Annotated in this window: 87 protein-coding genes, 3 tRNA genes and 2 pseudogenes; 53 read left to right on the top strand and 39 right to left on the bottom strand. The window is 66.6% G+C overall.

The window, feature by feature from the left end; genetic code table 11:
* Positions 1 to 364: 364 nt before the first annotated feature.
* On the bottom strand, positions 365 to 2,338 hold the full coding sequence (locus tag A5784_RS24245; protein WP_232006232.1) for an OPT family oligopeptide transporter: 1,974 nt from the start codon (positions 2,336 to 2,338) through the stop codon (positions 365 to 367).
* A 221-nt stretch (positions 2,339 to 2,559) separates the two neighbouring features.
* On the bottom strand, positions 2,560 to 3,972 hold the full coding sequence (locus tag A5784_RS24250) for an ADP-ribosylglycohydrolase family protein (protein WP_064947432.1): 1,413 nt from the start codon (positions 3,970 to 3,972) through the stop codon (positions 2,560 to 2,562).
* 68 nt (positions 3,973 to 4,040) lie between these two features.
* Here A5784_RS24250 and A5784_RS24255 point away from each other — a divergent pair, with 68 nt between their 5' ends.
* From A5784_RS24255 to A5784_RS24265, 3 genes and pseudogenes are all read left to right on the top strand, one after another.
* Positions 4,041 to 4,697, top strand: a complete 657-nt coding sequence (locus A5784_RS24255) for an NUDIX hydrolase (RefSeq protein ID WP_064947433.1) — start codon at positions 4,041 to 4,043, stop codon at positions 4,695 to 4,697.
* Between the two features lie 302 nt (positions 4,698 to 4,999).
* Positions 5,000 to 5,955: pseudogene (locus A5784_RS24260) on the top strand (mechanosensitive ion channel family protein).
* Positions 5,956 to 6,028: 73 nt separating this feature from the next.
* Positions 6,029 to 6,274 carry a LuxR C-terminal-related transcriptional regulator gene (locus tag A5784_RS24265; protein ID WP_156750751.1) on the top strand — a complete coding sequence of 82 codons (246 nt, stop codon included), beginning with the start codon at positions 6,029 to 6,031 and terminating at the stop codon, positions 6,272 to 6,274.
* On the opposite strand, the gene A5784_RS24270 is transcribed toward A5784_RS24265, so the two are convergent.
* Entirely contained in the window at positions 6,250 to 7,221 is a 972-nt protein-coding gene (locus tag A5784_RS24270) for a metallophosphoesterase (RefSeq protein WP_064947435.1), read from the bottom strand. The genes A5784_RS24265 and A5784_RS24270 overlap by 25 nt on opposite strands.
* A gap of 148 nt (positions 7,222 to 7,369) precedes the next feature.
* Here A5784_RS24270 and A5784_RS24275 point away from each other — a divergent pair, with 148 nt between their 5' ends.
* Genes A5784_RS24275 through A5784_RS24285 form a run of 3 tightly spaced genes read left to right on the top strand, consistent with a single transcriptional unit; the run spans position 7,370 to position 8,478 of the window.
* Positions 7,370 to 7,837 (top strand): GNAT family N-acetyltransferase, encoded by a 468-nt coding sequence (locus tag A5784_RS24275; protein ID WP_232006233.1) that lies wholly within the window; start codon positions 7,370 to 7,372, stop codon positions 7,835 to 7,837.
* Positions 7,838 to 7,894: 57 nt separating this feature from the next.
* Positions 7,895 to 8,092, top strand: a complete 198-nt coding sequence (locus A5784_RS24280; protein WP_064947436.1) for a hypothetical protein — start codon at positions 7,895 to 7,897, stop codon at positions 8,090 to 8,092.
* Complete coding sequence (locus tag A5784_RS24285; RefSeq protein ID WP_064947437.1) at positions 8,089 to 8,478, top strand: type II toxin-antitoxin system death-on-curing family toxin; 390 nt, start codon at positions 8,089 to 8,091, stop codon at positions 8,476 to 8,478. Before A5784_RS24280 ends, A5784_RS24285 begins: the two co-directional genes overlap by 4 nt.
* Before the next feature lie 32 nt (positions 8,479 to 8,510).
* Here A5784_RS24285 and A5784_RS24290 read toward each other — a convergent pair whose 3' ends face one another.
* Genes A5784_RS24290 through A5784_RS24310 form a run of 5 tightly spaced genes read right to left on the bottom strand, consistent with a single transcriptional unit; the run spans position 8,511 to position 12,814 of the window.
* Positions 8,511 to 9,545 carry a DUF2293 domain-containing protein gene (locus A5784_RS24290; protein ID WP_064947438.1) on the bottom strand — a complete coding sequence of 345 codons (1,035 nt, stop codon included), beginning with the start codon at positions 9,543 to 9,545 and terminating at the stop codon, positions 8,511 to 8,513.
* 30 nt (positions 9,546 to 9,575) lie between these two features.
* Positions 9,576 to 11,201, bottom strand: a complete 1,626-nt coding sequence (locus tag A5784_RS24295; RefSeq protein ID WP_064947503.1) for a peptide chain release factor 3 — start codon at positions 11,199 to 11,201, stop codon at positions 9,576 to 9,578.
* Between the two features lie 55 nt (positions 11,202 to 11,256).
* Positions 11,257 to 11,640 carry a type II toxin-antitoxin system death-on-curing family toxin gene (locus tag A5784_RS24300; RefSeq protein WP_064947439.1) on the bottom strand — a complete coding sequence of 128 codons (384 nt, stop codon included), beginning with the start codon at positions 11,638 to 11,640 and terminating at the stop codon, positions 11,257 to 11,259.
* Positions 11,637 to 11,843: a hypothetical protein gene (locus tag A5784_RS24305; protein WP_064947440.1), complete on the bottom strand. Its 207-nt coding sequence runs from the start codon at positions 11,841 to 11,843 to the stop codon at positions 11,637 to 11,639. Before A5784_RS24305 ends, A5784_RS24300 begins: the two co-directional genes overlap by 4 nt.
* A 38-nt stretch (positions 11,844 to 11,881) precedes the next feature.
* The gene (locus A5784_RS24310; RefSeq protein WP_156750752.1) at positions 11,882 to 12,814 is read right to left on the bottom strand and encodes a hypothetical protein; all 933 of its coding nucleotides are present in this window, start codon (positions 12,812 to 12,814) and stop codon (positions 11,882 to 11,884) included.
* Positions 12,815 to 13,062: 248 nt separating this feature from the next.
* Here A5784_RS24310 and A5784_RS24315 point away from each other — a divergent pair, with 248 nt between their 5' ends.
* The 3 genes from A5784_RS24315 to A5784_RS24325 are packed head-to-tail and all read left to right on the top strand — an operon-like array spanning position 13,063 to position 16,153.
* Positions 13,063 to 14,319, top strand: a complete 1,257-nt coding sequence (locus A5784_RS24315; protein WP_064947442.1) for a L,D-transpeptidase — start codon at positions 13,063 to 13,065, stop codon at positions 14,317 to 14,319.
* Positions 14,292 to 14,849, top strand: coding sequence for a hypothetical protein (locus A5784_RS24320; RefSeq protein WP_064947443.1), 558 nt, complete (start codon positions 14,292 to 14,294; stop codon positions 14,847 to 14,849). Before A5784_RS24315 ends, A5784_RS24320 begins: the two co-directional genes overlap by 28 nt.
* A 2-nt stretch (positions 14,850 to 14,851) precedes the next feature.
* The gene (locus tag A5784_RS24325; protein ID WP_156750753.1) at positions 14,852 to 16,153 is read left to right on the top strand and encodes a 9-bladed beta-propeller domain-containing protein; all 1,302 of its coding nucleotides are present in this window, start codon (positions 14,852 to 14,854) and stop codon (positions 16,151 to 16,153) included.
* Here A5784_RS24325 and A5784_RS24330 read toward each other — a convergent pair whose 3' ends face one another.
* Positions 16,154 to 16,714, bottom strand: a complete 561-nt coding sequence (locus A5784_RS24330) for a TetR family transcriptional regulator (protein ID WP_064947445.1) — start codon at positions 16,712 to 16,714, stop codon at positions 16,154 to 16,156.
* 78 nt (positions 16,715 to 16,792) lie between these two features.
* Here A5784_RS24330 and A5784_RS24335 point away from each other — a divergent pair, with 78 nt between their 5' ends.
* On the top strand, positions 16,793 to 17,674 hold the full coding sequence (locus tag A5784_RS24335) for an SDR family oxidoreductase (RefSeq protein ID WP_064947446.1): 882 nt from the start codon (positions 16,793 to 16,795) through the stop codon (positions 17,672 to 17,674).
* Positions 17,675 to 17,772: 98 nt separating this feature from the next.
* Positions 17,773 to 18,900 carry a DUF7159 family protein gene (locus A5784_RS24340; RefSeq protein WP_064947447.1) on the top strand — a complete coding sequence of 376 codons (1,128 nt, stop codon included), beginning with the start codon at positions 17,773 to 17,775 and terminating at the stop codon, positions 18,898 to 18,900.
* Between the two features lie 521 nt (positions 18,901 to 19,421).
* Here A5784_RS24340 and zwf read toward each other — a convergent pair.
* Positions 19,422 to 20,921 (bottom strand): glucose-6-phosphate dehydrogenase, encoded by a 1,500-nt coding sequence (zwf, locus tag A5784_RS24345; RefSeq protein WP_064947448.1) that lies wholly within the window; start codon positions 20,919 to 20,921, stop codon positions 19,422 to 19,424.
* A gap of 206 nt (positions 20,922 to 21,127) precedes the next feature.
* On the opposite strand from zwf, the gene A5784_RS38445 reads away from it, so the two are divergent.
* Positions 21,128 to 21,277: a hypothetical protein gene (locus tag A5784_RS38445; RefSeq protein ID WP_087074512.1), complete on the top strand. Its 150-nt coding sequence runs from the start codon at positions 21,128 to 21,130 to the stop codon at positions 21,275 to 21,277.
* Here the strand turns inward: A5784_RS38445 and recD are convergent.
* Genes recD through recC form a run of 3 tightly spaced genes read right to left on the bottom strand, consistent with a single transcriptional unit; the run spans position 21,274 to position 29,409 of the window.
* Entirely contained in the window at positions 21,274 to 22,923 is a 1,650-nt protein-coding gene (gene recD, locus A5784_RS24350; RefSeq protein WP_064947449.1) for an exodeoxyribonuclease V subunit alpha, read from the bottom strand. The two genes, A5784_RS38445 and recD, sit on opposite strands and share 4 nt — an antisense overlap.
* Positions 22,916 to 26,188, bottom strand: a complete 3,273-nt coding sequence (gene recB / locus A5784_RS24355) for an exodeoxyribonuclease V subunit beta (RefSeq protein ID WP_064947504.1) — start codon at positions 26,186 to 26,188, stop codon at positions 22,916 to 22,918. The genes recD and recB overlap by 8 nt, the downstream gene beginning before the upstream one ends.
* The gene (gene recC, locus A5784_RS24360) at positions 26,185 to 29,409 is read right to left on the bottom strand and encodes an exodeoxyribonuclease V subunit gamma (protein ID WP_064947450.1); all 3,225 of its coding nucleotides are present in this window, start codon (positions 29,407 to 29,409) and stop codon (positions 26,185 to 26,187) included. Before recC ends, recB begins: the two co-directional genes overlap by 4 nt.
* A 54-nt stretch (positions 29,410 to 29,463) precedes the next feature.
* Here recC and cynS point away from each other — a divergent pair, with 54 nt between their 5' ends.
* Complete coding sequence (gene cynS / locus A5784_RS24365; protein WP_502687540.1) at positions 29,464 to 29,919, top strand: cyanase; 456 nt, start codon at positions 29,464 to 29,466, stop codon at positions 29,917 to 29,919.
* Between the two features lie 134 nt (positions 29,920 to 30,053).
* Entirely contained in the window at positions 30,054 to 30,890 is an 837-nt protein-coding gene (locus A5784_RS24370) for a putative endonuclease domain-containing protein (RefSeq protein WP_064947452.1), read from the top strand.
* 63 nt (positions 30,891 to 30,953) lie between these two features.
* On the opposite strand, the gene A5784_RS24375 is transcribed toward A5784_RS24370, so the two are convergent.
* From A5784_RS24375 to A5784_RS24390, 4 genes are all read right to left on the bottom strand, one after another.
* Positions 30,954 to 31,652 (bottom strand): crotonase/enoyl-CoA hydratase family protein, encoded by a 699-nt coding sequence (locus A5784_RS24375; RefSeq protein WP_064947453.1) that lies wholly within the window; start codon positions 31,650 to 31,652, stop codon positions 30,954 to 30,956.
* 27 nt (positions 31,653 to 31,679) lie between these two features.
* Positions 31,680 to 32,522, bottom strand: coding sequence for a DUF8453 domain-containing protein (locus A5784_RS24380; RefSeq protein ID WP_064947454.1), 843 nt, complete (start codon positions 32,520 to 32,522; stop codon positions 31,680 to 31,682).
* A gap of 67 nt (positions 32,523 to 32,589) precedes the next feature.
* On the bottom strand, positions 32,590 to 33,582 hold the full coding sequence (locus A5784_RS24385) for a phospholipase effector Tle1 domain-containing protein (protein WP_064947455.1): 993 nt from the start codon (positions 33,580 to 33,582) through the stop codon (positions 32,590 to 32,592).
* A gap of 229 nt (positions 33,583 to 33,811) precedes the next feature.
* Entirely contained in the window at positions 33,812 to 34,525 is a 714-nt protein-coding gene (locus tag A5784_RS24390) for an MBL fold metallo-hydrolase (protein ID WP_064947456.1), read from the bottom strand.
* A 100-nt stretch (positions 34,526 to 34,625) separates the two neighbouring features.
* On the opposite strand from A5784_RS24390, the gene A5784_RS24395 reads away from it, so the two are divergent.
* The 13 genes from A5784_RS24395 (at position 34,626) to rplA (ending at position 41,201) form a co-directional block, all read left to right on the top strand.
* Entirely contained in the window at positions 34,626 to 35,084 is a 459-nt protein-coding gene (locus tag A5784_RS24395) for an RrF2 family transcriptional regulator (protein WP_064947457.1), read from the top strand.
* A complete protein-coding gene (locus tag A5784_RS24400; RefSeq protein WP_064947458.1) occupies positions 35,084 to 36,319 on the top strand; it encodes a globin domain-containing protein in 1,236 nt (411 codons plus the stop codon). The genes A5784_RS24395 and A5784_RS24400 overlap by 1 nt, the downstream gene beginning before the upstream one ends.
* Positions 36,320 to 36,437: 118 nt before the next feature.
* Positions 36,438 to 36,510, top strand: a tRNA-Thr gene (locus A5784_RS24405).
* A 33-nt stretch (positions 36,511 to 36,543) separates the two neighbouring features.
* Positions 36,544 to 36,617 (top strand) — tRNA-Met (locus A5784_RS24410).
* Between the two features lie 34 nt (positions 36,618 to 36,651).
* Positions 36,652 to 36,819: a 50S ribosomal protein L33 gene (gene rpmG / locus A5784_RS24415; RefSeq protein WP_023985310.1), complete on the top strand. Its 168-nt coding sequence runs from the start codon at positions 36,652 to 36,654 to the stop codon at positions 36,817 to 36,819.
* Positions 36,820 to 36,829: 10 nt separating this feature from the next.
* Positions 36,830 to 37,306: a (3R)-hydroxyacyl-ACP dehydratase subunit HadA gene (hadA, locus tag A5784_RS24420; RefSeq protein WP_064947459.1), complete on the top strand. Its 477-nt coding sequence runs from the start codon at positions 36,830 to 36,832 to the stop codon at positions 37,304 to 37,306.
* Entirely contained in the window at positions 37,293 to 37,721 is a 429-nt protein-coding gene (gene hadB, locus A5784_RS24425) for a (3R)-hydroxyacyl-ACP dehydratase subunit HadB (protein ID WP_064947460.1), read from the top strand. Before hadA ends, hadB begins: the two co-directional genes overlap by 14 nt.
* A 13-nt stretch (positions 37,722 to 37,734) precedes the next feature.
* Positions 37,735 to 38,244, top strand: a complete 510-nt coding sequence (hadC, locus tag A5784_RS24430; protein WP_064947461.1) for a (3R)-hydroxyacyl-ACP dehydratase subunit HadC — start codon at positions 37,735 to 37,737, stop codon at positions 38,242 to 38,244.
* Between the two features lie 175 nt (positions 38,245 to 38,419).
* Positions 38,420 to 38,492: transfer RNA gene (locus A5784_RS24435), tRNA-Trp, on the top strand.
* A gap of 83 nt (positions 38,493 to 38,575) precedes the next feature.
* Positions 38,576 to 39,031, top strand: a complete 456-nt coding sequence (gene secE / locus A5784_RS24440) for a preprotein translocase subunit SecE (RefSeq protein ID WP_064947462.1) — start codon at positions 38,576 to 38,578, stop codon at positions 39,029 to 39,031.
* 28 nt (positions 39,032 to 39,059) lie between these two features.
* Positions 39,060 to 39,926 (top strand): transcription termination/antitermination protein NusG, encoded by an 867-nt coding sequence (gene nusG / locus A5784_RS24445; protein ID WP_064947463.1) that lies wholly within the window; start codon positions 39,060 to 39,062, stop codon positions 39,924 to 39,926.
* A gap of 66 nt (positions 39,927 to 39,992) precedes the next feature.
* Positions 39,993 to 40,421 (top strand): 50S ribosomal protein L11, encoded by a 429-nt coding sequence (gene rplK, locus A5784_RS24450; protein WP_018598681.1) that lies wholly within the window; start codon positions 39,993 to 39,995, stop codon positions 40,419 to 40,421.
* Between the two features lie 72 nt (positions 40,422 to 40,493).
* Positions 40,494 to 41,201, top strand: coding sequence for a 50S ribosomal protein L1 (gene rplA, locus A5784_RS24455; protein WP_064947464.1), 708 nt, complete (start codon positions 40,494 to 40,496; stop codon positions 41,199 to 41,201).
* A gap of 67 nt (positions 41,202 to 41,268) precedes the next feature.
* Here rplA and A5784_RS24460 read toward each other — a convergent pair whose 3' ends face one another.
* From A5784_RS24460 to A5784_RS24485, 6 genes are all read right to left on the bottom strand, one after another.
* Positions 41,269 to 42,510, bottom strand: a complete 1,242-nt coding sequence (locus A5784_RS24460; RefSeq protein WP_064947465.1) for an RNA polymerase sigma factor — start codon at positions 42,508 to 42,510, stop codon at positions 41,269 to 41,271.
* 7 nt (positions 42,511 to 42,517) lie between these two features.
* On the bottom strand, positions 42,518 to 43,213 hold the full coding sequence (locus tag A5784_RS24465; RefSeq protein ID WP_064947466.1) for a YciI family protein: 696 nt from the start codon (positions 43,211 to 43,213) through the stop codon (positions 42,518 to 42,520).
* 94 nt (positions 43,214 to 43,307) lie between these two features.
* Entirely contained in the window at positions 43,308 to 44,168 is an 861-nt protein-coding gene (locus tag A5784_RS24470) for a cyclopropane mycolic acid synthase family methyltransferase (RefSeq protein ID WP_064947467.1), read from the bottom strand.
* Positions 44,169 to 44,364: 196 nt separating this feature from the next.
* Entirely contained in the window at positions 44,365 to 45,237 is an 873-nt protein-coding gene (locus A5784_RS24475) for a cyclopropane mycolic acid synthase family methyltransferase (protein ID WP_064947468.1), read from the bottom strand.
* A 157-nt stretch (positions 45,238 to 45,394) separates the two neighbouring features.
* Positions 45,395 to 46,300: an alpha/beta fold hydrolase gene (locus tag A5784_RS24480; protein WP_064947469.1), complete on the bottom strand. Its 906-nt coding sequence runs from the start codon at positions 46,298 to 46,300 to the stop codon at positions 45,395 to 45,397.
* 32 nt (positions 46,301 to 46,332) lie between these two features.
* Entirely contained in the window at positions 46,333 to 47,697 is a 1,365-nt protein-coding gene (locus A5784_RS24485) for an ABC1 kinase family protein (RefSeq protein WP_064947470.1), read from the bottom strand.
* A gap of 219 nt (positions 47,698 to 47,916) precedes the next feature.
* Here A5784_RS24485 and A5784_RS24490 point away from each other — a divergent pair, with 219 nt between their 5' ends.
* Entirely contained in the window at positions 47,917 to 49,173 is a 1,257-nt protein-coding gene (locus A5784_RS24490) for an MFS transporter (RefSeq protein ID WP_064947505.1), read from the top strand.
* Positions 49,174 to 49,401: 228 nt separating this feature from the next.
* Positions 49,402 to 49,692: a hypothetical protein gene (locus A5784_RS24495; RefSeq protein WP_064947471.1), complete on the top strand. Its 291-nt coding sequence runs from the start codon at positions 49,402 to 49,404 to the stop codon at positions 49,690 to 49,692.
* 60 nt (positions 49,693 to 49,752) lie between these two features.
* Here A5784_RS24495 and A5784_RS24500 read toward each other — a convergent pair whose 3' ends face one another.
* A complete protein-coding gene (locus tag A5784_RS24500; RefSeq protein ID WP_064947506.1) occupies positions 49,753 to 50,745 on the bottom strand; it encodes an oxygenase MpaB family protein in 993 nt (330 codons plus the stop codon).
* 98 nt (positions 50,746 to 50,843) lie between these two features.
* On the opposite strand from A5784_RS24500, the gene A5784_RS24505 reads away from it, so the two are divergent.
* A complete protein-coding gene (locus A5784_RS24505) occupies positions 50,844 to 51,443 on the top strand; it encodes a TetR/AcrR family transcriptional regulator (protein WP_064947472.1) in 600 nt (199 codons plus the stop codon).
* Between the two features lie 34 nt (positions 51,444 to 51,477).
* On the opposite strand, the gene A5784_RS24510 is transcribed toward A5784_RS24505, so the two are convergent.
* Together A5784_RS24510 and A5784_RS24515 are read right to left on the bottom strand one after the other, a co-directional pair.
* The gene (locus A5784_RS24510; protein WP_064947473.1) at positions 51,478 to 52,080 is read right to left on the bottom strand and encodes a DinB family protein; all 603 of its coding nucleotides are present in this window, start codon (positions 52,078 to 52,080) and stop codon (positions 51,478 to 51,480) included.
* Between the two features lie 3 nt (positions 52,081 to 52,083).
* Complete coding sequence (locus A5784_RS24515) at positions 52,084 to 52,608, bottom strand: DinB family protein (RefSeq protein ID WP_064947474.1); 525 nt, start codon at positions 52,606 to 52,608, stop codon at positions 52,084 to 52,086.
* Positions 52,609 to 52,669: 61 nt separating this feature from the next.
* Between A5784_RS24515 and A5784_RS24520 the strand changes: the two genes are divergently transcribed.
* From A5784_RS24520 to A5784_RS24535, 4 genes are all read left to right on the top strand, one after another.
* A complete protein-coding gene (locus A5784_RS24520) occupies positions 52,670 to 53,629 on the top strand; it encodes a helix-turn-helix transcriptional regulator (RefSeq protein ID WP_064947475.1) in 960 nt (319 codons plus the stop codon).
* A 10-nt stretch (positions 53,630 to 53,639) separates the two neighbouring features.
* Positions 53,640 to 57,818 carry a glycoside hydrolase family 38 N-terminal domain-containing protein gene (locus A5784_RS24525; protein ID WP_064947476.1) on the top strand — a complete coding sequence of 1,393 codons (4,179 nt, stop codon included), beginning with the start codon at positions 53,640 to 53,642 and terminating at the stop codon, positions 57,816 to 57,818.
* Positions 57,815 to 58,444 carry a DUF7158 domain-containing protein gene (locus A5784_RS24530; RefSeq protein WP_064947477.1) on the top strand — a complete coding sequence of 210 codons (630 nt, stop codon included), beginning with the start codon at positions 57,815 to 57,817 and terminating at the stop codon, positions 58,442 to 58,444. The genes A5784_RS24525 and A5784_RS24530 overlap by 4 nt, the downstream gene beginning before the upstream one ends.
* 63 nt (positions 58,445 to 58,507) lie before the next feature.
* Positions 58,508 to 59,416 carry an ROK family protein gene (locus A5784_RS24535; protein ID WP_064947478.1) on the top strand — a complete coding sequence of 303 codons (909 nt, stop codon included), beginning with the start codon at positions 58,508 to 58,510 and terminating at the stop codon, positions 59,414 to 59,416.
* Here A5784_RS24535 and A5784_RS37790 read toward each other — a convergent pair.
* Entirely contained in the window at positions 59,317 to 59,751 is a 435-nt protein-coding gene (locus A5784_RS37790; RefSeq protein ID WP_082945054.1) for a winged helix-turn-helix transcriptional regulator, read from the bottom strand. The two genes, A5784_RS24535 and A5784_RS37790, sit on opposite strands and share 100 nt — an antisense overlap.
* A 75-nt stretch (positions 59,752 to 59,826) precedes the next feature.
* On the opposite strand from A5784_RS37790, the gene A5784_RS24545 reads away from it, so the two are divergent.
* The 6 genes from A5784_RS24545 (at position 59,827) to A5784_RS24570 (ending at position 70,865) form a co-directional block, all read left to right on the top strand.
* A complete protein-coding gene (locus A5784_RS24545; RefSeq protein WP_064947480.1) occupies positions 59,827 to 60,267 on the top strand; it encodes an anthrone oxygenase family protein in 441 nt (146 codons plus the stop codon).
* A gap of 392 nt (positions 60,268 to 60,659) precedes the next feature.
* On the top strand, positions 60,660 to 61,187 hold the full coding sequence (gene rplJ / locus A5784_RS24550) for a 50S ribosomal protein L10 (RefSeq protein ID WP_064947507.1): 528 nt from the start codon (positions 60,660 to 60,662) through the stop codon (positions 61,185 to 61,187).
* Between the two features lie 54 nt (positions 61,188 to 61,241).
* Positions 61,242 to 61,625, top strand: a complete 384-nt coding sequence (gene rplL / locus A5784_RS24555) for a 50S ribosomal protein L7/L12 (protein WP_064947481.1) — start codon at positions 61,242 to 61,244, stop codon at positions 61,623 to 61,625.
* Between the two features lie 176 nt (positions 61,626 to 61,801).
* Complete coding sequence (locus A5784_RS24560) at positions 61,802 to 62,881, top strand: ABC transporter ATP-binding protein (protein ID WP_064947482.1); 1,080 nt, start codon at positions 61,802 to 61,804, stop codon at positions 62,879 to 62,881.
* Positions 62,882 to 63,356: 475 nt separating this feature from the next.
* Positions 63,357 to 66,875 (top strand): DNA-directed RNA polymerase subunit beta, encoded by a 3,519-nt coding sequence (rpoB, locus tag A5784_RS24565; RefSeq protein ID WP_064947483.1) that lies wholly within the window; start codon positions 63,357 to 63,359, stop codon positions 66,873 to 66,875.
* Positions 66,876 to 66,911: 36 nt separating this feature from the next.
* Positions 66,912 to 70,865 (top strand): DNA-directed RNA polymerase subunit beta', encoded by a 3,954-nt coding sequence (locus A5784_RS24570; protein ID WP_064947484.1) that lies wholly within the window; start codon positions 66,912 to 66,914, stop codon positions 70,863 to 70,865.
* A 53-nt stretch (positions 70,866 to 70,918) separates the two neighbouring features.
* Here the strand turns inward: A5784_RS24570 and A5784_RS24575 are convergent, their stop codons facing one another.
* The 3 genes from A5784_RS24575 to A5784_RS24585 form a co-directional block, all read right to left on the bottom strand.
* Positions 70,919 to 71,851 (bottom strand): NmrA family NAD(P)-binding protein, encoded by a 933-nt coding sequence (locus A5784_RS24575; protein ID WP_064947485.1) that lies wholly within the window; start codon positions 71,849 to 71,851, stop codon positions 70,919 to 70,921.
* Positions 71,852 to 71,883: 32 nt separating this feature from the next.
* Positions 71,884 to 72,870: a zinc-dependent alcohol dehydrogenase family protein gene (locus A5784_RS24580; protein ID WP_064947508.1), complete on the bottom strand. Its 987-nt coding sequence runs from the start codon at positions 72,868 to 72,870 to the stop codon at positions 71,884 to 71,886.
* A 176-nt stretch (positions 72,871 to 73,046) separates the two neighbouring features.
* Entirely contained in the window at positions 73,047 to 73,610 is a 564-nt protein-coding gene (locus A5784_RS24585) for a CHAP domain-containing protein (protein ID WP_064947486.1), read from the bottom strand.
* 78 nt (positions 73,611 to 73,688) lie between these two features.
* Between A5784_RS24585 and A5784_RS24590 the strand changes: the two genes are divergently transcribed.
* The 6 genes from A5784_RS24590 (at position 73,689) to A5784_RS24615 (ending at position 79,449) form a co-directional block, all read left to right on the top strand.
* Positions 73,689 to 74,444 (top strand): deoxyribonuclease IV, encoded by a 756-nt coding sequence (locus A5784_RS24590; protein WP_064947487.1) that lies wholly within the window; start codon positions 73,689 to 73,691, stop codon positions 74,442 to 74,444.
* A 4-nt stretch (positions 74,445 to 74,448) separates the two neighbouring features.
* Complete coding sequence (locus A5784_RS24595; protein ID WP_082945055.1) at positions 74,449 to 75,270, top strand: PHB depolymerase family esterase; 822 nt, start codon at positions 74,449 to 74,451, stop codon at positions 75,268 to 75,270.
* A 51-nt stretch (positions 75,271 to 75,321) separates the two neighbouring features.
* Positions 75,322 to 76,944 (top strand): acyl-CoA dehydrogenase family protein, encoded by a 1,623-nt coding sequence (locus A5784_RS24600; RefSeq protein ID WP_064947488.1) that lies wholly within the window; start codon positions 75,322 to 75,324, stop codon positions 76,942 to 76,944.
* An 85-nt stretch (positions 76,945 to 77,029) separates the two neighbouring features.
* Positions 77,030 to 77,950: a crotonase/enoyl-CoA hydratase family protein gene (locus A5784_RS24605; RefSeq protein ID WP_064947489.1), complete on the top strand. Its 921-nt coding sequence runs from the start codon at positions 77,030 to 77,032 to the stop codon at positions 77,948 to 77,950.
* 21 nt (positions 77,951 to 77,971) lie between these two features.
* Positions 77,972 to 78,685: a PaaX family transcriptional regulator C-terminal domain-containing protein gene (locus A5784_RS24610; RefSeq protein WP_064947510.1), complete on the top strand. Its 714-nt coding sequence runs from the start codon at positions 77,972 to 77,974 to the stop codon at positions 78,683 to 78,685.
* Positions 78,682 to 79,449 (top strand): crotonase/enoyl-CoA hydratase family protein, encoded by a 768-nt coding sequence (locus A5784_RS24615; protein WP_064947490.1) that lies wholly within the window; start codon positions 78,682 to 78,684, stop codon positions 79,447 to 79,449. The genes A5784_RS24610 and A5784_RS24615 overlap by 4 nt, the downstream gene beginning before the upstream one ends.
* Positions 79,450 to 79,466: 17 nt before the next feature.
* Here the strand turns inward: A5784_RS24615 and A5784_RS24620 are convergent, their stop codons facing one another.
* From A5784_RS24620 to A5784_RS24660, 9 genes are all read right to left on the bottom strand, one after another.
* Complete coding sequence (locus tag A5784_RS24620) at positions 79,467 to 80,180, bottom strand: hypothetical protein (protein ID WP_064947491.1); 714 nt, start codon at positions 80,178 to 80,180, stop codon at positions 79,467 to 79,469.
* Between the two features lie 15 nt (positions 80,181 to 80,195).
* Positions 80,196 to 80,678 (bottom strand): hypothetical protein, encoded by a 483-nt coding sequence (locus A5784_RS24625; RefSeq protein WP_064947492.1) that lies wholly within the window; start codon positions 80,676 to 80,678, stop codon positions 80,196 to 80,198.
* Between the two features lie 140 nt (positions 80,679 to 80,818).
* On the bottom strand, positions 80,819 to 81,370 hold the full coding sequence (locus A5784_RS37795) for an ester cyclase (protein ID WP_156750754.1): 552 nt from the start codon (positions 81,368 to 81,370) through the stop codon (positions 80,819 to 80,821).
* Positions 81,371 to 81,400: 30 nt separating this feature from the next.
* Positions 81,401 to 82,168: an enoyl-CoA hydratase family protein gene (locus A5784_RS24635; protein ID WP_064947494.1), complete on the bottom strand. Its 768-nt coding sequence runs from the start codon at positions 82,166 to 82,168 to the stop codon at positions 81,401 to 81,403.
* Positions 82,168 to 83,346, bottom strand: coding sequence for an acyl-CoA dehydrogenase family protein (locus A5784_RS24640; RefSeq protein ID WP_502687541.1), 1,179 nt, complete (start codon positions 83,344 to 83,346; stop codon positions 82,168 to 82,170). The genes A5784_RS24635 and A5784_RS24640 overlap by 1 nt, the downstream gene beginning before the upstream one ends.
* The gene (locus tag A5784_RS24645; RefSeq protein ID WP_064947496.1) at positions 83,322 to 85,298 is read right to left on the bottom strand and encodes an ATP-binding protein; all 1,977 of its coding nucleotides are present in this window, start codon (positions 85,296 to 85,298) and stop codon (positions 83,322 to 83,324) included. Before A5784_RS24645 ends, A5784_RS24640 begins: the two co-directional genes overlap by 25 nt.
* A 91-nt stretch (positions 85,299 to 85,389) precedes the next feature.
* A complete protein-coding gene (locus A5784_RS24650) occupies positions 85,390 to 86,985 on the bottom strand; it encodes an acyl-CoA carboxylase subunit beta (RefSeq protein ID WP_064947497.1) in 1,596 nt (531 codons plus the stop codon).
* A complete protein-coding gene (locus A5784_RS24655; RefSeq protein WP_064947498.1) occupies positions 86,982 to 88,130 on the bottom strand; it encodes an acyl-CoA dehydrogenase family protein in 1,149 nt (382 codons plus the stop codon). Before A5784_RS24655 ends, A5784_RS24650 begins: the two co-directional genes overlap by 4 nt.
* The gene (locus A5784_RS24660; protein WP_082945057.1) at positions 88,127 to 89,824 is read right to left on the bottom strand and encodes an acyclic terpene utilization AtuA family protein; all 1,698 of its coding nucleotides are present in this window, start codon (positions 89,822 to 89,824) and stop codon (positions 88,127 to 88,129) included. Before A5784_RS24660 ends, A5784_RS24655 begins: the two co-directional genes overlap by 4 nt.
* Positions 89,825 to 90,150: 326 nt before the next feature.
* Between A5784_RS24660 and A5784_RS24665 the strand changes: the two genes are divergently transcribed.
* The 7 genes and pseudogenes from A5784_RS24665 to A5784_RS24695 form a co-directional block, all read left to right on the top strand.
* Positions 90,151 to 90,750 (top strand): hypothetical protein, encoded by a 600-nt coding sequence (locus A5784_RS24665; RefSeq protein ID WP_064947500.1) that lies wholly within the window; start codon positions 90,151 to 90,153, stop codon positions 90,748 to 90,750.
* 141 nt (positions 90,751 to 90,891) lie between these two features.
* Entirely contained in the window at positions 90,892 to 91,068 is a 177-nt protein-coding gene (gene rpmF / locus A5784_RS24670) for a 50S ribosomal protein L32 (protein WP_029374188.1), read from the top strand.
* Positions 91,069 to 91,125: 57 nt separating this feature from the next.
* Complete coding sequence (locus A5784_RS24675; protein WP_036426346.1) at positions 91,126 to 91,812, top strand: response regulator transcription factor; 687 nt, start codon at positions 91,126 to 91,128, stop codon at positions 91,810 to 91,812.
* 7 nt (positions 91,813 to 91,819) lie between these two features.
* Positions 91,820 to 93,304 (top strand): HAMP domain-containing sensor histidine kinase, encoded by a 1,485-nt coding sequence (locus tag A5784_RS24680; RefSeq protein ID WP_064947511.1) that lies wholly within the window; start codon positions 91,820 to 91,822, stop codon positions 93,302 to 93,304.
* Positions 93,305 to 93,459: 155 nt separating this feature from the next.
* Positions 93,460 to 94,815: a S1C family serine protease gene (locus A5784_RS24685; RefSeq protein WP_064947501.1), complete on the top strand. Its 1,356-nt coding sequence runs from the start codon at positions 93,460 to 93,462 to the stop codon at positions 94,813 to 94,815.
* 32 nt (positions 94,816 to 94,847) lie between these two features.
* On the top strand, positions 94,848 to 95,390 hold the full coding sequence (locus A5784_RS24690) for a MogA/MoaB family molybdenum cofactor biosynthesis protein (protein ID WP_072278485.1): 543 nt from the start codon (positions 94,848 to 94,850) through the stop codon (positions 95,388 to 95,390).
* Between the two features lie 654 nt (positions 95,391 to 96,044).
* Positions 96,045 to 96,250: pseudogene (locus A5784_RS24695) on the top strand (MspA family porin); the annotation flags it as partial.

Genomic DNA, 96,250 nt, shown 5'->3' on the forward strand with positions numbered 1-96,250 from the left:
GCGGACGCTGTGGGTGTGCCGGCGCATGCTGATGCTGCGCTCAGGCCGACCAACGCCGAGGCCACGGTGGCATAGCGCAGCACGTCACGCCGGGAAACCTCCACGGACTCGACGGTAACAAAGTGACGGTTGAGACTGTTGTAGCCTCGCGAGTCGATTTCGATTCAATATCAGACCGTTATGCCACCGGTGTGGCGTCCTTCCCCGGCCCGGTCACTGAAGACTTCGTCCGCTTCTCCGCCCACACCGCCCGCCGCCGCGCAGGAACCCGGTCGGGCGGCGACTGCGACCGTGACACGACTGGCCCGCGCGCCGAAGCTCCAGGTCGGCGGCGCGGCACCGACAGTGTGGTGTGGCGGACGCGTCAGCTGTCGACCTTCACATCACGCCCCGCAGTCTTCTGCGTCCACTTGTACATCCAGCCGACGACGAGCACGAACGCGATGATGCCGATGATCTCGGCGAGGTTGCCGGTGTTGCTGGTGAAGATGGCGAAGGGGTCTTCGCTGCCGGTGCCGGCGACGAATCCGGCGAAGACGACGCCGTAGAGGCTTTCGCCGACGATCATGCCGGTGGCCAGCAGGACGCCGAGGCGTTTCTTGCGTTCGACGTTGCCGCCGGTGCGGTCGGCCCAGCGGTTGTAGAAGTAGCCCAGCAGTGCGCCGAACGGAATGATCAGCGTCAGGCTCATCGGCAGGTACATGCCCATCCCGACGGCCAGCGGCGGCAGGGCGAATCGTGATGTGCGGTTGAGGATCTCGTCGACAATGATCACCGCGACGCCGATCGCGGCGCCTAGCCCGATCAGCCCCCAGTTCAGGGATCCGCCGAACACGCCTTTGGTCAGCGAGGAGATCAGCGCGGCCTGCGGTGCGGCCAGGGCGTTCTCTTTGGCGCCTGGTGCACCGAGGAACCCGAACGCGCGCTGCATCAAATCGAGCACCGGCGGGATGATCGCCGAACCGAACAGCACGCCAATCACCAACGCCACCTGCTGTTTCCACGGCGTGGCGCCGACCAGCTGGCCGGTCTTGAGGTCTTGCAGGTTGTCGTTGGAGATGGTGGCCACGCCGAAGGTGACGGCCGTGACGAACAGCGTGAAGGCGATCAGCGCGGTGGATTGACTGTCGCTGGTGTGGCCGTACACCAGCTTGATCACCAGCGCGGCGATGAGCACGGTGAGGATGCCGACGCCGGAGATGGGGCTGTTGGACGATCCGATCAGACCGGCCATGTACCCGCACACCGCGGCGATCACCAGGCCGATGAAGAAGACGAATACCAGGCTGGCCACGATGATCCCGGCCGCACTGCCTTGCAGCGCGGTGCCGCGGGTGAACTCCCACAGCAGCAGGGCGATCGGGAGCAACATCACCACGACGGTGCCGATCACGATGGGGAACGGGATGTCGCGTTCGGTGATGTCGACGAGCTGGCCCTGCCGGCGATCGCGCGAGGAGGCCAGGGCGTCGGTGATGCCCTTGATGATCGGACGCAGGATCTTCAGCAGCGTCCACACCGCGGCCACGGCGATCGCCCCGGCGCCGATGAACCGCACCTCGTGCACGAACGCGGTGTCGATGACGTCGGCGAGTGACGTGTCGCCGCCGAACGCTCCGCTGGTGCGGATCGGGAGCATGATGCCGAACGAGATGACCAGCCCGACGAGCATCGCGATGCCGACGGTCATCCCGACCAGATGTCCGACGCCGATCAGCGCGAGCGACAGGCTGGCGCCGAACATCGACCCGCCGGAGCCGACGCGGAAGTAGGCCGCGACGGAGTTGGACAGCACCTTGAGGTTGGCCAAAAGGCCGAACGCAGCGGAGATCACCGAGCCGAACGTGATGACCCGGATACCGATGCGGTTGTCCTCGACGCCACCGCTGCTGTCACCGACCTTGAGCACCTCGGCGGCGGCGACGCCTTCGGGGTAGGGCAGATCCGAGCCGGTCACCAGGGCGCGGCGCAGCGGGATCGAGTACATGACGCCGAGGATGCCGCCGACGGCGCACACGGCCACGGTGATCCAGTAGGGGAACCCCGTCCACCAGCCGATCATGATCAGTCCGGGCAGCACGAAGATGATCGCCGAGAGCGTGCCTGCCGCCGAGGCGACGGTCTGCACGATGTTGTTCTCCACGATGGAGTGGTTGGCGAAATTGCGCAGGATCGCCATCGAGATCACCGCGGCGGGGATGGCGGTGGCAAACGTCAGACCGACCTTGAGGCCGAGGTAGACGTTGGCAGCGGTGAACACCAGCGTGATTGCCCCGCCGAGCAGGATCCCCCGGACGGTCAGTTCACGCAGTGTGGATGTGGTCGGTGACGCGGTCACCTCGGCCCCCTCTTGGTCGCAGGTCAGAGCGCCGCCGACGACCGCGCGGCGATCTGGTGCCTAAACGGTAGGCGTTGAATCGCGCTCGCGAGGGGTGTTCGCGTGGGCTACCTGTCGGCGGCGTGCGCTCAACACCCGATGAACGGTCGTCGCCCGGGTGCGTCATCCGGGTGGGACGGCTCGCGCTGGCCGACACGGTCGTCACCGACGAGAGAGCCGCGCTACGGTGTCGTCCCCAATCGTCTCAACGCCTCCCGAAAGACCGGGTTTGGATTCGCGTCGGGCAGCACCTCGAGCACGTCGGACAAGGCCTGTTCGGCGTCGATCCCAAGGCGTCGCGCACCGTAGAGAGCCGCCACGGTCGGTGTACGGCTGTACGCCTCGACGCAGTGCAACAAGACCGTGCGTCCCTGTGCGCGAAGCTCTTCGACGGTGCGCACGGCGTCGAGCAGGACGAAATCGAGGTGCGGGTTCTCGTCGAAGTCGACACTGTCGATGAGCCGCACCTCGATGTGCGGCATGCCTTCGGGCACGTCGCTGTCCGGAATACGGCACAGCGACACCACCGCGTCCACCTCAGCTGGTGACCGGCGCAACGCATTCACACTGCCGAGCAAGACGTTTGGGTCATGCGGGTGGGGAGTGAGGATGTCGACGCGGGACCAGGAGTAGTCCGGGTCGGTGCTCGGTGTCTTCCGTTCGAGTGTTGTCGCCAGCTGCACGAGTCCGCGGGCTGTGATGCCCGGCCAGCCGTGCAGCAGTGCGCGCCACTGTAGAGGGATCGCTGACGCTCCGTATGCCGCACCGAGCAGGCCGCCGGCGATGGCGGCGACGGTATCGGTGTCGTTGCCGCAGCGCACCGCAGCGTCGAGCCCGCGGCGCAGGTGCTCGGGTGAGCGGCCGTCGGCGGCGGTGGTGGCGATCGCCGACCACGCGGCCTGCAGGGCCGCGACCACCCAGCCGTTGTTGGGAAAGTCTGCTGGGCGTGACGCTTCAGCCTCGTCGAGCCGCTGAGACCAGACCTCGCGGCGGCTGGAGTCGATGTGGCGCAACCCGATTCGCACGTCGAGCTCCGCGGTCAATACGGCGTGCCGAATCGCGCTGCACCACAACACCGTTGCATCGGCGGCGTCGGAATCGAAGTGAGTGAGCTCGCTGATGGCCCGGGCCGCCTCGACCATGGCGTCTTCGTCGTCGAGGTAGGCCAGCGCCACCGGCGCGGTCCGCATCAGTGAACCGTTGCCTGCGGTGCGCCCGGTCTGCGCGTGCAGCGTGGCTGATGCGGCGCGAGCCCCGGCTCCCGACAACGCACCGTCGCGGGCGGCGGCGGTCAGGACCGAGCGGGTCTGGATACCAACATCTTTGGCGCCCAAAGACCATTCATGCCAGCGGGCGACGATCGCGTCGTGCGCGGCAGCGTCGCGAAGATCGGCCCCGGTCGCCGCAACCTCGGCGATGGCGATCGCCATCGCGGTGTCGTCGGTCCACTCGCCCGGCTCCCATGGGCCGCCCCCGACCATCTCCACCGGCAATTCCGGCCCGCGCGCAGGTTCGAATTCGTACGGAGCGCCCAGGGCGTCCCCGGCCGCGGTCCCGAGTAGGACACCCTCGATTCGGTCGTTCAGTGATGCCATGCACGCCCCCTCGGTTTATTTGCGCACTTTTGCGCTAATTGAGTTTCACTGTACGCTGAGGCACTGACATGGACAAGCAGAGTCGTCGAGATAGTCACGGGAAGAGGCTTGAGGACTACCCGCGGCCGTCGGTCGCCGTCGACACTGCGCTGCTGACAATCGATGCCGCACAGGGGCTGGTGGTGCTGCAGGTGCGCCGCCCGAGCGGCCCCGGCTGGGCGTTGCCGGGCACCTTTCTGCACGAGGGTGAGACGCTGGCCGTCGCCGTCAAGCGTTCCCTTGCGGACAAGGCCAACATCCACGGCGTGGTGCCGCGCCAACTCCAGGTTTTCGATGCCCTCGGCCGCGATGACCGGGGCTGGGTGCTGTCCGTCGCGCACGTCGCTGTGGTCCCGGCCGAGCGGTTGGCGACGCGTGTCGTCGAGACCACGCGATTGGTCCCTGTGAACGCCCCGGGCCGACTGGTCTACGACCACGGCAAGATCATCGAACTCGCGGTCGCGGAGATGCGCGGCCGCTACCGGGCGCAACCCGACCCGGACCGCCTGCTGGGTGATGAATTCACGCTGCGGGACCTGCGTCTGACCCATGAGGCCGTGGCGGGAGAACCTTTGCAGCGCGACACTTTTCGTAGGGCGATGGAGAGGCAACTCGAAGCGACCGGTCGTACCACGGGCGGCGGTCGAGGGCGTCCGGCCGAGTTGTTTCGGCGCGCGACGATGTGAGACCCGTCAAGGGTTTACGCGTCGCCGGCGTCGGCTACCCCGAGAGTTCGGCGCAAAACTCCCGAGGAAAGTGGGTGAAACAAGAATGACCCTTACACGCATGACACTGTTGCTCGCCGGACCCGCCGACCTGTGAGGTGACGCCGCCGGCCGTCACCGGAACCCCCGGGCCGACGTCGGGGCCGGGCATTCAGAACGGGCCGTACGGTCCGGCCGGCGAGCAGCCGCCCGTCGGGCACTAGCCCCGCCGGACCGCGGTCAGGGTTCGACTTTCGCGAAACTCCTTCCGTACGGTCGGAACCATGAGTGTGTACAACGTGGCTTTCGAATGGACGGAAACCAACAGGCATTGGCTCATCGAGGTCCCCATCCGCATCGCGGCTTACATCGTCGTCGCGTTGATCGTGCGATTTTTGCTGCACCGCGTGATCGATCGCGCGACCACCGGGAAAGCGCGCGACATCCGTAGCGGGGACATGGAAGTCGAAACCAAGCGGCCACCGTTGGTGCGCTATTTGCGTGACCGAGCATCAGCAGGAGGCAGAGCGGCCGAACGGCGCCAGCAGCGCGCGCAGACCATCGGATCGGTCCTGAATCAACCGTGTCCATCCTGCTGCTGATCTGGGTGGTGCTGGCCGTTCTCAGCACGCTGGGCGTGAACATCGCGCCGTTCATCGCCTCCGCCGGCGTCGTTGGCCTCGCCATCGGCTTCGGCGCCCAGAACCTCGTCAAAGACTTCGTCACCGGCGTCTTCATGCTCTTGGAGGATCAGTACGGCGTTGGTGACACCATCGACGTCGGCGACGTGACCGGGGAGGTGCAAAGCGTCGGCCTGCGGATCACCACGCTGCGCGATATCGACGGCACCCTCTGGTACGTCCGCAACGGCGAGATCTCTCGCGTCGGGAACATGAGCCAGGATTTTGCCGTCGCGCGGGTCGAGGTGCCGGTGGCACTGACCGCTGATGTCGATCGAGCCGAGCGGGTCGCTCTCGACGCCGCGCATGACGTCATCGCCGACCCGACGATGGCCCACAAGGTGGTGGGCGAGCCGGAAATGCTTGGTGTGCAGGAGCTCTCGCCAGATCTGCTCAAGCTGCGCATGACGGTCAAAACCAAGCCCAATGCGCAGTGGGCAGTGCAACGCAGACTGCGGCGAGCGGTTCTGCGGGCCTACGACGAACACGGCATCGACCTGCCATACCCGCAGGGACGCATCCACGCCGTGGTCGGTGGGAAACCGCCCGAGGAGGATTAGTTGTCGGAGGTCTCTGTCATTCTGTTCGGCTCGCGTGTGCGGGCTGTCCGAACAGAAAGATGGAGACATTCCGATGAACACCGGCCAATGCGCACGCGTCGAGCTTTCTACGCGTGAGCGCGAGATTCTGATTGCCTGGCTGAGAACAGAAAGCAAAGCCGCTGTGGGGCGGGCGCTGTTCATCGCTCCCGGCACCGTGGCGACGTATCTGCAGCGGGTGCGTGCGAAGTACGAGCGGGCGGGACGGCCCGCGCCCACCAAGGCAGCGCTGGCCGCGCGGGCGATCCAGGATGGCTACATCGCGCTCGATGACCTGTAATGGTCTGGGTTGATGTGCTTTTCGCCCGACCAGCGGTATGCGGTCAGTGCGCCGCCCTTCACCGCGCTGAAGTCGACGCATGCGGTGTATTCGGTCCAGTCCTGCCGGTGTTTGGGCGTGCCCTGCCGCCAGTAATGGCCATAAATCACCGGGACTTTGCCGGTGTACAGGTGAGACAAGGTGCCTGCCACCTCCAGTTCGGGCAACAGCGGGTAGGGATCGCCGGCTTCTGTGGTGAAATTGCCGCCCATCTCGGCGATGTCGCGCAAGGTGCGGGCCTGGCCGTTCCACCACTGCATGCGGGCGCTCTCCCGACGGTGCCCGTCCTTGTCGTGGTAGGGAGGCTGGTCGTAGTTGACCAGGCTGATCTCGGGGCCCTTCAGCAGCGTCTCGACCGCCGTGAACAACGGATCGTTCCCGTCGCTGGCCGCTACGAGGTGCTTCACATAACCGAACGGCGTGCTCGCGCCGCACCGCTGCTCGACGAGTCTCATCGAGTCCTCGTGCCAGCAGGCATGGACGACGCGCAGGTCACCGAGGTCGAGCCACATCGGAATTGTCGTGAACCACTTCAGATATCGGCGGCGGTCGTCGCCGGTGACCTGGGTGAGAAAGGCGTGGTGCTGGTTGGTGTTCTTCTCGGTGTGCGGACGCAGGAGTGTCCCGCTGCCGGGCGGCCATTCGGTGTCGTAGGCCAGCGCGTTGAACTCGTGGTTGCCCATCACGATCTTTGCGCTGCCGGCATCGACCATGGACTTGACGATATGCAGCACGTGCAGTTGTTCTTCGCCGCGGTCGATCAGGTCGCCGACGAAGATGGCTTGCCGGTTGTCGTGACGGTATTCGCCTGTGCCGTGGGCTTTTTGGTAGTCGAGCTCGACCAGCAACGCTTCGAGTTTGGTGGCGCACCCGTGGACGTCGCCGATGATGTCGTAACCTGCTGTCACTTCCTGGGCTCCCTTCGTACGGTGATCCTGCTTACCGTGGCATCCGAGCGTGGAGGTGGCGTGGCATGCCGGCGGAGCTTGACGACGGCCTCTCAACACGCACCTTGATGGTATCCGGGTGCTCGGACAGGTGGGAGAATCCCACGTGATGCACGTACAGATTTTGGCCGCCGATGACTGGCCGCTCTGGCGTCATCTCCGCCTGCAGGCCCTGGCCGAATCGCCCGACATGTACGGTTCGACGCTGGCCGAGTGGACGGGCGCTGGTGATACGGAAGAGCGTTGGCGCCAAAGGTTTTCCGCAGTTCCGATCAATGTCGTCGTTCACTGTGAGGGTGAACAGGCCGGGATCGTGGGTGCCTACGAGCAGCCCGGCGGTGCGGTGGAACTGATCTCCATGTGGGTCGCACCGGCGGCTCGTGGTCGTGGTGTCGGCGACGCTGCTGTGCAGGCCGTGCTCGAATGGGCCGGAGCCCGCGATGTGGTGCTCTCGGTCAAGTCACACAACCGGCCGGCCATCGCGCTCTACGAACGCAACGGATTCGTCGACGCCGGGCCGTCGCCCGATGATGCCGACGAGCGGTTGATGCGGCGGCCGGCTGAGGAATGGTCGTGACGGCGTCTGCGCGCGGAACTGGTACCTAATTTGGTACCGACAGCGGTATCGTGGGGTATGCCTTCTTTGAACGTGGACTTCGACGAGGCCGAAATGGAGCAGATCCGCGCCGCTGCCCGAGCTGATGACCTGTCGCTGAAAAAGTTCGCGCACGCGGCCATCATGGAACGTGCGAGCATGCACAAGCGCCGGGTCGCGGAGGCGGCACGAATAGTGGCTGAGCGTTCGGCAGAGCTCAACCGGCGTTTGGCGTGATCGAGTACCTCGACCGCGAGGATGTTCTCACCGCAGGCTCCATCGCGTTTGGCGCTGAGCTGAAAGTGCGCGACTACGGCCTGCTCGATGCCGCGGTGGCCCGACCGCAGGCGACAGTTTTCGGAGTCGATGCGTATCCAGAAATCTGGGACAAGGCAGCTGCGATGTTGCAGTCGCTGGCGCGCAACCACGCCCTTGTTGACGGGAACAAGCGCACAGCCTGGGCCGCAGCCTGGACGTTCTTGCATATCAATGGGTTTGAGCTGGCAGCGGACTTCGATGTGGATCGGGCCGAGAATCTCATGAATGAGGTAGCGACCCGCGACCTGGAGCTAGGCGATATCTCGGCTGCGCTGGCGGGGTTTGCCTTGGACGCTGAGCGCTAGATCTGACCGCGGATGCTGCGCAACGCCATGCGCTAGGACCGCCAACTCTCGAGCACGGTCTCGATATCGTCGTACACCCGGTCCCGCGCCAATTGCCGGTCCATGCCTGACATCAGCATTTCGTCGTAAGCGGTGTCCTCGTGGCGGACGGACGCCGCGACGGCGAGCCGCACGGCGTCCGGGTCCAGCGCACGTCCGGCGGCGCTGCGTCCGACCCGGCCACTGCTGCGCGTTGCGGCGTGGCGGGCGATGGCCTCGGCACGGGCCGAGGGGCAGCGTGGGAACTGGGCGAGGATCGCTTCGGCGAACGCCGCCTGGAACTGTACGTCCTCGTCGGCCCGCCGCGCCTGGTCGCGCTCCCGGCGGCGAGCGCGGATCTCGGCATCGGAGAGGCACTCGCGCTCGGCGTGTTCGATTGCCGCGGGCTCGACCAGGATTCCCTGTCGCTCATAGCGTTTCCGTGACCTGCTCCAACGCACCACCACCGCCGAGAGCCCACTGGCTTTCTTCGCGCGTCGCGTCATCGCGGCATCGCCCGAGGGGAGGAACTCCAGGTGCCCGAAATCGGCGCAATCCAGGCACAGCGGGCCCGCGTCCTCCATAAAGAGAAAGTCGCCGGTTCCACCGCACGAAGTGCACGTCCAGTCCTTCACAGGAATGATGGCCACGAGATCGGGTGGTTTGCTCTGTCGCTTTATCGTGCGCTCGTCGAGATTCGGTGATACCCAGTGTGTTCGGTATACGCGGTCGACGGCATCGTCGCCGTCGACACTGAACCGCAGCGTACGGCGGTCACGAGTCGCGGCGACGTAGTCGGTTTCAAATGGGTTGAGACCGCGGCCACGCGCCCACTGTTGGAATGCCGCCAAGGCGGCGGTGACTTTCTGCGGGTTTGTCTGGATGGCGCTTTCGAGCGAATCGATGCTGCCTTGGCGCCACTGCTCGACGTGCGAGTGGGTCAACCAGCCCAACTGCAGGAGGACGTCGATGGCACTCACGTAGCGCTGCGCCTGCAGGACCGCCTCAGCGGCCCGCTCCACACGCTGTTCGAGATTCGTCTGCGCCATGTCAGGCGAGCGTAACTCAGAAGGGCTTGGCTAACCCTCAGCCGCCACCAACGACCCGAGCTTGATGGTCGGATTGTCCCGCTGGAAACCTTCGAGCCGCCACGGCGTCGAGAAGAGCACGAGCATCACGCCGTCGGTGCGGGTCAGAACTTCTGCTGACACTTGGCGATTGACGAAGTCGGCATCTTCGGGGGACACGATGCGGGCCACTTGGTAGGGCAGCGATTCCAAGGAGATCGGCGCGCTGAGTTCGGTGGCCATGCGATGGGCGGCCACTTCGAACTGCATGGGACCGACGGCGGCGAACACCGGTGCCTGATCGCCGCGCTTGTCGGAGCGCAGCACCTGCACGACGCCTTCTTGCTCCAATTGCTCGATGCCCTTGCGGAATTGCTTGTGCTTGCTCGGGTCGGTGCCGCGGGCCACTGCGAAATGCTCGGGGGAGAAGCTCGGAATCGGCGGATATTGCACGGGCACATCGCGATACAGCGTGTCGCCCGGGCGCAGCGCTGCGGCGTTGGCGAGCCCGATCACGTCACCCGGCCAGGCGTCGTCGAGCGTGGAGCGCTGCTGCCCGAACACCGACTGCGCGTACTTGGTGACGAACGGCTTGCCGGTGGCGGCGTGGGTCAGCACGTCGCCGCGTTCGAACGTGCCCGAGACGACGCGGGCATAGGCGATGCGGTCGCGGTGCGCGGAATCCATCCCGGCCTGCACCTTGAACACGAACGCGCTGAACGCAGTATTGGGCGCGCGCCGGACCCCGTCGACGTCTAGCGCGCCGCTCGGAGCGGGAGCGAGTTCGACCAGCACGTCGAGAAGCTGGTTCACCCCGAAGTTCAGCGCGGCCGAGGTGAACAGCACCGGGGAGGCCTCACCGCTGAGGAACGCGTCGCCGTCGTAGTCGGATCCGTCCGCCGAGAGCAGCTCGGATTCCTCGACCGCCGTGTCCCAGTCGATGCCTGCGGCATCGTGCGCCGCGTCGGCCGGGATGTGCTCCTCGGGTGCGATGGTCGCCCCGCCCGCGGTACGGGTGAAGCGGATGAAGTGCCCCTTGCGGCGGTCCATCACCCCGTGGAAGTCTCCGGCGATACCGACCGGCCAGGTCAGGGGAGTGGTGCGCAGCCCGATCCGCTCATGGATCTCGTCCATCAGTTCCAGGGCGTGCCGGCCGGGCCGGTCCCACTTGTTGATGACCGTGATGATCGGGATTCCGCGGTGCTTACACACCTGAAACAACTTGAGCGTCTGCGGTTCGAGACCCTTGGCGGCGTCGATGAGCATGACGGCCGCGTCCACGGCCGTCAGCACGCGGTAGGTGTCCTCGGAGAAGTCGGCGTGGCCGGGGGTGTCGAGCAGGTTGATGACGCAGTCGCGGTAGGGGAACTGCAGGGCCGTCGACGTGATCGAGATGCCGCGGGCCTTCTCCATCTCCATCCAGTCCGACACTGTGGAGCGCCGGCCCGCCTTGCCGTGGATCGCGCCGGCCTCGGTGATGGCGCGGGCATGCAGCGCCAGGGCCTCGGTCAGCGTGGACTTACCGGCGTCGGGGTGGCTGATGACGGCGAAGGTTCTGCGTCGGGCCGCTTCCGCGGAGACACGGTCGCCTTTCGGCGTCTCGGTGGCGGTCGTGGTATCGAGGGCGTTGTCGGTCATCTCGTCAGCGATGGTATGGCCGACCTGCGGAAAATCCGTAATCGAGTTGAGCAGGTCACGCGTCGTGATAGCTCCACGCACGTAGTTGAGCGGCGACATCCTGGAGGTCGGACTCTGCACCGGTGGCCACGCGGATGACGAAGTCGAACCGGTCGTCTTCCGGCGCGCTGATCCGTTGTCCATTGATGGCCAGGAACGTCAGGCAGGCCGTCCACGACAGCCGCTTGCTCCCATCGATCAGGGCCTCGTTGCGCGCCAACGAGTGCATCAGCGCGGCCGCCTTGAGATGGAGATCGGGATAAGCGTCCTCGCCGAAAACCGAAGCGGACGGCCGCGCCAGAGCTGACTCGAGCAACCCGTAGTCACGAACCGCCACGTCGGCTCCGACGGCCCGCCGGGCTATCTCAAGCAGATCTTCGAGATCGAGGTATTCGGTCACGCGTCCTTGAGGCGCTCCAGCACCCCGGCCTCCTCGGCGACTACCCGCTGCAATGCCGCGTCGACCTTGGTCTTGTGTGCGCGGCGCGCGATGTACTCGTCAATGGCGGACAGTGCGACGGCCTGCATGGACCGACCTTCTGCCGCTGCTTGTCGGCGCAGCGCCTCGGTTTGCTCATCAGTGGTTCGGAGTGTCATGCCCACCGGTCCGATGATACCGAAGTGATACCACTGTTGAGCAGTCAGTATTCGTCGGCGATGGCCTGTGCGACCGATCGGATCCGGTTCATGTCCGGTGCCAGATCGACGATGCTGACCACGGGTTGCAGCGTCTTGCCCGCGACCTGAAACTCGTCGCCGACGACGACCTCGAAGATCCCGCTCTCGATGTCGCCGACAAACCGGTGGCCGTCGACGGCGGGCTGCGCGCCGTCGTAAGCGAGCTGGGCCGGGTCCCGATAGTCGAACGATGTGGTCAGCTCCGCGCCGTCGACGCTGAATGTGCAGGTGCTGACCCCGGAGTCCGGCACGTTCCAGTCGACGCGATGCGCGGGCTGAAGCCGTTTGATCGCGGCGCACGGGTCGGCGCCGGTCAGCACGGTGGTCGGATAATCGGAGCCGCCGCGCTGCGGCCGTCCCGCGAATTCGCGGATCGCGGTGCGGACCAACTCTTCACCGATCGGACAGGCATCGACCTTCGGTGGTGCCGTCACCGTCACCATGATCGCGGTGGCGTCGGGATAGCGGGCGACGAAGTTGCAGCTCCAGCTCACCAGCTGGTCTTTCGGCGGAGCGTTCGGTGCGTCCAGCGACGAGGTCGAGCTGACGTCGACCCCATCGATGGTGCGATGTTTGACCCAGCTGTCCTCTTTGGCGGGCGTCGCCGGACCGACGTTGAGGCCCAGTGACACGTCGACCTTGTCGCCGGGTTCGCCGATCCGCGCGTCGCAACCCAGAACCGACGTCGGTCCCAGCACCGTCAGACTCTGACCGGCCACGGACTGTTCGCCGCCGTACAGCGCACACGTGTCGACACCACGAACGCTGCGCAGCACATCTTGTCGGTCAGTGCCGGCCGGGTGCGTGGGCGACGCTGCCGGCGTGGCGGTCTCACCTGTGCATGCGGTCGTCAGCAACACCGATGCCAGCACCGCAACCCCGATTGCTATTCGCACGGTCGAAGCCTAGGGCCTGTTTCGGGGCCGCTGACTCGCCAAAATGTGATCGCGCCGGCGGTACCAGATTTGGTGGTAGCACCGGCGATAGCGCGTTTCGCGAGCGCCTTTACCTCACGCGAGCAACGACCACATCACGACGGCGGGAACTAGCCGTGCCCGTCGCGCCAGAGCGGGCCTGGCCCGGTTAGGATTAGCGCACCCGATCGGCGCTCGATCGATACGGCCCTCGCCGGAAACACATTGGAGTGACGTTGACGTCTGTTCGCCGTGCCTGCCTTGCGGTCGCGTTTGCTGTGCTCGCCGTGCTCGGCGGTGTGGTCGTCACCGCCTTGCCGGACTGCAGCGAGCATTGCCAGACGCTCGCCGCCGCGCCTCCCGGGGCTCCGCAGGCGTCGCCCACCGAGCCGGCCAAACTCACGATCACCCCGAAGCCCAACGCCGAGGTTGATCCGCTGGCACGCATTCTCGTGACCGCCGAGACCGGCACGATCGACAGCGTCACCATGGTCAACGACGCCGGTAAGGCAATCCCCGGCGTCCTCACGCCGGACGCGAAGACCTGGAAGCCGACGACGTCGCTCGGCTTCGGCCGCACCTACACGATGACGGTTTCGGCGAAGGGCCCCGGCGGCATGCCGACCCGGCAGGTCACCACCTTCAGCACCCTCACCCCGAGCAGCCAGGCGCAGGTATACCTCGACGGCACCTCGGGCGGCATGCTGCAGGACGGCGCGAAGTACGGCGTCGGCATGGTGATCGTGGCGCGCTTCGACGAGCCGATCACCGACAAGGCCAGCGCCGAGCGCCGGCTCAAGGTCACGACGAATCCGCCAGTCTTCGGAGCCTGGAACTGGATCGACGATCAGACCGCACACTGGCGGCCGGAGAAGTACTACGCGCCGGGCACCCAGGTCACCGTCAACGCCGACATCTACGGCGCCCGACTCGGCGACGGCCTCTACGGCGCCGAGGACGAGAAGGTGTCGTTCACCATCGGCGACTCGCACATCTCGATCGCCGACGACAACACCAAACAGGTCAGCGTCTTCGAGAACGGCAAGCTGGTCCGCACCATGCCGACCTCGATGGGCATGGGTGGCACCGAAACCATCGGCGACACCACGCTGAGCTTCTGGACGCCGCGCGGCATCTACACCGTGATGGACAAGGCCAACCCGGTGATCATGGATTCCTCGACGTTCGGCCTACCCGTCAACAGCCGGCTGGGCTACAAGGAGACCATCCCGTACGCCACCCGGATCAGCACCGACGGCATCTACCTGCATCAGCTCAACGCGACCGTGTGGGCGCAGGGCAACACCAATACCAGCCACGGCTGCCTGAACCTCAACAGCGAGAACGCCAAGTGGTTCTTCGACTTCGCCGTGCCCGGTGACATCGTCGAGGTCCGTAACACCGGCGGCGAACCGCTGACCCTCAAACACAACGGCGACTGGAGCGTGCCGTGGGGCCAGTGGATCCAGGGCAGCGCGCTGCGCTGATCGGATCCACGGCCGTGTGGCGGGTGCTTCTCATCCTGACGACGGTCCTCGGGCTGGGCGCCGGGCTCGCGGCGCCGGCGACCGCCGCTCCACCCGGCTTTCCCGACGTGGGCGCGTTCTCCGCGGCGGACCCGTCGCAGTACGTGCAGCGCTCCAAGTTCGACACCATCGGGTTCACGACGCCGACGCTGACCTGCAGCTGGGACTACATCGACGATCCCAACCGGCACGTCCCCGTGCAGTGCTACGGACAGCTTCCCGGGCTGCCGGGTGCATCAGGCGCTGCGTGCGCATCGGTCTACCAGCCGGCCCGTTCGTCGGCGGACACCTATGTCTCGTCGGTGTACGTGTTCACCCGCGGCGGCGACACGACGTGCGCGCCGCCCGACGGGTTTCCGCGGCTCGCCGTGGGCCAGAAGCTCACGGCGACGAACAACACGTGCGTGGTGACCGCCGACGGCGTCGCGTGCATCGACCCGGTCGTGAACCACGGCTTCGTGCTGCAGCCCGCAGGCAGTTGGGTGTTCTAGCCGTGCGCCGGGGGATGGTCGTCGCGCTCGCGGTGACGCTCGCCGTCGTCGTGGCGATCGTTGCGGTGGTGCTGTGGACCCGCCGCGACAACGCGGAGGCTGCGCCGACGCCACAGCTGATCGGGTTCTCGCTGGACCGCACACCGGTCGACGGCTGGCGGATCACGAGTGCCGACGTCGGTCTGCCCGACGACGTCTCCATCGGAAAACCGTTCGGCAGCAGCGGCGACCGCGCCTACTTCCTCACCGAATGCGGCTCCCGGTGTGGCGGCGGGTTCGTCTACGGGATCGACCTGCGCACCGGCGCCCGGCTCTTCCCGCCGGTGTTGCTCGACAGGCCGGACGACCACACCTGCCATCTCAACGGACCGTCGGCCGCGATCTGTCTCTCCGGCAAGCGTGTCTGGGTCGTCGATCTCGAACACGGTTCGGTGGCCCATAGCGGTGACACCGACCTGCAGGAGGACGGCGTCACTGGGCCGAACGTGCGGCCCGTCGGGAATCCGCGCGGCGAGACCCGGCTCGTGGCGACCGTGCCGGGCAAGGGCGTCTACGGGCTGGGCTCGAAGGCCGAGCTGACGTGGTTCGTCCCCGGCAGCGGTCAGTTGGTGCTGTCGCCGCCGACGGTCACCGATGCCGCGCCGCTGACATTGGCCACGCAAATCCCGACCCCCGACGATCCGCACTACCGCGTCTTCTCCGTCGTCGACGGCACGGTGAAAACACCCGAGCCGCCCGACGGCGCGACGCTGCGCCGGGCCGTCGCCTACCCAGGCGGATTCGCCTATCAGTACGAGACCGGGAACACCGCGGGCGTGCTGTTCTACAACACCGCGGGCAGGCTGCGGGCCCAGCATCAACTCAAGGGTTACAACCTGCTCGACAACACCGTCGTCCCGATCGTGCTCGATCAGCCGGTCTTCCGGGTTTACGCGCCCGACGGACAACAACGCCTCGAACTACCCGCGGCCGATGCTCTGTACCGGGCGCCGCAATTCCGGGTCGTCGGCAACAACCTCTACGTCCAGTCCGGCCAGACCTGGCAGCAGTGGAATCTGCAGACCGGGCAGGCCGGCGCGACCTGCCCGCTCGACCTCACCCACTTCGTGGGCTCCGACGGGCGCATCGTCATGAGCGAGGAGTACCACGGCTACACCCGCGACATAGTTGCCGTCGATACCGCCAATTGCCAAGAGCGCTGGCGCATTACCCTCGACGGACGCGAGGATGTCGTCGAACAGGTCGGCACGTCGCTCATTCACCGCACGGCCCACGAACTGGCGGCGCTGCGCCAGCCGTCGTGATCAGGCCGTCAGATCCCTGAGGTCATCGAACGACGACGCGATGACAGCCGCCAGCCCGGCCCCGGAGTCGTCGGTGATCCACCGCGTGAACGCGACTTTGAACACCGCCACCCCCGTTTCGGCGGCCAGCCGTGCCACCGCATCGCCGACGCCGCGACGCCGCAACGCCTCGGCCATCTCGACGGTCAGGGTCGCGAGCTTGATGAGCTCGCGCTCCTGAAGGCCGGGGTGCGCGTCGATGATGGCTTGGCGGCGCCGGGCATGGTCGACGCGGCCTTCGAACACGGGACCCAGTGCGGCCAGCGCGGTGGCGATGACCTCGAGCGGACGCGCGTCGTCGGGGGCTTCGGCGATGGCCGTGACGAGGAGTTCGGTGAGCAGGGTCTGCCCGCCGAACAGCACCTCGCGTTTGTCGGCGAAGTAGCGGAAAAACGTGCGCTCGGTCAGCCCTGCCCGCTCGGCGATCTCGGCGACGGTGGTCTGGTCGAACCCTCGCTCGGTGTAGAGCTGCAGGGCGGCTTCTTCCAGGCGATCATGCGCGTTGGGCTCCCACCGGCTCATAACTTTCGAGTCTAGGGAATGTCAGTGACTGTCATCGCGTTGCGCAGCTATGGCAGTCACTGACATCAGGAGGTTTTCATGAAGGTCTTCGTCACCGGCGCGTCCGGATTTGTGGGGTCCGCGGTCGTCCGCGACCTCATCGCCAACGGGCACGACGTCCTCGGCCTGGCGCGCTCCGACGCGTCGGCCGATGCCCTCACTGCGGCCGGGGCCCGTGTGCACCGCGGTGATCTCGACGATCCCGACACCTTGCGCGCAGCCGCCGACGCCAGCGACGGCGTCATCCACCTGGCGTTCCGCCACGACTTCGACAACTTCGCCGACGCGGGAGAGCTGGACCGTCGCGCCATCGAGGTCCTCGGAACCACGCTGGCAGGGTCGGATCGCCCGCTCGTCGTCACCTCCGGCATGGCGGGGCACAACCCGGGCGGGGCGCTCACCGAGAACGATCCATTCCAACCCGGTCTGCCCCGGTTGTCCGAGCCCGCCGTGCTGGCCTTCGCCGACAAGGGCGTGCGGGCCTCGATCGTGCGGCTTTCACCCACCACGCACGGCGAGGGTGACCATGGCTTCGTGCCGCGGCTGATTCAGATCGCGCGGGAGAAGGGCGTCGCGGCCTACGTCGGCGACGGCGCCAATCGCTGGCCGGCCGTGCATCGCCGCGATGCCGCGCCGCTGTTCCGCTTGGCCGTCGAACAGGCTCCCACCGGGACGGTCCTGCATGCCGTGGCCGAGGAGGGGGTGGCCGGCCGTGACATCGCCACCGCCATCGGCCGCCATCTCGACGTGCCGGTGACCTCGGTTCCCGTCGAGCAGGCCTTCGACCACTTCGGGTGGATCGGCGGCGTGTTCGCGCTCGACATCCCGGCATCCAGCGCACTGACGCGGGAGCGTTTCGGATGGGAGCCGACGGGCCCCGGCCTGCTCGACGACTTGGCCCAGGGGCACTACTTCGCGTGAAAACGACTGGTAGACGGCGCTGTTGACAGGCGGAACGGGCGACTGCGCCGTCGTACCGGTACCCTCATGGGCGATTGACGAACGATCGGAGGTCATCCATGGACCTCGTACTGGGTCTCTCGATGACATCGAACGTCGTCCGGTGGGTACTGGTCGACGGGATCACGGGCGAGGGTGCCCCTGTCGACCGCGGGGCACTGGACATATCCGACGCCGACACGTTTGACGCCGAGGCGCTGCTGGAAAACGTGCTCGGCGGCGGCGAGCTGCATGCGGTCGGCCTGACCTGGTCGGCCGGCGCCGACGCAGTGGCCGCCAAGGTCCGCTCGGCACTCGACGCCGTCGGTGGCGGGGCCCGCGTGGTCGACGTGCCCGACGTCGAGGCGGCCGAGGTGCTGGCCGGCGGCATCGCCGAGATCTCCGACTACCACTTCCTCGTGGTCTGCCTGGTCGAGCCTGACGCCGCGCTGATCGCGACGGTCAACGACCAGCGCGTCCGTGCTGAGCGCATCGACCGCATCGACTCCGCGCTGGTTGATCAGGCCAGCTCCGCGGTCCGCAACGCGCGTCCGAGTCCCGACGCGGTCTTCGTCCTCGGCTCAGACGTCGAGGCCGCCGACGCGTTGGTGGCCGTGTTGCGTGACGAGACGGCCCGGCCGGTCTTCACCGCTGCAGAAGCCGATCTCGCCCTGACCCGCGGCGCCGCCTTGGCCGCGGCTCGCACGGTCAACGCCGCGCCTGCGCCGGTTGCCAAGCCGCTGATGTCCCGCGTCGGGGTGCTGTCGTCGGTGCTGGCTGCCGCGGTCGTCGTTTTCGTCGTCTCGTTGTCGCTCGCGCTCGGGCTGCGACTGACCCCTCCCGAGACGGAACTGAACAACACCGGCGCCGTGGAGCAGTCCGTGCGGCCCGCCCCGCCGCCGGTCGCACAGCCCGCCGTCGTCCATCCCGCACCGGCCGCCCCGCCGCCGGTCCACGAGACGGTCGCCGCCGCTCCGCCGCCTGCTCCCGTGCAGGAGGCTTCGGTTCCCGAACCCGCGTACGTTCCGCCGGCACCGGAACCGGAGTACGTGCCGCCGGCTCCCGAACCGGCGTACGTTCCACCGGCCCCGCCGGAACCGCCGGTCTATGTGCCGCCGCCCGTGCCCGTGTACGCACCCCCGCCGCCCCCGCCGCGGCTGCGCGATCGGATCATCGAAAAGATCCCGCTGATCAACCGCTTCCACTGACGCTGGTCAGTCAGGCCTTGAACTGCTGGTCACTGACGCCGTTCACTGGCGCCATTACTGACGCCGCTCACTGAGCCGTCGGCTGACGCCTTTCACTGGCGCTGGTCACTGACGCCTTTCACTGGCGCCGTCGGGGGATTACCGGGGCATTGTCGCGCGCGGCAAAGCGTGCGTCGTTGTGCCCGCCTGTTAGCGACAATCGAGCGACAATCGCCTCCTGGGTACCTCGTGTCCCGGTAGCCCCAGGGAGGCCAGTCCCAGCGGCCGCTTGCGTCACTGGAGTCGTTGTCAGCCCCATCAGCCCCGTGCCCGGCTGATAGCGACACTGTCGCTCGTAGTCGGGCACCCCCAAAACTGTTGCGCACGAGGGTGATTGGGCTCAAGTGGTGTGAGTTTCGATCGGGTGCGATGCGGAAGCGGCAGGCGATACGCGTGTGGCGATTGTCGCTCGATTGTCGCTAACAGGCGGGCAACTCGAGTACGCGTTCTGTCGCCGTGACCGAAGTGACGGGTGTGACGACCTACTCCCGCCACACCCGTTCGAATGGCAGCCGCCACGCATTGGGTGCGATGAGCTGATGGATGGCGTTGGGACCCCAGGTGCCCTGCGGGTACATCTTGACGACCGGCGGATCCTCCAGCAGCGGCTCTGAGCGTTCCCACAGCGACTCGATGCCTTCGGCGGTCGTGAACAGCGTGTGATCGCCGCGCATGGCATCGAGGATCAGTCGCTCGTAGGCCTCCAGCACGTCGGCGATCTCCGCGGTCTCCTGAGTGGAGAACTGCATCGAGAGTTTCTCCAGCCGCATGCCGGGTCCGGGTCGCTTGCCGTAGAACGACAACGACACCTTTGACGCGTCGGCCAGATCGAAGGTCAGGTGATCGGGCCCCTGCGCGCCGACCCCGGAACCCGCAGGGAACATCGTCCGCGGTGCTTCTTTGAACGCGATCGAGATGATGCGCTGCCCCTCGGCCATCCGTTTGCCGGTGCGCAGGTAGATCGGCACCCCGGCCCAGCGCCAGTTGTCGATGCCGACCTTGAGCGCGATGAACGTCTCGGTCTCCGAATCCGGCGCCACGCCGTTCTCGTCGCGGTAACCCTGGTACTGGCCGCGCACCACGTCGGCGGTGTTGATCGGCAACATCGACCGGAACACCTTGTTCTTCTCCTCGCTGATGGCGCGGGGCTCCAGTGCGGTCGGCGGCTCCATCACGACGAACGCCATCACCTGGAACAGGTGGGTGACCACCATGTCCTTGAACGCGCCGGTGCTCTCGTAGAAGTTGGCGCGCTGATCCAGGCCGAGGGTTTCGGGGATGTCGATCTGGATGTGGTCGATGAAGTTGCGATTCCAGATCGGCTCGAACAAGCCGTTGGCGAACCGGAACGCCAGGATGTTCTGCGCGGCCTCTTTGCCGAGGAAGTGGTCGATGCGGAAGATCTGGGATTCCTTGAATGTCTTGTGCACGAACGCATTCAGCGCGACCGCACTCTGCAGATCGGTTCCGAATGGCTTTTCCATGACGACCTTGGAGCGCTTCACCAGATCGGCGTCCTTGAGCATGGTGATGACGGACTCGGCCGCCTTGGGCGGTACCGACAGATAGTGCAGCCGACGGACATCGGGGCCCAGCTCGTCCTCGGCGGCGGTGACGGCGGCGGCCAGCGCTTCCGGGCCCGCGCTCTGCGGCACGTACTGCACCTTGTCCGCGAAGCTCTTCCACTGCTCATCAGTGGGGTGACGCGTGGCGAACTCATCCACAGCAGCCTTGGCGTGCTCGAGGAACTGCTCCTTGGTGTAATCCTCCAAAGAGGTGGCCACCACCCGGACGTCGGGGCTGAAGCTCGACTGGTCCAGATACGCCAGCCCCGGGATCAGCTTGCGCTTCGCCAAATCCCCGGTCGCGCCGAACAGCACGATGACGTGCGGCGGCAGCACTTCGCCGTTGGCGCGCGTCGGACGGGAACCGGGTGCGGGGTAGGCGACGGTCTGCGCCTTATCGGGAGCCACGTTGTGCATCCTGGCAGGCTGCCGTGCACTGATGGCGTCGGTTGGGTTAACTCGCGTAGAGATGGCCCGCCGGAAGACGGCCTCCCTCTGAATGCATTCACCAAGCTCAGCTATACATTTCGCCCAGAAATTGTTAACCAAATCGACGCGCGATCTCGCTGTGATTCAACCCACAAGCGAGCTACAGTGTGACCGCAACCATAGAAAGGGCGGTCATGGTCGGAGCATTTATTGGCAGTCTCCTGCTGGTGCTGGGCCTCGTCGCCATCGCAGCCGTCGTCGTCGCGGTCGTGATGGGTCTGCCCACGTTGGCCATCACCATCGGTCTCATCTCCGGCGCGTTCTTCGCCGGACGGGCTGTTTAGGTCCTGAGCCGCTTCCGCAGGCCGGTCGCGCGCACCGCCTGCCGGCTGATAGCTGCGCGCACCTCCGCCTCGGTCCCGACGACGCGTACCCGCGTCTTGGCCCGGGTGACCGCGGTGTAGAAGAGTTCCCGAGTCAGCAGCCGCGACTCGATGTCCGGCAGCAGCACGGTCACCTCGTCGGCCTGGCTGCCCTGCGACTTGTGGATCGTCATGGCATGCATGGTCTCCACTTCGGTGAGTCGGCCCGTCGCAAACGATCCGTTGCCGCCCACCGCGACCCGCAAACCGTCCGGCGTCGCGACCGTGACGCCGGTGTCCCCGTTGTACAGCTTGAGCCCATAGTCGTTGGCGGTCACCAGGATTGGGCGCCCGACATACCATGACGCCCACAGCGGTTCGCCCGTCGCGTCGGTGAGCCAGCGCTGCACCTGACGATTCCAGTGCTTGACGCCGGCCGGCCCCCGCCGATGCGCGCACAGGAGTCGATGCTCGTCGAGAGTTTTCAGCGCCGCCTTGGCATCTCCGAGGATCGCCGCCTGCCGTAGCGCAAGGGCATGCGGCACAACGACTTCCCGCAACCGCTCGGTGATGTCGGTGGTCACCCACTCGATGTGCTCGTCGTCCGTGGCCAACACGTGCAGCGCCGCGTCGGCATCACCGACCCGGATCGCGGTGGCCAACGCCCCGATCGACTTGCCGAACCGGTGCGAGGTCCGCAATGCCGCCACGCCACGCGATCCCAACCCGTCGACCAGATCGGCCAGCACCGCACCGGCCTCCACCGACGCCAGCTGATCAGGATCGCCGACGAGCAGCAGCCGGGTCTGCGGCCGCACCGCCTCCAGCAGCCGGGCCATCATGGTCAGCGACACCATCGACGTCTCGTCGACCACGATCACGTCGTGCGGCAACCGATTTCCGCGATGGTGGCGGAACCGCGACGAGGTGTCCGGGCGCGGACCGAGCAGCCGGTGCAGCGTGGTGGCCTGCAACCCGGCCAGGCGTCGACGGTCGACGAGGTCGAGCCGGTCCACCTCCAATTGCACAGCTTCCTGCAACCGCGCCGCGGCCTTGCCCGTCGGCGCGGCGAGCGCGATGCGCAGCGACCGGTTACCCGTCAGCGCCGCCTGCTCCGCCAGCAAGGCCAGCAGCCGCGCCACCGTGGTGGTCTTGCCGGTGCCCGGGCCACCGGTCAACACCGTCAGCCCGTGCGCCAGTGCCACCTCTGCCGCGGCTTGCTGCTCATCGAATCCCGTTGGGAACAATCGTGATACGTCAGGGAGAGCGCCGGCCGGGCGGGTGCCGACGAGCGTCAGCACATCATCGCGCACCTGTTGTTCCTCGCGCCAGTACCGGTCCAGGTACAGCTGCTCGTCGAACAGCCGCAACACCGGTCCGGTGCTCAGCAGCGGGCTCGCGCTGACCGCAGCCAGCCACGCATCCGGGTCGGGCCACGGCAGATCGGGCAGATCGACTTGCGCTGCCACCGAGCGCAAATCCACGCAGACAGAACCAGCTCGCAGCGCCCGCACCGCCAGGGCCACGGCAAGCGTCACCGAATCGTCTGCCTCGCCGCCCAGCGCGGTAAGCCGTCGCGCCACCTGCACGTCGGCAGGCTCGAGAATCTCGGCGAAATGATCAAGCATCGAGCAACTCCGACACTGCCACCACGAGCGCGGCGGGCGGCTCCCAGCTGAACACCCCGGCCGGATGGCCGTCGACGACGGGCGTTGCTGCCCCGCACATGCCGCGCACGAAGAGGTACATCACGCCGCCGAGATGAGTCGCCGGGTCGTACCCGGGCAGACGCCAATTCAGGAACCGGTGCAGCACAACGCTGTACAGCAGGGCCTGCAATGGATAGTCCGAATGCAGCATGGCCTCGGCCATGCGGTCGCGGGTGTAGTCGGCGGCGGTCAGCTCGGCGTCACCGGTGCCCAGCCAGTTGGTCTTGTAATCCACCACCACGAACCGAGATCCGATGCGCAGCACCGCGTCGACCGAACCCGACAGGTATCCCCGCAGCGGCTGGTTGCCGAGGACTCCGCCGGACAGCCGCTGGGCGTAAGGCGCCATGGGATCGTCAGCAGGCAGATGCGTGCGAAGCAGCGCACCGACATCGGAGAGCCGGGCGAACGTGCCGGCCCGCAGGTCGCCACCGGCCATCGGGAACTCGAAGTCCAGTTCCCGCAACCGGTCTCGCAACCCGATCTGGCGTAGCGTCATGCCGGGAGCCAGCGGACCCAGGGGGGTGTCGTGCATGGGGACGAGCGCGGCCGCCAACTCGTCGGCCTCGACCTCGACGGGCCAGCGCGCCGCATGCGTCCGCACCTGGGTGGCCAGCTCGGCACCGAGGTCGGCGGCAAACGGGTCAGCGGTCTCCAGCACCGCGTGCACCAGGGACCCGAACGCGGCACCGGTGGGCAGCATGGCCATCGGGGACGGGACATCGATGCCGGTGGCGGTCGGCACCACGAGAACGTCGTCGACGACATTGACCTCATCATCGAGTTCGGTGACCTCGGGCTCGCTGGTCACACCCGAATCATCGGCTGCCCGAAGCAGACCCGAGTACGAGGTCCGGCGCCACGAGGTGTCGATGGCGCGGTGGAAGTGCCGGGTGGCGAGGTTCTCAGCCGGCGGTGGTGCCGGTACGGGGGTGAAGCCCTCGACGACGGACTCCTCGATCACCGGGCCGCCCGCGGCCTCCCACGCCCGCAGGCGGTCCAGTGCGTCGGCGTCACCGATCTTGATCGGTGTGCACTTGTCCGGGACCGCCGATTCGCCGGGCCCACGGCCCCGCAGCAGCCGCGACAACCCGCCGTTGGGCTCGTCGCGCGACGGCGCCCACCACGCCACCACCTGAGACTGGGCGCGCGTCATCGCCACGTAGGTCAGCCGGCTGTCGTCGGCGGCAGCCTCGGCACGACCCGCCCGTGCCACCGCCGGGTCAGCGCCTCCGATGTGCAAACAGCGCACACCGTCGTCGTGGAACAGAATCAGATCCGGTTCGGGCACATAGCGATTGAACGTGAACGGCAGATACACGATCGGATACTGCAGCCCCTTGCTGACCCACACCGTCATGATCTGCACGGCAGCGGCGTCGCTGTCCAGGCGGCGGTTGCGTTCGGATTCACCGCCCCCTTCGGAGCGCTGGGTGCGCAACCAGTCCCGCAGCGCGGGCAGCCCGAACCCTTCTCGATGGGCGGTGTCGCCCAGCAGTTGAGTCATGTGGGCCAGGTCGGTCATCAACCGCTCGCCGCCCTGCCAGGACAGCACGCGCCGGCTCATACCGGCCAGCTGGGCGGCCTCGAAGATGGCCGCGACCCCGCGTTCGCGCGCCTGCCCGGCCCACGTGCGCAGAGTGTCGGCGATCCGGTCGGTCAGCGCATCTCCGCCCGCGGCAAGGGATTCCGCGGTCTCACCGAAGAACATGGTGGCCGCCGCCGCACGCACCAACCCCGTGCGGTGCGGCTGGTCGAACGCCTCGAGCAGGTAGAGCCAGTCCTCGGCCGCCTCCGAGTTGAACACGTCGGAATCCCCGGTGTACACCGCCGGAATCCCGGCCGTCAGCAGCGCGTTGTGGCACGCCCGGGCATCCTTGTGGGTCTCGGTGATCACGGCGATGTCGCGGGCCTGCACCGGCCTGCCGTCGAAGGTCGCCCCGCTGGTCAACAATGCCCCGATGTCGGCCGCCAGGTCGCGGCCGATGTGGGTGCGCAGCCGGTCGATCGGGATGGTTTTGGCGTCCTTGCCGTTTCGGCTCACGACCCGCAACCGGAACGGGTCGTTGCGCGGCGCACCGGCCAGGCGGTGGCCCTGGTGATGGGCCTTCACGTCATGAACCACGATGTCGGACCCGCCGAGTTGAGCGCCGCGCAACACCACCTGCAAGCGGTCCACCAGGGCGCTGTCGCTGCGCCAGTTGGTGCCCAGGGTCTGTTTGTCCCCGGCGGTCGCCGCGGCCCGCAGATACGTGTCGATGTCCCCGCCGCGGAACGCGTAGATGGCCTGCTTGGGGTCACCGATCAGGATCAGCGTCGAGTGCCCGGAGAAGGCGCGTTCGATCACCTGCCACTGCACTGGATCGGTGTCCTGGAACTCGTCGACCATGACGATGGGCCAGCGTTGATGCATGCGCACGCGGGCCGGTGAATCCGGTGCCTCGCCCCGCACGCGAGGAGGACGAGGAGTCAAGGCGGTGGCCAACCGGGTCAGCAGATCGTCGTAGCCCAGCACGCCGCGACGCCGCTTGCGGATCTCCAACTCGGCCAGCACATCCCGGGCGAAGTTCAACCGAACCGTGGCCGGTGAATCGGGGTCGGGATCGGTGGGCCGCAGCTCGGTCGCCGGATTGGCCACCACGGTGCGCGCCAGCCGCAACGCGGCGGCGTAGTCCAGCAGCGGGTGATCTTTCTGGGCGCCGAACCGGGACAGGTACAGGTCGTCGACGATCTCGCAGACGAGGTCGTCAAGGCTCTCCACGAGCGTCACTCCGGAGTCGCTGTCACCTGCGACACCAAGGGATTTCAGCACGATCTGGCAGAACTGATGAGTGGTGGCAATGGTTGCGGCGTCGAAACCGGCCAGGGCATCACGCAACCGCTGCCTGCGCGCGTCCCGATCCTCGGCGATCAGGTAGGTCTCCAGATCGTTGCGGGCCCGGGTCGGCTCAGTCAATGCGGCCAGCGCGCAGACGATTTGATCGCGGACCCGTTCCCGCAGTTCCTGGCTGGCGGCCCGGCCGAACGTGATGAGCAGCATCTGATCCAGCGTCGCGGCGCCCTCGGCGACAAGGCGGGTGACCAGACCGGCCAGTGCGAACGTCTTACCGGTCCCGGCGCTGGCCTCGACCACCGTCGTGGTGTTGGGACTCGGCAGCGGACCGAGCAGATCGAAAACCTTCACCGCGCCGCCCTTTCGGCCCGCAGCATCGGCAACCACAGCCGGGCCGAGTAGGCGCCCAACCGGTTGTTCTCGCCCGGGACCTCCTCACCGGGGCGCAGCGGCTGCATGAGATCCCGCAGCCACGCGCTGCGACCCCAGGCCCGCACATGCGCCGGCTGCTGATCCTCGCCGGGATAATTGCCACTGCGCCAACGGTATCCGGCGGCCTGCTCGGGATCATCGCCGGTGTGCCGGGCCACCGCCCAGGCGTATGAGGTCTTCACCGGCAACGGCAACGGCTCCCGGCGGCCCGCATCGTAGATCCGCACCAGGTCGACCAAGAGCTCAACCGGATCGGCCGGGCTGCCCAACCCCTCGGCGCGTGGGGTGGTCCCACGCCTGGGGCGGCCGATGCACACCGCCGAGAACTCCCGTCCGGGATACTGGGCGGCCAACGCCAGCAAGGGAATCCACGACTGCAGCAGATGCTTGCCGTCGAGCTTCGAGTAGGTCACCGAGACCAGGCGCTCGCCGAAGACAGGGGACACGGTGCCGGTGAGCCGTCGCCCGCCGCCCAGGTCGATGTCCACGTCGTAGGCCTGGGAGTCCACGCCGCGGTGGTGCTGTGCTTCGGCGGCCAGTGCCGCGCACTGTTCGCGGATGGCGCCTGCCGTGCGCCAGCCGAGTTGCCCGGGCGGCAGGGTGCCGCGCCGCCACTCGGCCTGCTGAGCATCGGCCGGGGCCAGGCCGCGCAGCATGTCGTGCAGCATGCGATCGCCGACCGTCCACTCCTCCAACGCATCGATGTCGACGGGCATCACGTCGGAGACGCCCTCGACCTCCCACGGCAGGGTGTAGTCCAAAGCCCGGAAGAATCCCTTCACCGGGTCGTTGAAGAAGCCCACCAGATCCGCCAGCACCACATCGTCGGGCGGGGGCGGCGGCAACGGATCGGCGAAAAACGCTGGGCGCTCGGCACGTTGACCGGTATTGGCCTGCGCGGCGGTCAACGCCGTCGGATCGAACGTGAACGGTTCACCGGGCACCATCGCGCCCGGTATGACGTTGCGAATGTCGAACGGCTGCAACGGGTGATGGGTGACGACGTGCACCGGCTGCTCGGTGGTGATGTCGAGAGTGTCGAGTAGTTCGGCCAGCGGCACCGCGGGCGGGCGGGGTTGCCCGGAGTACTCGTTGGCGCCGGTGTAGGTGACGACGAGCGTCTCGGTCGCCGCGCCGATCGCGTCGAGCAGCAACTGCCGGTCCTCCGACCGGATGTCGCGCTCACCGGTCACCGGGTCGCGCGCCAGCGCGTCGTCACCGTCGATCGCACCCAAGCGTGGGAACACCCCGTCGTCCAAACCGACCAGGCACACCACGCGGTGCGGCACCGAGCGCATCGGGACCATGGTGCACACCGTCAGCGTGCCGGTCCGGAAGTTGGCGCGGGTGGGCCGCCCGGCCAGGTGTCGTTCCAGCAACGCGCGAATATCGCTCAGTCGCAACATGGTTGATGTCTCGGCGGTCGCGAGGATGTCGTCGAACTCGCGCTGCACCTGGGTGCGCGGCCAGTCCTCGTCGTCGAATGCGAGCGCGTCGATGTCGGCGGTCAGCTCGGTCAGCCATTCGGCGAGGGTCTTGGTGCCACTGAGCCCGCGTACCGCGTGGTGCAGCTTGTCCACGAAGTCGGCGAAGCGGCCTGCCAATTCGACCCGATTGCTGCTGACATCGTCGAGCGGCAGCGTGGTACCCAGCCAGGCGTGCGAATCGTCGGACATCGCCACGCCGGCCAGCACCCGGTCGATGCCGAACCGCCAGGTGTTGTGCAAGAAGTCGACGCCATAGGGGCGACGGTGTTCCTGGTCGAACCCCCAGCGGATGTTGGCTTCGCGCACCCACGCCGTGACGGCGTCCAGATCGTCGTCGGTGAAACCGAACCGCGCCCGCACCGGAGCCGACTCCGCCAGGTTGAGCACCTCGCTCGCCCCGGCGCGGCCGCCGGCCAGGCTCAGCAGTCGCGCCGCCACCGACAACAACGGATTGGTCTGCACCAGCGCACGATCGGCCAACCGGACCCGCAGCCGGTGAGCGGGATGGGCGCCGTGCACCACATCGCCGAGCCCGAACCCCGCGGTGATCAGCGGCGCGTAGGTCTCGATGTCCGGGCACATGACGAGGATGTCGCGGGGCTCAAGCGTCGGATCGTCGGCCAGCAGGCCCAACAGGACCTCACGCAGCACGTCGATCTGCCGCGCCGGGCCGTGACAACTGTGCACCTGCACCGACCGATCTTCGGGGCGGTGCATCCGGCCCTGCGGGCGCACCTCGTCGGCGGCGATGTCGGACTGCAACCAGCCCAGCAGGGTATCGGGATGGCTTGGTGCGCCGAGGAATTCGTCGGTGGCCGGGGTGGGAAGCAGTCGTTGCAGCTCGCGCAGATCACGGCCAAGGGTCGCCGATAGCGGGTGCGTGACCGCGCGGTGGCTCCTATCGGCGCGGCGCGGCACCGCGCCCTTCTCGGCGGCCAGCGCCTGCCACAGCCGGTCACTCGGATGCGGCAGCCACAGGTGCAGATCGTGGTGGACGGCCAGGGCGTCGAGCAGCTCGATCTCGGTGACCGGCAGCCGGGTGTGCCCGAAGAGTGACAGCCGCTCGGGCAGATCGCTGGGCGATTCCCGCAGCCGGGCAAGGGTTTTCGCATGACGGATGTGGGGTGGGTCGGCATCGATGCGCGCGGTGAGCGCCTGCCACAGCGGCTGCTGCCAGGCCAGATCGTCGGGGATGCCCGCCCAGTCGATGAGTAGCTGTGGGCGCTGCCGGGCGTAGGACGCGAAGATCCCGGCGAGGCGTCGGGCCACCGCGTAACGACGACCCTGTCGCAGCTCGTGTTCCTCACCGCCCTCGAACCGGCCCAGGTGGGTGGCCAACGCGGTGCACCACGGCGCATTCAGGTTGTCGTCGATGACCGCCAGCAGCGGCCACACCAGTGCCTCGGGCGACCACGGATCGTCGTCCTGTGTTCCGGTGATCTCGGCGATCAACGACCGCGGATTGCGGAATCGCACGGCCGCGCACACACCGAGCCGGTTGGCGAGCCGCTGGCTCAACCACCGCTCGACGCCCTTGGCCGGGACCAGCACCAGTTCCTCGGCGAACGGATCCGGCAGGGCAGTGGACAGCAGGGCACCCAGCCCCTCGGCGAGCAGATCCGTGCGCTCAGCCCGGTGCAGGTGCAGTGCCATCGCCCCTACCCTATGGCGCGCCACCGACACTGTTGCGCATGGATGATGGGTGCCGTGACCCGAGATGAAATCACCGAAGAGATCGTGCTGGCCCGCGTGTCCAAAGGGTTGACCTGGCAGCAGCTCGCCGACGCCATCGACCGGCCCGTGGTGTGGACGACGGCGGCGCTGCTCGGTCAACATCCGATCCCGCCGGAGCAGGCCAGCGTGCTCGTCGGCATGCTCGGGCTGGATCCGACGGTGGTGCCGGTGCTGGCCGCTGTGCCGATGCGCGGCGGGTTGCCGACCGCGGTGCCGACGGACCCGACCATCTACCGGTTCTACGAAGCGCTGCAGGTGTATGGCCCGGCGCTCAAGGAGCTGATCCACGAGCAGTTCGGCGACGGCATCATGAGCGCGATCAACTTCAGCGTCGACATCGCCAAGAAGTCCCACCCGGCGGGCGACCGCATTGTGGTGACCTTCGACGGCAAGTTCCTGCCGTACGACTGGAACGCCGCCGTCGACTAACTCGGCCCACTCATGCCTATTGGGGGCGGGTAAGCCTTCCCGTGCGTAACGCCACGGCGAAAAATCCGGCGAATCTCCGCCACTGCGTTACGCACACGCGCGGACCTGTCGGTACCCGGGAGCACACTCCGGTCATGGGGGAGCCATTCATCGGCAGTGAAGCGATCGCAGCAGGGAAACTGACCCGCCACGATCTTCGAACTCGGTTTGTTGCCGTGCACCAGGACGTCTATGTGGCACGGGGAACGCGGCCAACGGCGGTGCTTCGGGCCAAGGCGTGTTGGTTGCGGTCACGAGGGCATGGAGTGCTGGCGGGGTTCTCGGCATCGGCCATGCACGGCTCCCGCTGGGTCGGCGCCGAGCTCCCGGCATACATCATCGACACCAATCGCCGACCGGCCCGCGGCATCGTCACGTGGAGTGATGCGCTCGACGACGATGAAATCTGTCTGATTGCCGGCATGCGCGTCACCACTGCAGTTCGCACCGCCGTGGATCTGGCCTGCAAGTTCCCCGAGGCCACCGCGGTGCCTGCGATCGACGCGCTGGCCCGCGCGACGAAAACGAAGGTGGCTGACATCGAATTGGCGGCCCAGCGTCACGCCGGTCGCAGAGGGATCAAGCAGGCCCGCAACACGATCGCGCTGGTTGACCCCGGAGCAGAATCGCCACGGGAAACGTGGTTGCGGCTCTTGGTCGTCCATGCCGGGTATCCACGGCCCGAAACGCAGTACCCCGTCTACAACGAATTCGGCGTTCTGATCGGTGAAGTCGATATGGCGTGGCCGGACCTGAAGATCGCGCTCGAATACGAAGGCCGCGACCACTTGGATCCTGACCAGCTACGCAAGGACATTCTGCGCGTTGAGGAGATGACCAGAGCCGACTGGATCGTCATCCGAGTCACGTGCCGGGACGGCAAAGGCGGCATCCTGAAGAGGCTTGCCACGGCTTGGGCATCGCGTACGTAACGCCACGGCGGGAAATCCGGCGAATCTCCGCCACTGCGTTACGCGCGCGAGCAGCAGCCGCAGTTACCCCGCGAATTCGCTTGGCAGCCCGTCAATTCCGGCGCGGATGGCGAGAATCGCGTCGGCGCGGGCCTTGAGCTTGCTGCCGACATGTGCCCCGGCGTTCAGCGTCGTCGCCGCTTCGGCGGCCACGTGCTGAGCGCGAGTGAGCACGGCGTCGGGTTCAACGATCTCGTCGAGCCACCCCGCCGCGATCGCGGCGTCGCCTGCGAACGTCGCGGCCATCGAGATGCCACGCTGGAACGCCGCACGGGTCAGGCGCATACGCATGATCTCGATCGCGGCGATCGGCAGCGTCATACCGATGGCGACCTCGTTGGCCTGGCAGCGGGACTTGGGCGAACCCACCCGGTGATCGCCGGAGAGCAACAGGAACGATCCCATCGCGATCGCCGGTCCGGTCGCGGCCATGATGACCGGGACGGGGAAGGTCAGGCAGCGCAGCGACAACTCGAAACCGCCGGCCAGCATGGCCAGTGTCGCCTGCGTGTCGCCGGATGCGAACACACTCAAGTCGAAGCCGCCGCTGAACACCTTGGCGTTGCCGGCCAGCACGACGGCCTTGGCGCCGTCCTCCACGGTGCGGTCGAGCGCGGCGTTGACATCGCTCTGCATGGCCGGCGACAGCGCATTGACCTTGCCGTCGTCCAGCGTGAGGGTTGCGACGGACTCGTTGAGCTCGTAGCTCACCAGGCTGCTCATCGCACAGATCGTACGGGGCGGACTGACTCAGGCGTTGTGGCGCCCGCGCGGATTGATCAGCTCGGTCTCGGGATCGTCGTCGTCGTAATCCTCGTCGTCGTCCTCGTCTTCGGTGGTCTCGTAGCGGCTCTTCCACCGCTCACGGACCTCCGCGCCGAGCGCGTTGATGCGGTTGATCTCCGAACGCAGCGTTTGCTCGTCGGTCTCCTTGGCCGCGTACTGGAAGTAGTTGAGTACGCCGCGCAGCAGCTCGAGCTTCTGCTTCTCCTGGCGGGCCCGGTCGTGGGTGGTCAGCAGTTCCATGCGGTCGACCGGCGGCAGCGTGGCCCAGTCGAGGACGGCCGTGTTGCGGAACTTCTTGCCGGCAGGCTTCCCGCCCGAGGGCGGCTGATCGTAATAGGTGACGGCGCCGTCGAATCGCGACGCGATGGCCTCGCCGAGCTGTTTGCGGTCCAGCGCGGAATCCCACACGATCCGCCATTCCTGCGACGGCGCCAGATAGGGAATCTCCGCGGGCAGGTTGAGGGGGACGATGTCGACGTAGTTGTCGTCGTAGGAACTCTCGTACTTGCCGACGGTCGGCGGGTTGGCGAATTCGAAGCGCAACCCGTAGGCCGGAGTCTGGCCGTAGTTGCGCACGACCAGTTCGACCAGATGCCAGTCGGATCCGCTGGGTTCCATGAACATCGAGACGTTCGGCTGGGTCAGCTCGGCGCGCTTGTCTCTGGCCTTGAGGTACTGCCGCCACCCGTAGATCAGGGCGGCGACGACGACGGCGATGGCGACCCACGCCGCCACCGCCGTCCACGCGCCAGGATTGAACTCAGCCAACTCGCGCCCCCGATCGGTGATTGAACCCGTGATGCGCATAAAAGTCCCCACCACAGGCTTATATCACGTACCGGTGGGTGCCGGGCCGATCGTGGTCAGCAAAGTTTCAGGAAGCGGCAGCCGTGAGGGCGACGGCCGTCGCGGGCTCGGCCTGGGCGGGCACGGGCAGCAGGCGCTCGCCGCGCGCCAGCCAATCGGCATCGGCCCACTCGATGCGGGCCGGCAGGCGCCGCCAGTACTGCGGGTGCGCGCGTAGATACAGCTCGACACTGGCGTGCACGGCGGCATCCAGCGGCGGCCGGACCATGCCGAAGGTCGCGGCGGTACCCGCCAGCGCATCGAGGTCGGTGGGCGTGGACAGGCGCACGGGGACCCGCAGGCCGGCGTCGACGGCTCCTTCGAGCATCCAATCCATGGCGATGTCGGCCAGCGCCCAGCACGCGCCGGTGCCGCCCGCGATGTCGCAGTGCCCGCCGCGGAACCAGACCTCGTCGATGGCGTCGCCGTCCCGCGCGGCCGGGCGCAGCGCGTCGATGGCCAGCGCGTGCCGTCCGCTTTCGACATTGGTCAGCGGGGCGGTCCGACGGCCGGCGCCGGGGATGCGCACGACATCCCAGAGGCCCAAAAACCGTACGGGGACCGTGCTTTCGGCATGTCCGATCAACTCGGCAGCCAACCCTTTGACATGTTCCCAGTCCTGCGCGGTGCGTGCCGTGCGGGGCAGCGCGTAGGTGGCCAGCGCATAGCTGACCAGATCGTCCGAGCCCTCCGGCAACAACCCGACCGAGCCGAGCAGTGCTGCCAGTTCACGGGCCCGGTGGCCGCCGTCGGCGCCGCCGAACAGGTAGATGGCATCGCCGGGTTCCCAGCAGTCGCCGAGAAAGCGGTAGGCCTCCAGCAGTGCGCTGCGCGCTTCGGTCACTGCGGCGGCGCGACGGCGCCGGGAGAATCTCATGCGACACGACGTAGCGCCCGAGTGGTACCAGCCGAGCTGCTCGTCGTCGATGTCCAGCAACCGGAACAACGCCTCAGTGTTGGTCGCGTCTCGTGGACCGGGACGCTCATCTGTGTGGTCGAAGCACAGCACTATATTTTTCACAACGACCCCCGACGGAACAAACGAGGAAGACTGCTCAATCAGTTTGCCGGGGTATCGAAACGGTGTCCTGAGTATTGCGCTACTCTATTTGCTCATTCACGCGGGTTTTTGCGTATGCAACCGTATTGCCGACGAAGTCGGTCGCGACACTGCGACATGCAGGAAAGTTCCGTTACGCCAGGTCGGGAAGCCGGTCAGATCCGTGCTCGGCAAGCCGTACGGGCAGCTGTCAGCCACCCATCAGCGAGCGCCACTGCTGCAGGTCTGATGCGCGGTACACGTAGTTGCTGCGCTTGACCTCGGCCAGCGAAGCGCTGGGCTCGGCCGAGTACCAATGGCCGGGAAACACCATCGGATCGCCCGGCAGCTGGGCCAGCGATTGCAGGCTGCGGAACATGTCGTCGACGTTGCCGCCAGGAAAGTCGGTGCGGCCACAGCCCTCGAGGAACAGCGTGTCGCCGGCGACCAGTCGTCCGTCGAGCAGGAAGCACTGACTGCCGGGGGTATGGCCGGGCGTGTGCAGCAATTCGATGTCGACGGCGCCGACGCTGACCTTGTCGCCGTGCTGGTGGCGGGTCAGGCTGCTCAGTGGGATGCCGGTGACGCGCGAAACCCAGTCAGCCTCATGGGTATTGACGTGTACGGGGACCTCGGTGCGGTCCAGTAACTCGGCCAGGCCCTTGAGCTCGAAACCCATCATCGACCCGCCGACGTGGTCGGGGTGGTGGTGGGTGACCAGCACGCCCGCCAAGCGCATGCCGTCGGCTTCCAGCGCATCGACCAGATCACCCGCGGCGTAGGCCGGATCGACCACCAGTGCCTCGCCGGTCTCGCGATCGCCGATCAGGTAGGCGAAGTTGCGCATCTGCTGGGCGATCATGTCGTCGGCGGCGAAGTCGCGACCCGACAAGAGCTGCTTGAAGTACAGGCGATCCTGAGACATCTGCCCATCATTGCAGGTCAAAAAACCGCACTTCACGCGGTGTTTAAGCGCACAGCGCTAAAAGTCGCATCAAGAATGCGGAATTTAATAGCGTGAAGCCATGCAACTGACCCGGTTCACCGATCTGGGCCTCCGCACGCTGATGCTGCTGGCCTCGGCAGAGTCGTCCGGCCGCCGGGTCACCACGCGCACCATCGCGGCGAGCGCCAACGCGTCCGAGCATCACGTCGCCAAGGCCGTATCGCGGCTGGCGGAGCTCGGCATGGTGCACGCCCGGCGCGGCCGCGTCGGGGGACTGGTGCTGACCGAGGCCGGCCGTACCGCATCGATCGGCGCGCTGGTGCGCGAACTCGAAGGCGACCGCGAGGTCATCGAATGCGGCGGCGAGCACCCGTGTCCGTTGATCGCGGCATGCCGGCTGCGCCGCGCGTTGGCCGAGGCCAAAGCGGCGTTCTACGCCGAACTCGACCGCCACACGGTCACCGATCTGTCAGGAGGCATCGGCTTCTCGGCCGGCCTTCCGATTGTTTTACAACTCACCGGAGAAAGGACCCAATGATGACCGTCACCACGCCCGAGCCCTCAGCCGTGAGGGTCGAGCTCGAGCCGCACCACGCCGAGATCGTCACGGCGACGCTGCCGCTGATCGGTGCCAACATCGACGAGATCACCAAGGAGTTCTACCGCCGGCTGTTCGGCAACCATCCGGCGCTGTTGCGCAACCTGTTCAACCGCGGCAACCAGGCGCAAGGATCGCAGCAGCGCGCGCTCGCCGCGTCGATCGCGACCTTCGCCACGCACCTGGTCGACCCGGCGCTGCCGCATCCGGCCGAACTGCTGTCGCGGATCGGGCACAAGCACGCCTCGTTGGGTGTGACCGCCGATCTTTACCCGGTGGTCCACGAAAACCTGTTCGCGGCGATCGTCGATGTGCTTGGCGCCGAGACGGTGACGGCGGAGGTGGCCGAGGCCTGGGACCGGGTCTACTGGATCATGGCCGACACGCTCATCGAGCTGGAGAACGGTCTCTACTCCGACGCGGGCATCGAGCCCGGTGACGTGTTCCGGCGGCTGCGGGTGGTCTCGCGCGTCGACGACCCTTCGGGTGCTGTGCTCGTCACCGTCCGTTCCGATGCACCCGTGAATTTCCTTCCGGGCCAATATGTTTCGGTGGGGGTAACGCTGCCCGACGGCGCCCGCCAGCTGCGTCAGTACAGCCTCGTCAACGACGCCGGAACCACTGATCTGACCTTCGCGGTGAAGCCTGTCGACGTGACCTCGGCACAGCCCGCGGGCGAGGTGTCGACCTGGATTCGCGCCAACCTGTGCGTCGGGGATCTGCTCGACGTGACCGTGCCGTTCGGCGACCTGCATGCGTCCGGCACCGAGGGCAAGGCGCTGGTGCTGATCTCGGCGGGCATCGGCATCACCCCCATGATCGGGATCCTGGAGCACCTCGCCGCCGAGCGGCCGGACACCCATGTGCGGGTGCTGCACGCCGATCGCAGCGACACCAGCCATCCGCTGCGGGAACGCCAGCACGAGCTGGTCGAGGCGCTGCCGAACGCGAGCCTCGACGTCTGGTACGAGGACGGCGCCACCGTGGGCACCCCGGGCGCACACCCGGGCCTGCTGAACCTGGCGGGTATCGAACTGCCGGTGGACGCCGAGATCTACCTGTGCGGTGGTGCCGGCTTCGTCGCGGCCGTGCGGACCCAGCTGAGCGAGCGCGGGATCGGTCTGGAGCGGGTGCACTGCGAGCTGTTCGCACCCAACGACTGGCTGCTCGACTGACGCCCAACGCCGAAAATGCCTCCCGGCAGCCGTGTTGACCAGCGGTTTGGTGCGGCTGCCGGGGAAGCTGTACCCTCTTTAAGGCCCACGGCTTACAGCCGCGGGCCGAAGTAGGTAGGCCCCCTTAGCTCAGTCGGCAGAGCGTTTCCATGGTAAGGAAAAGGTCAACGGTTCGATTCCGTTAGGGGGCTCGGTGGTCGCGGAGCGATGCCCGTGCCTATCGGGGCGGTGTAGCTCAGCTGGTTAGAGCGCACGACTCATAATCGTGAGGTCGGGGGATCGAGCCCCCCCACCGCTACAGGGACAAATAGACGTGAAAGAGGGCAGCTGACGTGGCGTCGAGTACGGACGTTCGGCCGAAGATCACTTTGGCCTGCGAGGTGTGCAAGCACCGTAACTACATCACCAAGAAGAACCGCCGCAACGACCCCGATCGGCTGGAAATCAAGAAGTTCTGCCCGAACTGCGGGCACCACCAGCCGCACAAAGAGTCGCGGTAGCCCAACGCTCGTGGCTCTATCGTCGAAGCTCGTCGGGAAGCATTTCCGCTATCCCGAGCACTACGAGGTCGGTCGCGAGAAAATTCGGGAGCACGCGCTCGCCGTCAAGAACGACGGTGCGTACTTTCACGACGAGAAGGCCGCAGCCGAACTCGGTCACACCAAGCTGCCTGCGGCGCTGACCTTCATCTGCATTTTCGGTTACCAGGCCCAGTTGGCGTTCTTGACCGACGCCAACATCGGTGTCGAGGACTCCCAGATCGTCCAGGTCGACCAGGCGCTGAAGTTCATCAAACCGATTTTCGCGGGCGACAAGCTCTACGCGGACGTCTACGTGGACTCGGTCCGGCAAGCGCACGGCACCGATCTCATCGTGTTCAAGACCATCATCACCGACGACGCCGGTGATGTGGTGCAGGAGACCTTTACGGCCCTTGCGGGCCGCACGGGCGAAGATGGAGAGGGCTTTTCTGATGGCGCTGCGTGAGTTCAGTTCGGTCAAGGTCGGGGACACGCTTCCTGAGAAGATCATCCCGCTGACCCGTGGTGATCTGGTCAACTACGCGGGCGTCTCCGGCGACCTCAACCCGATCCACTGGGACGACGAGATCGCCAAGCAGGTCGGCCTCGACACCGCGATCGCGCACGGCATGCTCACCATGGGCCTCGGCGGTGGCTACGTCACCTCCTGGGTCGGCGATCCCGCCGCGGTGAAGGAGTACAACGTCCGGTTCACCGCGGTGGTACCGGTCCCCAACGACGGTGTCGGCGCGGAGATCGTCTTCAACGGCCGGATCAAGTCCGTCGACCCCGAGGACAAGCTGGTCACCATCGCCATCTCGGCCACCACCGGCGGGAAGAAGATCTTCGGGCGCGCTGTCGCCACCGCACAACTGGCTTAGAGAGGGTGGGAGCATGGCTCTCAAAACCGATATCCGCGGCATGGTCTGGAAATATCCGGATCCGTTTCTGATCGGCCGTGAGCAGATCCGCCAGTACGCCAGGGCCGTCAAGGCCTTCGACCCGGCGAGTCACGACGAGGCGGCCGCGGCCGAACTGGGCCACGATGCCTTGGTCGCACCGCTGACCTTCGCCTCGACTCTGGCGCTTCTGGTTCAGCAGCACTTCTTCAAGCACGTCGACGTCGGCATGCAGACCATGCAGATCGTCCAGGTGGACCAGAAGTTCGTCTACCGCAGGCCGCTCAAGGCCGGCGATCAGCTGCACGCCGTCATGGAGATCACGTCGGTCGAGGAACGGTTCGGCGCGGACATCGTCGTCACCCACAACGTCTGCACCGATGACGACGGCGAGATCGTGTTGGAGGCCATCACCACGATGATGGGTCACGAAGGCGATCACTCCATCCAGGTCAAGTGGGATCCGGAATCCGGCCAGGTCATCCGCAAGGCAGCTGGGGAATAGTCGGGTGACCGACGCGATTAGTCGTTGATACCCACGCCGGGGTACACTCGGCTCTCGGGGTTTTTCCCATTTCAGCGCGCTGTCCGTCGGCTTGATCGAGCGAACGGGGAGCGCGCGAATTGTGTGAGCCCTGGACGAAAGACGTGATGACGAGGTAAAACCTTGCCATCGCTGAAGGGGCGTAGCTCAACTGGCAGAGCAGCGGTCTCCAAAACCGCAGGTTGCAGGTTCAAGTCCTGTCGCCCCTGCTCAACTGAATATTCGACAAGGTGTGGACACTGGAAGGTGACCCCAACACATCAGTCCGCTAGCGAAAGAAACGGAGTATGCGGTGAGCGACGAGCGCGAAGGTGCCGGCTCCGCAGACGACACTGGGACCGACGCCCATGGCTCCTCCGGCGACAACCACGGTCAGACCGCGGTTGTGACCAGGCCGCTGCGCCCGACCGGTAAGCGGTCCCGCCGTGGAGTGCCCAGCGAGGCTGAGGGCGACGAGACCGACAGCGGTGAAGACACCGCCGAGTCGAAGGATGCCGCCAAGAACGGCGCCGGTAAGACTAAAAAGACCAAGAAGGCTGCCGGCGGTCCGTCGAGCAATCCGATCATGTTCGTCATCAACTACCTCAAGCAGGTTGTTGCCGAACTTCGGAAGGTGATCTGGCCCAACCGCAAGCAGATGGTCAGCTACACCTCGGTGGTGCTGGTCTTCCTGATGTTCATGGTCGCGCTTATTTCAGGTGTGGACCTGGGCCTGGCACGGCTGGTGTCGTTGGTTTTCGGCACCTGACCCGAGATTTGATGAGAGGACTGACAACGTGACCACGTTCGACGGCGATGAGCAGACACTCGCCGACGAGACCGTCAGTGTCGAAGACGGTGGAGATGCCGTTGTGGCGGAGACCGTCGACGAAACAGTCGAAGAGACCACCGGTGGTGAGGACACCGCCGACAGCGACGCCGACGAGGCGTCCGCCGAGGAGGCCCCCGCTGAGGAGGCCGCGGCCGACGAGGACGCTCCGGTCGCTGAGGAAGCCCCTGCGGCCGACGAGGACGAAGACCCGGCCGTCGCGCTCAAGAAGGACCTGCGTCTGCGGCCCGGCGACTGGTACGTGATCCACTCGTACGCCGGTTACGAGAACAAGGTGAAGGCCAACCTCGAGACCCGCGTGCAGAACCTCGACGTCGGCGACTACATCTTCCAGGTGGAAGTGCCCACCGAAGAGGTCACCGAGATCAAGAACGGCCAGCGCAAGCAGGTCAACCGCAAGGTGCTGCCGGGCTACATCCTGGTGCGCATGGAGCTCAACGACGAGTCGTGGGGCGCCGTGCGCAACACCCCCGGCGTGACGGGCTTTGTCGGTGCGACCTCGCGGCCGTCCCCGCTGGCCCTCGACGACGTCGTGAAGTTCCTGCTGCCGCAGGGCGCCGCCAAGAAGGCCGCTGCGGGCAAGGCACCCGCCGCTGCCGCCGCCGCGTCGACCGAGGCCACGCTGGAACGTCCGGAGATCCTGGTCGATTTCGAGGTCGGCGAGTCCGTCACCGTCATGGACGGTCCGTTCGCGACGCTGCCTGCCTCCATCAGCGAGGTCAACGCCGAACAGCAGAAGCTCAAGGTGCTGGTGTCCATCTTCGGCCGCGAAACACCTGTCGAACTGACCTTCACCCAGGTCGCCAAGATTTAGCCGGTAACGGCTAGAACAGCGGGCGCGGCACGCGCCCTCGGATAAGCGAGTAAGGAACACCACAGCATGGCCCCGAAGAAGAAGGTCGCCGGGCTCATCAAGCTGCAGATCCAGGCCGGGCAGGCCAACCCTGCCCCGCCGGTTGGCCCTGCGCTTGGTCAGCACGGCGTCAACATCATGGAGTTCTGCAAGGCGTACAACGCCGCGACCGAGTCGCAGCGCGGCAACGTCATCCCCGTGGAGATCACCGTCTACGAGGACCGCAGCTTCACGTTCGCCCTCAAGACCCCGCCCGCCGCTCGGCTGCTGCTCAAGGCTGCCGGCGTGCCCAAGGGTTCGGGTGAGCCGCACAAGACCAAGGTCGCCAAGGTGAGCTGGGACCAGGTGCGCGAGATCGCCGAGACCAAGAAGGCCGATCTCAACGCCAACGACATCGACGCCGCGGCGAAGATCATCGCTGGTACCGCCCGTTCCATGGGTATCACCGTCGAGTAAGACTCCGGAAAGCGTGGGAGAGCTGGCATCGGCTCGGGAACCACGACTCCAACAGACACGATTGGATTTTCAATGAGCAAGAACAGCAAGGCATATCGCGAAGCGGCCGAGAAGGTCGACAAGGACAAGCTCTACACGCCGCTCGAGGCCGCGAAGCTGGCCAAGGAGACGTCGTCCAAGAAGCAGGACGCGACCGTCGAGGTGGCCATCCGCCTGGGCGTCGACCCCCGCAAGGCGGACCAGATGGTCCGTGGCACCGTCAACCTGCCGCACGGCACCGGTAAGACCGCGCGCGTCGCGGTGTTCGCCGTGGGGGAGAAGGCCGAGCAGGCTACTGCCGCCGGCGCTGACGTGGTCGGCAGCGACGACCTGATCGAGAAGATCCAGGGCGGCTTCCTGGACTTCGACGCCGCGATCGCCACCCCGGATCAGATGGCCAAGGTCGGTCGGATCGCTCGCGTGCTGGGCCCGCGCGGGCTGATGCCGAACCCCAAGACCGGCACCGTCACCCCGGATGTCGCCAAGGCCGTTCAGGACATCAAGGGCGGCAAGATCAACTTCCGTGTCGACAAGCAGGCCAACCTGCACTTCATCATCGGCAAGGCGTCCTTCGACGAGGCCAAGCTGGCCGAGAACTACGGCGCCGCGCTCGACGAGGTGCTGCGCGCCAAGCCGTCGTCCTCGAAGGGTCGCTACCTCAAGAAGGTGACCGTCTCCACCACCACGGGCCCGGGCATCCCGGTTGACCCGGCGGTGACCCGGAACTTCACGGAGGCGTAGCGCAGCGGAGCCGCGCAACTTTTAGCCCGAGTGGCCAGTTACGGCACAAGATTCCTCGAATCGCGTGTCATAACTGGCCATTCGGCGTTTGTGCGCTGAGTTCGGCGATGCGGCGACGCAGGAACGCCGCGGCCGGCGCGGAGACGTTGTCGCTCGCCAGCGCGATCCCGTACCAGTGCAGGGCATCTCGGCGGCGCCCGGCGCGACGCAGCAGATCCGCCCGGATCGAGGCGACGATGCTGGAGCGGGCCAGCCGTGGGTCGTCGGCCACCTCGTCGAGCGCCGCCAGCCCAGCGTCGAATCCGTCGCGAAACGCAACGGCCACAGCGCGATTGGCGCGCACTACCGGGGATTCGCCGAGCTCGAGCAGCCGGTCGTAGGCCTGGCAGATGACGGACCAATCGGTGAGCTGCCAGCTCGGTGCGGTGGCGTGCAGGGCCGCGATCACGGCCTGCGGCAGATAGGGGCCAGTCGCTCCCTCGGCGAGCCGCAGCTGGTCCAACCCGCGCGCGATACGGCCACGGTCCCAACGGTTTCGGTCCTGCTCGTCGAGCGGCACCAGCGCACCGCCCTCGTCCACGCGGGTCCGCCGCCGCGAATCATGCAGCAGGACAAGGGCTGCCAATGCGTGCGCGTCACGGTCGGCAGGCAGTAGCGAACACAGTTCACCGGCCAGCCGCACACCCTCGTCGCACAGTTCGTCCCGAATGGCCGACGGCCCCGCTGTCGACCAGTAGCCCTCGGTGAACACCGAATAGACACAAGCCATCACGTGCGGCGTGCGTTCGGGCAGCAGCTCCGGCGGCGGCACGCGCAACGGGATATTGGCTTGGCGGATCTTGTGTTTGGCGCGGGTGAGCCGTTGACCTACCGCAGCCTCGGACTGCAGCAGCGCTCGGGCGATCTCGGCCACGGTGAGACCGGAGATCAGCCGTAGCGTGAGAGCCAATTGCGAAGCCCGGTCGAGTGCCGGGTGGGCGCACGTGAACATCATCCGCAGTTCGTCGTCGCGAACGGGATGCAGTTCGCGGGCGTTGTCGCGCGCCGTCGCCTCCTCGTGCACTGCCGCCAATTCCTTTCCCGCACGCGAAGATTCACGTCGCAGGCGGTCGAGGGCCCGGTTGCGCGCGACGGTCGTCAACCATGCGCCCGGGTTGGTCGGCATCCCGTCGGACGGCCAGGTCCGCAGCGCCTGCGCGCAGGCGTCCTGGACGGCGTCTTCGGCGACACCGAGATCGCCGGACCACCGCGCGATGGTGGCCACGGCGGGACCCCACTCCCGCCGGAAGACGCCGTCCAGCTGGGTCACCGGGGAACTACAGCCCCGCGATGCCGGACAACTGCCGAACCTCGATGGCCGAGGCCGGGATCATCGATGCCAGCTTGACCGCCTCGTCGCGATCAGCGGCACGCAGCACGTAGAACCCGTTGGCCACCTCGGCACCCTCCGCGTACGGGCCGTCGGTGAATGACACCTTGCCGTCGCGCACCTGCACCGTGGTCGCGGTCGACGGCGGATGCAGCGGCGCACCGGCAAGCGTCTTGTCGCCGATGGTCTTGGCCAACTCGACATGCAGAGCGGCTCGCTTGTTCCACTCGTCGGTGCCGGGCACGTTGACGGCCTCCGGCGGTTCCAACAGCAGGGCCAGCCAGTCGTTGCGCAGCGGCTGCTCGGGTGCCCGCCAGTGGACCATGGGCCACACCTCGACCGCGCCGTACTTGGCCGCAGGGATGTCGCGGGCCAGCGCGAGGGCCTCGTCGAGGTTGTCGGCCTCGAACACGTAGTAGCCGGCGGCCACCTCGGCACCCTCGGCGAACGGCCCGTCGGTGACGGTCGGATTGTCCGGTCCGCCGGAGATGCGGACAGCACCTGCGGCCGGGGTCAGCGCATCGCCGGCACGAATAGCCGGCGCCGCCTTGGCATGGAAGTCCAGGTACGCCGACATCTCGGCGGCACCCTGCTCAGGGGTGAGTGCGTTCTCCCGATTGATCAGTAGGGCGAAGTAGTGCATCGTCGTCTCCCGGTGTCAGCGAGTGAGAACCTGCTGTTCCACTCTCTACCCATCCGACGAACGACGCTGCCCCGATCCGACAGCTCGCGCGAAATTACTTCTGCAGCGTGAACTGGTGGACGCTGATGTGACCCGAGGCGAAGTACTTCTGGCACCCGTTGAGGTACTTGTCGTAGCGGTCGTAGACCTCTTGGCCCTGGATCGCGATGGCCTCGTCCTTGTGGGCCTCGAGCGCGTCGGCCCAGATCTTGAGGGTCCGGACGTAGTGCGGGCCGATCTCCTGCAGCTGGGTGATCTTGAACCCGGCTTCGGTGGCCTTCTCCTGCTCCATCTCCACCGAGGGCAGCCGGCCGCCGGGGAAGATCTCGGTCATGATGAACCGGGCGAAGCGGGCGTCCTCGAACGTCATGTGCAGGCCGAGTTTCTGGCCTTGACGCAGATCGAACCCGGTGATGTTGTGCAGAAGCATGGTGCCGTCGTCGGGCAGCGCGTCATAGGCCATCTTGAAGAAGGCCGGGTAGCGGTCGAATCCGAAGTGCTCGAACGCGCCGATCGACACGATGCGGTCGACCTTGTCCTCGAACTCTTCCCAGCCCTGCAGGCGCACCTCGACCTTGCGGTCGGTGGGGACCTTCGCGAGCTTCTTGATGGCGTACTCGCGCTGCTCGCCGGACAGGGTCAGGCCGATGACGTTGACGTCGTACTTCTCGATGGCCCGCGCCATGCAGGCGCCCCACCCGCAGCCGACGTCGAGCAGCGTCATGCCGGGTTCCAGGCCGAGCTTGCCCAGCGCCAGGTCGAACTTGGCGATCTGCGCCTCGTCGCCGGTCATGTCTTCGCGTTCGAAGTACCCGCACGTGTAGCCCATTGTCGGGCCGAGGAACAGTTCATAGAATTCATTCGAAATGTCGTAGATCGACTGCAGTTCTTCGTATTTCGGCGTCAATTCTGACATGTTCGAAATTACTCCAAGCGTATAGATTTCCCTCGCGAAAAGTCAGCCTACAGCAGGTCAAGGCCGGTAGGCCTCGACTGCTGTCAACGAATTGACCTGGCAAACATGTGATGGGCGCCACGTTGCCTGCCGCATCATCGGTGCCAGCGGGAATCTGATTGCGTGCGGCGTGGTAGCGAAGCTTGAGGCGACACGCCTAGCGCTGCAGAGTGAACTGGTTTACGTCGATGTAGCCGATCCGGAACGCGTTCGCGCAGCCGGTCAGGTAGTGCATGTACCGGTCGAAGACCTCTTCCGACTGGATCGCGATGGCCTCGTCACGGTGGTCCTGCAGCGCCGCCGCCCACAGGTCCAAGGTGCGTGCGTAGTGCGATTGCAGCGACTGCCTGCGGGTCAGGGTGAACCCCGCCTGTCCAGCGTGTTCTTCGACCATCTCGATGGTCGGGAGACGCCCGCCCGGGAAGATCTCGGTGACGATGAACCTGATGAACCGGGCCATATCGAACGTCAGCGGGATACCGCGCTCCTGCGCCTGCTTGGGATGCAGGCCGGTGATGGTGTGCAGCAGCATCACGCCGTCGGGTGGCAGCGCGTTGTGGGCGAACCGGAAGAAGTCGGCGTAGCGCTCGTGGCCGAAATGCTCGAAGGCGCCGATCGACACGATGCGGTCCACCGGTTCGTCGAACTGCTCCCAACCACTGAGCAACACGCGCTTGTTGCGCGGGCTGTCCGAAGCGTCGAACAACTGCTGCACGTGGGCCAGCTGATTGCGGCTCAGTGTGAGGCCGACGACGTTGACGTCGTAACGCTCCAGCGCGCGCATCATCGTTGCGCCCCAACCACATCCGACGTCGAGCAAGGTCATGCCGGGCTGCAGCCCCAACTTGCCGAGGGACAGATCGATCTTCGCCAGCTGGGCCTCGTCCAGTGACATGTCCTCGCGTTCGAAGTACGCGCAGCTGTAGGTCCTGCTGGAATCCAGGAACAGGGCGAAGAAGTCGTCGGACAGGTCGTAATGGGCCTGTACGTCTTCGAATTTCGGCGTGAGCTTGGCCGGATGTTTGGCCATGGTGTTGCCTCTCGGAGCCGTCCGAGGGCTGCGCCGCATCACCATTTGATGAGTCCACCCCAGACTGCAGCAAAGCCTAAACCGGCATCAGCCAGCTACCGAGCTTCGCCGGCCCGGCAAATGCGTAATCGGAGGAGTCTTGTTGCAAACTCACGAACTAGCTCATGCAGGAGAAGTTCGTCTTGAGCTCACCGACGACCTCGTCCCACACCGGTTCAGGTAGCTCGTGCCCCATGCCGTCGATCAAGACCAGCCGGGCGCCTGCGATCGCCTTGGCCACGGCGCGTCCACCGAACGGTCGCATCAACCTGTCCGCGAGGCCGTGGATGACCACAGTGGGTGCCGTGATGTGTCGGTCGTAGTGCAACAGGCTGCCGCTACCGAGGATCGCGGCGAAATGCCGCGCAATGCCCGCCGGGTAGTACGACCGGTCGTAGAGTTCCGCCGCCTCAGAGCGCATCTGGTCGTCGGGCGTCGGGTAGGCCGGGCTGCCGTTGAGCTTGCCGAGCCGAACGGCGTTGTCGATGATGGCATCTCGCGTCGAACCCGGCGGCGGGCCGGTGATCAACGACAGCAGCTGCTTGACCCCCGGCGGCGGCAGGAGCGCCTTGTTGTTACTGGAGAAGATCACCGCAAGGGTCTTGGTCCGGTGCTGATACTGCGCGGCGAAAACCTGCGCGATCATCCCGCCCATCGAGCCGCCGACGATGTGTGCGCTGTCGATGCCGAGGTGGTCGAGCAGGGCCGCGGCGTCGTCGGCGATGTCCTCAAGTGTGTACACCGACGGGCTGCGCAATCCCAGGAATGAGCGGGCCATCCGGAACGACAACGGGGTGTCGACGCGCTGCCCGGACAACTTGCTCGACAGCCCAACGTCGCGATTGTCATAGCGGATGACGCGGAGCCCCTGGTTGACCAGCTTTTCGCAGAAACCGTTGCGCCACAACAACAACTGCGCGCCCAGACCCATGATCAGCAGGACCGCGGGGTCGTTCGGATCGCCCATGTCCTCGTAATAGATGTCGAGGTCGCCGGACTTCGCATAGCCGGTACGCACTTGCATCAATACTCCTCGCGTGAGCGCTCGTCGGCCATCTACGCGTCGGCCCCGTCGATGTCCTTGTGCTCCCGGCTGATATCCACCATGAAATTGGCGAAATAGCCGGTGAGCTGCGGATCGCTCATCATCTGCCACTTGGGGGCGAGGAGCTTCATGTACCGCTCGACGTAGAGGAACTGTTTGCCGATGAGCACGAGCTCGCGGGGCAGCTTGACGTCGTACGCATCGGCCAGCGCCGAGAGCTGCCTGCCGATTTCCGCATAGGACATATCGCCCAGCGACTTCATGGTCAGCGGGGTGGCGAACGCCTCGAGGTCCTTGGCAGCGTCACCCTCGGGCTTGACGGTGCCCACCGCGCCCATCAACACCACGATCTTGCCCGCCGCGGCATGGTCCTTCTTGACCAGCAGGGCGTACACGAGCTCGCGCAACAGCCAGCGGGTACGCGGATCGATACGGCCCATGATGCCGAAGTCGAAGAACACGATCTTGCCGTCGTGATCCACATACAGGTTGCCTGCGTGCAGGTCGCCGTGGAACAGGCCGTGCTTGAGGCCACCCTCGAAAACGCTGAACAGCAGCGCCTTCACCAGTTCCGTACCGTCGAAACCGGCCTTACGGATGGCAGCCACGTCGTCGATGCGAATGCCGGCCACGCGTTCCATCGTCAGCACCCGCTGGCTGGTCAGGTCCCAATACACCTGCGGCACCCGGATGTTCTCGCCGAGCGGCGATGCGTGCATGTGCGACACCCACGCGTCCATAGACTGGGCTTCCAGCCGGAAGTCGAGCTCCTCGGCGAGGTTGTCGGCGAAGTCGGCCACCACGTCCTGTGCCGAGAGCCGGCGGCCCAGCTTGGCCAGCTCGACGATCTGTGCGCCGCGCTTGAGGATCTGCAGATCGGCGGCGACGCGACGGCGGATACCCGGCCGCTGGATCTTGACCACCACCTCCTCGCCGGAGTGCAGGGTCGCGTAGTGCACCTGGGCGATCGAGGCCGAGGCGAACGGCTTCTCGTCGAACGACTGGAACAGGTTCTGCGGATCGTCGCCGAGCTCTTCTTTGAACAGCTTGCGTACCGCGTCCGCGTCGGCGGGCGGCACCCGGTCCAGCAGGCTGCGGAACTCGCGACTCAGCGGTTCACCGAAGGCGCCGGGGCTGGACGCGATGATCTGCCCGAACTTGACGTAGGTGGGGCCGAGATCGGAGAACGTCTGCGGGACCTGCCTGATGATCTTCTGCTGCAGAGAGCCCTTGCCGAGGAGGTTGGTGACCACGCGGGCGCCCGTGCGGGTGATCTGCCAACCCGTCGCGCCGATGCGTGCGGCCTCGACCGGCAGGGGCACCCGATCCAGTTTGGCTCCCTCGCGCTGTTTTGTTTTCGAGGGGGGAGTGCTCATTAGGGCAGTGTCTCAAAACCGCCGGTACCGCCAAAAATGGGTGTGCTGTGTATCACAAGGACGCGACGTGAGCAGAATGCGCAGAACCTCAAGATCGCTGGTTAGGCCCGCTTGTGAGCACAACCGCGCGATCGGTGGCCGCGCTTCGTAGCTTCAGCCCAAACAACCCGCTGAGGAGCGAAAATGGCCACGATTCTGCAGGAATCCCAGGGCACCCCGATGAAGCGCGTGGCGATGGCCAGCTTTGTCGGATCTGCCATCGAGTACTACGACTTCTACATTTACGGCACGGCGGCGGCGCTGGTGTTCCCGAAGGTGTTCTTCCCGCATCTCGGTATGACGATGGCAACCGTCGCGTCGATGGCGACCTTCGCGGCGGCATTTCTGTCGCGGCCGCTGGGTGCGGCGTTCTTCGGGCATTTCGGTGACCGGCTGGGCCGCAAGTCGACGCTGATCGCCACCTTGTTGATCATGGGCCTGTCCACGGTCGCTGTCGGCACGGTTCCCAGTGCGGCGACGATCGGCATGGCCGCGCCGCTGATCCTGCTGACCCTGCGGCTCGTGCAGGGATTCGCGGTCGGTGGCGAATGGGCAGGTGCCGCGTTGCTGTCGGCCGAGTACGCACCGCCGGCCGCGCGGGGCCGCTACGGCATGTTCACCCAGATGGGGGTGGGCAGCGGACTGGTCATGAGCAGCCTGCTGTTCCTCGCGGTGAACAAGACCATCGGCGAATCCAGCCACGCCTTCGTCGTGTGGGGCTGGCGGATCCCGTTCCTCTTCAGCGCAGTGCTGGTGGTCATCGCGCTCTATGTCCGGCTCAACGTCGCTGAGACACCGGTGTTCGCCGGCCAGGTCCGCGGCGATGCGCCGGTCACACCGCTGACCGCACTGCTGCGCAGCCAGCGGCGCGAAGTGCTTCTGGCCGCGGGCAGCATGATCGGATTCTTCGCGTTGGGCTACATGGCCAATGCGTATCTGATGAGCTATGCCCATACCCGCGTCGGCTTTTCGCCGAACCTGATCCTGCAGGTGGGTCTGCTCGGCGGAGTGATCGTGGTGGTGTTCAACGCGCTGAGCGCTGTGCTGAGCGACAGATTCGGCCGGCGCCGCGTCATCATGGTGGCGTTGGCCGTCGGGGTCCCGTGGACGTTCGTCGTGCTTCCGCTGATCGACACCGGCGATGCGGCGTTGTTCACGCTCGCCATGTCGGGTACCTATGCGGTCGCCGCGAGTTCGTACGGGCCGATGGCGGCCTTCATACCGGAGATTTTCCGCACCAGGTACCGCTACAGCGGTGCCGGTCTGTCCCTGAACCTCGCGGGGCTGATCGGCGGCGCGGTGCCGACGATCGTCGCGGCGCCGCTGCTGGCCACCTGGGGCACAGCGGCTGTCGGTGCCATGATGGCCGGCGTCGTCCTGGTCAGTCTGGTCTGCACGTTCGCCCTGCCGGAAACGAAAGGTGCTGTTCTGCAGTAGAAGTGCGCCTCACCGGGTCGCCGCTGAGCCCCTGCTCGATTCGAATCGAGCAGGGGCTCAGTCGATTTGGCGGAAATCCAACGCCTGAGCACAATGCGCGAATCTCCGGAAAAGCGGATGTAGCGCGGGTTGTGCGCACAACCGCGACACCGAGTTGGTGGCCCCGTAGTTTCATAGGCGTGACAGCGTCACAAGCAATCAAAACCCAACTCACACAGGAGAACTCAGATGACCACCATCAACACCAAGTCCCGCTTCTTCGCCCGCTTCGTTGCGGCTCCGGTCGCCGCCGCAGGCATCCTGGGCGGTGCCGCCCTGGGGCTGGCCGCAGGCGCCAACGCCGATCCGGGTCCCTCGGATCACTCCCGCAGCTACTCGGTGGACTACCGGCACGATTCGGGCGAGCACCGCGAATACCGCGAGCATCGCGAGCACCGCGACTGGGGCTTCTGGGGCTTCTGGCCGTGGCACCACTGGGACCACTCCTTCTACGGCCACCGCGGCGAACACCGCAGCTGACCCGCCCAATACACTGAGCCCCTGGCCAACCGGCCAGGGGCTCAGTGTATTTCGCGTGTCTCAGGCGAAGCTGCGCTCGACCTCCTCGCGGCTGCGGACCGGGTCGCTGCCCAATACGTACGACGGCTCGGTATGTGGTTCCAGAGCCGGATCTACGCCGTGGGCCACCCGCGTCTGGGCCTGGCGGAACTCCGGAATAGGCCCGGCCGCCAACTCCAGACCGTTGATGGTCGACCACACCAGGCCCCGCCGTGCGGTGCGCTCGATGATGTTGGGGGACTGGTGCGATATCAGTTGCATGGCCCATTTGGGCATGGTGTCGCGGATCGCCCAGTCGATCGCGCTCTGCGGCAGTGGCACATTCGGCCCGGTGGCCATGGCTACCCCGTGGGTGAGCGCGAGTTTGGGTAGGTAGGACTTGAGGCAGTCGAGCGTCTCGGCCTTGGTGGCGGGCAGGTCGGTGCCGCCGAGGGCGTGCCCGACGCGGATGAACTCGCCGTAGTAGCGGTCGAGTTTCTTGCCGCGCAACGGTTGTGGGTGGTACAGCTCGTGCGCGGTGGCCAGGCCCCAGACCACCGTTGCGTAATTCCAGCGCAACCAGTCGGGATCGTCGGCGTCGTAGGGCGCGCCGTCCGGCCGGACGCCCTTGATGGTGTGGTGCATGGCCCGCACGGCCTTGGCGAGTCGTTCGGCGGTGTCGGTGGAGCCGTACGCAGTGCCTATGAAGAACGCGATCGAGTGGCCCAGGCGTACGGCGGCGCCCTTGGGGTCGATCTGCGGGATGGCCTGCCCGTCGTCGTCGCGCTTCACCAGGCGCGAGTGGTGCATGCCCATCCAGTAGATCGACGGGTCGAGGCGCTCCAGGTAGGCCGCGCACTGCAACCCGAAGATCAGGGCGTGCATGTGGGAGTGCACATGCCACACCGCGCTGCCTGGGCCGAACCAACCCGGGTCACCCGTTGGCCCTTCGAAATCCATCCCGCGGAAATAGTTCCGGCGGATGTCGGCGTCGAATTTCTGATTCAGCCACTGCCCGACGAACTGGTGCGGCATGAACGGCACGGACACGTGAGACTCCTCCGTGAAATCTGGCTACGGTTGTAACCACAATACATTTTGGCTACACCCGTGACCAGACTTACCCTGTACAGATGTCGACTCCCACCCGGTGGGCGGGCGTGCCGCTGACGGACCGCCGTGCCGAACGCCGCGCGCAGCTGATCGACGCGGCGTTCGGCCTGTTCGGCGCGGGCGGTGAGGCCGCGCTGTCGGTGCGTTCGGTGTGCCGCGAGTGCGGCCTGAACACCCGCTACTTCTACGAGAGTTTCGCCGACACCGACGACCTGCTCGGCGCCGTCTACGACCAGGTGGCCGCGGCACTTGCGGCCGAACTCGAGAAGGCCATGGCGGGAGCGGGTGATTCGGTGCGGACGCGGACCCGCGCCGGGATCGCCGCGGTGCTGGGCTTCAGCTCCGCCGATCCGCGGCGCGGCCGCGTCTTGTTCACCGACGCCAGGGCCAACCCCGTGCTGGCGGCGCGTCGTACTGCCACCCACGATCTACTGCGCGAAGCGGTCCTGACCGAGGGCGGCCGGCTGCATCCCGGCTCGGACCCGGTGGCCGCTCAGGTCGGCGCCGCCATGTACACCGGCGCGATGGCCGAGCTGGCCCAGCAGTGGCTGGCCGGGCATCTCGGGGACGATCTCGACGCCGTGGTCGAACACGCGCTGCGCCTCGTGTTGGGGCGTTAGGGGCGCCAGTCAGACTTGGGCGGCGGGCCGCCAATCAGACTTGGGCGGCGGGCCGCCACCGTTTGATCCACTCGGTCTCCGGCCATTCCTCGACAGCGGCCATCAACTCGTACATCGTTGCGCCGTCGATGGATTCCCGGATGATGTCGGCATGCCCGGCGTGCCGGGAGAGCTCCTCCACCAGATGCATGGCCACCCAGCGCGGCGACCAGTGCTCGATGTCTTTGGGGAACCACGGCACCTCCTGCGGCACCGGGACGGGCACACCCAGATCGACATCGGCGAAGGCCTGCAGCGTGGCGGCGTTCTCCGCCGTCAACGCAGCGACCAGGTCGTCGAGGGTTTCGTCCTCGCGCATCACGTGCTGGTCGGCGTACTCGGCCATGACCTCCTCCATGGGCCGCGGGTCCGGCGGCGGGAAATCCGGGGCCGACCTGACGCGATCGGCCCAGCTGTGCTGCACCGCGGTGACGTGTTTGATCAGGCCGCCGACCGACAGCGCGCTCACCGACGGAGTGGAGCGGGCCTGCTCGTCGGTCAAGCCGTGGCACACCGCCACGAACGCGTTCTGGTTGTGGCGCAGGAACTCGATGAGGGTCTGACGCTCGTCGGCGGCGGGTGGGGGCATTCCGGGCATGGTTCAGTTCTCCTGGCTGTGAGTGGAATGGACGTAAAGGTCGCGGATGCAGGCGATTTCGGCGCCGTGGTGGATGGCCTCCCGGTTGATGTGCAGAATCAGTTCAGTCATGGAGTACTCGGCCCAAGGTCCTTCCGCGGGCCCGCAGGGCTGCTTGAGGTCATCCTCGCTCAGCGATCGGACGCCGTCGATCCAAATTCGGTACGCGTCGTCGAGTTGGGCCAGCGCCGTGGCGGCATCGGTGGCGTACGGCCAGGTCTGGTAGTCGGCGGGCGGCCCGCCGAAGTGCGAGTGGTTCCGCATGGCGAAGACACCGACGATGACGTGCCCCAGCCGCCACGCGATGGTCGTGAACGGCTCCGGCTGAGGTGGGGGATAACTGAAGTCGATGGCGCCGTCGGGATGGACCGTCCAGCAGTCGGGAACCGGCTGCCAGACGTACTCGTCATCGGTCAGTCCGTCGAGCCGGGGGCGCAGTTGGTGGGTCCAGTGGTAGTCCAGCTGATCGGCCAGCGGGTTTCTCTGCATGAAGCCACCTTCGCATCCATAGCGGACAGGTTCTGTCCTAAGAGTGCGGCAGACTTGCCGCATGGGCGAAACGACCAGTCGGGTGCTGCAACTGCTCGGCCTGCTGCAGTCGCGTCGCGTCTGGTCGGGCGAGGAACTGGCCCAGCGGCTCGGCGTCACGGGCCGCAGCGTCCGGCGCGACGTCGAGCGGCTGCGTGACCTCGGATATCCGGTGCATGCCAGTAAGGGGCACGGTGGTGGCTACCAACTCGGCGCCGGGGCGGCGCTGCCGCCGCTGCTGCTCGACCCGGACGAGGCCGTCGCGATGGCGGTCTGCCTGCGCTTGGCCGCCGGCGGCAGCATCGCGGGCGTCGGGGAATCGGCGCTACGGGCGCTGTCCAAGCTCGACCAGGTGATGCCGGCGCGGCTGCGTTCACAGGTGTCGGCCGTGCACGACGCCACCGTCACCCTGTCGCCCAACTCGTCGGACGCACCCGTCGCACCCGACGTGCTGATGACCCTGGCCCGCGCCTGCCGCGACCGCGAACACGTCGCCGCCGGGTACACCGACATCCGCGGCAACAACACGCAGCGCAGGCTGGAGCCCTATCAACTGGTCACCACCGGGCGCCGGTGGTACCTGATGGCCTACGACCGCGACCGTGCCGACTGGCGCACGCTGCGGCTGGACAGGATGTCCGAGGTCAGGGCGTTGGGCAGCACCTTCACGCCGCGTGACGCGCCCGACCCCGCGGACTACGTGCGGCGGGCGATCAGCTCATCGCCGTATCGGTATGTGGCGCGGGTGCGCTATGCGGCCCCGCAAGACGTTGTGGCGCCGATGTTTTCGCCGGCTTCGGCCACCGTTGAGGCGGACGGTCCGGATGCGTGCATCGTCACAGCGGGCGCCGACGACCCCGAACGCATGGTGGTGTACTTCGCCACCCTCGGCCACGATTTCGAGGTGCTGGAACCTCCCGAGCTGGCCACCGCCGTCCGGGCAATGGCCGAACGCCTGTCCCGCAGCGCCGCGCGAACGTAAGGTTCGCTGCATGCGCGTCATCGCCGCGGAGTCGACGGAATTGTTCATCGGTTCTTCGGATCTGCCGGTGCAGCTGGCCCGGGTCAGCTACACGGGATGCACTGTTGCGACGACCATCCGAGTGGACGGCGACGGTCTGTCCGGGCAGGCCGTCGCAGACGCGGGCGACGGTGTGGTCGAGGTGCCGGTGACCGTGCGCGACGCCGTTCCCGGCGACACCCGCGCCGCGGTGGTCGACGGACTGGAATTCGAATTCACCGTCGCCGAGCCCGGCTGGACCATGTACATGATCAGCCACTTCCACTACGACCCGGTGTGGTGGAACACGCAAGCCGCCTACACCAGCGCGTGGACCGAAGACCCGCCCGGCCGATGCCGGCAGACCAACGGATTCGACCTGGTGGCGGCCCACCTGGAACTGGCGCGCCGCGAACCGGATTACAAGTTCGTACTGGCCGAGGTGGACTACCTCAAGCCCTACTGGGATGCGCACCCTGAAGACCGGGCCGATCTGCGCCGGTTCATCGCCGACGGCCGCGTCGAGATCATGGGTGGCGCATACAACGAACCGAACACCAACCTCACCAGCCCGGAAACCGCGATCCGGAACTTCGTGGCGGGCATGGGTTTTCAGCGTGATGTGCTGGGGGCGAACCCGGCGACGGCGTGGCAGCTCGACGTGTTCGGGCACGACCCGCAGTTCCCCGGCATGGCGGCCGACGCGGGCCTGACGTCCAGCTCCTGGGCCCGCGGGCCGCATCACCAGTGGGGTCCGATGCAGAACGACGGCGACCCCGAACGCATGCAGTTCGCCAGCGAATTCGAGTGGATCGCCCCATCGGGTCGCGGGCTGCTCACCCACTACATGCCCGCGCATTACTCGGCCGGCTGGTGGATGGATTCCGCGGCGACGCTGACCGATGCCGAGGAGTCCACCTACCGGCTGTTCAGCAAGCTCAAGCGCGTGGCCCTGACCCGCAATGTGCTGCTGCCGGTCGGCACCGATTACACGCCGCCCAACAAGTGGGTGACCCAGATCCACCGCGACTGGAATGCCCGCTACGTCTGGCCGAGATTCGTGTGCGCTCTGCCGAGCGAGTTCTTCGCCGCGGTACGCGCCGAACTCGACTCCCGCGGCGTCAAACCGTCACCGCAGACTCGGGATATGAACCCGATCTACACGGGCAAGGACGTGTCCTACATCGACACCAAACAGGCCAACCGGGCCGCCGAGGACGCCGTGCTCGACGCCGAGCGTTTCGCGGTGTTCGCGGGACTCCTCGGCGGTGCCGACTATCCGCAGGCCGCACTGTCCAAAGCCTGGGTTCAACTGGCCTACGGCGCCCACCACGACGCCATCACCGGGTCGGAGTCCGATCAGGTCTACCTCGACCTGCTGACCGGCTGGCGCGACGCCTGGGAGCTGGGCCGCGCGGCCCGCGATAATGCGCTGCAACTGCTGTCGGATGCGGTGGACGGGTACGGCGGGCAGGAGCGCAACGACTCGGCGATCGGCTCGATCATCGTGTGGAATTCGTTGGCGCACAATCGCACCGACGTGGTGACCGTGCACCTGGACCAGCCGCTGAGTGGCGTGCTGCTCGACGCCGACGGCTCAGAGGTGCCCGTGCTGGTCGAACACGGCGGCAGGACCTTGAGCTGGCTGGCCCGCGATGTGCCGTCACTGGGTTGGCGGGCCTACCGGTTCACCGATGGCTCCGCTGCGGAGTGGGAACCGTTGGCCGGGTGCACCATCGAGAACGATCACTACCGGCTGACGGTCGATCCAGCTCGTGGCGGCGGGGTGGTCTCGCTGCTGCGGGCTGGCCGGGAACTGCTCGCCGACGGTGCGGTGGGCAACGAACTGGCAGTCTATGACGAGTATCCGGCGCATCCGCAAGCAGGCGAGGGGCCGTGGCATCTGCTACCCAAAGGCCCGGTGGTCTGCTCGTCCGGGACCGACGCTGACGAAATCTATTGCCAACACAGCGCTTTAGGGCAGCGCGTGACTGTGCGCGGCGGTATCGACGGGCTGCTGCGATACACCCAGACGATCACCCTGTGGCACGGCCTGGACCGCGTCGATTGCCGCACCACCATCGACGACTTCACCGGATCCGACAAGCTGTTGCGACTGCGCTGGCCGTGCCCGGTGCCCGGGGCGCTGCCGGTCAGCGAGGTCGGCGACGCTGTCATCGGGCGTGGATTCGGGCTGATGCACGATGGTGAGCCGACGGCAGTGGACTCGGCCCAGCATCCGTGGACGCTGGACAATCCCGCCTACGGCTGGTTCGGCTTGTCCTCGGCGGTGCGCATCAAGGTCGCAGACGCGGTGCGTGCGGTGTCGGTGGCCGAGGTGGTGACACCCGACCTTTCCTCGGACGCCGTGGACTCGCGCGAGTTGGTGGTGGCGCTGGTCCGTGCCGGCGTGACCGCGACCTGCAGCAGCGCCGACAAACCGCGCTATGGCAACCTGGCGGTGGATTCGAACCTGCCCGACACCCGGCTGGCTCTTGGCGGGCCCAGTGAAAACTCGTTCACCGCAGCAGTTCTCGCTGAGTCGGACGACGCCTACGGCAATGAACTGAAACGTCAGTTGGACGCGACGGGGTCTGCCCGGGTGTGGGTGCCCGCGGCGACGCCGCTGCGCGAGCAGTGGGTGCCCGACGCCGACCTGCGTGCCCCGCGGGCGCTTCCGGTGCTGATCCTGGCCGGTGACCTCACGGCGGTGGTCGACGACCTCGCCGACGCCGAGATCGTCGTCGACCAGCACGTGCCGACCGTGGCTGAAGCGTTCGAGCAACGCACCGTGGCGGTACTCAACCGCGGCGTTCCCGGGTTCGCCGTCGGCTCCGACGGCACCCTGCACACCTCACTCATGCGGTCCTGCACCGGCTGGCCCTCCGGCACGTGGATCGACCCGCCGCGACGGACCACGCCCGACGGTACGAACTTTCAATTGCAGCACTGGACACACACTTTCGACTACGCCGTGGTGGCGGGCGACGGCGACTGGCGCGCGGTCGGCGTCTGCGCACGCGGGGCGGAGTTCAACCGGCCGCTGCGGGCGGTACCGACTCGGCGCAGCCACGCGGGCGGCCTGCCGGTGTGGGGTTCTCTGCTGGAGATCGAGCCGGCCGGACACGTGCAACTCGCTGCCCTCAAGCCCACGGGCAACCCCTTGGCCTCCGTCAGCGTGCGGCCCGCCGAACCGGCAGGCGGTATCACCGCCCGGCTGGTCGAAACCGCAGGCAGGGCAACTGATGTCAAGATCCGGTCCGGGCTGCGTTCCGCGGAGACGACGCGGATGGACCTGCTTGAGCGGCCTCGCGTGTCATCGGTGTCGCGGCATAAGTTGCGGCTACACGGTTTTGAGATCGCGACAGTCGCGGCGCGGCTGAATCTGCCTCGGGTGCTACGGGCGGAGCACCGCATACTGGCCCCGGAGGCCGAGGTCGCCCAACCGCTCTATGCCCGCTACTGGTTGCACAACCGAGGCCCGGCACCGCTCGGCGGCCTGCCCGCCGTGGCGCATCTGCATCCGGAAAACCTCACCGTGACAACAGATTCGCCGATGGTGTTACGGCTGACGGCGGCCAGCGACTGTACCGACGCCCCGCTGCACGGCCGGGTCCGGGTCATCGTTCCGCCGGGGTGGACGGCCGAGCCGGCCGAACTCCCGTTTGTGCTTCCGCCCGACGAGCATCTGGAAACCGAGGTGGCGGTGGGCATGCCGGCCGGTGTCGCACCCGGGTTGTACCCGATCCGCGCGGAGCTGGTGGTCACGGGAACCGACTCGGCCGCCCTGCCGCCGTCGTGGCGCCAGGTGGTCGAAGACATCTGCCTGGTGACCATTGGCGCACCGGGTGCTGCGGTGCTCAAGCTGTGCACCGAACCTCAAGACGTAGAGGTCAAAGCCGGTGACAGCGGCCAACTGTCGATTGAGGTGGGTACCGATGCCCGGGCCGGCTTGAGTGCCGAGGCACACCTGATCAGTCCGTGGGGGACCTGGGATTGGATGGGGCCGGCGGCTGTCGGGTTTGAACTGCCGGCCGGCGGGACGGCGCAGATCGGGTTCGACGTGTCACCACCGAAATGGGTCGAGCCGGGCCAATGGTGGGCGCTGATCAGAGTCGCCTGTGCCGGGAGGTTGTTGTATACCCCGGCCGTGCGGGTGGTGGTGCGATGAACCACGGAGCCCCGACGAGTGTGGCCGCGACCGTCGCTGGTAAGCCGGTGCTGGTCGGTGAGATCGACGATAAGGAGGCGATGGTGCGCGCAGGCAACCTCGCGTCGGCGCTCCCGCGTGAAGGCACGAGCGAGGGCAGGCAGCTGCGTCGGTGGCTGACACAGCTTGTCGTCGCAGAGCGCGTCATCGCCGTGGAGGCGGCCGCCCGCGGGATCGGGCCGGCCGGTGTTGTCGGTGAAGACGAGCTGCTGCCGGATATCGCTGCGCGCCTGGAGATCGGCAGTGTGGCGGCCGCTGTGCTGGCCACGCCGCTCACGCGGGCGGTGTTCGCCGAAGTCACTCGGGCTGTGGAAATCAGCGACGAGGACGTTGCCGCGTACCACGACCGCAACCCGTTGCGCTTCGCGGCGAAACATGAAGGGCGGCAACAGGGGTGGCGAGCCAAGCCGGCACCGTCCTCGCTCGACGAGGTGCGCGATCAGATCGCCCGGCACCTGCTGGCCGCGGCGCGTCGCCGTGCCTTCCGGTTGTGGCTCGACGTACGGTGTGCCGAACTGGTCGAGCTTGCGCCCGGGTACGAGCATCCGGGGGATCCGCGGCAGCCGGACAACACCCATAGGCACTGATGAGCGCTTGCGCGAAGAAGAGATTGCACTGATGAGCGCTTGCGCGAAGAAGAGACAGCACTGATGAGCGCACTCACTCTTGCCCTGGACATCGGTGGAACCAAGGTGGCCGCAGGTCTTGTCGATTCCCGCGGCGCCTTGGTGCACCACGCCACCGCGCCGACCCCGCACGGGGACGCGGAGACCATCTGGGCCGTCGTCGAGACTTTGCTCGTGGACACGTTGCGTCTGGCCGAGGGGGCGGTACGCGGGGTGGGCGTCGGATCAGCCGGGCCGGTGGATCTCCCGAGCGGAACCGTCAGCCCCATCAATATCACTGAGTGGCACCGCTTTCCGATCGTCGAGCGCGTCGAGTCGATATCGCGGTTGCCGGTGCGACTCGGGGGTGACGGGTTGTGCCTGGCGTTGGGGGAGCACTGGCGGGGTGCCGGCCGGGGCGCTCGGTACATGCTCGGCATGGTGGTGTCGACCGGCGTCGGTGGCGGACTGGTGTTCGACGGAGCGCCGTATGCCGGCCGCACCGGCAACGCCGGGCATGTCGGGCACGTCATCGTCGCGCCGGAAGGTGGGGCGCCGTGTACCTGCGGTGGGCGGGGGTGCGTGGAGACGATCGCCTCCGGACCGCATCTGGTGCAGTGGGCGCGCGAGCAAGGCTGGGCTGCGCCGGACGGTGCCGACGCCAAGGCGCTGGCCGCTGCGGCCGATGCGGGAAACCCGTTGGCACTCAGGGCCTTTCAACGCGGGGCCACTGCCATTGCGGCGATGATCGCGTCGGTGGGAGCGGTGTGCGACCTCGACCTCGTCGTGATCGGTGGCGGGGTGGCCAAGTCCGGTGACCTGCTGTTCGCGCCGATCCGTGAGGCGCTTGCCAACTATGCCGGGCTGACGTTTCTGCGGACGTTGCGCGTCGTGCCCGCCGAACTGGGCGGCGACGCCGGGTTGGTCGGTGCGGCCGCCCTCCTGCGGCCCTGAGGCTTCTTCATCTGGCGCTGCATGTGGGTGCGTCCCCAGTCGCACAGGACCTGCAGCACCGGTCCCAGCGTCATGCCGTACTCGGAGATCGAATAGTGCACGCACGGTGGCACGGTGCCCGCGTCGTGGCGGTCGATGATGCCGGCCTCGACGAGGTCGTGCAGATGCCGGATCAGCATGCGCTCGGTGATCTCGGGGATGCTGCGCCGAAGTTCGGCGGTGCGCATCGGCCCGTCGAACAACCGCCACAGGATGGTGCCCTTCCAGCGGCCGTCGATCACGGAGAGGGTGGCGTCGATCGGGCATTCGCCGATCTCCTTCTTCGAGACCGCCACGGTTCGCCTCCTCGCTGTGCTGACTAATTTGTCAGTACCTTGTTTTTTGTCAGCATAATGACCAGGGTCGATGTCATGGAACAGATCGTGCAGATCGTGGCGGTACTCGTCATGGGAACCCTCGTCGGCGTCGAGTTCGGGGTCGCTGCATTCACCAATCCGATCGTGGAGCGATTGCCTGATGACGCCTATCGCCAGGCCCGCGCCACCGGCGGCCGGATCCTCGGCACCGTCATGCCGTTCTGGTACTTCACCGCGGCGGCCCTGTTGGTCGGGGTGTGGTGGCTGGGGCGTTCCCCGCTGGCGATCGCGGCGGCCGCGGTGATGGGCGTGATCATTGTGTTGACGCTGACCACCCTGGTGCCCATCAACAATCGCGTCGCGGCGTCGGGGGGTGCGGGTGCCGAGGAAGTGCCGGTCCGGGAACTGTCGCATCGATGGGACCGACTGCACTGGCTGCGGGTGGCCCTGTTGGCGGTCGCGTTCGTGTTGCTGGTGGTCGCTGGTGCACACTGAGCGGCCACGAGCGTGCGCATAGTGGTGCTGGCACACGGCGTGGCGGGCGGCAGACACGCACGCTCGCGGTGCAAGGGGACCCGCAGGGGGAGCAGGATTAGGAAGTCCGGCGGGTGGTCGGCTACTCTGGTCCGGTTCCACCGAAGACCGTCGGTCACCGATGAGCGCTTGCACGAAGAGCAAGTGGCTCGGCAATCGGTTGAAGGCCTGGGAGAGATCCCAGCGGCCCACGCAGGAGGACGAGGCTAGTTACGACCTGCGGATTAAAAGTCCGTAGCTTTTCACGCCCCGACCTGTCTGCGTCGGGGCGTTCGTCATTTCATGACCCCTTCAAAGTGTTCGAGGCCGGCAGCCCAGGTGGAGCAACCGATACCTACCACAAGGAGGCATGCATGGCCAAGGCTGAAAAAGCCACGGCGGTTGCCGACATTACCGAGCAGTTCAAGGGGGCGACGGCCACCGTCGTCACCGAGTACCGCGGGCTCACCGTGGCAAACCTGGCTGAACTCCGTCGTTCCCTCGGCGACTCGGCCACGTACACCGTCGCCAAGAACACTCTGGTGAAGCGGGCCGCCTCGGAAGCCGGCATTGAAGGCCTCGATGACCTGTTCGCCGGTCCCACGGCGATCGCATTCGTCCAGGGCGAGCCCGTCGACGCCGCCAAGGCGATCAAGAAGTTCGCCAAGGACCACAAGGCGCTCGTCATCAAGGGCGGCTACATGGACGGCCGCCCGCTCTCGATCGCCGAGGTCGAGAAGATCGCCGACCTGGAGTCGCGCGAGGTGCTGCTGGCCAAGCTGGCAGGCGCCATGAAGGGCAACCTGTCCAAGGCCGCCGGCCTGTTCAACGCGCCCGCTTCTCAGGTCGCCCGGCTTGCCGCCGCGCTGCAGGAGAAGAAGGCATCCGAGGAAGCGGCGTAGAGACCGCCGTTCTCCACCCCCTACATCAGTTAGAAATAAGGAAGGACCATCAACATGGCCAAGCTGTCCACCGAAGAACTGCTCGACGCTTTCAAGGAAATGACGCTGCTGGAGCTCTCTGAGTTCGTCAAGCAGTTCGAGGAGACCTTCGAGGTCACCGCCGCCGCTCCGGTCGCCGTCGCCGCTGCCGCCGCCCCGGCCGCCGCCGAGGCCGCCGAGGAGCAGACCGAGTTCGACGTCATCCTCGAGGGTGCCGGCGAGAAGAAGATCGGCGTCATCAAGGTCGTCCGCGAGATCGTCTCCGGCCTGGGCCTGAAGGAAGCCAAGGATCTGGTCGACTCCGCCCCCAAGCCGCTCCTGGAGAAGGTCACCAAGGAGGCCGCCGAGGACGCCAAGGCCAAGCTCGAGGCTGCCGGCGCTTCGGTCACCGTCAAGTAGTTCGCTGCTTGTCAAAGATCCCCGGATCCCTCGGATCCGGGGATCTTTGCTGTTCTGACATATGTGTGCGATTTCAATAGACACAACGGTGTGGCGGTGGTAGTGCGTAGGTTATGGTGACTCAAGCCACAGGCCGCAGTCGGTGGCGCGGTCAGGCGTAGGCGGAAGGATCTTTGATGGGCGTCCAAATCGACGTAACCGGACTCAGCAAGTCATTTGGATCGTCGAAGATCTGGGAAGACGTGACGATGACCATCCCGGCCGGTGAGGTCAGCGTCTTGCTGGGCCCGTCCGGTACCGGCAAGTCCGTGTTCCTGAAGTCTCTGATCGGCCTGCTGCGCCCGGAGCGTGGCTCGATCGTCATCGACGGCACCGACATCATCCAGTGCTCGGCCAAGGAGCTCTACGAGATCCGCACCTTGTTCGGTGTGCTGTTCCAGGACGGCGCGCTGTTCGGCTCGATGAACATCTACGACAACACGGCCTTCCCGCTGCGCGAGCACACCAAGAAGTCCGAGAGCGAAATCCGCAACATCGTCATGGAGAAGCTCGAACTGGTGGGTATGCCCAACGACGGGCACAAGTTCCCCGGTGAGATCTCCGGCGGTATGCGCAAGCGTGCCGGCCTCGCCCGCGCCCTGGTGCTTGACCCCAAGATCATCCTGTGCGACGAGCCGGACTCCGGTCTGGACCCGGTCCGCACCGCCTACCTGTCGCAGCTGCTGATCGACATCAACGCCCAGATCGACGCCACGATCCTGATCGTGACCCACAACATCAACATCGCCCGGACCGTGCCGGACAACATGGGCATGCTGTTCCGCAAGCACCTGGTCATGTTCGGCCCCCGCGAGGTGCTGCTGACCAGCGACGAGCCCGTCGTCAAGCAGTTCCTCAACGGCCGCCGAATCGGCCCGATCGGTATGTCGGAGGAGAAGGACGAAGCGACCGCCGCGGCTGAGCAGGCCATGTTGGACCTGGGGCAACACGATGGCGGCGTGGAGGAGATCGAAGGCGTGCCGCCACAGCTCATGGCGACGCCGGGCATGCCCGAGCGCAAGGCCGTGGCCCGCCGCCAGGCCCGCGTGCGCGAGATGATGCACACCCTGCCGCCGGCCGCTCAGGCCGCGATCATGGACGACCTGGAAGGCACCCACAAGTACCCCGTCCACGAGTACGACGAGCCCACCGCGCGGCATCAGCGTTCGGGCGAAGACGACCCGACGGGCGTCATCGAGGTACCCAGCCAGCGCTGAGTCGCTGCACCATCAAATCCGGCGGGCCCGCCCAGGCACGCCGGATTTGCTGCATTCCGGACGGCCCGCGCTCGCCCGGCTGATCGACCGGAAGTGAAATATCCCGACAAGTTTCCTGGCTCAAGAAGCGTGTGAACTCTTGACGGACGAGCCCAAACGAGCCAATCTGTTGGGCAGCATGTGTGAACGGGTACAGGACGCCAGCCAGCGCCGAGTGACCCATCTCATGGCATGGATTTGTGGTGGTTGAGGAATGCGCCGTTCTGCGCTATCGTTGGACGTTGCGCTGGCTGCATCCTGCCCACCTCACCTGTACCTGACATCGTGGTCCTAGCCTGAGCATTGCTCAGTACCTAGTCGCGTGCGTTGCGTCCGGGAGTTTGGACGGGGCTGAAGCAGGAAAAGCCAGCCGAACCGACGCAGAACAGAGCGACAACAGGACCGGTGTAGTCCGGCATCCGAATGGTCGCATGAGGTGCTGGAAGGATGCATCTTGGCAGTCTCTAGCCAGAGCACAGCGAACGCTAACACCAATAACTCCGTCCCAGGAGCACCGAACAGAGTTTCATTTGCAAAGCTCCGCGAGCCGCTTGAGGTTCCGGGGCTTCTCGACGTTCAGACCGATTCTTTCGAGTGGCTGGTCGGCTCCGACCGGTGGCGGCAGAATGCCGTCGACCGCGGCGAAGACAACCCCGTCGGCGGCCTCGAAGAGGTTCTCGCCGAGCTCTCGCCGATCGAGGATTTCTCCGGCTCGATGTCGCTGAGCTTCTCCGACCCGCGTTTCGACGAGGTCAAGGCTCCTGTCGACGAGTGCAAAGACAAGGACATGACGTACGCGGCCCCGCTGTTCGTCACGGCCGAGTTCATCAACAACAACACCGGTGAGATCAAGAGCCAGACGGTCTTCATGGGTGACTTCCCGATGATGACCGAGAAGGGCACCTTCATCATCAACGGCACCGAGCGTGTCGTGGTGAGCCAGCTGGTCCGTTCGCCGGGCGTGTACTTCGACGAGAGCATCGACAAGTCGACCGAGAAGACCCTGCACAGTGTCAAGGTCATCCCGGGCCGCGGCGCGTGGCTGGAGTTCGACGTCGACAAGCGCGACACCGTCGGCGTGCGTATCGACCGCAAGCGTCGTCAGCCGGTCACCGTGCTGCTCAAGGCGCTGGGCTGGACCAGCGAGCAGATCACCGAGCGCTTCGGCTTCTCCGAGATCATGATGGGCACGCTGGAGAAGGACAGCACCGCAGGCACCGACGAGGCGCTGCTGGACATCTACCGCAAGCTGCGCCCGGGCGAGCCGCCGACCAAGGAGTCCGCGCAGACCCTGCTGGAGAACCTGTTCTTCAAGGAGAAGCGCTACGACCTGGCCCGCGTCGGCCGCTACAAGGTCAACAAGAAGCTGGGGCTCAACGCCGGCCAGCCGATCACGTCGTCGACGCTGACCGAAGAGGACGTCGTCGCGACCATCGAGTACCTGGTGCGCCTGCACGAGGGCCAGACCACGATGACCGTCCCCGGCGGCGTCGAGGTTCCCGTCGAGGTCGACGACATCGACCACTTCGGCAACCGTCGTCTGCGTACCGTCGGCGAGCTGATCCAGAACCAGATCCGGGTCGGCCTCTCCCGTATGGAGCGTGTTGTCCGCGAGCGGATGACGACCCAGGACGTCGAGGCGATCACGCCGCAGACCCTGATCAACATCCGTCCCGTCGTGGCGGCGATCAAGGAGTTCTTCGGCACCAGCCAGCTGTCGCAGTTCATGGACCAGAACAACCCGCTGTCGGGTCTGACCCACAAGCGTCGTCTGTCGGCGCTGGGCCCCGGTGGTCTGTCCCGTGAGCGCGCCGGCCTTGAGGTCCGCGACGTGCACTCGTCGCACTACGGCCGCATGTGTCCGATCGAGACCCCTGAAGGTCCGAACATCGGTCTGATCGGCTCGTTGTCGGTGTACGCCCGGGTCAACCCGTTCGGCTTCATCGAGACCCCGTACCGCAAGGTCGTCGACGGTGTGGTCACCGACCAGATCGACTACCTGACCGCCGACGAGGAGGACCGCCACGTCGTGGCGCAGGCCAACTCGCCGACGACCGACACCGAAGGCGGTGCCCGGTTCGTCGAGGACCGCGTCATGGTCCGTAAGAAGGGCGGCGAGGTCGAGTTCGTGGCGGCCGACCAGGTCGACTACATGGACGTCTCGCCGCGCCAGATGGTGTCGGTCGCGACCGCGATGATCCCGTTCCTCGAGCACGACGACGCCAACCGCGCCCTGATGGGTGCCAACATGCAGCGCCAGGCGGTTCCGCTGGTGCGCAGCGAGGCCCCGCTGGTCGGTACCGGCATGGAACTCCGTGCCGCGATCGACGCCGGTGACGTGGTGGTCACGGCCAAGTCCGGTGTGGTCGAGGAAGTGTCCGCCGACTACGTCACCGTGATGGCCGACGACGGCACCCGGCACACCTACCGGATGCGCAAGTTCGCCCGCTCCAACCACGGCACGTGCGCCAACCAGCGCCCGATCGTGGACGCCGGGCAGCGCGTCGAGTCCGGCCAGGTGATCGCCGACGGTCCGTGCACCGAGAACGGTGAGATGGCCCTGGGCAAGAACCTGCTCGTGGCGATCATGCCGTGGGAAGGCCACAACTACGAGGACGCGATCATCCTCTCCAACCGCCTGGTGGAAGAGGACGTGCTGACTTCGATTCACATCGAAGAGCACGAGATCGACGCCCGCGACACCAAGCTGGGCGCCGAGGAGATCACCCGGGACATCCCGAACGTCTCCGATGAGGTGCTGGCCGATCTCGACGAGCGTGGCATCGTCCGCATCGGCGCCGAGGTCCGCGACGGCGACATCCTGGTCGGCAAGGTCACCCCGAAGGGTGAGACCGAGCTGACCCCGGAGGAGCGCCTGCTGCGTGCCATCTTCGGTGAGAAGGCCCGCGAGGTCCGCGACACGTCGCTGAAGGTGCCCCACGGTGAGTCCGGCAAGGTCATCGGCATCCGCGTGTTCTCGCGCGAGGATGACGACGAGCTGCCCGCCGGCGTCAACGAGCTGGTCCGCGTGTACGTGGCCCAGAAGCGCAAGATCTCCGACGGCGACAAGCTCGCCGGACGCCACGGCAACAAGGGCGTCATCGGCAAGATCCTGCCCGTCGAGGACATGCCGTTCCTGCCCGATGGCACCCCGGTGGACATCATCCTGAACACCCACGGTGTGCCGCGTCGTATGAACATCGGCCAGATCCTGGAAACCCACCTCGGGTGGGTCGCCAAGGCCGGCTGGAACATCGATGTGGCCGCGGGTACTCCGGACTGGGCGGCCAAGCTGCCCGAGGATCTGTACAGCGCGCCGCGCGACAGCATCGTCTCCACCCCGGTGTTCGACGGTGCGCAGGAAGGTGAGCTGCAGGGCCTGCTCGGTTCGACGCTGCCGAACCGCGACGGCGAGGTCATGGTCGACGCCGACGGCAAGGCGACGCTGTTCGACGGGCGTTCCGGCGAACCGTTCCCGTACCCGGTGACGGTCGGCTACATGTACATCCTGAAGCTGCACCACCTGGTGGACGACAAGATCCACGCCCGCTCCACTGGCCCGTACTCGATGATCACCCAGCAGCCGCTCGGTGGTAAGGCGCAGTTCGGTGGCCAGCGCTTCGGTGAGATGGAGTGCTGGGCCATGCAGGCCTACGGCGCTGCGTACACCCTGCAGGAGCTGCTGACGATCAAGTCCGACGACACGGTCGGCCGCGTGAAGGTCTACGAGGCAATCGTCAAGGGCGAGAACATCCCTGAACCCGGTATCCCCGAGTCGTTCAAGGTGCTTCTCAAGGAGCTGCAGTCGCTGTGCCTCAACGTTGAGGTGCTCTCCAGCGACGGCGCGGCGATCGAGATGCGTGACGGTGACGACGAGGACCTGGAGCGTGCCGCTGCCAACCTCGGTATCAACCTGTCGCGCAACGAATCCGCCTCTGTCGAAGATCTCGCCTGAGTTGTTTTCTAGTCCCGAAAGGGGAAAGGGAGTTACGTGCTAGACGTCAACTTCTTCGATGAACTCCGCATCGGCCTCGCCACCGCGGACGACATCCGTAACTGGTCCTTCGGCGAGGTCAAGAAGCCGGAGACCATCAACTACCGCACGCTCAAGCCTGAAAAGGACGGCCTGTTCTGCGAGAAGATCTTCGGACCGACTCGCGACTGGGAGTGCTACTGCGGTAAGTACAAGCGCGTCCGCTTCAAGGGCATCATCTGTGAGCGCTGTGGCGTCGAGGTCACTCGCGCCAAGGTGCGCCGTGAGCGGATGGGCCACATCGAACTGGCCGCGCCCGTCACGCACATCTGGTACTTCAAGGGCGTCCCGTCGCGCTTGGGCTACCTGCTGGACCTGGCCCCGAAGGATCTGGAAAAGATCATCTACTTCGCGGCCTACGTGATCACCGCTGTCGACGACGAGATGCGGCACAACGAGCTGTCGACGCTCGAGGCCGAGATGGCCGTCGAGCGCAAGGCCGTCGAGGACCAGCGCGACGCCGACCTGGAGGCCCGCGCCCAGAAGCTCGAGGCCGACATGGCCGAGCTCGAGGCCGAGGGTGCCAAGTCCGACGTGCGCCGCAAGGTGCGCGACGGCGGCGAGCGTGAGATGCGTCAGCTCCGTGACCGGGCCCAGCGTGAGCTGGACCGGCTCGACGAGATCTGGAGCACCTTCACCAAGCTGGCTCCCAAGCAGCTGATCGTGGACGAGGTGCTGTACCGCGAGCTGCAGGACCGCTACGGCGAGTACTTCACCGGCGCCATGGGTGCCGAGTCGATCAAGAAGCTCATCGAGAACTTCGACATCGACGCCGAGGCGGAGTCGCTGCGCGACACCATCAAGAACGGCAAGGGCCAGAAGAAGCTGCGCGCGCTCAAGCGTCTGAAGGTCGTCGCGGCCTTCCAGCAGTCCGGCAACTCGCCCATGGGCATGGTGCTCGACGCCGTCCCGGTGATCCCGCCGGAACTGCGCCCGATGGTTCAGCTCGACGGTGGCCGGTTCGCCACCTCCGACCTGAACGACCTGTACCGCCGCGTCATCAACCGCAACAACCGGCTCAAGCGACTGATCGACCTCGGCGCGCCCGAGATCATCGTCAACAACGAGAAGCGCATGCTTCAGGAGTCGGTGGACGCGCTGTTCGACAACGGCCGTCGTGGTCGTCCGGTCACCGGGCCGGGCAACCGTCCGCTCAAGTCGCTGTCCGATCTGCTCAAGGGCAAGCAGGGCCGGTTCCGTCAGAACCTGCTCGGTAAGCGCGTCGACTACTCGGGCCGTTCGGTCATCGTCGTCGGCCCGCAGCTCAAGCTGCATCAGTGCGGTCTGCCCAAGCTGATGGCCCTCGAGCTGTTCAAGCCGTTCGTGATGAAGCGTCTGGTCGACCTGAACCACGCGCAGAACATCAAGAGCGCCAAGCGCATGGTCGAGCGTCAGCGTCCCCAGGTGTGGGATGTCCTCGAAGAGGTCATCGCCGAGCACCCGGTGCTGCTGAACCGTGCACCTACCCTGCACCGTCTGGGTATCCAGGCCTTCGAGCCGCAGCTGGTGGAAGGCAAGGCCATCCAGCTGCACCCGCTGGTGTGTGAGGCGTTCAACGCCGACTTCGACGGTGACCAGATGGCCGTGCACCTGCCGCTGTCGGCAGAGGCCCAGGCCGAGGCCCGCATCCTGATGCTGTCCTCGAACAACATCCTGTCGCCTGCGTCGGGCAAGCCGCTGGCCATGCCGCGTCTGGACATGGTCACCGGGCTGTACTTCCTCACCACCGAGGTGCCCGGTGACACCGGCGAGTACACCCCGGCCGGTACGGACACCCCGGAGACCGGCGTGTACAGCAGCCCGGCCGAGGCCATCATGGCGCTCGACCGCGGAGCACTGTCGGTGCGGGCCCGGATCAAGGTCCGGCTCACCGACCTGCGGCCGCCGGCCGACATCGAGGCCCAGCTGTTCGAGAACGGCTGGAAGCCCGGCGACGCCTGGACCGCGGAAACCACGCTGGGCCGTGTGCTCTTCAACGAGCTGCTGCCCAAGAGCTATCCGTTCGTCAACGAGCAGATGCACAAGAAGGTCCAGGCCCGGATCATCAACGATCTGGCCGAGCGTTTCCCGATGATCGTGGTCGCGCAGACCGTCGACAAGCTCAAGGACGCCGGCTTCCACTGGGCCACCCGTTCGGGTGTCACGGTTTCGATGGCCGACGTTCTGGTGCCGCCGCAGAAGCAGGAGATCCTGGAGCGCCACGAGGCCGAGGCCGAGGCGATCGAGAAGAAGTACCAGCGTGGCGCGCTCAACCACACCGAGCGCAACGAGTCGCTGGTCAAGATCTGGCAGGACGCGACCGAAGAGGTCGGTAAGGCGATGGAGGAGTACTACCCGGCGGACAACCCGATCATCACGATCGTGAAGTCCGGCGCCACGGGTAACCTCACCCAGACCCGCACCCTGGCCGGCATGAAGGGTCTGGTGACCAACCCGAAGGGTGAGTTCATCCCGCGTCCCATCAAGTCCTCGTTCCGCGAGGGCCTGACGGTGCTGGAGTACTTCATCAACACCCACGGCGCCCGTAAGGGTCTGGCGGACACCGCTCTTCGTACCGCCGACTCGGGTTACCTGACCCGTCGTCTGGTCGACGTGTCGCAGGACGTCATCGTTCGCGAGACCGACTGCGAGACCGAGCGCGGCATCATCGTCACGCTGGCCGAGCGCGGCCACGACGGTTCGCTGATCCGCGATGCGCACGTCGAGACCTCGGCGTTCGCCCGGACGCTGGCGACCGACGCGGTCGACGCCAACGGCAAGGTGATCATCGAGCGTGGTCACGATCTCGGTGATCCCGCGATCGACGCGCTGCTGGCTGCGGGTATCTCGCAGGTGAAGGTGCGTTCGGTGCTGACCTGTGCGTCGGCTTCCGGTGTGTGCGCGAAGTGCTACGGCCGCTCGATGGCCACCGGCAAGCTGGTCGACATCGGCGAGGCCGTCGGCATCGTCGCCGCCCAGTCCATCGGTGAGCCCGGCACGCAGCTGACCATGCGTACCTTCCACCAGGGTGGTGTTACCGGTGGCGCCGACATCGTCGGTGGTCTGCCCCGCGTGCAGGAGCTCTTCGAGGCTCGTATCCCGCGGAACAAGGCGCCCATCGCCGACGTCGCGGGCCGCGTGCGACTGGAGGAGAGCGACAAGTTCTTCAAGATCACCATCGTCCCCGACGATGGTGGCGAGGAAGTTGTCTACGACAAGCTCACCAAGCGTCAGCGCCTGCGGGTCATCACCCACGAGGACGGCTCGGAGGGCGTGCTCTCTGACGGCGACCACGTCGAGGTCGGCGACCAGCTGATGGAAGGCTCCGCCGATCCGCACGAGGTGCTGCGTGTTCAGGGCCCCCGCGAGGTGCAGATCCACCTCGTCAAGGAGGTCCAGGAGGTCTACCGGGCCCAGGGTGTGTCGATCCACGACAAGCACATCGAGGTCATCGTCCGGCAGATGCTGCGTCGCGTCACGATCATCGATTCGGGTGCCACGGAGTTCCTGCCCGGCTCGCTGACCGAGCGCGCCGAGTTCGAGGTGGAGAACCGTCGCGTCGTGGCCGAGGGTGGCGAGCCCGCGGCCGGACGTCCGGTGCTGATGGGTATCACCAAGGCGTCGCTGGCCACCGATTCGTGGCTGTCGGCGGCGTCGTTCCAGGAGACCACTCGCGTGCTCACCGATGCGGCGATCAACTGCCGTAGCGACAAGCTGCAGGGTCTGAAGGAAAACGTGATCATCGGCAAGCTGATCCCGGCCGGTACCGGTATCAACCGGTACCGCAACATCCAGGTGCAGCCCACCGAAGAGGCCCGCGCTGCGGCGTACACGATCCCGTCCTACGAGGATCAGTACTACAGCCCGGACTTCGGCCAGGCGACCGGTGCTGCGGTGCCGCTGGACGATTACGGTTACAGCGACTACCGGTAGTTCGTACGAGAAAGGCCCCCGCGCTCTGCGCGGGGGCCTTTTTCATGCGCGGCTCAGGTGGGTTGCAGGTCGGATACCCCGAAGCGGTCCAGGTTCGCGATCAGAAAATCTCGCAACCCCTCCGGGTCCCGGCCGGTGAGCGTGCGGAACGCCTCGCGATCGACCGGCGGTTTGCGACCACTTTCGGCGACCACGTGCCCTACCGACGAAATGTGCTGTGCCATAGCCAGGTTGACGACGTCGCCGTCGGATGACCGAGCGATCTGTTCCAGGTCGTCGCGCCACTCGTCACGGGTGACGCCCTGGTATCGGATGGGGCGCGAGGTCAGTTCTGCGAGCAGCGCCGCCACGTCGCCATGGCTGAACGCCTCGGTTCCCTTGGCGTAGTACACGGGATCGGGGAACTGTTCGGGATGCAGCAGTGCGGCCAATCCCAACTCCGCGGCGTCGCGGCCGCCGATCCAGGGGATTTCGCCCGGGCCGAACGAATTGCGAATGAGACCCTGCAGGCGAATCGAGCCGCTGTGCAGGACGAGCAGGTTCTCGTGGAACAGTGCGGCGATCCGCAGGATCACCAGATCAAGGCCGGCCCACTCCAAGACCTGCTCGGCCAGCCATTGGGCACGGCCGAGATCGCTGAGGTGGTCGGGGTGCGCGGCTCCCATCGACATCACCACGGTGCGGGGCTGCCTGCCCACCTCGCGAACCGCGGAGGCGTAGTTGGCCGCGGCGGGGATGACCCCGGCATCGATCGGGTAGGCGAAGTAGGCGAGGTCGACATCGGCCAGGGCGGGCAACAGGGTCCGCCGGTCGTGCAGATCACCGACGACGACTTCCGCGCCCAGGGTTTCGAGCCGGTCCGTGCGTTCGCCGAGCGTGCGGGCGAGTACCCGCACCGGGTGACCCAGTTGGCGTAGCCGCTTCACCAAATACTCGCCGGTGTTGCCGTGTCGGCCGGTCGCGCCGGTCACCAGGATCGGATTCACTTGTGCTCCTTGGTCATTCGGGATCGGTTCGGTCAGTCGTTGAACGTGAACAGCACTTTGCCGCCGCGTTGTGTGGTCTGGGTGTGGGCGAACGCCTTCTGGTAGTCCCGCAGCGGATAGGTCGACTCGACGGGCACCGACAGGTCGCCGGAGACGACCAGGCCGGCCAGGTGGGACAGGGTCGAGACGACCTCGGGGCGTGGCGTCCGGCGGTACCAGTTGCCGAGCCAGAACCCGGTGTACCGCACCTCGTTGCCCAGCAGGGCGCCCGTCGACGGAGCTGCCGGCGCTCCGGTCAGTGAGCCGTATGTGACGGTGGTCCCGCGGAATTCGAGCGCGTCGACCAACTCGGCGGCGTGCGAGCCGCCCAACGGATCGAGGACCAGGCGCAGACGCTGGTCACCCAGCGTGCGGGCGATGTCCGCGGCGGCGTTCGGGCCGCTGATCACCACGGCATCTCCGCCGGCTTCGCGGACCTCGGTTGCGGCGTCCTCGCGCCGGACCACGTTGAGCGTCTTCAGCCCCCGACGGCGGGCCAGCGCCACCACCAACCGCCCGACCGCGGAGTTCGCCGCAGTCTGGCCGATCCAGTCACCTGGACCCAGGCTGACCTCCTCGAGCAGCAGGTGTGCGGTCGGTGGATTGATCGTGACCATCGCCAACTGCACGGGATCGGCGTCAGCCGGTACCTCGACCACATCGTCTCGGGAGACGACTACCCGCTGCGACCAGGTGCCGAATTCGTATGTGGGCAGCAGGATCACGCGCTTGCCAATGATGCTGGGGTGCACGCCGCTACCGGCGCCGTCCACGATGCCGACGCCTTCGCCGCCGACCGTCGCGGGCGGTTCCGGGCGCGCGAGGTATTTGCCCCGGATCAGTAGCAGATCCGACGGATTGATCGCGGCCGCCTCCAGGCGCACCGAAACCTGGCCTGCGCCGGGAGAGGGCTCAGGGCCGTCGACGAGCTCGACCGAGTCCTCCGGCTCGCCGAATCGGGTCAGGACGAGATGCTGCATCGGATTCTCCTTCTTCACCGGCTGATAGCTGAGTATAGTAATCAATACTCAGCTATCGTCAATGGGGTGGTGATCGGGAGAGTTGCGTGCACGCGCCGATGCGCCGCCGCACGCGCCGAGTGGCCAGTTATGCCACGCGGCACGCTATTTCGCGTGTCGTAAGTGGCCAGTCGGCGTTATTCGTAGCGGCCGAAGCCGCGAATGCCCGGATCGTCGGAGATCTTGTAGGTCGACAGGGCCACGTTGCGGCCTTCGTTGCCGCCGACTGTGGTGAGCGTGCCATTGTCGTTGATCAACACGATGTTGACGTGCTGACCTTTCGGGCTCGGGCTGTCGTAGAGCACCATGTCCCCGGGCTGCGGTGCGTAATCCCGCGATTCCCACCGCCCCTGCGTCTGCAGGTAGTCGGTGAGCGTCAAGACGCCCGGGATGCGCCAGTGCCCGGAGTTGGGGTTGGTGAATGGCTTGCCGGATTCGCGCATCACCCAGCTGGTGAAATCCGCGCACCAGGGCTCGTCGTTGCCCTCGGAGTACTTGGACATGCCTGCTTGCGCTGCGTACTCCTGGGCCAGAACGTGCACGACGGCTGCTCTGCCCGGGCTCAGCTGCGAGGTGTCGACGTCGGGAAAGTCGGGCCGGGCGACGTGCTCGCGATAGCCGCGATACCCGGCCAATGCCGCGACGGCCACCATCACCAGGGCGGCCAGGACCAGCAGGATGCGCCATGCGCGTCTGTGCATGTTTGCCAGACTATGTGACGTCCGTCGGCGCGCAGCGCGGCAATTTCGGTGTCGGAGCCGGCGCCTAAACTTGGGCACGTGCTCATCGGTTCGCATGTAGACAACACTGACCCGCTGGCCGCGGCGGCAGCTGACGGCGCCGACGTGGTGCAGTTCTTCCTCGGCAATCCGCAGAGCTGGAAGAAACCCAAGCCGCGCGAAGATGCCGACGTACTCAAGGCGTCCAGCGTGCCCTTGTACGTGCATGCGCCGTACCTGATCAATGTCGCTTCGGCGAACAACCGGGTACGTATCCCGTCCCGCAAGATCCTGCAGGACACATGCGACGCGGCCGCCGAGATCGGTGCCACCGCGGTGATCGTGCACGGCGGTCACGCCGACGACAATGACATCGAGGCCGGGTTCGAGCGTTGGGTCAAGGCGCTGGACAGCCTCAAGACCGACGTCCCGGTGTACCTGGAGAACACCGCGGGCGGGGATCACGCCATGGCGCGGCATTTCGACACCATCGCCCGGCTGTGGGATCACATCGGCGACAAGGGGATTGGCTTCTGTCTGGACACCTGCCATGCGTGGGCCGCGGGTGAGGCGCTGATCGACGCGGTGGACCGCATCAAGGCCATCACCGGGCGCATCGACCTGGTGCACTGCAACGACTCCCGGGACGCCGCCGGCTCCGGGGCCGACCGGCACGCCAATTTCGGTCTGGGACAGATCGATCCGCAACTGCTGGCCGCAGTGGTCAAAGCTGCCGACGCGCCGGTGATCTGCGAGACATCCGACGAAGGCCGCAAGGACGACATCGCGTTCCTGCGCGAACACGCCACAGACTGAAACGGTGTTCGCGCGCTGCGGGTGGCTGCTGGTCATCGCGCTGGCGTGCGCCTGTGCCGGGCCGGGTGCTGCCGCGCCGCCCGCGACGCCGAGTCAGTCGGTGCATCACCTCACCGTCGGTGGGCTCGACCGCACCTACCGGCTGTACCGGCCCGGCGGTCTACCCGCGTCGGCGCCACTGGTGGTCATGCTGCACGGCGGTTTCGGCAGTGCTGAACAAGCTGAAAGGGCTTACGGCTGGGACGGTTTGGCGGACAGCGCGAAGTTCGTCGTCGCCTATCCCGACGGGGTGTCCCGGGCCTGGAACGTCGGTGGATGCTGCGGGCAGCCCGCCAAACAGAACATCGACGACGTCGGCTTTGTCGACGCGGTGGTGGCGGACGTTCCCGGCATCGATCGGCGACGCGTCTACGCCACCGGCATGAGCAACGGCGGCATGATGGCGTTCGCATTAGCCTGCAACACCGGCGCCTTCGCGGCCATCGGACCGGTCTCGGCGACGCAACTGTCCTGCCCGAATCCGCGGCCGACGTCGGTCATGCACATCCACGGCACCGCTGATCGGATGATCCGCTACGACGGCGGCCCGGGGATGGGCTTCGCTCACATCAACGGTCCACCGGTGCGGGATGTCGACGCGTCCTGGCGCAACATCGACCAGTGCGCTGGGCCGACCGTTACGGCGGACGGCGGCGTGTCCACCTCTACCGCCACCTGCCCCGGCAATCGCGCCGTGGTGCTCAGCACCGTCGACGGGGGTGGGCACGATTGGCCGCCCTTCGCGACGGCGGCGCTGTGGCGGTTTTTCCGCGAGCATCCGCAGTGACGCCCTGTTACAACTCTTGAACAACTGTCGGCAAACTGTAACACTGGGTGTATGAGCGATACGCACGTCGTCACCAATCAGGTCCCGCCGCTGGAGGACTTCAACTCCGCCGCGTCCCCGGTGCTGACCGAGGCACTGGTCCGTGAGGGCGGTGAGTGGGGGCTCGACGAGGTCAACGCGGTCGGAGCGCTGAACGGCAGCGCCCAGGTGCAGCGGTGGGGCGAGCTCGCCGATCGCAACCAGCCGATCCTGCACACCCATGACCGCTACGGCCACCGCGTCGACGAAGTCGAATACGACCCCGCCTATCACGAGCTGATGACCGCCGCGATCAAACACGGCCTGCATGCCGCGCCGTGGGCCGACGACCGGCCCGGTTCCCATGTGGTGCGTGCCGCCAAGACCTCGGTGTGGACCGCCGAGCCCGGACACATGTGCCCCATCTCGATGACCTATGCCGTCGTCCCCGCGCTGCGGTTCAACCCGGAGTTGGCCGAGATCTACGAACCGCTGCTGACCAGCCGCGTCTACGATCCCGAACTCACGGTGCCGTCGATCAAACCCGGCATCACCGCCGGTATGTCGATGACCGAGAAGCAGGGCGGATCCGATGTCCGCGCCGGCACCACGCAGGCGGTGCCCAACGGCGACGGCACGTACTCGCTCACCGGCCACAAGTGGTTCACCTCTGCGCCGATGGGGGATATCTTCCTGGTGCTGGCCCAAGCTCCGGGCGGATTGAGTTGCTTCTTCCTGCCACGGGTGCTGCCCGACGGCAGTCGTAACCGAATGTTCCTGCAGCGCCTCAAGGACAAGCTCGGCAACCACGCCAACGCGTCCAGCGAGGTCGAGTACGACGGTGCGGTGGCCTGGCTGGTCGGCGAGGAGGGCCGGGGGGTGAAGACCATCATCGAGATGGTCAACCTGACCCGGCTCGACTGCACCTTGGGCAGCGCCACCAGCATGCGCACCGGCCTGAGCCGCGCGGTGCACCACGCCCAGCATCGAAAGGCGTTCGGCGCCTACCTGATCGACCAGCCGCTCATGCGCAACGTGCTCGCCGATCTGGCCGTCGAGGCCGAGGCTGCCACCATGCTGGCCATGCGGATGGCCGGGGCCACCGACAAGGCGGTGCGCGGCGACGAACGCGAAGGGCTGCTGCGGCGCATCGGCCTGGCCGCAGGCAAGTACTGGGTGTGCAAGCGTGCCACGCCGCACGCGGGCGAGGCGATGGAATGCCTGGGCGGTAACGGCTACGTCGAAGAATCGGGTATGCCGCGGCTCTACCGCGAAGCTCCGCTGATGGGCATCTGGGAAGGCTCCGGCAACGTGAGCGCACTGGACACGTTGCGCGCCATGGCAACTCGTCCGGAATGCGTGGAGGTGCTGTTCGACGAGCTGGCACTGGGCCAGGATCCGCGGCTCGACGCGCATGCCGCGGCACTCAAGGCGCAACTCGGCGCGTTCGACGACATCGAATACCGGGCCCGTAAGGTGGCCGAGGACATCAGCCTGGCGTTGCAGGGCTCGCTGCTGGTGCGGCACGGTCACCCGGCCGTCGCCGAGGCATTCCTGGCCAGCCGGCTGGGCGGGCAGTGGGGCGGTGCCTTCGGAACCTTGCCCACCGGGCTGGATCTCGCGCCGATCATCGAGCGCGCGTTGGTCAAAGGATGAGTTCCACCGCCGAGCAGTCACGGAATCGCACAAATCTGGCATCTTTAGTGCGAGTCTGTGACTGCTCGCGGGGGAAGGTGAGGGCATGAGCGTCGACGTCGACAACCTCACCACCATGACCTATGAGGTCACCGATCGCGTCGCTCGCATCACGTTCAACCGGCCGGACAAGGGCAATTCGATCGTGGCGGCCACACCGCTGGAGTTGGCGGCGTGTGTGGAGCGCGCAGACCTGGACCCGGCGGTGCATGTGATCCTGGTGTCCGGCCGGGGTGAAGGGTTCTGTGCCGGATTCGATTTGAGCGCGTACGCCGACGGCACCTCGTCGGCGGGCGGCGCCGATCTTCACGGCACGGTGCTCGACGGGAAGACCCAGGCGATCAATCACCTGCCGGACCAGCCCTGGGACCCGATGATCGACTATCAGATGATGAGCCGGTTCGTGCGTGGGTTCTCCAGCCTGATGCGCGCCGACAAGCCGACGGTGGTCAAGATCCACGGCTACTGCGTCGCCGGCGGCACCGACATCGCGTTGCACGCCGATCAGGTGATCGCGGCGTCCGATGCCAAGATCGGATATCCGCCGATGCGGGTGTGGGGCGTGCCTGCCGCCGGGTTGTGGGCACACCGACTCGGCGATCAACGCGCGAAACGGCTTCTGTTCACCGGCGATTGCATCACCGGCGCCCAGGCGGCCGAGTGGGGGCTCGCCGTCGAAGCGCCAGAGCCCGACGCTCTCGACGAGCGAACCGAACGCCTCGTCGAACGCATCGCGGCAATGCCGGTGAATCAGCTCATCATGGCCAAGCTGGCCTGCAATACCGCGTTGCTGCAGCAAGGGGTGGCCACCAGCCAGATGGTCAGCACCGTCTTCGACGGCATCGCCAGGCATACTCCCGAGGGCCACGCGTTCGTCGCCGACGCCCGAGAGCACGGATTCCGGGAGGCGGTACGCCACCGCGACGAACCCATGGGCGATCACGGGCGCCGGACCTCCGGAGTGTGACGCGTGCCCACCCTGAACCGGATGACGGCCAGGTCGGTGGTGCTGAGCGTGCTGCTCGGTGCGCATCCGGCCTGGGCCACCGCCGCTGAACTCGTCAGGCTCACAGCGGATTTCGACATCAAGGAAACGGCGCTGCGGGTGGCCTTGACGCGCATGGTCGGCGCTGGTGATCTGGTGCGCTCTGAAGATGGTTACCGGTTGGCAGACCGGCTGCTGGCCCGGCAGCGCCGCCAGGACGACGCCATCAACCCTCGGCTGCGGCCGGACAACGGGGAGTGGCTCACCCTCGTCATCACCAGTGTCGGCACCGACGCCCGCACTCGGGCCGCGTTACGAACCACGTTGCAGCAGTGTCGTTTCGCCGAGCTGCGCGAAGGAGTGTGGATGCGGCCCGACAACCTCGAGCAGGTGCTGCCGCAGGAGATCACGGCACGGGTGCGGCAGTTGCACACCCGGGACGACGACCCGGCCGATTTGGTCGCGCGGCTGTGGGATCTGCCCGGGTGGATGCGGACGGGGAATCGGTTGCTCCACGACATCGCCTCTGCCACAGACATTCCGGGTCGGTTCGTGGCCGCCGCGGGCATCGTGCGGCACCTGCTCACCGACCCGGTGCTGCCCGAGGGGCTGCTGCCCGCCGACTGGCCCGGCACGCAATTGCGCACGGCCTACACCGAATTCGCCGCCGAACTCGTCGCGCGGCGCGACCGGACCGAACTCACGGAGGCGACATGACCGAACCCGTCCGGATCGAACGCAACGGCGCGGTGACCACGGTGATCCTGCACCGCCCGCACGCGCGCAACGCCGTCGACGGTCCGACCGCGGCCGCGCTGGTCGCCGCGTTCGAGGAATTCGACGCCGACGACTCCGCATCGGTCGCCGTGTTCTGGGGCGACGGTGGAACATTCTGTGCCGGAGCCGATCTCAAGGCCTTCGGCACGCCGCAGTCCAACACCCTGAGCGCGGCGGGCCCGGGCCCGATGGGTCCGAGCCGGATGGTCCTGTCCAAGCCCGTGATCGCCGCCATCAGTGGCTACGCGGTGGCCGGCGGCCTGGAGTTGGCGCTCTGGTGCGACATGCGGGTGGTCGAGGAGGACGCGGTGCTCGGGGTGTTCTGCCGACGCTGGGGTGTTCCGCTCATCGACGGCGGCACTGTGCGGTTGCCACGGCTGATCGGTGAAAGCCGGGCGATGGATCTGATCCTGACCGGCCGTGCCGTGGACTCCGCCGAGGCTTACGCGATCGGTCTGGCCAACAGGGTGGTTCCGAAAGGCGATGCGCGCACCGCTGCCGAGGAATTGGCGGCCGACCTGGCGGCGCTACCCCAGCAGTGTCTACGCGCCGATCGGCTGTCCGCGTTGCGCCAGTGGGGCCAATCAGAGCAAGCAGCAATGGAATTCGAGTTCGAGAGCATCGAGCGGGTCAAGCACGAGGCGGCACACGGTGCCGGCCGATTCGCGGCGGGTGCGGGTCGCCACGGCGCCAGCGCAAGCTGAAACAGCTCAGAACGAGCTCAGCCTTCCAGCGGCAGCATCATGAGCTCGTCGAGCGCATGCCCGAAGAGGGTGATGTCGAAATCGGGCTCGAAGTACGTGACGGCGAAACCTTGTGGATGATCGGGAGATACCAGCAGATCCGAGTAGGACTCGCGTCCTCCGACCCGCAGCATCCGTAGCGGGTGGACGCTGTCGGGCTCCAGATCGGCCGGGGGCGCCGACAACGGCTCGGGCCAGCCCACGTAGGCCGCATAGGTCTGCATCCGTGCGGGCGCGATGAGCCCGCACGACTCCCCGTCCCATGTGGTGAATCCGGCGTGCACCGTGCGCAGGAAGGTGTCGGCCTGCGGCGGGAGTGCTTCGAAGAACGTCGGATCGGTGGCGCCGAACGTGGCCGGATCCTCGCCGAGCCACACGGCGTGCTGTCCCTCGTCGTCGATCAGGACGTAGTCCAACGTGGGCGCGGGCAACCAGGAATGCTGCACGACGCGCACGTCGACCAAGCGCTCACGCAGGGCCTGCGCGAAGCGGGGGATCATCGCCAGAAAGTTGTTGTTCCACAACGCCATCGCGGCGGAGCGGCGCTCATCGGGATGGGGTGATGCGGCTGTCGGCCACCACGCATCGGGAATGCGGTGACGTGTGTCTTCGCCGGGCTCAAGGATGGCGAACTGATTGGGTGCCCAGTCGGCGAACGCCTGCGTCAGCGCCGCTGTGTCGATACCCGCCACGGAGTCAGCCTTTCGTCAGTGGACAGCGCTGTCCGCGAGCGCATGGATGATTTCGGTCAGCTCGCTGCGCTTGCGATGCTGCAAGGCGATCTGCTGCTGTTTCCACGTTTCGTCTACCCCGACCATGTCCTCGGCATGGCGTGCACCCTTGTTGAACCGGCTGACCCGGGTGGGCAACCACTGCAGGTTCAGTGCACCGTGGATGACTTCCCACATGTGCTCGGGAGACAACTCCAGAAAGCGTGGCAGATAGAGCAATTCCACTTTGGGCACGATGTGGTTGACCGACACGTCAGGCGACCCGTCGACCTTTGCGCCGATCGGCTGCCACGGTTGGGACGGGTGAATGTCGCCGACCTCGGGCCGGGGTTCGCCCTGCAGAGCGACGTTCGGATACTTCGCCATCGGGCAGGGCAGTTTGCGGATGGCATCCCACAGCGGCCGCATCGGGCTGTCTGCGGGCACGTAGATCTGCCCCGCGCCCAAGTCGTCAGTCACCCTTCGAGCCTAAACGCGGACACTCGGCGTCGGACGCACCAAATCGCGCGCATGAGCCGCCCACCGGCTACAGCGGTTGCGGGACGATCCACCGCAAACCCTTGGAGGCTGGTGCCGGTGAGCGGCTGGTTGTTGCGAACTCAGGCAGACGTCGTCGGCTGCTGTGCTGCGGCCGGCACGAGACCGAGTTGCTGAAGCATGCCCAAGGTGTCCCAGGTGGCCCAGCTTTCGGCGATCTTGCCGTCGGCCATCCGATCTGTGACGGTCAGCATGATTCTGGCGTGGCGACCGGTCGGGGCCTGGCCCATGAGTCCGCCGGTGTCGTCGCCTTGTGCTTCGAGCATCGTGCAGACGAAGTCGCCTTCGGCCACCTGGTGTCTGATGTCAAATCGTATGTTGGAGAACGTCTGCCGATACATGTCCATGAGGCTTCTCATGTGCTGGGGGCCACGTTGGTCTCCGAACGGGTCTTGCGTGTCGTGGTAGGCAGCGCCCTCAGCGACAAGGTCGTCGAGCTCGGCCAGATCGCCTGATGCGAATACCTCCCAGATCCTCCGGGAAACAGCTTTGTTTTGATCTTCGGCCATGATTGCGGCCCTTTCGGTGAATACCGCACGGCAGAGAATGTCCGCACGAAAACGGTATTCCTGTGAGAGCGCTTGTGACACCCGCGGGCGATCAGATGCTGCCACAGGCAACAATCCTCAGATTGCTGACCTGCGTCAACCCACCCAACTCGGCGGACGTTTTTGCAGAAAAGCCAGCATTCCCTCGCGAGCTTCGTCGGAGACGAACAGCTCGGCGGACATCCGCGTCAATTCCTCGGCACGCTCATCGAACGACCGCAGTATTGTCGCGGTGGTCAACGCTTTCGACGCGGCGAGGCCCTGCGGTGAGCCCTTCGCGATCTCGGCGGCAAGGCCGGCGACGCTGCTTTCGACGTCATCGGCGGCCATGGTGATCAGCCCGATCGCGGCGGCCTCGGCCGCGCCGAACTTTTCGCCCGTGACGAAGTAGCGGCCCGCGGAGCGTGGCGTCATTTTCGGCAGCAGGGTCAGCGAGATGATCGACGGCGCCACGCCGATCCGGGCTTCGGTCAGGGCGAAGGTGCTGTTCTGGCCTGCCACCACGAGGTCGCACGCGCCGACCAGGCCAAGGCCGCCGGCCCGGACATGACCGTCGATCGCCCCGATGACCGGCATCGGCAGCTCGAGGATGGCGCGCAGGGTCTTGGTCATCTCACGGGCGCGGTCGACGGCGATGTCACCCGGCTCACGGCCCGCCGCTTCGCTGAGATCGGCTCCCGCACAGAACGTTCCACCGGTATGGCCGAGCACCACCACACGCACCGCCGGGTCGGCGGCCGCCCGGTCCAGGCCCTGATGCAGTTGGTCGACCAGGGCCGTGGACAGCGCGTTGCGGTTGTGCGGTGAGTCCAGGGTCAGCCGCGCGACGGCACCCTCGACGCGATAGCGAACGAGTTCGCTCATCAGTACGACCGAGGGAGACCGAGCGAGGTCTGCGCCACGAAGTTGAGGATCATCTCGCGGCTGACCGGGGCGATGCGGGCCAGCTTCGACGCGGTGACCGCCGCGGCGATGCCGTACTCCTTGGTCAACCCGTTGCCGCCGAGCGACTGCACGGCCTGATCGACGGCGCGCACCGACGCCTCACCGGCGGCGTACTTGGCCATGTTGGCGGCCTCGGCAGCGCCGAAATCGTCGCCGCTGTCATACAGCGTCGCGGCCTTCTGCATCATCAGCTTGGCCAGCTCGATCTCGATGTGGTTCTGCGCCAACGGATGTGACAGACCCTGGTGCGAGCCGATCGGAACCTTCCAGACCTGGCGCGTCTTGACGTAGTCGACGGCCTTCTTGATGGCGAACCGGCCCATGCCCACCGCGCTCGCGGCGCCCATGATCCGCTCCGGATTCAGCCCGGCGAACAACTGCGCGATGGCCGCGTCCTCCGAACCGACCAGAGCGTCGGACGGCAGTCGCACATCGTCGAGGAACACCTGGAACTGGCTTTCCGGGCTGGTGATCTCCATCTCGATCTTGGTCCAGTGCAGGCCGGGTGTGTCGGTGGGCAGCACGAACAAGGCCGGCTTGAGGTTGCCCGTCTTGTGATCCTCGGTGCGGCCGACGACGAGAACGGCCTGCGCCTGGTCGATGCCGGAGATAAAGGTCTTCTGGCCCTTGAGGATCCAGTCGCTGCCGTCGCGGCGGGCCGTGGTGGTGATGCGGTGGCTGTTGGACCCGGCATCGGGCTCGGTGATGGCGAAGGCCATCGTGATCGAACCGTCGGCGATGCCGGGGATCCAGCGCTTCTTCTGCTCTTCGGTGCCGAACTTCGAGATGATGGTTCCGTTGATGGCGGGGGAGACCACCATCATCAGCAGCGCCGACCCAGCTGCCGACATCTCTTCCATCACCATGCTGAGCTCGTACATGCCCGCGCCGCCGCCACCGTACTCCTCGGGCAGGTTCACCCCGATGAAGCCCAGTTTGCCTGCCTCGTTCCACAGTTCGGTGGTGTGCTGGCCCGACCGGGCTTTCTCCAGGTAATAGTCCTGCCCGTAGTTGGCGGCCATCGCGGCCACCGCCTGGCGCAGCGCCTGCTGTTCTTCGGTTTCGATGAAGCTCACTGCTGTTCTCCTTCTTGAGATTCCACCCGGGCAAGGACAGCGCCGACCTCGACCTGTTGGCCCGCGGCGACATTGAGTTCGGCCAGCACCCCGTCGTCGGGCGCGGCGATGGTGTGCTCCATCTTCATCGCTTCGAGCCAGATCAACGGTTGGCCGGCGGTGACGGTGTCCCCGACCGATGCGCCGACCCGCAGCACCGAGCCGGGCATCGGCGCCAGCAGCGAACCGTGTGCGACGGCGTCGTCCGGATCGGGGAAGCGTGGTTGGGCGGCCAGGTGCACCGGACCGAGCGGGGAGTCGACGTAAACGTCCGGGGCATCGGGCTTCCCGTAGCGGGCGATGTCGAACGGCCGCTCGACACCGTCAACCGAGAGCACCACGCGGTCGGGTGTCGCGTAGACGAGGGTGATGCCGGGGTTGTCCGGCAAATCCACGCCCGTGCGGGTGAACCGGTACCGCACGGTGTGCTCGGTCTCGGCCTGCCGGTAGGTCCGCGTCTGGTAGCCCGAGGCCAGGTTGCGCCACCCGCTCGGGGCCGCGGCGAAAACCGTTGCACTGCCGCGGCTGTTGGCGGCATCGGCGAGCGCTGCGGCGACGGAACTCAGCGTCACCGACTCCGGCGCGGTCAGTGGGGCCGCCAGCTTGTCGAGACCGTGGGTGTCGAAGAACGCCGTGTCGGTGGCGCCGTCGAGGAAACCCTGGTGGCGCAACACGTTGACCAAAAGGTCCCGGTTGGTGCGGACACCGTGAATTTGGGTGCGGGCCAACGCATCCGCGAGCATTCCCGCGGCCTGCCGACGCGTTGGTGCATAGGAGATGACCTTTGCCAGCATGGGGTCGTAGAAGATCGACACCACCGAGCCGTCCTCGATGCCCGCGTCGACCCGCAGACCGGCGCGGCTCAGCTCGTCGAACTCGACCGGCGCGCCGGGCACGGCGAACCGGTGCACGGTGCCAGCCTGCGGCTGCCAACCCTTGGCAGGATCTTCGGCGTAGAGCCGGGCTTCGATCGACGAGCCCCACGCCGGTGGCGGCTCGGGATCCAGCCTGCCGCCGTCGGCGACCACGATCTGCAGTTCGACCAGGTCCAAGCCCGTGGTGGCCTCGGTGACAGGGTGCTCGACCTGTAGGCGGGTGTTCATCTCCAGGAAGAAGAAGTCGCCGTCGTCGGAGGCCATGAACTCGACGGTGCCTGCGCCGGTGTAGCCGATGGCCTCAGCTGCCAGCCGGGCCGCCTCGAACAGCTTGCCCCGCATACCCGGCGTGCGTTCGACGAGCGGCGACGGCGCCTCTTCGATGATCTTCTGGTGGCGGCGCTGGATGGAGCATTCACGCTCGCCTACCGCCCACACGGTGCCGTGGGCATCGGCCATGACCTGCACCTCGACGTGATGGCCCGCGGCCAGGTAACGCTCGCAGAACACCGTGGGGTCACCGAACGCCGACTGCGCCTCTCGTTGCGCCGCAGCGACTTCGGTCGGCAGCGAGGCGATGTCGCGCACCACTCGCATGCCGCGCCCACCACCACCTGCTGAGGCCTTCACAAGCACCGGAAGTTGTTCGGCGGTCACGGTTTCCGGATCGAGCTCGGCGAGCACCGGCACGCCGGCCGCGGCCATCATCTTCTTGGCTTCGATCTTGGAGCCCATGGCCTGCACGGCGGGCACCGGTGGTCCGATCCAGGTGAGCCCGGCGTCGATCACCGCTGCGGCGAAATCGGCGTTCTCCGATAGGAATCCGTAGCCGGGATGGACAGCGTCGGCGCCTGCGGCGCGGGCCGCGGCGATGATCTGCGCGGCGTCGAGGTAGGCGGTGTTGCCGGTGAGACGCACCCGCGCATCGGCCTCGGCGACGTGTGGCGACCCGGCGTCGGGGTCGGTGTACACCGCGACGGTGCCGATACCGAGCCGACGGCACGTCGCGAACACGCGCCGGGCGATCTCCCCGCGGTTGGCAACCAGAACTGTTTTCATATCGCTCCTCCGCCGAGACGACGGTTTTTGGCGGGATTTGGTCCGAATAGCAGGAAAATGCGTAGTCTCGGCGCAGACATGTCGAGGCCTCTCACATCCGGAAGACGCCGAAGTTCGACGTCCCCTCGATCGGGCCATTGGCGATGGCGGACAGGCACATTCCCAGGACGGTGCGGGTGTCGCGGGGGTCGATGACGCCGTCGTCGTACAACCTGCCGGACAGGAACATCGGCAGCGACTCGGCCTCGATCTGCGACTCGACCGCAGCCCGCAGCGCAGCATCAGCGGCCTCGTCGACCTCTTGCCCGCGGGCCGCGGCGGCCGCGCGGCTGACGATCGAGAGCACCCCGGCGAGCTGCGTCCCACCCATCACGGCGGATTTCGCGCTGGGCCAGGCGAACAGGAACCGCGGATCGTAGGCCCGCCCGCACATGCCGTAGTGGCCCGCGCCGTACGACGCCCCGATCAGTAGCGAGATGTGCGGCACCGTCGAATTGGACACGGCGTTGATCATCATCGAACCGTGCTTGATCATGCCGCCCTCTTCGTACTGCTTACCCACCATGTAGCCGGTGGTGTTGTGCAGGAACAGAAGTGGGGTGTCGGCCCGGTTGGCCAGCTGGATGAACTGGGTGGCCTTCTGCGATTCCTCGGAGAACAGCACGCCGCGGGCATTGGCCAGGATGCCGACCGGGTAGCCGTACAGCGTCGCCCAGCCCGTCACCAGCGACGAGCCGTAGAGCGGCTTGAACTCGTCGAAATCCGAGCCGTCGACGATGCGGGCGATGACCTCACGCGGATCGAACGGGATGCGCAGATCGGCAGGCACGATGCCGACGAGTTCTTCGGGGTCGAACAGCGGCTCGACCACCGGCGCCGGTGTGGGGCCCTGTTTGCGCCAGTTCAGCCGGGCCACGATGCGTCGGCCGATCCGGATCGCGTCGAGCTCGTCGGCGGCCAGGTAGTCGCCGAGACCCGATGTGCGGGCGTGCATCTCGGCGCCACCCAGGGACTCGTCGTCGGACTCCTCACCGGTGGCCATCTTCACCAGCGGTGGTCCGGCCAGGAACACTTTGGAGCGTTCCTTGATCATCACCACGTGATCGGACATGCCGGGGATGTAGGCGCCGCCTGCCGTTGAGTTGCCGAACACCAGCGCGATGGTCGGGATGCCCGCGGCGGAAAGCCGGGTCAGGTCCCGGAACATCTGCCCACCCGGGATGAAGATCTCCTTCTGGGTGGGCAGATCAGCACCGCCGGACTCCACCAGGGAGATCACGGGAAGTCGGTTCTCCAGCGCGATCTGGTTGGCGCGCAACACCTTCTTGAGCGTCCAGGGGTTGCTGGTGCCGCCCTTGACGGTCGGGTCGTTGGCGACGATGAGGCATTCGACGCCCTCGACGGCGCCGATGCCCGCGACGACGCTGGCGCCCACGGCGAAATCGCTGCCCCACGCCGCGAGCGGGCTCAGCTCCAAGAAGGGGGCGTCGGGGTCCAGAAGCAGCTCGACGCGTTCGCGCGCGGTGAGCTTGCCGCGCGAGTGGTGGCGGTCGACGTACTTCGGTCCGCCGCCTGCCAAGGCCTTCGCGTGTTCGGCGTCGAGTTCGGCGAGCTTGGTGGTCATCACCTCAGCGGCTTCGAGGAACCCGGGAGAGCTCGGATCGATGGTCGACTTGAGCGCTGTCATGACTGGAATCCCAACGTCTTCGCGGCCAGTGAGGTCAGAATTTCGGTGGTTCCGCCGCCGATGCCGAGGATGCGCATGTCACGATACTGCCGCTCCACCTCGGACTCGGCCATGTAGCCCATGCCGCCGAACAGCTGCACGGCCTGATTGGCCACCCATTCGCCCGCCTCGACCGCGGTGTTCTTCGCGAAGCACACCTCGGTGATCAGATTCGCCTCACCGGCGAGCTGTCGCTCGACGACATTGCGGGTATACACGCGGGCCACGTCGATCCGCCGGGCCATCTCGGCGAGCGTGTTCTGCACGGATTGCCGGGAAATCAGTGGCTTGCCGAAGGTTTCGCGGTTGCGGCACCAGTCGACGGTCAGGTCCAGGCAACGCTGCGCGCTGGCATATGCCTGCGCGGCGAGGCCGACCCGTTCGGAGACGAACGCCGCGGCGATCTGCAGGAAGCCGGAGTTCTCGGCACCCACCAGATTGGCCACCGGAACCCGCACGTCGGTGTAGGACAGTTCGGCGGTATCGCTTGAGCGCCAACCCATCTTGTCGAGCTTGCGGCTGACCTCGAATCCGGGTGTGCCCTTGTCGACGACGATCAGCGAGACGCCGCCTGCGCCAGGCCCTCCGGTGCGTGCCGCGGTCACCACGTAGTCGGCCCGTACGCCGGAGGTGATGTAGGTCTTGGCGCCGTTGAGGACGTAGTCGTCACCGTCTTTCACCGCCCGCGTGGTCAGGTGCCCGACGTCGGAACCGCCACCGGGTTCGGTGATGGCCAGCGATCCGATGAGATCGCCACGCAGCGTCGGCTTGACGTACGTCTCGATCAGCCGCTGGTCGCCCGAGGCGATCATGTGCGGCACCGCGATCCCGCAGGTGAACAGCGATGCGAACACGCCGCCGGGCGCGCCCGCGTAATGCATCTCCTCGCAGATGATCACCGCGTCCGCGCCGTCGCCGCCACCGCCGCCGACAGATTCGGGAAAGTTGGCGCCGAGCAGTCCGGCTTCGCCTGCCTTGCGGTGCAATTCGCGGGGGAGCTCGCCGATGCGCTCCCATTCCGCGACGTTGGGCAGCACCTCGCGCTCGGCGAAGCTGCGCACGGTCTTGCGCAGCGCCTCGCGCTCGGGGGTGTTCCAGATGCTCACTTGACGAGGTCCTCCGGGATATCGAGATGACGGCTGCGCAACCACTCGCCCAGCCCTTTGGCTTGCGGATCGAACCGGGCCTGATAGGCCACGCCCTGTCCGAGAATGCCTTCGATGACGAAGTTCACGGCCCACAGATTCGGCAGGACATGCCGCGTGACCGGCAAATCGGCTGTCTCGGGCAGCAATTCGCGCAGCTTGTCCACCGTCAACGCGTGCGCGAGCCAGCGCCACTGCGTAGCGGTACGCGCCCAGACCCCGACGTTGGCGGACCCACCCTTGTCGCCGCTGCGGGCCCCGGCGATGGTGCCGAGCGGCGCTCGGCGGGTGGGCCCGGCCGGCAAAGGATCGGGCAATTCCGGTTCGGAAACCGGTGCGACAGCGAGGGTTTCGTCGGCGGGTGCGATGTCGACCCGGGTGCCGTCGGCGTGCACGGCGACGTGCGGCACGAGCGTGGCATCGACATAGCCGGGGGTGAACACGCCGTACACCTGACCGTCTCCCGGCGGCGCGGTGGTCGTGAAGCCCGGGTAGCTCGCCAGCGCCAATTCGACTCCCGCCGCGGAGAATTGGCGACCTACGACGTTGGGATCCGGGTCGCGGGCCACGCAGTGCAGCAGTGCGCTGGCAGCCTCCTCGGTGTCGGCATCGGGGTGGTCCGTGCGGGCCAGGGACCATTCGAGCTCGGCCGGTTTGACCTTCAGCCCCGCTTCCAGTTGGCTGCGCACGAGCTCGGCCTTGGTGTCGATGTCGAGGCCGGTCAGCACGAACGTCGCGGCGTTGCGGAATCCGCCGATGCTGTTCAGCGACACCTTCAGCGTCGGAGGCGGAGCCTCGCCTCTGACACCGGAGATGCGTACGCGGTTGTCCCCGTCCTGGCTCAACTGCAGTGAGTCGACGCGCAGCGTCACATCGGGATTGGGGTAGCGGGCGCCGCTGATCTCGTAGAGCAGCTGTGCGGTGACGGTGCCGACGCTGACCTGCCCGCCGGTGCCGGGATGCTTGGTGATCACCGACGAGCCGTCGGCGGAGATCTCGGCGAGCGGGAAGCCTGGGCGCTGCAGGTCCGGGATCTCGGTGAAGAACGCGTAATTGCCCCCTGTGGCCTGGGTGCCGCATTCGATGACGTGGCCCGCGGCGACGGCGCCGGCGAGGGCGTCGTAATCGGTTCGGCCCCAGCCGAAATGCGCCGCGGCAGGCCCGACGATCACCGAAGCGTCGGTGACCCGGCCGGTGACCACGACGTCGGCGCCGCTGCCCAGGCAGTCGACGATGCCCCAGGCACCCAGATAGGCGTTGGCCGCCAGCGGTGATCCCAGCCCGAGCTCACCGGCCCGGCTCACCAGGTCGTCGCCCTCCACATGGGCGACATTGACGTCGAGACCCAGCCGTTCGGCCAGGGCGCGCACTGCCGCGGCAAGCCCCGCGGGGTTCAACCCGCCGGCGTTGGCGACGATCTTGACGCCGTTGTCCAGGGCCAGCCCGAGCGATTCCTCCAACTGCAGCAGGAAGGTCTTGGCGTAGCCGCGGTCAGGATTCTTGGCGCGGTCGCGGGCGAGGATGAGCATGGTGAGCTCGGCGAGGTAGTCGCCGGTCAGATAGTCCAACTCTCCGCCGGTGAGCATGTCTCGCATCGCGGAGAGCCGGTCCCCGTAGAAACCCGAACAGTTGCCGATGCGTACTGCAGGTGGCACACGTACTCCCGTCGACGCCGATGAGCGACCCAACCAACCGGTAGGTTATCGGGTACCGCAGGTCCCACGTCAAGGGGGCGGGGTCGGGATGTCGCCGCGGCACCCCGTTGGCTCCAGCGTGGCCCGCGCCATGCCCGGTCGCCGCGGTCCCATGGAAATCACAGCGTCCTCACAGCATTTCGCCGGTTATTTACGCTGGTGACGGAGGGTGCCCGGCCCGTGAGTTACTTGCATTCGAAAATATGGCCCGTCACTAGGGGAGATTCGACGGATTTCGGGTACGTACCCGGCCCGTTCATGCCGCAGGATGTCGGCTGAACTCACGCGTGGTGATCGCCGCCACGCGCCACGGCTGGGAAGGGAACCGGATGGCCAAGCACCGGGCAATGTCGCCGCACTCGAAGCGGGCACGCACGATTCTGGGCGGAGTCGTCGCCGGCGGGGCGCTGGCCATGATCGCGCCGACGGGCCTTGCCCAGGCGACGCCGGGCGTCGACAACGCCAAGGGGCAGGAGGGCGGCACCGGCACGCGACCAGTCGCGAGCATGGCCGACAACGCCGGCCGGCCGGACTTCAAGAACCCGGCGCCGGGCGTGCGGGCGATCCAGACGGTCGGCGACACCGTGTTCAACCAGGGCAGTGACCTCAACGCGGCCGTCGACAAGTCCGCTCTCGGCGTCCAGTACCACCGCGCCTTCGGCACCCGGGGCACGTTCAGCACCGACGAGGACGGCGTCGTCTCGTACCACGACGACGGCAGCAACGGCTACGTGACCGGGATCCTCAACACCGGAACGGGTGGGCGCAACGGCGCCCAGACCATCCCCGGCAAGGTCTACTCGCAGACCGTGGTGATCCGCGAGTGCAACATCAAGGTCGCCAACCAGACCGGCGTGCCCAGTGGCGCGCGGAGCTGCCACAGCTAGGTACGCTCGACGGACGGCGTCCTGCGGCGTCGTCCACACGGCCTGCCCGTTTTGGAACCCACGCAGGTCAACCGTTACTCTGTAGTGCAATCGTCTGCCGCTGCGGTGCGCGCGGCAACCCCAAGCAAGGAGATGCACGTCATGGCTGTGCCCAAGCGCAGAATGTCGCGCGCGAACACCCGTAGCCGGCGCGCGCAGTGGAAAGCCGAGGCCACCGGCCTGGTCGGCGTCAGTGTCGCGGGTCAGCAGCACAAGGTGCCGCGCCGCCTGCTGAAGGCCGCCCGCCTGGGTCTGCTCGACCTGGATCGCCGACGCTAGGCATCTTTGCGGCGCGCCTCTCAGGTCAATCTCAGATAGAGCGTTGACACTGTGGCTGTGCGCATACTTGTCGTTGACGATGATCGCGCTGTGCGTGAATCACTGCGGCGGTCGCTTTCCTTCAATGGCTATTCAGTCCAGCTGGCCCAGGACGGGGTCGAAGCTCTCGATCTGATCGCCGATGACCGACCCGACGCGGTGGTTCTCGATGTGATGATGCCGCGACTGGACGGTCTTGAAGTCTGTCGGCAGCTTCGCAGCACAGGTGACGATCTACCCATCCTGGTGCTGACGGCCCGCGATTCCGTGTCCGAGCGGGTCGCCGGGCTGGATGCCGGGGCCGACGACTACCTACCCAAGCCGTTCGCGCTTGAGGAGCTGCTCGCGCGGATGCGGGCGTTGCTGCGACGCACCGTGTCCGACGACGGTGCCGAATCGCAGAAGATGACGTTCTCGGATCTCACTCTGGATCCGGTCACCCGCGAGGTCACCCGCGGCGAACGTCAGATCAGCCTGACCCGCACCGAGTTCGCGCTGCTGGAAATGCTGATCGCCAATCCGCGGCGGGTGCTGACCCGCAGCCGCATCCTCGAAGAGGTGTGGGGCTTCGATTTCCCCACCTCGGGCAATGCGCTCGAGGTCTACATCGGTTACCTGCGCCGTAAGACCGAAGCCGACGGCGAGCTGCGGCTCATCCACACCGTGCGCGGCGTCGGCTACGTGCTGCGGGAAACGCCGCCCTGATCGGATGATGTCGCTCAATCCGAACACTTGGCGGCCGGGAACGCTGCCGAATACCAGTTCACTGTCGCTGCGCTGGCGCGTGATGATGTTGGCGATGTCGATGGTGGCGATGGTCGTCGTGCTGATGGCCGTCGCGGTCTATGCCGTGGTGTCCCGCGCGCTCTACGACGATTTGGACAACCAGTTGCACAGCCGGGCCCGCCTGCTCATCGAGAGTGGGTCGCTGGCCGCCGATCCGGGCAAGGCCATCGAGGGCACGGCCTATTCGGACGTCAACGCCATGCTGGTGATCCCGGGTCGGTCCATCTACACGGCCAATCAGGAAGGGCAGATGCTGCCCCTCGGGCAGCCGGAGAAGGACGTGATCTCCGGCGAGCTGCTGATGTCGCTGCGCACGGTCAACCACCAGCGGGTGCTCGCCGTGCATCTGGCCAACGGCAGTTCCCTGCTGATCTCCAAGAGCCTCGCGCCGACCGGGCAGGTGCTGCGCCGGCTGGGCACCGTGCTGCTCATCGTCGGCGGCGTCGGTGTCGCCGTGGCCGCGATGGCAGGTGGTGCCGTCGCCAGGGCCGGTCTGCGGCCGGTCGGTCGGCTTACCGAAGCCGCCGAACGCGTCGCACGCACCGATGATCTGCGGCCTATCCCGGTCGTCGGCAGTGACGAGCTCGCCCGGCTCACCGAGGCGTTCAACATGATGCTGCGCGCGTTGGCCGAATCACGGGACAGGCAGGCCAGGCTGGTGTCGGACGCCGGGCACGAACTGCGTACACCGCTGACCTCGTTGCGCACCAACGTCGAGCTGCTGATGGCCTCGCAGGCCCCCGGAGCGCCGCCGCTGCCCGAGGAGGAGATGGCGGGGTTGCGTGCCGACGTGATCGCACAGATCGAGGAACTGTCCACGCTGGTCGGCGATCTGGTGGACCTGACTCGGGACGACGCGGGCGGCGTGACCCACGAGCCGGTCGACATGGTCGAGGTGGTCGACCGGAGCCTGGAGCGAGTTCGTCGGCGCCGCAATGACATTCAGTTCGACGTCGCGATGACGGGCTGGCAGGTCTACGGCGACGCGCCAGGCTTGGGCCGGGCCGTCCTCAACCTGCTGGACAACGCCGCCAAGTGGAGTCCGCCCGGTGGCCGGGTCACGGTGTCCCTGCGTCAGATCGACCCGGTGCACGCCGAATTGGTGGTGTCCGACCACGGCCCCGGCATCCCGCCCCAAGAGCGTCGGCTGGTGTTCGAGCGGTTCTACCGCTCGACGGCCGCGAGGGCGATGCCCGGATCGGGCCTGGGATTGGCGATCGTGCAGCAGGTTGTGCTGAAACACGGTGGCGCGCTTCGGATTGACGAAACCGTGCCAGGTGGGGATCCGCCCGGGGCGTCGATTCACCTGATCCTGCCCGGCATGCCACTTCCCGCCGGACTACCCGAGGTTGCCGCGACACGCGCCGACGATGCCGCCGACGACGATGCGGTGAGCGCAGACAAAAGGTGAGACAGTTAACTACGGCCGGGGATAAATCATGGGTGCAACCAACGGTTCTCTAAGTGGATTCTCAGTTCACCTGGGCAACCTGGGGAACACCTTCTTCGTTTGTTGAGTAGTACGCGAGCCGATCGACCTTTACAAGAGAAGAGCACCGCACCGCCATGACGAACCACCCCAGGTACTCATCACCACAGCAGCCAGGCCAGGCTCCCGGCGGCGGCGCTCCCGGTTACCAGGGCCAACCTGACCCCTATCAGTCGCAGGCCTACGACTGGCGCTATGCGCGTCAGCAGCCGCAGTCGCCGCCTCATCAGCAGCCGCACGCCCACCACCAGCCGCAGCAGCCGGCGTATCGGCCGCCGTATGACCCCTACCGCGTCGCCCCGGCGACACCGCAGGTGGTCGCGCCCGTCAAGAAACGGGGCAAGGCAGGTCTGGCGGCCGGTGCGCTGGCGCTGGCCGTCGTGTCGGCGGGCATCGGCGGGGGCGTCGCCACTGTCGTAACCCACCAGGACCGCCCGCACCTCGGCGCCGAGTCCAACAGTGCCGCGCCGAGCGTGCCGGCTGCCGCCCTGCCCGCCGGCTCGGTGGAGCAGGTGGCGGCCAAGGTCGTGCCCAGCGTGGTGAAGCTGGAAACCGACATGGGCCGGGCCTCCGAGGAGGGTTCGGGCATCATCCTGACCGCCGACGGTCTGATTCTGACCAACAACCACGTCGTCGCTGCCGCCAAGCAGGCGCCGGGCGCTCCCGGCGGCGCGCAGACCAAGGTGACGTTCTCGGACGGCAGCACCAAGCCGTTCACCGTCGTCGGTACCGATCCCAGCAGTGACATCGCCGTGGTCCGGGCGCAGGGCGCATCAGGCCTCACCCCGATCACGCTCGGATCCTCACAGAACCTGCGGGTCGGCCAGGACGTGGTGGCGGTCGGCTCGCCGCTGGGCCTCGAAGGCACCGTGACCACCGGCATCGTCAGTGCGCTCAACCGCCCCGTCGCCGCAGGCGGCGACGCGCGCAACCAGAACACCGTGCTCGACGCCATCCAGACCGACGCCGCGATCAACCCGGGTAACTCGGGCGGCGCGCTGGTCAACATGAACGGCGAGCTCGTCGGGATCAACTCCGCGATCGCGACCATGGGTGGCGATTCCCCGCAGGCCCAGAGCGGTTCGATCGGCCTGGGCTTCGCGATCCCGGTCGACCAGGCCAAGCGGATCGCCGACGAGTTGATCCAGAACGGCACGGCGACCCATGCGTCCCTCGGGGTTCAGGTGAGCAATGACGCCACCACCGATGGCGCCAAGATCGTCGAGGTGACCAAGGACGGGGCCGCTGCCGCGGCCGGGCTGCCCAGCGGTGTGGTGGTCACCAAGGTCGACGATCGGGTGATCCCGAGCGCCGACGCACTCGTTGCCGCCGTGCGGTCCAAGGCGCCTGGTGAGAAGGTCACCTTGACCTACCTCGACCAGGCTGGCAAACCGCAGACCCTGACCGTCACGCTGGGGAAGGCAGACCAGTGAGGATCCTGACGCCGGCTCCGGGCCAAGTGTCACTGCGAGTGGCTGCGCCGCTGTCTGCCCGCACATATACGGTTGCAGGCATGGAACAACCAGGGGAGTTGGTGGGGCGGGCACTCGTCATCGTCGTCGACGATCGCACCGCCCACGGCGAGGAGGACCACAGCGGTCCGTTGGTCACCGAATTGCTCGGTGAAACCGGTTTCGTCGTCGATGGAGTCGTGGTCGTTTCGGCCGATGAGGTCGAGATCCGCAACGCGCTGAACACGGCGGTCATCGGTGGTGTGGATCTGGTGGTGTCTGTCGGTGGCACCGGCGTGACGCCGCGCGATGTCACCCCGGAGGCCACGCGCGACATCCTCGACCGGGAGCTGCTCGGCATCGCAGAAGCGCTGCGTGCCTCCGCCCTGTCCGCAGGCATCGCCGACGCCGGCCTGTCGCGCGGCCTGGCCGGTATTTCGGGCAGCACGCTCGTGGTGAACCTGGCCGGCTCCCGCTCAGCGGTCCGCGACGGCATGGCCACGCTGGGCCCGCTGGCGGTGCAGATCATCGGCCAGTTATCAAGCTTGGACATCTAACCAGCGCGATACGGCGGCCGACGGCCGCCGTTTTCGTTGGAGATGGCAAATGCAATATCGATGGAGCGGTCAGGTTACCGGCCAGTTAATAACTCACCGGCAATAAATGTGATCTTCGTCACAAAGGGGAATGTGAATGACTCAACAGCCCCAGCCGTCACGGCGCCTAGTTAACAAAATTTTCGGGGACTCGCTGCCGGAGATCGCGGCGAGCGAGCGCGACGACGCTTCGCCCGAGGACGCCGCCGAGCACGACCGGTGGCTTCGGAGCAATATTCCGCCTCATCACGGTTGAGCTGTGTTGCCACAGTGAACGCCGTAAATGCGCGGTCAACACTGTGATCTGGCTCAACTTCCGTTAGCGAAGCGAACTACGTCACAGCATTGCCGGGTGTCGCGAGCGCCCCCGTCCCTGCGCTCTTGAGCATCTGTTCATCCGGACCCAGCAAACTTTTACTGCCCAACTGCTGACGTGCCTGCAGATTAGTGCCTGCGTTGCCGCTCGGATGCCTCCCCGTTATGTTCCTCGTGTCAACGATGAGCGAAACGTAAGGACAAGGTGTGACCGTTCTAATCCAGGTCACATCACTGGTCTTGCCGGGAGTGCGACCGTAGTCGGTCGGGCGCCCCTACAACGACATAGCTAGGGAGAACATGAAGGCATTCAGTCGGGTGCTGACCGCGTTGGTGGTTGCGATGGCAGGTGCCTTCGCGACCCTGTTCGTGAGCACCGGTACCGCGCACGCAGGTCTGGACAATGAGCTGAGCCTGGTCGACGGCCAGGACCGCACCCTCACCGTCCAGCAGTGGGACACATTCCTCAACGGCGTGTTCCCCCTGGACCGCAACCGCCTGACCCG

The sequence above is a fragment of the Mycobacterium sp. 852013-50091_SCH5140682 genome, assembly GCF_001665685.1.
GTDB lineage: Bacteria > Actinomycetota > Actinomycetes > Mycobacteriales > Mycobacteriaceae > Mycobacterium.

Coding starts and splice junctions, on each gene's coding strand:
- A5784_RS24250 (WP_064947432.1), bottom strand. CDS start 3,972: ATGGCATCACTGAACGACCGAATCGAGGGTGTCCTACTCGGGACCGCG.
- A5784_RS24255 (WP_064947433.1), top strand. CDS start 4,041: ATGGACAAGCAGAGTCGTCGAGATAGTCACGGGAAGAGGCTTGAGGAC.
- A5784_RS24265 (WP_156750751.1), top strand. CDS start 6,029: ATGAACACCGGCCAATGCGCACGCGTCGAGCTTTCTACGCGTGAGCGC.
- A5784_RS24275 (WP_232006233.1), top strand. CDS start 7,370: ATGCACGTACAGATTTTGGCCGCCGATGACTGGCCGCTCTGGCGTCAT.
- A5784_RS24280 (WP_064947436.1), top strand. CDS start 7,895: ATGCCTTCTTTGAACGTGGACTTCGACGAGGCCGAAATGGAGCAGATC.
- A5784_RS24290 (WP_064947438.1), bottom strand. CDS start 9,545: ATGGCGCAGACGAATCTCGAACAGCGTGTGGAGCGGGCCGCTGAGGCG.
- A5784_RS24295 (WP_064947503.1), bottom strand. CDS start 11,201: ATGACCGACAACGCCCTCGATACCACGACCGCCACCGAGACGCCGAAA.
- A5784_RS24330 (WP_064947445.1), bottom strand. CDS start 16,714: ATGAGCCGGTGGGAGCCCAACGCGCATGATCGCCTGGAAGAAGCCGCC.
- A5784_RS24335 (WP_064947446.1), top strand. CDS start 16,793: ATGAAGGTCTTCGTCACCGGCGCGTCCGGATTTGTGGGGTCCGCGGTC.
- A5784_RS24340 (WP_064947447.1), top strand. CDS start 17,773: ATGGACCTCGTACTGGGTCTCTCGATGACATCGAACGTCGTCCGGTGG.
- zwf (WP_064947448.1), bottom strand. CDS start 20,921: ATGCACAACGTGGCTCCCGATAAGGCGCAGACCGTCGCCTACCCCGCA.
- A5784_RS38445 (WP_087074512.1), top strand. CDS start 21,128: ATGGTCGGAGCATTTATTGGCAGTCTCCTGCTGGTGCTGGGCCTCGTC.
- recD (WP_064947449.1), bottom strand. CDS start 22,923: ATGCTTGATCATTTCGCCGAGATTCTCGAGCCTGCCGACGTGCAGGTG.
- recC (WP_064947450.1), bottom strand. CDS start 29,409: ATGGCACTGCACCTGCACCGGGCTGAGCGCACGGATCTGCTCGCCGAG.
- A5784_RS24370 (WP_064947452.1), top strand. CDS start 30,054: ATGGGGGAGCCATTCATCGGCAGTGAAGCGATCGCAGCAGGGAAACTG.
- A5784_RS24375 (WP_064947453.1), bottom strand. CDS start 31,652: ATGAGCAGCCTGGTGAGCTACGAGCTCAACGAGTCCGTCGCAACCCTC.
- A5784_RS24380 (WP_064947454.1), bottom strand. CDS start 32,522: ATGCGCATCACGGGTTCAATCACCGATCGGGGGCGCGAGTTGGCTGAG.
- A5784_RS24390 (WP_064947456.1), bottom strand. CDS start 34,525: ATGTCTCAGGATCGCCTGTACTTCAAGCAGCTCTTGTCGGGTCGCGAC.
- A5784_RS24395 (WP_064947457.1), top strand. CDS start 34,626: ATGCAACTGACCCGGTTCACCGATCTGGGCCTCCGCACGCTGATGCTG.
- A5784_RS24400 (WP_064947458.1), top strand. CDS start 35,084: ATGACCGTCACCACGCCCGAGCCCTCAGCCGTGAGGGTCGAGCTCGAG.
- hadB (WP_064947460.1), top strand. CDS start 37,293: ATGGCGCTGCGTGAGTTCAGTTCGGTCAAGGTCGGGGACACGCTTCCT.
- hadC (WP_064947461.1), top strand. CDS start 37,735: ATGGCTCTCAAAACCGATATCCGCGGCATGGTCTGGAAATATCCGGAT.
- rplK (WP_018598681.1), top strand. CDS start 39,993: ATGGCCCCGAAGAAGAAGGTCGCCGGGCTCATCAAGCTGCAGATCCAG.
- rplA (WP_064947464.1), top strand. CDS start 40,494: ATGAGCAAGAACAGCAAGGCATATCGCGAAGCGGCCGAGAAGGTCGAC.
- A5784_RS24465 (WP_064947466.1), bottom strand. CDS start 43,213: ATGCACTACTTCGCCCTACTGATCAATCGGGAGAACGCACTCACCCCT.
- A5784_RS24470 (WP_064947467.1), bottom strand. CDS start 44,168: ATGTCAGAATTGACGCCGAAATACGAAGAACTGCAGTCGATCTACGAC.
- A5784_RS24475 (WP_064947468.1), bottom strand. CDS start 45,237: ATGGCCAAACATCCGGCCAAGCTCACGCCGAAATTCGAAGACGTACAG.
- A5784_RS24480 (WP_064947469.1), bottom strand. CDS start 46,300: ATGCAAGTGCGTACCGGCTATGCGAAGTCCGGCGACCTCGACATCTAT.
- A5784_RS24485 (WP_064947470.1), bottom strand. CDS start 47,697: ATGAGCACTCCCCCCTCGAAAACAAAACAGCGCGAGGGAGCCAAACTG.
- A5784_RS24490 (WP_064947505.1), top strand. CDS start 47,917: ATGAAGCGCGTGGCGATGGCCAGCTTTGTCGGATCTGCCATCGAGTAC.
- A5784_RS24495 (WP_064947471.1), top strand. CDS start 49,402: ATGACCACCATCAACACCAAGTCCCGCTTCTTCGCCCGCTTCGTTGCG.
- A5784_RS24500 (WP_064947506.1), bottom strand. CDS start 50,745: ATGCCGCACCAGTTCGTCGGGCAGTGGCTGAATCAGAAATTCGACGCC.
- A5784_RS24505 (WP_064947472.1), top strand. CDS start 50,844: ATGTCGACTCCCACCCGGTGGGCGGGCGTGCCGCTGACGGACCGCCGT.
- A5784_RS24510 (WP_064947473.1), bottom strand. CDS start 52,080: ATGCCCGGAATGCCCCCACCCGCCGCCGACGAGCGTCAGACCCTCATC.
- A5784_RS24515 (WP_064947474.1), bottom strand. CDS start 52,608: ATGCAGAGAAACCCGCTGGCCGATCAGCTGGACTACCACTGGACCCAC.
- A5784_RS24520 (WP_064947475.1), top strand. CDS start 52,670: ATGGGCGAAACGACCAGTCGGGTGCTGCAACTGCTCGGCCTGCTGCAG.
- A5784_RS24525 (WP_064947476.1), top strand. CDS start 53,640: ATGCGCGTCATCGCCGCGGAGTCGACGGAATTGTTCATCGGTTCTTCG.
- A5784_RS24530 (WP_064947477.1), top strand. CDS start 57,815: ATGAACCACGGAGCCCCGACGAGTGTGGCCGCGACCGTCGCTGGTAAG.
- A5784_RS24535 (WP_064947478.1), top strand. CDS start 58,508: ATGAGCGCACTCACTCTTGCCCTGGACATCGGTGGAACCAAGGTGGCC.
- A5784_RS24545 (WP_064947480.1), top strand. CDS start 59,827: ATGGAACAGATCGTGCAGATCGTGGCGGTACTCGTCATGGGAACCCTC.
- rplJ (WP_064947507.1), top strand. CDS start 60,660: ATGGCCAAGGCTGAAAAAGCCACGGCGGTTGCCGACATTACCGAGCAG.
- rplL (WP_064947481.1), top strand. CDS start 61,242: ATGGCCAAGCTGTCCACCGAAGAACTGCTCGACGCTTTCAAGGAAATG.
- A5784_RS24560 (WP_064947482.1), top strand. CDS start 61,802: ATGGGCGTCCAAATCGACGTAACCGGACTCAGCAAGTCATTTGGATCG.
- A5784_RS24580 (WP_064947508.1), bottom strand. CDS start 72,870: ATGCAGCATCTCGTCCTGACCCGATTCGGCGAGCCGGAGGACTCGGTC.
- A5784_RS24585 (WP_064947486.1), bottom strand. CDS start 73,610: ATGCACAGACGCGCATGGCGCATCCTGCTGGTCCTGGCCGCCCTGGTG.
- A5784_RS24600 (WP_064947488.1), top strand. CDS start 75,322: ATGAGCGATACGCACGTCGTCACCAATCAGGTCCCGCCGCTGGAGGAC.
- A5784_RS24605 (WP_064947489.1), top strand. CDS start 77,030: ATGAGCGTCGACGTCGACAACCTCACCACCATGACCTATGAGGTCACC.
- A5784_RS24610 (WP_064947510.1), top strand. CDS start 77,972: ATGACGGCCAGGTCGGTGGTGCTGAGCGTGCTGCTCGGTGCGCATCCG.
- A5784_RS24615 (WP_064947490.1), top strand. CDS start 78,682: ATGACCGAACCCGTCCGGATCGAACGCAACGGCGCGGTGACCACGGTG.
- A5784_RS24635 (WP_064947494.1), bottom strand. CDS start 82,168: ATGAGCGAACTCGTTCGCTATCGCGTCGAGGGTGCCGTCGCGCGGCTG.
- A5784_RS24645 (WP_064947496.1), bottom strand. CDS start 85,298: ATGAAAACAGTTCTGGTTGCCAACCGCGGGGAGATCGCCCGGCGCGTG.
- A5784_RS24650 (WP_064947497.1), bottom strand. CDS start 86,985: ATGACAGCGCTCAAGTCGACCATCGATCCGAGCTCTCCCGGGTTCCTC.
- rpmF (WP_029374188.1), top strand. CDS start 90,892: ATGGCTGTGCCCAAGCGCAGAATGTCGCGCGCGAACACCCGTAGCCGG.
- A5784_RS24680 (WP_064947511.1), top strand. CDS start 91,820: ATGTCGCTCAATCCGAACACTTGGCGGCCGGGAACGCTGCCGAATACC.
- A5784_RS24685 (WP_064947501.1), top strand. CDS start 93,460: ATGACGAACCACCCCAGGTACTCATCACCACAGCAGCCAGGCCAGGCT.